Below are 115,343 nucleotides of genomic sequence, written 5' to 3'. Positions count from 1 at the left end.
CCCCGTTCACGGATGAAGCCCTGCCCCATCGCGGCTTGTATACTCAGCTTGTTGAGACCGCCATGTTGCGGGCCGCGCCCGAGCAGGGATACAAGATCCAGTTCGTCAATGACTGGTCTTCGCATCTCGATTTGCTCATGCCGACACTGGCTTTTGACGGCACATTCCCGTGGTCGCGCCCAAATTGCGAAGCAGCCGAAAGCCTGTCTGAAAACGACCGTAACCGCTGCGAGACCTACAATTTCTCGAACCCGTTCTATGAAGTCGTTGATACGTTCTTCGCGTTGTCAGGCTCTGGCTATGAACAGACGCTCAGCTACGCGGATTTCGCAGGGACAACGATCTGCCGCCCCGAAGGTTGGTCTTTGTCTCATATGGATGCGGTCAGCTTGTATGAACCCGTCATCACATTGATGCGGCCAGTCTCTCCGGATGATTGCTTCCACGCGGTCATGCAAGGTGAGGCTGACATCATCGCCATCGAAGCCCATCTGGCCGACGAGGCGATCAGCCGTCTGGGCTATGAGCATCAGATAATCGAAAACCCCAATCTGGCGGCAATCAAGTCGCTTAACGTCATGACCCACAAAGACAATCCAGATGGGGAAGCCGTCCTTGAGACGCTGAACCAGGGTCTGGCGATCATGCAGCAATCGGGCGAGTGGCGCGATATCGTGTCAACCGCTCTTCGTTACCAAATGGAAAATGGCTAAGGCCCACGTCGGGCTCATAATACTGTCTGGAGGAAGTGGACATGTTTGAATTTAACCTGAAAAAAGTAGTGATGTCGGCAACCGCTGTCACCGCGTTGAGCGCAGGGGCTGCCGCGGCTCAGGAAGCGTGTACGAACTACACCGTGTCAGACGGTGACACGATGGCAACCATCGCGATTGCCGCCTATGGCACGTCGAACTATCAGCCGATCTTTAACGCCAACCGCGGTGTCATCACCAACCCCAACGACCTGGCGCCCGGCCTGGTTCTGGCCCTGCCTTGTGAAGACGGTAGCCTGCCCAATGGTCGTTCGGCGCAAGAGATCATCGCGGCTGAAGAACAGCGTGCGGCAAGCGTGCAACGCTCCAGCGTCTATGAGCCCCCGATCAAACTGGTCACCGGCAACGGCTGGGCACCTTTTGCGGATGAAACCCTGAATGGCGGTGGATTCATCGCACGTCTGGGCACCACAGCACTTAATCGTGGTGGTAACGCGCGCGACTATTCGGTCAGCTTTGTTGATGACTGGAACTCGCACCTTGATACGCTTCTGCCTTTGGGTGCGTTTGACGTCTCGATGGCTTGGGTCATGCCCGATTGCACCAACCGCAGTTTCGAATGGTCGCCCGAAACCGAAACCCGCTGCACGCAGTTTGACTCCTCGGTTCCGGTTTATGACACCGTGTTCGGCGTCTATACACTGCCGGAAAGCCAGTATGCCCAAGCGACCTCGTACACCGAGTTCAAAGGCGCAACCATCTGCCGTATGACCGGCTGGGGCCTGTTCGACCTTGAAGCTGCGGGTCTGGGCAGCGACGATTACGTGCGCCTGGCGCCGGTAACCGCGCGCGAATGTGTGGATGCCGTCCTGACCGGCAGCGCGGATGCGGCCACCTTCGAGGTGCAGCTGATGTCCGATACCATGAGCGAAATGGGTCTGACCCAGCGCGACCTGGTCGAGAACCCGTTCGTATCCACCACGCAGTCGCTGCGTTTCATCGCGCACCGCAGCAACCCCTTTGGCAAGCAGTACCTGTCGATGCTGAACAAAGGTCTGAACGAGATGCGGGAATCCGGTGAGTGGTACGCCATCGTCTCTGACACTCTGCGTGAGCATAACGAAAAACTGATTGCAGCGTCGAACTGATCCCTCGGTTTACGCATTCACTGGGGCCGGTTGTTGAACCGGCCCTTTTTTCGCTCATGAACAAGACGTTCTACCGAGAACAGTCAAAAGTTGCAGCGGCAAACTTTAACCATAATTCGGACGAATTTTGGTCTTTCTGCGACCCTACAACGTTCATGTCTACGGGAAACCCCGAATATTTTTTTTGGGTTCAATGTTCTAGACTGGGCTTAACAATACCGGTGTCGGCTTAGGGCCGCCCCACTCACTCAGAAAAAGGCTGGCTATGGGGGCCAGCCTTTTTTCGTGTGTATTTGAGGGAACGGTCGAAAAAAGCCGGCCCAAGCAGGCCGGCTTTTTCCGTTTTCGTTGTCGGGCAAGATCAGTCGATGATTGCGTTCAGCGTGGCGCTGGGACGCATGACCTTGGCCGTTTTTGCTGCGTCCGTGTGGTAATACCCGCCCAGATCGACCGCAGGACCTTGGGCTGCTGCCAATTCCGACAAGATCTGCTGTTCGTTGTCGGCAAGCGCTTTGGCAATGGGTGCAAACTCCGCTGCCAGATCGGCATCTTCCGTCTGCGCCGCCAGGGCTTCGGCCCAATAGCGGGCGAACCAATAGTGGCTGTCGCGGTTGTCCGGCTGACCCATTTTGCGGCTGGGCGATTTGTTGTTGTCCAGGATCCCCTGCGTTGCCGCTTCGGCTGCAGCCCCCAGAACACCGGCCTTGGCATTGCCTTTGCTGTCGGCCAGGAAGTTCAGCGATTCACCCAGTGCGCAGAACTCACCCATCGAGTCCCACCGCAGGTGGTTTTCCTCGACCAACTGTTGCACGTGCTTCGGTGCCGAGCCACCCGCGCCGGTTTCAAACAGACCGCCACCCTGCATCAGTTTCACAATCGACAGCATCTTGGCCGACGTACCGAGTTCCAAGATCGGGAACAGGTCGGTCAGATAGTCACGCAACACGTTGCCGGTGATGGCGATGCTGTCTTTACCGGCCGTAATCGTTGTCAGCGTCTGATGCGTTGCTTCGCGCGGGGCCATGATCTGGAACTTGTCGGCCACGCCAGCAGCCTCAAGCGCCGGTTTGACGTATTTGATCAGCTCGGCGTCATGGGCCCGGTTTGCGTCCAGCCAAAAAATCGCCTCGGACCCGGTCAGGCGCTGACGGTCCATCGCCAGTTGGATCCAGTTTTCGATCGGCGCTTTCTTGACGGTGCAGGCGCGCCAGATATCACCGGCCTCAACTTCATGCGCATGCAGCGTCTCACCATTGGCCAGAACGATGCGGATTGTACCATCCGCAGGGGCTTGGAACGTGGTCGGGTGCGAGCCGTACTCTTCGGCTTTCTGCGCCATGAGGCCCACATTGGCAACCGCACCAGCCGTCGCGGGGTTCAACGCGCCATTGGCTTTGAAGAACTTGATAGCCTCATCATAGACCGGTGCATAGCAGCGGTCGGGGATCACACAATTGGTGTCACCCTTGGCGCCGGTTTCATCCCAGCCCTTGCCACCCGCACGGATCACGGCAGGCATCGAGGCGTCGATGATCACATCCGATGGCACGTGCAGGTTGGTGATGCCCTTGTCACTGTCAACCATATACATCGACGGGCGGTCGACCTTCAGCGCGTCAATGGCGGCCACGATCTCGGCATTGCCTTTCACCCGCTCCAGAAGGTCACCCAGGCCCGAGTTCGGGTTTACACCCAGCGCATCCAGTTCAGCGGCATACTTGTCGAACACAGGGGCCAACCACGCCTTGACCGCATAGCCAAAGATGATCGGGTCGCTGACCTTCATCATCGTGGCTTTCATATGCAGCGAAAACATCGTGCCGTCTTTTTTGGTGTCTTCGATGGCATCGGCCAGAAATGCCGACAGAGCTTTGACGGACATGAAGGTCGCGTCCGCTACGGTGCCCTCTTCCAGTGGCCAGCCGTCTTTCAGAACGGTGGTGCTGCCATCTTTGCCAACAAATTCGATCTTTGCATCGCCTGCCTGCGCGGCGGTGATGGTGGCCGATTTCTCGTTGGCATAGAAGTCGTTGCCTGACATCGACGAGACTTTGGTCTGGCTGGATGCTGCCCATTCCCCCATCGAATGCGGGTTCTTCTGGGCATAATTCTTCACCGCCTTCGCCGCGCGGCGGTCGCTGTTACCTTCGCGCAGAACCGGGTTCACGGCCGAGCCCTTGATCGCGTCATAGCGCGCGCGGATGGCCTTTTCCTCATCGGTCGAAGGCTCTTCGGGATAGGTGGGGATGTCATAGCCCTGCGATTGCAGCTCTTCGATGGCCGCTACCAGCTGCGGGACCGAGGCTGAGATATTGGGCAGCTTGATCACGTTTGCGTCGGGGGTTTTTACCAGTTCACCCAGTGCGGCCAGATCATCAGTGATACATTGCTCATCAGTCAGATTCTCGGGGAAGGTCGCCAGAATGCGACCGGCCAGCGAGATATCCTTGGTGCCGACACTGACACCCGCAGCGGATGCGAATTTGCGAATGATGGGCAGGAACGAGGCGCTCGCCAGCTCCGGCGCTTCGTCTACAATGGTATACAATATATCGAAGTTCGATTTTTCTGCCATGTTCCCTTACCTTTTTTAAGCCTTTCAGGGGCGTGCGATCCAAGAGTATGTGCCATGGTCCAACCTGGCACCGAGCCGTAACGGGGTAATGAAACCCAACCGGAGACTCTGATGTGACAGGGCCTCCCATAAATCAGGATTGGCTTGGGATCAATCACCTATCCGGGCGCAAATTGACACGGGGCGGGAAAGTGAACGTTAAAGCCCTGTCGGAGTCTCTGGCAATTTCAGCATTGCATAGAAGGCGCTTAAATCGCCTGTTTCAGATGCGCACCTGATCCTTTGTCAGCCGTTTGGTCGACTTGAATGCCTTTTGATCTGATCAGGCGCAGCATGAAGAGCCGACCGCTTTTGCCGGAAGTGCCCAGGAAGTCTACCATCTCTCTTTTAGCCTAAGCGAACTCATCAACCCTGCGCTTAGAATTCAGCACATAGCAAAGCGGCAAGGCGGATTTTCATATAAAGTCCTTAAGCTCAAATCCGGGTTCTTTGGACCCGTTCACAGTTCAAAAAGCAGGTCTGCTGGCTTGAAGTTCGGGTTTGCAGATCTGCCACCCCTCGCCATTTAACCCGTTTGGACCGTCACAAGAAAATGCGGCCAAACTAAGGATATCAGACCCACAAGTTACGGTTTTGCCTGAAATTTGAACAGCTTCCCGTCAAGTTCTGCTTGCAAGCTGGCACCGAGTGGACAAGACCTGTGGATAGTCTCAAGAATATGGCGGTCAGTATCTGTGCGTCGAAAGAGTAAAGAGGTTTCCATGCAGCCATCCAAGGCCCAAACATTTGACGCTCGGCTGAAGTCGTTACTGGGGCAGGTCTATCCGGATCAAAATGCCGCCGAATTGGGCGCGCAGGTTGTTGACGCCTTTTGGCCAGACACCGCACATCCCAGAAAACGCGGTCGTGTGCCCAGCAACAATCTGTGGAGCGAAAAAGATGCGTTGGTCATAACCTATGGCAACTCGATCCTGGATGGTGCGCATAAACCGCTGGATTTGCTGCATGACTTTCTGCTGCGCCGCCTCAAAGGGGTGGTGAACGGCGTCCATATCCTGCCGTTTTTTCCCTTCACCTCGGATGATGGCTTTGCCGTGACTGATTTTCAGTCGGTGAACCCGCAGCTGGGAGATTGGGCCGATATCAACCGGATTGGTGGTGATTTTCACCTGATGTCTGATCTGGTGCTGAACCATGTCTCAAGCCAGGGGACCTGGTTCAACGCCTATCGGCAGGGGCAATCGCCCTATGACGCGTTCTTTTTCGAGGCCTCGCCCGATGATGACCTAAGCGACGTTGTGCGCCCCCGGACCACGCCCTTGTTGCAAGAGGTCGAGACGGCAAACGGGCCCAAACATGTCTGGTGTACGTTCAGCCATGACCAGATCGATCTGGATTTCTCGAACCCCGAGGTGCTGCTGGAATTTCTGCGGATCATCCGCCTGCATGTAGACAACGGCGTGCGCATCATCCGTTTGGACGCCGTCGCCTTTCTTTGGAAAGAGGTGGGCACACCCTCGATCCACCTGCCCCAGACCCACGCCATTGTGAAGCTGATGCGTCTGCTGTGCGATTATGCGACTGAGACGATCATCCTGCTGACCGAAACCAATGTGCCGAAAACAGAAAACCTCAGCTATTTCGGCAATCGGGATGAGGCGCATGCGATCTACAATTTCCCCCTGCCCCCGCTGATCCTGCACGCAGTCATGTCGGGTTCGGCCGCTTATCTGCGCCGCTGGCAAAGCGGGATGCCGCCTGCTCAGATGGGATGCGCCTATCTGAACTTTACCGCCAGCCATGACGGTATCGGTATGCGCCCTGCCGAAGGGATATTGCCCGCCGAGGAACAGGCGCGGATGATCGACACGATCAAACAGGTTGGTGGGCTTGTTTCGATGCGCGCCCTGCCCGACGGGCGCGAGGCCCCCTATGAGATCAACACCACCTATTACGAGGCCACGGCGCAGACCTTTGCAGGCAAGGATGATCATCACTTCGATCGGTTCGTCTGCTCTCAAACCATCCCGATGTCGCTGGAAGGCATTCCGGCTTTCTATATCCATTCGCTGCTGGCCACCCCCAACGATCACGAACAGGTTGAACGGCGCGGTATGAAGCGTGGGATCAACCGGCACCGATGGGATTACCCGACGCTGAACGCGCTGCTGGATGATCCGTCGACACCGCAGGCAAGAGTTCTGAAAGCGCTGTCAGATCGGTTGCGGATTAGAACGCGCCAACCGGCCTTTCACCCCAACGCCACACAATTTACCATCCCGCTCGAGGATCGCGTTTTTGGGGTTTGGCGCCAAAGCCTGGACCGCTATCAATCGATCTTTGCCCTGCACAATGTCAGCGACCAGATTGTCGAGGTTCCGCATCTGTCGATGAACCTTATCGATGATGAGGCCTGGGTCGATCTGCTAAGCGGTGATGTCGTGGATATGTCGACCGATACTGTGACACTTGCGCCCTATCAGTGCCGCTGGATCAGTAATCGCAGTTAGTATTCCTTTTCGTCCGCGCGGGCAGCTTGGGTGATGTCGGACAGAAAGCTTGGGTCGGCCGCATGAATGCGGTTCCAGGTCGGGATAAATGGCGTCTCATGCGGGTTGTCCAAGAAGATCTGCCCCGCACGCATGATGTTTTCGGCAAACATCTCAATTGATTGCTCTTCCTTGTGGCGGTCTACGGACAGCCCGTTCATCTTGGCGTCGTTGTAATAGGCCTCCAGCAGGTCCAGCGCACAGCGATAATATGTGGCCTTGAGCGTCCGGAACACGTTCGGCGTAAAAACCGTTCCGTCAGCCGCCAGTTTGCGGAATATGGCCTTGCAGATATCGGTGGACATGCGGTTCAGGCCCGCATGGGCCTCGTCTGGGCTCAGATCCTGATGCTTGTGGTCATAGGCGTCCGAGATATCCACCTGACACACCGCCTTAGGGGCCAGATTGCGCCAGGCCTCAGATAATACGCCTATTTCCAGCCCCCAATCGGAGGGGATGCGCAGGTCGGGCAGAATGGCGGTGCGCATGGCAAATTCACCCGATAGGGGATAGCGGAAGCTGCGCAGGTAATCGATATAATCGCGGTCGCCGATGACCCGTTTCAGGGCAATCAGGATCGGGCTGACCAACAGCCGTGTCACGCGCCCGTTCAGGTTCTGCCCGCCAATCCGAGGGTAATACCCCTTGGCAACCTGATAGGGAAAGCTGGGATTGGCCACGGGATAGACTAGCCGGGCCAAAAGCTCTTTGTCATAGGTGAGGATGTCACAATCATGAATGGCCATCACCGAACTGTCAGCGCAGCCGATCAAATAACCCAGACAAGACCAGACATTCTTGCCTTTGCCCTGCTCGCTGGGGGCAAGGCCCATTTTCTTCAACCGCTCTCCCAGTGCCAGCATGCGCGGGCTGTCGTTCCAGATCACGATATGATTTTGGTTAAGGTCCTTGAAGAACGACTTGGCATGGCGAAACTGCGCCTCATCCGCCGCATCCAGGCCAATAATGATCCGGTGCAGATATTTGACCTTTGACAGCTCGGACAGGATATGCGGCATCGCCTGGCCTTCCAGCTCGGAATAGAGGCACGGCAACACCAGAGAAATCTTGCGGGTTTCGGCAAAGCTACGCAGCTCATATTCCAGCTCATCCAGGGACCGAGTGTTGAGATTATGCAGCGTTGCGATGTTCCCGTTCTGGTGAAAGTCGCTCATTCCTTAATATTCCCTTGCAAGTCCAGTCTGTTCAGAAGGTCCAGAACAGCTCTATTCCATCCTGCGGGCCCGGCCAACTCTGTTCGCAGGATGCGCCCGCTGTCTTCGCCTATCAATGGGCCCAAGGCCGGGCGATGCGGGTTCGCGACCACAACGCCAAATTCGGCATGTTCCAACATCAGCACGTCATTGGGCGCATCCCCAAGCGCAATCGTATGCCGGGGGTGATGCTGCGCGATGATCTCAGTCATACAATCCGCTTTGTTCCGCCCGAAAGAAAGCGTCAGAAAGCGGCCGCCTTGTTGGGCCGTGATGCCCTGACTTTGCAAGGCCACAAGAAACTCGGATTTCTGTGCGTCGGATCCCAGCCAAAGCCCCGGCTCGGAAAATCCGCGCTGCTGGGCCAGGGTCGCAGCATCGGGGCTGAGGCCCGTCATCTCGACAACACCAGCTGCCGATACATCGCCAAAGCCCTTGAACGGTTGGCGCAGGCCTTTTGGCAATGCATCCAGCGCTGCGCGTAACATGACATAGTGTGACCGATCGGGAATGTCGTCGGCAAACGGGGGCAAAATGCCCGCGCCGTTTTCGACGATGGCGGGCCACTTCTCAAAGCCCAGATTCGCCCGCAGGCCACTGATTTCCAACGCGGTTTTACTGCTGGTTAAAATGACGGCAGTGGGCAACGATTGAAGAGCCTTCAGTGCCGGTTTCGCGGCATCCCACCGATAGGTTTCGTGGTCGATGAGTGTTCCGTCCAGATCTGTGAAGATCATCAGGCCTAGGTCTTCGGTCATGCCCGATCATAGGGCCCGATCTTTGACAGACGCAACAGCCGGTCAGGTGCAAATGGTGCTGACCGGCACATCCCGTGCCGATCCGCTTTGTTTTTGAGCATGCCCTGCGGCCGCGATCAAACCGGGGCGCGTCAGCCGCGTTTTAACCCGTTCATATGGGCCACGAAATCCGCGAGCATCGGCAGGTATTTCTGCCCCTGCCCTGCAGCCTCCATGGCAGCAAGCGCGTTGCGGACATCGGACTGCACCGGGGTCACCGCACCCACGCTATTGGCCAGATTGGCCAGATAGCGCATATCCTTATGCGCATTGGTCACGGTGAACTTGTGGGCATTCTCGTCGCGCTCCAACGACCATTTCATGAAGGTCTCATAAAACCCGTTCGACAAACGGCCCGGGCGGATAACGGAATCCACCTGCTCGACGCTCAGCCCCGATTTCTCGGCAATGGCCAAGGCTTCGGAATACAAAGCCGCATAGCCCAGCGAGATGAAATTGTTAATCAGTTTCATCTTGTGGCCCAAGCCCACCTCGGCCAGATGCACAACCAGACCGGCCCAACAGTCAAGCACTGGCTTGATCTTGGCAAAGGTCTCAGGTGCGGCACCAACCATCGCATCCAGCGTTCCGGCCTCGGCCTCTTTTGGGGTGCGCCCCAAAGGCGCGTCGGCCAGGTCCATGCCCGCCTGGCGCAGCTCCTGCGCCAGTTGCAGTGTCGAGACCGGATCAGAGGTCGAACAATCGACCACAATCAGCCCCTCTTTGCCCGAAGCCAGAATACCCTCTTCTCCGCGAACCAATTGTTCGACCTGTGGGCTGCCCGAAACGCAAAGATGAAGGATGTCGCATTGCGCGGCCATCTCTTTGGCCGACGCCGCTTCGGTGGCACCACGGGACAGCAAGTCATCAACCGGCGCTCGGTTGCGATGCGCCATCACCACCAGAGGATAGCCATTGGCGATGATGTTCTTGGCCATACCATGACCCATGAGGCCGACGCCAATGAAACCAATCGTGGGTTTTGTCATCTTCAAGTCCTTCTACAAAAACAGGGTCCAGAGTCTGTTTGGCTTACCTCCGGGCGCAACGCATTCACCATGCGCATGCCGGCTGTCGAGGCAAGCCAAAAGCTTAACCATCGGCCAGGTTGCCTTCTGACAGGATGACAAGCGGTCTGTCTGCTTTTTCTGCCAAACAAGCCGCCAGTCCGGCTGCGCCCGAGGGTGTGGTCGCTAGCCCCAATGTTTTGGCCTGGTCCACAGCGTCACGGGCCTGATCATCGCTGACAGTGACCCAAGTGTCGGCACGATCCCTCAGGATATCGAAGGCCAGCATCGAGGGTATCTTGCAATCCAGACGCCCCATGACCGAGGTGGGCCCTTTGACCGTAACCATTCTCCCCGCCTGAACGCTATCCCGCAGGCAGGGCGCTGCGTCAGGCTCGACAACTATTATCTTTGGCTGAACAGCCCAGGTCGAGCGGATCATATAGGCCATCGCCGCAGCCAACCCGCCAACACCCGCTTGCAGATAGACATCACTCGGCCAGTTCCCAGACGCTTCGAAGGTTACGCGCATTTCTTCAGCGATGACGGTGTAGCCTTCCATCACCAGATGCGGGGCTTGGGTGTATCCGGGCCATGACCCGTCAGCCAGGTGAATGGCGCCGGTTGTGTTCGCATCATCAATCGCCGCGGCGACGCTGGCCTCATAGTCTTGGCCGGAACGGATAACCTCGGCCCCTTTCGCGCGCAGGCGCTTGGCAAAGCTGTCGGGGACGGTGCTCGCCAGATGGATCCGGGCACTGGCTCCGAACAATTGTGCGCCTGCCGCAACGGCCATGCCATGATTGCCCGCGCTGGCGCAGACAAATGTAAGCTGCGCCGCAACGCTTTGAACGCGTTTGTCCAGAAACTCGGCCGGGTCCAGCGGGCCTTCGACACGGGCGCGGATCAACTCCGCCACCGCATAGACACCGCCAAGCGCTTTGAATGCACCCAGATTCATCCGGTGGGTTTCGTCCTTGATAAGGATCGAACGACCTTCCAGCTTATGTTTCACCAAAGGCGACGCGGTGTAGGCCGGGCAGGACTGTAACAGAGCCAAGGGCTTAGCGACATCAAATGTCATCGGGTCTTGCATGTTTCGGCCTGACCTTTCGGTTTCAAGAGCTCTTTGGTTTTGGTCCCGCCGTGGTGGAAAAGCGAGAGGTTTTTTGCCAAAGTGCAACATAACCGGGCAGTCCGGTGGCCAAGATGCGAATTGGCGGGGTTTCCGCGCAACACGTAGTCAGGACCGCCAGGGCAGGCGTTGCCCAAGGCCAATGGGTTGGTATTTACGTGATTTGAAGGGCTTTTTGTGTTAACAAGCCGGAAACGTAGTTTCATTGGTGTCACTAAAACAAAAGTCGACACATCTTACTCAGGAGGTATTTCATGGAAAAACATCAAATGACTGTCCGCGCGCCTGACGGACGCATGATTTCGATCGACAGGGATGGCATTTCGGTCAAGACCGACGTCGTTGCCGCGCAAGAGCCTCGGCAGTCTTCCACTGCGAATTCCGGCGCCATGGAGCCGCGCGCCGTCGGTGCAAAGATTGATCCAGCACAGATTGGCGCCAAGATCGACCCTGCACAATGTGGTGCCAAAATTGATCCTGCTCAGCATGGGGCAAAGATTGATCCGTCGCAGGTTGGGGCCAAGATTGATCCCACACAGCACGGGGCGAAAATCGATCCGACACAATGCGGTGCCAAGATCGACCCTGGGCAAGTCGGAGCCAAGATTGACCCGACACAAGTCGGGGCCAAGATCGATCCGACCGCGGCGGTCTGACGACAGAGCATATCGGGTGTTGGTCTGGATTGGGTGCCAACACCCCTTGAACGCGGATCAAAAGTCGCGCAGGGACATTAGAAAGCTTTGAACGGTCCAACGAGGGGTTGGCTTGAAACATTATCTGCGCGGCACGCACAGGATCCGCCCCCCAGCCGAGACTGTCGATCTTTTGCGCCCCCTCTTTCCGGTCTTTGGTATTACCCGGATTGCTGATGTGACCGGGCTGGATCGTGTGGGGTTGCCAACGATGGTTGCGTGCCGGCCAAACTCGCGTTCGATGGCGGTTTCCCAGGGCAAAGGCGTCACGCCCGAGGCGGCGGTCGCATCGGCCGTCATGGAATCGATCGAGATTTTCCATGCCGAGCGGATCACACAACCGGTACTGCACGCCTGTTACGAAGACATCCGGTATTCGCATAACATCGTCCACATCGACGACTTGCCTTTCAACAGCGGCAGGCCCTTTGATCCCTATGTACAGATGCTCTGGATCCAGATGCAGAGGCTGGAAGATCAAACCGGTATCTGGGCGCCTTACGAGCTAGTCCACACCAACTACACCCGCCCCCTGCCCCCGGGCAGCGGGTATTTCCTGTCCAGTTCCAATGGTTTGGCCTCTGGCAATTCGCGGGCCGAGGCATCGACGCATGGGTTGTGCGAGGTGATCGAACGGGATGCCATAGCGCTGTGGACGCAATTGCCGTGGGATAGGCGCGATGCCCGCCGGGTGGATCAAAGCACGATCAAAGACCCGGATTTGCAGCAGATTCTGCAAAAATTCGCCGCAGCGGATATCGAATTGGCCATTTGGGATGTGACCTCGGATATAGGTGTGCCTGTCTTTCTGACCTGGGCTTGTGAACGGGGCAATATTCCTGCGCTGTTGTCGCGCCCGTCGGTGGGGGCTGGGTGCCATCCCATGCGTGAGATTGCCCTGTCGCGTGCATTGACCGAAGCTGCGCAAGAGCGATTGACGCTGATCACCGGCTCTCGGGATGACTTGCAGCAGGACTTCTACACGGAAATGCAGTTTCGCGAATTGATAGCCCGTCCGGGGCAGTTGGATTTCACGGCGCGCCCATCCCTTCATGCACCGACCCCAGAAGACGATTTGAGCTGGGTCCAAATCAGGCTTCAGGATGCAGGGCTGAAAGACGCCTGTTTGATCGACATCACGGCGCCTTATGTCGCTGACCATATCTCAGTTGTGCGGGTTCTGGTGCCGGGGCTGGAAGGCGCCTGCGACGATGACCGCTATACCCCCGGCGCGCGTGCCGCCTCTGCGCAGGAGCTTATGTCGTGACCGTCATCATCTTTTGCGGCCCCACCATTGGGCCAGACGATGCGCAGGCCTATCTGCACGCCGATTATCGACCGCCCGCCGCGCAGGGAGACGTGATGGCTGCGGTGGCCAGCCAGCCCCGTGCCATCGGAATAATTGACGGATATTTTCAACTGACGCCCTCGGTTCTGCACAAGGAAATCCTGTGGGCCCTGCATCACGGTATTCACGTTTTTGGCAGCTCCAGCATGGGCGCGCTGCGCGCTGCCGAGTTGCAGGGGTTCGGCATGATCGGGATTGGCCGCATCTTTGAGGGCTATCGCGACGGACGACTGACACGCGATGATGAAGTGGCCCTGAATCACGGCCCTGCTGAACTTGGATACCCGGCCCTGTCACAACCGCTGGTGAACATACGCGCAACGCTTGCGGCGGCGGTTCAGCAAAACATCGTCTTGCAAGCAACGGCGGACAAGCTGCTAGACCTGATGGATCAAAGCTATTTCTCGAACCGGTCCTATCGGCAGATGATTGATCTGGGCCACGACGCCGGTCTTGAGGCCGAAGACCTCAGCGCATTAGAGGCCTGGATGGAACACGGCGCCGTGGACCTCAAGAAAAAAGATGCGATTGAAATGCTCACGTATATCAGCAGCTTCCTGGCGAGTGATCCCGAACGCTTTGTGCCCAAATTCCACCTGGAACGCACCTCGATCTTTGATCAGACGCACCAATTGGGGTCGCTCACGGATAGGGCGAAATAGAAGGTTTAGACCCGCAAGGCTTGTCGGTAAGGGGAGCGGCTACCACTACAACGAAATGGCTGTTTTTACCTCCAACCGCGTTTCATTTGGCTAATACGTTGACATTTTCAGTGCAGGGAGGTCCTAGTACACCTGAGTTCGCTTCAACCCGCGCGAACTGCCGACCTGCGGACAAAACAGTCATTGATGAAGACGCGTAGCAGCATTCCGCCACAGTTTGATTTTGGCTATGTCAATGGACGATGTCACGTTAGCATTGCCCTCAAGTGTAAAAAGCTATTCGTGCCAAAAACGTTGAGGAATTGAAAATGAATTTGATTGAAGGCTTGAAGACTTTTGGTCGAGCGGGTGTCGCTCTCATTGCATCCGTTTCAATCGCGTGGGGATGCACGGGCATCATGTTGTCAGGAGCCGATGGCAGCATCATTCGAGCACGAACGGCAGAATGGGGACCTTTCGACCTCGAAACCAAAATCAATATCATCCCTAGAGGTTTCACCTACAGCGCCGGGGCGATGCCAGATAGCGCGCAAGGTGCGACTTGGACCGGGCGTTTTGGCATGGTTGGCATCAGTATGCTTGACCACGGAGCGCCAGCGGACGGCATCAACGAAGCGGGTCTTACAGCGGGGCTTTTCTACCTGCCTGGCTTCACTGAATATCAGGAGTATCGGCCTGATCTTGCGGACAACACTATTCCCGGCGACCTTTTGGCCTCGTATGTACTGTCTCAATTTGAAACGGTCGAAGAAGCGCAAGCCGGACTGGAAAGTGTTCGCGTTGTCGGTGTCGTGGATGAGACACTCGGCTTTCCGTTCCCGTTTCATATGCTTGTAGCTGATCGGTTCGGCGGGCGGATCGTCGTCGAATACATCGATGGTGAACTTACCGTCTTTGACGCGCCGCTTGGGGTGATTACAAATTCGCCAAATTACGATTGGCACATGACCAACCTCAATAACTACGTGAACCTGTCTGCCCTTGGTCTGCCTGAAGTCGAAGCGAGCGGCGTCACTTTCGCACCACTAGGCGCAGGCAGTGGAATGATTGGCCTACCGGGAGATTTCACACCACCGTCTCGCTTTGTAAGGGCGGTTGCCTTCTCGCAAACCGCGCGTGAGACAACAGGTGGCTACGACACTGTGCGCGAAGCGTTTCGTATCCTAGATAACTTCAACATCCCTGCTGATGCGGCCGAGGGTGCTCAAGACGACGTTCAATCAGACGATCTGCTTTACAGCGCCACGCAAATCACCACCGCGAGCGACAGCCAGAACCTCGTTTATTACTATCACACGATGTACGACCGTACTGTTCACATGGTCGACATGAAGCAGATAGATTTTGGCGCTATGGGCGAAGAAATGATTGTGTTTGAAACAAGTGGGGACCGTGAACCAACCATTGTGAACATGACGCCAAACAACTAAGCAGCTAGATTTGGCAACTGTTGCCCAAAGCATGTACTAAACTAGGCTGCTTTGGGCTCTCTGCCGACCTTCTCGGTACGTTGCCCGAATGGTCGTTCTGGTGCTAGCGTAGTGTTTCGCCCCAGCCGTAAGGGGCCCCCGATAGCCTTCATCCGGCTACATCACCGCACCGATCTGCCAGGGCACGAATTCCACGCCGCCAAACCCAAGTTCTTCGCTTTTGGTTTTCTCGCCGGATGCAACACGGATCAGGATCTCAAGCAGTTCCTGGCCCTTCTCCTCGATGCTGACACCTTCACTCACGATATCCCCGCAGTTCAGATCCATATCGTCGGACATGCGCGCGTACATCTCGGAATTGGTTGCCAGCTTGACGCAAGGCGTGGGCTGATAGCCCGAGACGGATCCGCGCCCGGTTGTGAAGACAACCAGATTGGCCCCCGAAGCCACCTGCCCGGTGACCGAGCAGGGATCAAATCCTGGGCTGTCCATGAATACAAAGCCATTCTTGTCGACCTGTTCGGCAAACTTGTAGACACCACGCAACGGTGCAGTACCGCCCTTTGCAACAGCACCAAGGGATTTTTCAAGGATGGTCGTCAACCCGCCGCGCTTGTTTCCGGGGCTGGGATTGTTGTCCATCTCGCCCCCGTTGCGTGCGGTATAATCCTCCCACCATGCAATGCGTTCGATCAGCTTTTCGCCCACCTCCACGGTTTCGGCCCGCCGGGTCAGCAGATGCTCAGCCCCATAGATTTCGGGCGTTTCCGACAGGATCGTGATACCACCCTGCTGCACCAACAGGTCCGAGGCATAACCGAGTGCGGGATTGGCGGTGATCCCCGAATACCCATCCGAGCCGCCACATTGCATGCCAAGAGTTATCGCACTGATCGGTGCCGGGGCGCGTTCGGCCTGATTGGCGAGCACGGCAATGCCGCGCAGCTCGTCCAGACCGCGCTCGATCGTACGTCGCGTCCCGCCTTCGTTCTGGATTGTCATGTAACGAAGCGCGCCATCATGGCGGATTGGGCGACCTCCGACCAAATCCGCCACTTGCATCACTTCGCAGCCCAACCCGATTAGCAGGATTCCCCCGAAATTCGGATGCTGCGCATAACCTGCAAGGGTGCGGAACAGCGTGTCGTATTCTTCACCCTTGGCCGACAACCCGCATCCTGTGCCATGCACAATGGGAACTACGCCATCCACGTTCGGGAAAGCGTCCAACAAACCGGATTTTTCAGCCGCTTCTGCGATGAACCGCGCGACCGAGCCAGAACAGTTCACCGTCGTCAGTATGCCGATATAGTTCCGCGTCCCAACCCGGCCATCTGACCTGTGATAGCCGTAGAAGGTTCGGTTTTCCGCGCGCGCAGGCAAAGGTGTGTTTGCGCTGGCATGGGCATAGTCCTGTTGGTGTGCGCCCATGCCCAGATTGTGTACATGCACATGCTCGCCCGGCGCGATGGTGCATTTGGCCTGACCAATGATTTGACCATAGCGGATCACGTTTTCACCCGCGCCGATTGCGGCCACCGCGATTTTATGACCGCGCGAGATCGACGAGGCCAACGGAACAGGCACATTTTCAGGCTCAGCGCCCGCAGGAAGATCTCGCAGGGCGATCACTACGTTGTCCTCAGGGTTCAGCGTAATCACGTCATGAGTGGTCGCGGCAGTGTCTGTTTGCATTCTCTTCCCAACTTTTCGCGCATATTTCCGGCTGTCGATTCAATTCTTGCTAGCTAACATGTTAGAATGATAAGTGAAAGCGAATGAGTGACCATCACGACATTGACGCAGGTCTATTGCCTGAAATAACCGCGATCCAAGGGTCACTGACCCAGCAGGTCCATCACGTGATGAAACAGGCTATACTGGCATTGGACTTTCCTCCTGGGGTGAGTTTGCGCAAAGCGCCCATTTGCGAGAGGCTTGGTGTTTCACGCGCACCCGTATCCGAAGCCATTGCTCGTCTTGCAGCAGAAGGCCTGGTCGATGTGGTGCCGCAATCAGGTACGCGGGTTTCCTACTTTTCGATGGACGAAATCCGTGAAGGCGCTTTCTTGCGCGAAGCGCTCGAGCTTGCGACGGTTGCGAAAGTCGCGCGCGACCTGACCGAAGATCAGCGCAGGTTGCTCAACCGGAATTTGCGGTTGCAAGAGGTGTTGATCGAAGACGGTGATAGCGTTGGCTTTTACCAAGCAGACGAAGAGTTCCATGATCTTTTGATGGAGTTTACAGGTTACCGCCGTCTTTCTGAGGTGGCTCAAACGGTCTCACTGCAAGTCAGTCGTGCGCGAATGCTGATCCTTCCGACACCTGGACGTGCTGCCGAAACGCTTGTGGAACACCGTGCCATCTTTGATGCAATTTGCCAGCGCGATGAGCGTGCCGCGCAGGATGCTATGCGACACCATCTTGGCCAGCTTTTGCCGCGCATAGAGCTGTTAGAAGACCACAAACCAGAGCTTTTCAAACCAACCACGCGCAGAACACACTCGGCAGAATGAGCTTGCTTTCAACCATGCCCCTGCTCAGCAGTATCAGAGATATCGTTCCCGACTTGCACGTCGAACAGGCTGCATCAACTCAATCGAGTTCCATGCAATCTATCCTGCCCACCTGAAATCATACCTGCCAAAGGAGAATACCAATGCTGCATAACATCGATCCGATCCTTTCACCCGATTTGCTGCATACTCTGCGTGCGATGGGGCACGGTGACGAGATTGTCATAGTGGACGCCAATTTTCCCGGCTCAAGCAGCGGGCCAAAATGTATCCGCGCCGATGGGTCCACTGCAAGTGAGGTTTTGAAAGCGGTTCTTTCACTCATGCCGCTAGACACGTTCGTGCCCGACCCGGCCCTTACGATGGAAGTGGTTGGTGAGCCCGAAACGATCCCCGAGGCCGTTGCAGATTTTCAGGCCATCATCAATGAGGCCGCTGACAATCCAGCACAGATACAGACTTTGGAACGTTTTGCCTTTTATGACCGCGCGGCTCAGGCCTATGCCATTGTTCAAACTGGCGAGCGCAGGTTCTATGGCAATATCGTTCTCAAAAAAGGGGTAATCGGTTAACGGCCGGGCCACTATTTGCACACCGCTTCTTCTGTTGGTCATTGGCACTGGACCTGCTCAAAGGAGTTCGCAAGACCAACAGATCTGAACTTGAATTCAGTGGTGTACGCGTTAACCAATTGCAATCTGCAATGCGTCTTTTGTGACGAGTTCGCGTATCAAATACCGCCTTTGCTAAGAAAGAAACGTCATGCTGACCGGAAAACACCTCATCTCAGGCGAATGGATTGGAAGTACCTCACAGTTTTCGTCCGCTCCTGCACATGGTCCAAGCCATGATTTTGCCGTAGGAACCGCAGCGCAAGTCGATGCGGCCGTGCAAGCCGCTGACGAAGCGTTTCTTGCCTTCGGTTGGTCCAGCCGCGCAGAGCGTGCCACCTTGTTGCGTCAGATCGCAGATGAGATCGAAACGCGCGGCGAAGCGCTCACCGAAATAGGAACTCAGGAAACCGGTTTGCCCGAGGCAAGGTTGCAGGGCGAACGAGGCCGCACAACCGGCCAATTGCGCCTGTTCGCCGATCATATCGAGCAAGGTGACTATCTGGACGAACGCCACGATCCCGCTTTGCCCGACCGAGCGCCGCTGCCCCGTCCTGACTTGCGCATGATCCAACGCCCGTTGGGGCCGGTTGCCGTTTTTGGTGCGTCAAACTTTCCACTGGCTTTCTCGGTCGCAGGCGGTGATACGGCGGCGGCCTTGGCGGCAGGCTGCCCTGTTGTCGTCAAAGGCCATCCGGCCCATCCCGGTACAGGTGAGATTGTTGCGCAAGCGATTGACGCGGCGCTGAAGGCCACGGGCACACATCCGGGTGTGTTTTCCTTGATCCAAAGTGACGGCATCGAAGTGGGAACTGCGCTTGTGAAACATCCGCTGATCCGCGCCGTGGGGTTCACAGGATCGCTAAGAGCGGGGCGCGCCTTGTTTGACCTGTGCGCCGCAAGGCCGGAACCGATCCCTTTCTTTGGGGAGTTGGGTTCGATCAATCCCATGTTCATCCTACCGCATGCCGTTACAGCACGGGGCGACGCGATCGCTGAAGGGTGGGCAGGATCGCTGACCATGGGGGCGGGCCAATTCTGTACAAACCCGGGTATTGCACTGATCCTGGACGGCCCTGACGCGGACGCCTTTCAGACCAAAGCGCAGAATGCGCTGTCAAAAGTCGCTAATCAAACGATGCTGACCGACGGCATCGCAAGCTCTTACCGCGCAGGGGTCGAACGCGTCGCCACCACCGCTGGTGTTCAACAGATCATTGGCACGCCTTGCGAGACGCGCGAAGCAGCGCCTTATCTGTTCACCGTATCTTGTGATGACTGGCTGGCTGATCCTGAGCTGCAAGAGGAGGTTTTTGGGCCACTCGGCATCGTTGTTCGGGTCCGGAATTTCGACCAGATGCTGCGGGTCGCAAACACAATCAAAGGCCAATTGACCTGTAGTCTGCATTTCGACGATCAGGATCTGAACCGTGCACAATCACTGCTGCCCATTCTCGAGCGTAAGGCGGGGCGGCTTTTGGCCAACGGCTTCCCAACCGGGGTCGAGGTCTGTGACAGCATGGTGCATGGTGGCCCCTATCCTGCGTCAACCAATTTTGGGGCGACATCGGTCGGGACGTTGTCCATCCGCAGGTTCCTGCGCCCGGTCTGCTATCAAAACATCCCCACAGACCTGCTGCCCCAGCGATAAGAACGGGCCGCGATCTGGTTCGAGCAGAGCCACCGCGTTTCAGATTTGAACGCGGCCCGGCCCTGACGCGGGCCTGATCTTCGAGCGGCTGATACAACGTGGAAACACACACACGACCTTTTGGATGTGTGTGTGACGGGGCTTTCAGGCCCGACAAGCTCGGGCGCTATCGCTCGTAAAACGCTTGGTGGATAACCGCGCGTTTCTGAAACATTTCCTGTGAAATGTACCTGTTTCGGGGCTCTTTCTCACGAAACGATCCCGAACCAGAAACAAGTCTGTGATAAGAGTTGCGCAAGTCTGGCAGGACTTCGGTGATGCGAATAACTAGAGACCACTGGTCGCGGTCGTGCCGCTTATAGGAGCACAATTCTCATGTCTCAGGTATCCGATTTCATTCTCACATTGCTGCAGGTCCTGACCTACACGTTCATTTTCGCAGTTGGCGTCGGAGTGTTGTGGGTATTGGTTGCCTATTTCCGCGACAAGACCCAAACCGAAAGCACCTTGCGGCGCAACTATCCGGTTGTGGCGCGGTTTCGGTACTTCTTTGAACATATGGGCGAGTTCTTCCGACAGTATTTCTTTGCACAAGACCGCGAAGAGATGCCGTTCAACCGGGCCGAACGGTCATGGGTCTACCGGGCTGCCAAGAACGTGGATTCGACCGTCGCCTTTGGCTCGACCCGTGATCTGAGACCTACGGGCACTGTCTATTTCGTGAACTGCCCCTTTCCGACGCTGGAACAGGATGCACAACCGCCATCCATGGTCACCGTTGGCCCCTATGCGCGGCAACCTTATACAACGGATTCCATATTCAATATTTCCGGCATGAGCTTTGGGGCAATCTCGGTACCGGCTGTGCGCGCTTTGTCGGAAGGGGCCAAAAAGGCAGGTATCTGGATCAACACCGGAGAAGGCGGGCTGTCGCCCTATCATCTGGAAAGCGGCGCCGACATCGTGTTCCAGATCGGAACCGGAAAATTCGGCGTACGCAAACCCGAAGGCGGATTTGACGAAGACCGCCTGCGGGTTATTGCGGCCCATGACGCGGTCAAGATGTTCGAGATCAAGCTGAGCCAGGGCGCCAAACCCGGCAAAGGCGGGATCTTGCCCGGCGCGAAGGTCACACAAGAAATCGCCGAAATCCGCGGCCTGAAAGTGGGTGAAGATGCCATCAGCCCGAACCGGCATCCCGAGATCGACAGTGTTGGTGATCTGCTGGACATGATTGCCTATGTGCGAGACGTGACAGGCAAGCCGGTGGGCTTCAAAGCCGTGATCGGTGCATATGGGTTCTTTGATACACTCTGCGCTGAAATTCTGGCCCGAGGCCCTGAAAGCGCACCGGATTTTGTCACCATCGATAGCGCCGATGGCGGTACGGGTGCTGCCCCGATGAGCTTGATTGACAACATGGGGATGCCGCTGCGGGAAAGCCTGCCCTTGGTGGTGGATGTTTTGAAAAAGCACGGTTTGCGCGACCGCATCAAGGTTTGTGCCAGCGGCAAGATGATCAACCCCTCCGAGGTGGCCTGGGCCTTTTGTGCCGGTGCAGATTTCGTGAACTCGGCCCGGGGGTTCATGTTTGCACTTGGCTGCATTCAAGCCCTTCAATGCAACAAAAACACTTGCCCGACCGGCATCACCACTCATGATCCCAAACTACAATTCGGTCTCGATCCCACCAGCAAATCCGAGCGTGTTGCCTCATATGCCAACAACATGAAGAAAGAGGTGGGTATCATCGCCCATAGCTGCGGAGTTTCGGAACCAAGGCAATTGAAACGCTATCACGCGCGCATCGTGCTGGATAACGGGCGGTCCGTATCGATGGACGAACTTTATCCAGAGCCCGAGATCATGCACGCCGCTGAGTGAACCACGTTAGAAATACCCCCACGATCAAACCTCAAGAAACCGGAGGCCCAAATGGCTGACACGCAGACTTTGACCCCCACAAAAGCGTCGGACCTTTTGGTTGCCGCGCTTGAAGCTGAAGGTGTGGAATATATCTTTGCCGTTCCGGGTGAAGAAAACCTGGACGTGCTGGAATCTCTGCGGACGTCTTCGATTGAACTGGTACTGACACGGCATGAACAAGGCGCTGCCTTTATGGCCGCCACCTATGGGCGTTTGACTGGCAAGGCGGGCGTGTGCATGGCGACGCTTGGCCCGGGCGCCACCAATTTCGCCACTCCAGCGGCCTATGCGCATCTGGGCGGTATGCCTCTGATCATGATCACCGGGCAAAAACCCATCAAGAAATCCAAACAGGGCCAGTTTCAGATCGTAGACGTGGTTGGCCTGTTTGATCCGATCTGCAAAATGTCCAAACAGATCGTGCATGGCAACACGATCCCGTCGCTGATCCGCGAAGCCTTCCGCATTGCCGAAGAGGAACGCCCCGGTGCGGTTCTGCTGGAACTGCCCGAAGACATCGCAGCCGAAGAGACCGACGCAACCGTTCTGCAACCGCACCCCCGTCATTATGCGGTGGCCTCGGATGAGGTGTTGAACCAAGCCGCCGAGATGATCCGCGCGGCAAAGATGCCCCTGCTGCTGCTAGGGGCCGGTGCCAATCGCAAAGACGCGCGCTCGGCGCTCAGCGCCTTTGCCGATGCCACGCAGATCCCGTTCTTTAACACCCAGATGGGCAAAGGCGTGATCGACGAACGCTCGGACCTGTTTCTGGGGACGGCGGCGCTGTCGGATGGCGACTATCTGCATTGCGCCATCGACCGGGCGGACCTGATCATCAATGTGGGCCATGACGTGGTGGAAAAACCACCCTTCTTCATGGAAGAAGACGGCCGCCAGAAGGTGATCCATGTGAACTATAAGGCAGCGCAGGTCGATCAGGTCTATTTCCCGCAGCTTGAGGTCGTCGGCGATCTGGCGAAATCGATCACACGGCTGAATACGATTATTGGTGGCAAGGTCGAATTTGACCGCGACTATTTTGAACGCATCAAGCAAGAGACGGAAACACACACGTCCGAAGGTTCTGACGACCCACGCTTTCCGATCATCCCGCAACGGCTGGTCGCCGATACTCGCCAGGTCATGGACGATTGCGATATCATCGCGCTGGACAACGGCATCTACAAGATCTGGTACGCAAGGAATTACAAAGCCTATCAGCCCAACACCGTGTTGCTGGACAACGCATTGGCCACGATGGGGGCGGGCCTGCCCTCTGCCATGATGGCGGCCAAGCTGCATCCCAAGCGCCGGGTCATGGCCATCTGCGGAGATGGTGGCTTCATGATGAACAGCCAAGAGATTGAGACAGCTGTGCGGCTGGGTCTGAACCTTGTGGTTACCGTTCTGAATGACAGCTCTTACGGGATGATACGCTGGAAGCAGTCGCATGCAGGCTTTGATGATTGGGGGCTGGAGTTCAACAACCCCGATTTTGTCCAATACGCCAACAGCTATGGTGCCACGGGCCACCGCGTCACTAGAACCGAAGATCTTGTGCCCACATTCGAGGCCGCGTTCAACGCGGGCGGGGTGCATCTGATCGACGTGCCGGTGGATTACAGCGAAAACCAACGTGTTCTGATCGAGGAGCTTGCGGCAAAGGCCTGCCTGATATGAGCCAGACCATCGACGTCGTAAACCCCTTCAGCCTGGACCCGATTGGAACGGTTGAGACAAGTACGTGGCCTCAGATCGATCAGATGCTGGGCACGGCGCATGGTCTGTTTCGAAATCGCGATGAATGGCTGCCTGCCCATAAGCGCATTGCCATCCTGCGAAAAACCGCGCGCTTGATGGAGGCCCGGTTTGACAAGCTGGCCCATCTGATCGCCAGCGAGGGCGGCAAGCCTCTGGTCGATGCCCGGGTCGAGGTTGCGCGGGCCATCGATGGGGTCGAACTGTGCGTACATGAGATTGGCCAGATGTCGGGCAAAGAGATCCCCATGGACCTGACCGAGGCCGGGGCTGGACGCATCGCTTTTACCCAACGCGAACCCATTGGCGTCGTGGTGGCGGCCAGCGCGTTCAACCACCCGCTGAACCTGATTGTGCATCAGGTGGCACCCGCCGTGGCAACCGGCTGCCCTGTGATCGTGAAGCCCGCCATGGACACACCGCTATCGTGTCTGGAATTCGTGGCCATGTTGCACAAGGCCGGGCTGCCAACGGATTGGTGCCGCGCTGTGGTCTGCGACAATGAAACCGCGGAAAAGATGATCACCGATGCGCGGGTTGGGTTTTTCTCGTTCATCGGCTCTGCGCGGGTGGGCTGGATGCTGCGGTCAAAATTGGCCCCCGGCACGCGATGCGCCTTGGAACATGGCGGTGCCGCGCCGGTGATCGTGGCCGAAGACGCCGATATCGACGCGATGATCCCGGCGCTTTCAAAGGGCGGATTTTACCATTCGGGTCAGGTCTGTGTCTCGGTCCAGCGGGTCTTTGCGCAGGCAGGGCAAGCCGAAGTGATTGCCCAGAAGCTGGCCGAGGCGGCAGACGGCCTGACCGTCGGGGACGCGACCGACCCCAACACAGATTGTGGCCCGTTGATCCGACCGGCCGAGGTCGACCGCGTCGAGGAATGGGTGCAAGAGGCGCTGGATGGCGGTGCCAGGCTGATAACCGGTGGCAAACGGCTGGGCAAAACCACCTATGCGCCAACCGTTCTTCTGGATCCGCCTGCTGATGCCCGGGTTTCACAGATGGAGATCTTTGGCCCTGTGATCTGTGTCTACAGCTGCGGCAGCATGGATCAGGCGTTCGCAGCGGCCAACAGCCTGCCGGTTGCGTTTCAAGCAGCCGTCTTCACCAAATCGCTCGACACCGCAACGCAAGCGGTTCAGCGGCTGGACGCCACAGCGGTTATGGTCAACGACCACACCGCCTTTCGCGTCGACTGGATGCCCTTCGCCGGACGCCGGCAATCGGGCTATAACACCGGCGGGATCGGCTACACGATGCATGACATGACCCAGGACAAGATGGCGGTCATCAAGCTGTAACTGCCAAAACCCATGTGCTAGATTTCAAACAGCCTGACTGTCAGCAGTCGGGCCATTCAACTATGCAAACTCTTTTCAGACAGTAGAAGCTCGTGCAATGGCGAGGGAAAATGAAGCGCGTCATGATCGTTGGACAACCGGGCGCTGGGAAATCAACACTTGCGCGCGCCCTTGGGGAACGGACCGGATTGCCCGTTGTCCATATTGACCTGATACATTGGAAACCGGGCTGGGTTGAGCGGGACAGGGACGAAAAGACCAGGCTTTGCAACGAAGTCCACGCGCGCGAGGAATGGATATTCGAAGGCGGGCATTCGACCACATGGCCACAAAGGTTGGAGCGATGTGATAATTTGATCTGGCTGGATTTTCCGCTGCTGGTGCGGACCTGGCGCGTGTTCAAACGATCTGCGAAGGATTACGGGCGCAGCCGAATAGACCTGCCCGAAAACTGTCCGGAACAGTTCAATCTGGAATTCTATCGCTTTATCTGGCGAACCCGGAAACGGGCGCGGCAAAACATCCTGAACCTGTTCGAACACGCTCCCTCAACAAAGAGAAAGGTAAAGCTTTCAAGCACATCAGAAATTGCAGAGTTTCTGGATGAATTCCGATGACGCGGCTCCGTACCACCCTGTCAGCCAGCTTAGTTGGTCAGGCTCAGCATAATCTCGATATCCCGGCGGCTCAGATCCTTCAGCAAGTCTTTTTCGGCCGCCAACAGGCCCGTCCCGGCCTGAATATGCTGCTCCAACAGTAACGCGATCTGGCTGGTGGAGTGATAATAGAGATCCCCATGGCTACGGCTCAACTCGACCACCATCCGGTCCAACAGTTGTTTCTGGCGTTCTGACACCAGATCTTTGCGCTTGTCCTCAAGCATGGGCCCGCCCTTTTCCTTGTCTCTGGCCTTACAGATAGCGCTGGCCGCGCGCTGGCACAGGGCTAGATCATGCAGACGCAACACAGGGCGACATTCAGCGCATGCAAGTGGTCTGGTTCAAACGGGATTTACGCGTTCAGGACAATGCGGCTTTGGCACAGGCCGCGCGTCAGGGCCCGGTTCTGCCGCTTTACGTGGTCGAGCCCGCGCTGTGGCAGCAACCGGATATGTCAGCGCGGCATTGGGCGTTCATCGCCGAGACATTGGCAGAGTTGCGAGCGGATCTGGATCGCCTTGGGCAGCCCTTGATCATTCGATTTGGCGACGTGGTGCAAGTCTTGGCCGAGTTGTACGAGGCAAAGAAGCTCTCAGCCCTTTGGTCCCATGAAGAAACCGGCAACGACTGGACATTTCAGCGCGACAGGTCCGTGTCCGACTGGTGCCGCGCGAATGGTGTGCCCTGGCATGAGTTGCAAAACCATGGGGTGATCCGACGCCTGGCAAAGCGGGAGGGTTGGGCCACCCGTTGGGACAGGTTCATGGCGCAGCCGCAGGCCTTGGCCCCTTCGTTATCTGCGCTTGATTTGGGTCTTGATCGGATACCCACCCCGGGTGATCTGGGGCTTGGCCCCGACCCGTGCCCTGAACGGCAACCCGGAGGGCGACGCGCAGGGCTTGCGCTGTTGCAATCGTTCCTTGAGCAGCGCGGCAAGACGTATCAGCGCGCCATGTCGTCTCCGCTGGACGGTGCGCAGGCCTGTTCGCGCCTGTCGCCCTATCTGGCCTGGGGCGCGTTGTCGATGCGCGAGGTGTCACAAGCCACCGACCAGCGACGGCGCGGCTTGCTGCCGGGTGAAACAGCTTGGCGTAAATCGCTGCGGTCCTTCTCGGGGCGTCTGCACTGGCATTGCCATTTCATCCAAAAGCTCGAAGACGACCCGCGCATAGAATTTGAAAACCTGCACCCGGCCTATGACGGTCTGCGCCCGATCGAGCCGCACTCTGACCGGTTGCACGCTTGGGCCTACGGGCAGACGGGCTATCCGTTCCTTGATGCCTGTATGCGGTCGCTGCGGGCCACGGGATGGCTGAATTTCAGAATGCGCGCGATGGTCATGGCGACGGCCAGCTATCACCTCTGGCTTCACTGGCGCGCGCCGGGGTTGGAACTGGCACGGCTCTTTACCGATTACGAACCGGGCATCCATTGGAACCAGGTTCAGATGCAATCGGGTACAACCGGGATCAACGCGGTGCGGATCTATAACCCGGTCAAACAGGGCAAGGACCAAGACCCCACCGGTGCGTTCACGCGTCACTGGCTGCCCGAGCTGAAAGACATCGCCGATCCATACCTGCAAGAACCGTGGCTGGCCCCCAACGGGGATGCTGTGCTTGGCAAGACCTATCCTGAGCGCATCTTTGATCACGTATCGGCTGCAAAACAGGCGCGCGACCGGATCTGGGCCATTCGGCGAGATCCCGATTTCCGATCCGGCGCGGCGCGGATTCTGGCCAAACATGGCAGTCGTAAGAAGAGGCGCAGCAAGCGGACGGCGCCAGATCATCCTGCCCAGCTTAGCCTGCCATTGGGGGATTGAGCCGTGCGGATGCGCAAGAAATCCGATCTGCCGGTAAAGACCTGCGCGCGCTGCGGTCGCCCGTTCAACTGGCGCAAGAAATGGGCCCGGGTTTGGGATCAGGTGCTATATTGCTCGGACCGGTGCCGAAGGGCGCGGTGATCAGGTGCGCGCCTTTTCAAATGCGGCCCAGGCGGCCTCGAACGCGGCAAAGTCAAAGCCCGGCTGGCTGGCCGGGTCCAGAACCAGACGTTCAGTTTGCAGCAGTTTTTCGATTGCAGCCTGCAACTGATCGATCACCTCGGCAGGAACGACCACGGCGCCGTGGCGGTCGGCGTGGATCAGATCACCGGGATGTACTGCCATGCCAAAGACCTCTACGGGCGTATCGACCTCGCGCACATGCACAAAGCCATGGCTGGGACCGATGGAGCCCGCCACAACGGGAAATCCTTCGGGCATATCGCCCAAATCGCGCATCACGCCATTGGTCAAAGCCCCCGCCATACTAAAACCCTTGTGGATCGTTGTGTTGATTTCACCCCAATAGGCGCCGATGCAATCGGGATAATCCACATCTTCGATCACAGCCACCGAAGGCCCGGGCGCTTCGGCCATGTATTTGTAATAGGCCATGCGCCGCGCCTTGATGACATCCGGCGCTTCGCTGGGCGGTTGAAGCGCCGCAATCTTGGCGGTGCGGGCATAGCCCACAATCGCGGGCTCATCAGGGGCAGAGCACAGCATTGTGCCACGGGTAAAATTGCTGAACCCGCGCTTGCCCTGCGCCACTTCGATGGCGTTGCAAACGGTGGGCGTATCTACCTTGCGGAGCAGGGTCAAAAGGGACGGTGTCATTGATCCTCCAGCCAGCGGATCAGGGCCGCTGTTGTATCTTGGGGTTGTTCCAAAGTGGGCAGGTGCCCAGCACCTTCGATGATCTCAAACCGGCTCTGCGGCAGCAGATCATGCATCAATTGGTGACGTTCAATCGGGCAAAGCCCATCCTCGCGCCCGCACAGCACCAAAGCCTTGCCGGTATAGGCGCGCAGTGTTTCCCTCTGGTCCGGGCGATCCATCAGAGCCTGCGACTGGCGCAGAAAGACCTCGGGCCCTAGATCCGTGGCCATGGCCATGCACAGATCCAGTATGGCGCCCTGATTGGGACCGTCAGCCAGATAGTTCGGCTTCATCTCATCACGCATCACCTGCCGCAGTTTACCGCCCTTTACGGCAGTGATTTGCGGGATGCGCCGGGCTTTGACATTGGGCATTTCAGCCAGCGGATTGGTGTCCAGAAGGGCCAGCCGTTCGACCCGCTCGGGCGCTTGGCGCACGATCTCCATCCCGACGATACCGCCCATGGACAGGCCCGCCAGCGCAAAGTGGGGCGGTGCATTGGCCAGAATCTCCGCCGCCATATCCGCGACACTGTCGTGATCGCAAAGCGGAAAGCTCAGCACCGGCATCCGGCCCGACAAGGCGTTGATCTGGGGCGTAAACAGCCGGGCATCGCACATCATGCCCGGCAACAGGATCAAGGGGGTCATGCGGCGGCCAGTTTTGCCCCTTCGGCCAGTGCGCCCAGCTTGGCATATGCGATTTGGGGATCCACCGCGCCAAACCCGGCGAAAGTGCCAAAACCGCAATCGCTGCCTGCGACAACCCGGTCCGAGCCAACAATATCCACAAACCGCTCAATCCGTTGCGCAACCAGTTCGGGGTGCTCAACGAAATTCGTGGTCGTATCAACCACTCCGGGCACCAGAACCTTGTCGTCGGGGATCTCGCCCTTGCGGTCGCGAAACACTGTCCATTCATGGGCGTGACGCGGGTTTGAAGTTTCGAAGAGCACATAGCGGGATTTGGTGTTCATCAAGGTGGTGAACACCGTATCCATCGCGATGTCACAGCAATGCGGCCCCTCATAATTACCCCAACAGATGTGAACCCGCACCTTGTCTTGCGGCACGTTTTGCAGTGCGTAGTTCAGCGCCTCGACATGCACATCGGCGATCTTGACGAATTCGGCATCGCTGAGATCGGTAAACAGCATGTGCCGCGACAGGGCCAAATCGGGGCAGTCCAGTTGCAGATCCAACCCAGCCGCCACGATGGTTTCGTATTCCTCTTTCATCGCATCGGCCAAAGCACCCAAATAGGCCTCACGCGTTGGATAGAAATCGTTTTGCAAAAACAGCGATATAACACCCGGAGAGGCCGCGTTCATGAACCCTTTTTCAGCGCCATGCTCCGCCATCGCCGTCTTGAGATTGGCGATATCTTTCTCTAACTCGCCTTGTCCTTTTGACCGCACTTCGCCGGTGCACATCGGTCGGGCATATTGCGGCGTTCCCCCATCCTTGGCCAGCCGTTCCAGAAAGCCTGGAAACATCTTCAGATCAGCAGGCGCATTGCGCGGGCTGTCGCCGGAAAACCCGGTGTAGCGATCTTTGACATAGGTGGCGTAAGAGATCTTGGAGGTCTCGCCATCGCTGACGATATCAACCCCGGCCTCGACCTGTTTGCGCACGGTTTCAGACACCGCGCTTGTCATGCAAGCGTCAAACGCATTCATGTCATAGGGTTTTTCGTTTTCGCGGGCGAAGATGAAATCCACCACCTCTTGCGTGCGCGGCAAAGAGCCGACATGCGTTGTTGTGACCCCCATTTGGTCCTCCCTAATCTTTACGTGCCATCAGCACGGTATGGCTTTGTGTTTCAGGGTCTTGCGCCATAAACCCGGTCAACCGCAGCCCATTTTCTTCCAAACATTTCGCGTATCCGGCAGGCGAAAGCGACGCGTGATAGACCAACTCTCCACCCACTGTTCCAGTGACCTCACCGGCCCCATGCCCAACTGTCAGCATCAGAGCACCCCCCGGTTTCAGATGACGTGCCATCCGGGCAATACAGTCGGTTTGCTCATCTGCGGTCAGGTGGAAAAAGCTGTTCCACCCGATGATGCCGTCAAACTGTTGGTCCAGATCAAGGCTTCGCATATCAGCCTGCCGCCAATCGCCATCGGGCCAGCGATCACGTGCGATGGACAGCATCGCCGCAGAGAAATCGACCCCGGTGACAGTGAAACCTTCGGCCATGAACCAGCGCGCGATGGGATCGCCCGCGCCGCAGCCCAGATCCAGGACATGATCGCCCGGTGTCAGGCTGGCGGTAAAGCGCGCCAGCCAGCGCGCCTCGAACAAAGCTTTAGAGCGGCCTTTGTCATATTCGACAGCTTGCCGCTCATAGATCGCATGGGTGTCTTTTGGGTCTGCGCTCATCCTGTCCAGGTTGCTCCTGCCGGGTCGTCTGTTGCGGTGATGCGGTAGAGCCCCGCCTGCCCGGTCATCGAGGGTTGCACGGAATAAGCCTCGCCCGGCAGCACCAAAACGGTGTCGCCGGTAGATACGGTTGTCTCAAACCCATCAACCGAGACGCGCCAATGGCCGCTGGCGGGCATCAGGACGACCGGTTTATCCGTGTTTACAGGTTCGGTCACGCTGGAGCCGCGGCCCAGAAAATCGACCTCGAACCCGGGTTTGTCCTTGATCAGCGCGTTCTCACCGATCACCGGCGCGGGTCTATTGGCCGAAAGCGCCATAAGGTCCCAATACCGGGCCACATATTTGCCGACCACATCTTCAACAGGAACCTCGGGGTAATCCTTCATCTGCTCTTCGGTCAGGACAGGCATCGGGCGCACGTTATGCGGCAGCTCCTGCCCTTTCTTGCTGTCATAGAGCACACCATTGTCGCCCAGCATCAAACCGTGGGCCTGCGCATCCTCGATCACCTGCGGTGCCCAAGTCACCCCACCCCCGGCGTCATCACCACCCAGAATCGACATGATCATCCCGTAATCCTGTCCGACGTTTTCAAACCCTCGGAAAATACCAGTGGGAATGTTGAAAATGTCGCCTTCCTCGGCGATGAACTCGCCGGCGGTGCCATAGCGACCCCAGAAAAAGCGCCAGCGGCCTTTGGCTACAAAGAACACCTCAGCCGTGGTGTGGCTGTGCAATGAGTTTCGGCATTTTGGCGGCTGACCCGCTGCGCCGATGTTAAAGCCCACCTTATCGGTGATGTGGACATGCTGATCGGGGCTTTCCGACACGCCGCCACCGATAATGGTAAAGTTCTCTTTCTGATCCGACCCCGGCGTGTGGGCATCGATAAAGGCTGTTTTACAGGGCCGCAGCTCGCCATAGCGGACGATACGTTGTTCAATAGTGCTCATCTTTTTCTCCGTTCATTGGTGTGGTGCATGGGGTCAAGTCCCAGCACCCGGAGGGCGATTGTTCAGCCGTTTAGCCCGCAAAGACGCCCGGTGGCCATGCAGCCGCCGGGTTCCTTCACTGGCGTCGAGAAATCTTTGCATCCCTGGCCTCAGAGGTTTCCGGTGGCCAGCAGGACCTGTTTCCAGACCGAAGTTTCATCAAACAGGGTCCATTCCCGGCGCAGTTTGATATCGCCGCCGATCAGCTCGCCCCATTCGGCTTGGCTGATGCCCAGAACATAGAGCTCGGCCCCTGTCGGCGCGCCAAAGGCACCCCAGCCGTCATGGGTGCCGTGAAGGCTCCAACGCAGGGCGGACCGTGGCGGCATGTTCGGATCATCGCGACCGATTTGGTGATCGATGGTGAATTTGGCATTGGGCATCGCAGCACGCAACGACATCCAGAACCGGTCTGCCGCGTCCCAGCCATGGCCTGTGACACCGCCCGGATATTCCGTTTGCACCGCACGGTCATAGTGCCGCTCGACCGCGCCAAGATCAGCATTCATCATGCTTGTCAGCAGATCGGCATGGCGTTGGCCCCATTCATTGTCATTGCCCCGCCCTTTATAGGGCCCTTCAACGTCATTCGCAGGCGTCAACGGTTTGACACAAGCCTCGTGCCCGCCTTCGCGCGCAATCAGATCAGCGGCATAGTCCTTTGGGTCCCACCCCATCTGCCGCACAATGGCGCTCTGATCGCGGATCAGCCATTCATCATTGATCTTATTGTCGATCGCATGGCAATCGGCCAGAATCCGATAGCGCAGCTTGGTCCCGGTTGGCTTGCCATAAACGCCTTCGGCTAAATGGGTCGCGGTGGACAGGATACGGTGCGAACTCAGCATCCCCTCTTCCGGGGTCCCCGACCAGATCACATCCTCGCCCAGCAGTTGACGATCCGGGAATTCGGCCAGCGTCGCCATGGTTGCGCCGATGACGTTCTGGTTGCCCAGAACAACCGATCCGGGTGACCGCACGACAATATCGGCGCCGTAATAATCATGCAGCGTTGCGATGCCACGATCTTCCCAGATCTCTTTGGTGATGCCGATGATGTAATCCGGGAAATCCCGGAACTTCGGATCAAAGCCTTTCATGTTTCCGTCCTTTGCGGGGCCCAGCCCTTTGGCAACCGTGCCGAGGTACGCACGACCAGCGGGCCGTCAATCGCCACTTTGCGCGGTTTGGTTTCTTTCGGGTTCTCAATGTGGTCCAGCAGGGCCGAGACGGTTTCGGACACCATCAAGTTGGCCCGCTGGCGAATTGTTGTCAGGTTATATGCCGGCCAGCCCGCCGGGGGAACATCATCATAACCGATGACCGAGACATCTTCGGGTATCCGCAGGCCCAGTTCGAACCGGATCACATCCATCACCGCCAGCGCCATGTGGTCATTGGCGACAAACACCGCGTCCGGCCTGGCTTGTGGATCCAGATCAAACATCGCCCGCGCTGCCGCCTTGGCGTTTTCGGTGTGAAACATCCCGTCTTCCTGGGCAAACACGCTCTGCGCGGCTTCGGCCAAAGCGGCGCGAAACCCCGCCTCGCGGTCGCGCTGGGTCGAGGCACCTTGCCAGCCCGAGATATAGCCGATCCGCTCATGCCCGCCCGCCAGCAGGAACTCGGCCACTTTGCGCCCCCCCGCATAGTTATCCGAAGTGACAGTGGTGATCCCGTCGATATCCTGGCTACGGTTGAACAGCACAACCGGCACGCCCGCCTGCTGACAGCGCATGGCGATATCCGATGACATGGGGACCGAGGCCAAAACAACCCCATCCACTTGATAATCCAGAATTTCTTCCATCACATCGTCGATATTCCCAGCCGAGCGCGATGCCATGAAGATCAACACGTGATAGCCATGTTCCTGCAAACCGTTCGACAGTTTCTCAAGCGCTTCTGGGTAGAAGTAATTGTCCAGATAACCGACCACCAGACCGATGATCCGGCTTTTGCCGGACACCATGGCACGGGCCAGAACATTGGGGCGATAGCCCAGCTGACGGGCCGCCTCGCGCACTTTCTCTTCGGTCTTTTTGCTGACGGATGCACCGGGCGTAAACACACGGCTGACGGCGGATTGGCTGACGCCCGCCAATTGCGCAACCTGCAAGGATGTCACTTTCTCAGCCATCAGTCCGCCGTCCATCCCCCATCGATCAGCATCGACGTACCGGTCACCAGCGCCGACGCGTCCGAGGCCAGATAGCGCACCGCGCCCATGATATCTTCGACTTCCCCCACTCGATCCAGCTTGATCTTCTCCATGATCCAGGCCGCGCGTTCGGGGTTGTCGAAGGTGGCTTGCGTCAGCGGTGTGCGGATGAAGGTCGGGCAGACCGTGTTGATCCGAATGCCCTGCTTGCCCCATTCGATGGCCATCGCCTTCACCATCCCCTCAAGCCCATGTTTGGTGGCGCAATAAAGCGCCCGGTCCACGCCGCCCACATGACCCATCTGGCTTGAGATATGAATGATCGACCCGCGCTTGCCTGCAGCCATCAATGCCTTGGCCGCATAGGCCGACAGGAAATAAGCCGAGCGCAGGTTCACATTTGTTACTGCGTCGAAATCTTCAGCCGTGGTCTCAACCGCCGGGCTGTGGCGCGCCAACCCGGCAGAATTCACCACGATGTCAAACGCACGGCCTTCAAACATCGCTTCTAGCGCCTTCAGATTTGCTTGATCCAAAGCCAAAGCCTCAGCCGACCAGCCTTGGGCCTGTATCGCGGCCACCGTTTCCTGCAACCGATCCAGCCCGCGCGCGGCGCAGACCACATGGGCACCGGCCTCGGCCAAGGCCACGGCACATCCCTGCCCGATGCCCGAAGAGGCCCCGGTCACCAGCGCAGTCTTGCCGGTCAGCGCAAACGAAGGGGTACGCGGCAGATCCGTCATCAACTCATCCCGTCAGGCACATCGATACGACCCATGTTGCGCGCCTTGTTGAACTCTCGCAGACGGGCGAAGACATCCACGCCCAGCTGGCGATAGGCATCCAGCAGATCAACCAGAACCCAGTTTTCGCGGATCCGCCCGTTTTCAAGCCGCCAGAAATCCAAACTGCGCATGGTGATCCGCTTGCCCGAGGGCGCAATCCCCATCCAGCCATCATCAGTCACCGTCTGGATCATGTTGGGCCAGCCTGTGACAGCAGCGTATTCGCCATCCCCAAAGAAGTGATAGGTGATGTCATCCACATATTGCCCACGATCCGGCATCCCGTTCAGAAATGGGATCTGATGCCAGTTGCGAAAGCCTGCATAGCCCCGCCCCGTGCCGATCCCTGACGGGCCATACCAGTTCATACGCGGGTGCCAGAACCGCTCCATCTCCATCACTTCCGGCCCCCCTTCCGAGGGGTGTTTCTTGAGATACTCCAGCATGTTGATGATGTGCTGACAGGTCTCTTTGCCCTTGGCTGCATCATAGGGGCCAGGCACCAACCCGTCCTGTGTGGCCGGGCCCGGAATATGCCATTCGCGGCCAAGGCTGGGGGCCATGGGCCAGGCCCGCGCCTGCATCATCACCTCGGGAATGTCCCAAAGCGCCTGCATTTCGACCACCTTGCCATTTTCAAAGCGATAGAATTCGTGAAACCGCATCGTCACCTGATGACCTGTCGGAGGGATGTCCAGCCACGGGGCCAGGAAGGTTCCGGTATAATAGCCACCGCACCCAACCCAATCGGCGCCAAATTCATCGGGACCAGCCATCACGATATAATCCCGGCGTTCCAGATCAGGCCAGGCTTTCAGCAAATCGCCATAGGCCCGATCATAGAAAGCGTCAATGCCCGCGCTGTCGCCAATGGGATGGCACAAGCGAAATAGCGCGTCCGGAGTGCACAGTTCTGCCAAGGCCCGCAGCACGCCCTGTTCCGAAAAGTCATACATCGCGGCCCTGAGCGGCGCGATCAAACCCTTGTGTTCGGTATGCTTGTCCAACTTCATCTTTTCCAAAAATACTCCGAGGGAAGTCGAAGGCTGGGGGCAGAGCCCCCTATTCCGCTGCTTCCCGATACGGGGCCGCCTCGCCATAAGGTACATTGACGCCACCATAGCGCCGGACCCGCACATTGCATTGTTCGGCATGGCCGACAAAGCCTTCCAGCATACACAGGCGCGAGCCGTACTCACCGATTAGCGTCGCCGCCTCATCAGTCAGAACCTTCTGATAGCTATGGGTTTTCAGGTATTTCCCGACCCACAACCCGCCGGTATAACGTCCGGCCTTTTTGGTCGGCAGCGTGTGGTTGGTGCCGATCACCTTATCGCCGTTCGAGACATTGGTGCGCGGCCCAAGGAACAGAGCGCCATAGCAGGTCATATTGTCCAGGAACCAGTCGTCTCGGTCGGTCATCACCTGCACATGTTCCGAAGCGATGTCATCGGCGACCTGCAACATCTCGTCATAGCTGTCGCACAGGATCACCTCGCCATATTCCTCCCACGACACTTTGGCGGTGTCAGCGGTGGGCAGGATCGTCAGCAAACGGTCCACTTCGGACAATGTCTCTTCGGCCAATTTGCGCGAATTGGTCACCAGCACGCAGGGGCTGTTATAACCATGCTCGGCCTGGCCCAGCAGATCGGTTGCGCAGAGCTCGGCATCGGCGGTCACCTCATCGGCGATCACCATGGTTTCCGTGGGTCCGGCAAACAGGTCGATGCCAACACGGCCAAAGAGCTGGCGTTTGGCTTCGGCGACAAACGCGTTTCCGGGGCCAACCAGCATATGCACCGGATCGATTGTCTCGGTCCCCAGCGCCATCGCGCCAATGGCCTGAATACCACCCATGACATAGATCTCATGCGCGCCACCCAGATGCATGGCTGCGATCACCGCGGCGTTGGGCTTGCCCTGAAACGGAGGTGTGCAGGCGATGATGCGGGGAACTCCCGCGACCGAGGCGGTGGCCACGGACATGTGCGCCGAGGCCACCATTGGGAACTTGCCACCAGGCACATAGCAGCCAACGGATTGCACCGGGATATTCTTGTGCCCCAGAATGACGCCGGGCAGCGTTTCCACCTCGATATCCAACATCGAATTCCGCTGCGCCTGCGCAAAGTTGCGCACCTGTTCCTGCGCGAATTTGATATCCGCCAGTTCCCGATCCGACAATTGGGCGATCAGATCATCAATCTCTTGCTGACTCAGCCGGAACGAGGTCGGCGAATAGTTGTCAAACTTCTCGCTCAGCTCGCGCACGGCAGCATCGCCGCGCGCTTCGATGTCTTTCAGCGTCGCTTCGACCACGGCGCGGGTTTTGGCGTCATCTTCAGCCCGGTCAGCGTCAGACTTACCGCGTTTGAGATACTCGATTGCCATGTTTTCAATCCTCAGTTTTCGGGCCGAGGCGGAACTTTCTCGCCCCGGTCAAATGCTTCCCAGCCTTCGCCCTGGAACAGATCAACACCCAGCTGCGCCGCCACATGGGCGAAATCGACGTTGACCCAATTGTCGACGATCTTGCCGTCGACCACTTTCCAGAAATCCATATACCGGATCTCAACCCGCTTGCCGGTGGGGGCGATGCCCAGAAACTCACCGGAATGGGTGGCCTCTTGCCGGCCAAATGCAGCCGCCCACTCGCCCATATACAGACGCGCCTCGTCGATGCAGGTCTTATCGGAGAACGCGGCCTGAAACGGGCGTTGCCAATTGTCCTGGAATTCTTTCAAACCGGTCTTTGTTCCGCAGCCCTGATTGCCCATCCAACGAAAACCCTGGGCGAAAAACTCGCCGATATCGTCGATGCGGTGGTCGTTCAGACCATCCACCATGGTTTCAATCACGCGGCGCGTGTCTTTGGTCTTACTCAGGTCGGTATCGCGGGTCAGAACCGCCTGTTCGGGGCGCGAGCCTTTCATGTCATATCCTTTCAGGGTGCCTTGGGATGAGATTGGAAAAGAACCCTCCAATGCTCAGGAAATCCCTTGGCATCCTGTTCAGCGCCGGGTGGCGTGACATGGCGTTATGACGGGCATGATTGCTCATTACCCTTTGACCGCACCGGCGGTCAGACCGCTGACAATCTGGCGCTGGAAGATCATCACCAGGAAGAACAAAGGCGCGGTGATCGACACAGCAGCGGCCACGGCAACAACCTGATCGGTTGTGGTGGTTTCGCGGTTGAACATACCCACGATGGCCGGAACCATCGTCTGGTTCTGTGCATCCAACAGCAGCGAAGTGACCAGCAGATCGTTATAGGCCAGCAGGAAGCTGAACAGACCTGTGGTAATCACGCCCGGCCACATCACCGGCATGATCACACGCCGGAAGGCTTGAAAATGATTGCACCCGTCCACACGCGCGGCCTCGTCCAGTTCCGCAGGGATGTTCTGGAAGAACGAGCGCAGCATCCAAATGGTAAAGGGTTGGTTGATGGCCACAAGCACCGCGATCACCGCAAAGGGTTTGCCATAGAGCGTGGGTGCATTGTCGCCAAGGATCGGGCTGAGCCATTCGGCCGAGTTGATGAAGACCGGCAAATATCCCGCCACCAACACCGAATGCGGCAGGGCGCGGAAGATCAGCGCGATGATCAGGATCCAGAACGCCAAGGTCGAGCCAGAGCGTGCCAGACCATAGCCTGCCAAGGTTCCGACGGTCAGCGACACGGTGACAACACCGGCGGTGACGATCAGAGAGTTCCGGAAGTTGCTGGAAAACCCGCGATCTACCCAGACGGTTTTATAATGCTCGGTCGTCAGCCCCAACACATCACGCCCCAGCGGCCCAAACAGAGGGTTCAGCACGTTCAACACTGCAGGCAGAACGACAAAGAAGACCACAAGAAACCCGATCAGCAGCGCCAGAACGCCAATGATCCAACCAAACCAATGCTGACCAGGTTTGGTGTAGGACAAAACCATCGACGGTAGCTTTTTGGTTGCGACAATCACAGTGCCCCAAATCACGACAATGCCCAGGATTATGTCCAGAACCGAAAGCCCGTTCCCTGTTGCCAGCGTGGCAGGGCCCATAATCACATTGAGCGCGTTGCTGTCATAGGCATCCACCGGTGACTTGAAACTCATCACCACGATCCAGACGATCGGGAAAGCCGCCACCAGGCACCAGAAGGCGAGGAAGATATTCGAGGTCAGCCGCAGGCTGAGCGGTTGGCGAAGCGCGCGCGAGGACATATCAGTGGCCTCCTTTGTGATCACGCCAGGTCCGGCGCAGCGGGAAGATAAGCAGGATGACAATGCCGATCATGGTCAGCATGGCGCTGGCTGAGGCCCGGCTGATCGACCGGTTGCCCGCCTGATCCGGCACAAGGAAATCATAGGTCAGCCATTGCAGCGAGATGACATATCCCTGGCTCGAGAAGCCGACAACTTCTTCAAAGGTTCTGAACGCGTCCATCAGGTGGATCATCGACACAAATATGATCAGCGGCATCAGATGTGGGACCACAATGTATTTCATGCGCTGCCACCGCGTCGCACCGTCGATCACCGCGCTTTCCAGGCTGTCCTGGTTGACGGTCTGAAGCCCTGCATAGAACACGATCGCTGCAAAGGGTGCCACGTGCCAGACGCGATAGAGCATCATCAGGATCTCGATTGTCCAGGCCTGCGCAAACAGGGCGATATCGCGTTGCAGCCACCATTCCATCGTCGCCGTCAGAATTCCGTCTCCCCGGAACAGCCAGTTGATTGACAGGACCCCGATCAGCGGCGTGATGATAAACGGCAGCAGCGATACGAAAATGACCGGACCCTTGATCGATTTGGCGGCGTTGTTGATCAAGACTGCAATCCCCAGCCCACAACCAACCACCAGCGGCAGGGTGATCAGGGTGAAGGTCACCGTAAAGCGCAGCGCCTTCCAGAAATCTATCGTAGACAGAACGTTCCACTCACCATTGGTGATCGCACGCCACGCGCGTTCCGGTTCCAGCACGTTGAGATAGCTTTGCAGACCCACATATTCTGTGCGGGTGATCACCTCACCATGTTCGTCCAGTTTGGGCTGCGAAACCTCCTCGGTCGTGCAGGTCTGGGTCAAAAAGCCTGGGGTACAGGTTTCGACCTCGACCGTTTCGTAGATGGGTTGGGTGATATAGAAGCTCTGCTTGAACACGCTCACCAGCGGGAACGCGATAAAGAGAAGCATCATAAAGACAGAGGGGCCGACAAAAGCGGCAAATGTCCGGAAATTCATGGCTCTGCCTTTCTCATGGTTCTCGCGTGGGAAAAGAGGGAGGGCCGGAGCCCTCCCCAGAGAGGATCAGTTGCTGATCAATCCGGCCTCTTTCGCTGCGGTGATATATGCCGCCTCGATATCAGCCAAAGTGGTTTCAGCGTCTTTGGCGCCGGTCAGGTAATCGGCCAAACCATTGCCCAAAGCGCTGTGCAGAACACCCATCGCCGCGCTGGCGGGGTATGCACCTGCACCGTTCTCGGCAGATGCAGCAGCACCAGCCGCCAACTCACCGGGCTGGTAAGCCGCATTCAGCCAAACAGCTGTGTCATTGTTGGCGCTGACCATGTCACCATCGATCCCTTCCATCACCAGACGGAAGGCGGCGTCGGCCTCTTCATCGCTCATGTTCGTGGCCAGAACGATGCCGTCCCACCAGATGGTGGTCGATGGACGTACTGAACCCATCGGGGCCGACGCCATTGTGACCTTGCCCACAACCTGGCTTTCGGCCTCGTCGTTCATCGCAGCCGCACGGCTGGCCCACAGGTTCGCCATCGCGATCTTGCCCTGTTGGAATTGCTGCTGAACATAGGTGGAATCCGAGACCAGATATTCGGGGTCCATGAACTCGGTCATGGCCTTCATGGTCTCAAGCGCCTTGACGCCTTTTTCGTTGTTGATCGAGGGCGCGTTGCCTTCGCCGAGGAATTCACCGCCTTCGCCCATGTACATGTTGACGAATTCCTGCGCCAGGTTCCAGCCGGTCTTGTAGGTGCCGCCGATCGGGTATTCCATAACACCCGCTTCCTTGATCTTGGCAGCAGCAGCCAGAACGTCGTCATAGGTCTTGGGCTCTTCAATGCCCAGATCGGCCAGAATGTCGTTGCGATACATCAGGTGCTGCGCGTTGACCATCATGGCAATGGCCATGACCTTGCCGTCCACCTTGATCAGCTGGTTGGGCAGCAGATCCTGACCGTATTTCTCGACCAGATCATCCAGTGGACGGATCGTCCCGGCATTCAGCAGCGGGATCATGGTCTCATTGGCGACACCACCGATCTGATAGAGCGATGGGTTTGCAGCAAAAGCCTCGGGCTGCTTTTCACGGAATTCCTGGTCCAGCGACGCGCTGAAATTGCCACATTCGGCCATCGCGTCGGTCACCGCTTTCCAAGCTTCAAAGCCCGCAGTCAGCGATTTCAGCGGAACTTCGTTCTCATACGAGCAGGACGCCCATGCGCCGCCCGCCATCACAGACATAGCGCCTGCCAAAAGGATCGTCTTGAGTTTCATGCGTTTCTCCCTGTCAGGATCGGTCCGTCGTCGACGTCCGGACCGTTGTTAGGCCCGTATGGGCTGGTTCTGGGGCGTTTCCCCGATCCGCGCACCGCTTCCAGCTTCGAAGAGGTGACAGATTTCTTTCGGCACCGAGAATGAGACGGTCTGACCAATCTCGGCACGAAATGATTTATCGGCTTTGACCGAGACCAAGGCACCGCCCACGCGGACCGAGATCATGGTCGCGTCGCCCAGCAGTTCGAGCGTATAGATCGGTGCGGTGATGTGGCCCTGCCCGTCCGCCAGGCTTGCGTCTTCGGCCCGAAAGCCCAGCGTCATCGGCCCATCGGGCGCATCGACCGGTACCTCGACGTTTTCGGCACGGAAAACGCCGCCGCTGACCTCGCCTTCCATCAGGTTCATCGCTGGCGATCCAATGAAGCTGGCGACAAAGGTGTTTGCAGGCCGGTCATAGATTTCGGTGGGGCTGCCCACTTGTTGCACCACACCCTGTTTCATCACCACTACTCGATCAGCCAGTGTCATGGCTTCGATCTGGTCATGGGTCACGTAGATTGTCGTTACGGCCAGCTCGTGGCTGAGATTTTTGATCTGCGCGCGCGTCGAAACCCGCAGTTTGGCATCCAGGTTCGACAGCGGCTCATCCATCAGGAACACGTTGGGTTCGCGCACAATGGCGCGGGCCAAAGCCACACGCTGACGCTGGCCCCCCGACAATTCGGCCGGTTTGCGGTGCAGAAAGTCATCCAGTTCGACCATAGCGCTGGCGCGGCGCACTTTTTCATCGTGGGTCGCCGGATCGATGCCGCGCACTTTCAGTGGGAAGCGAATATTTTCGTAGACGTTCATGTTAGGATAAAGCGCATAGCTTTGGAACACCATGGCCACGTCGCGATCTTTGGGCTCAAGATCGTTGACCACTTTGCCGTCGATCAGGATGTCGCCCTCGGTCACGTCTTCCAGACCAGCGATCATCCGCATCGTTGTGGTCTTGCCGCATCCCGAGGGGCCTAGCAGCACCAGGAACTCACGATCCGCAATGGTCAGATCAAAATTGTGAACACCCACGAAAGAGCCCCAGCGTTTGCCGACGTTGCGCAGTTGAATTTCCGCCATAGTGCCCCCTGGAAGGATTCGTTGCATACGTTTGCAAAACTGTATTCCCGGCCCATCATTTCTGGCAAGACTTTTTTGCATACGTATGCAAAACTAACAGCAAGGATCGAATCTAAACACTCCGAACATGCTGAAAAAAATGGCAAATACCCAAAGTTTCCGCGACGAAAAAACATTCATCAAGGCGTTTCACACTGCGCTGGATGCAGCATCCGCTGACGAAATCCCGGCGATCTTCGCCAAATTCTGCACGCCCGACCTGAAGTGGCGCGGATTTCATCCATTCGATGAAATCTTGGGCGCAGAGCAGGTGGTCGAAACCTTCTGGCAGCCGCTGAAACGCAGCCTGACCCGAATGCAAAACAGGGTCGACATCTTGTTTGCCGGACGGAACTCACTGGCTGAAGATGGTGACACTTGGGTGGTCACGATGGGTCATCTGGTGGGGCTGTTTGATCACGCCTGGCTGAAAATCCGACCAACCGGGAAAATGGCGTTTCTGCGCTATTGCGCGTTCTACCGTGTCGCCGGGGGCAGGATCGTCGAAACCGCGATGTATTTCGACATTCCGCATTTGATGGTGCAAGCCGGTCAGAACCCCTTTCCACCGCAAACCGCAGCGCATCTGGTGCAGCCCGGCCCGATGACCCATGACGGGTTGCTGATGCAGGACCAGCCCGAAGAGGACGGCATCAAGACGCTTGATCTGATCAACGCAATGATTGCCGATCTGGGCCGGTGGGATAGTGGCCTGCCGCTTGAGGAAGAGCTGGCCCGAACCTGGCATGACGACATGATCTGGTGGGGTCCCGAAGGGATCGGTGCCACTTACACGATCGAGCGATATGCCAAACAGCATTCGGGCCCCTTTCGCGCAGGCTTTTCAAAACGGTCCGGCACAGGCCATATCTGTCGTCTGGCAGAAGGTCACTATGGCGGTTTCTTCGGTTGGCCCAATTTCGTGGCTACCCCTTCGGGCGGGTTCATGGGGATGCCCGCCACCGACAAACCTGGCGAGTTTCGGGTGATCGATATCTATCGCCGCGCAGGAGACAAGCTGGCCGAGAACTGGATCTTCATCGATCTTCTGCATTTCTGGAAAATGCAGGGTGTTGATATTCTTGAGCGAACCACCGGTATCGAAACACCATGAAGATCGACGCGCATCACCACCTTTGGGATCTGAACGCCGTCCATTACCCTTGGCTGATGGAAACAGGCGCTGTTCGGTTCTTTGGCGACCCCAGCGCCATTCAACGGGATTATCTGCTGCCCGAGTTTCGTGCTGATGCGCAGGCGCATGGGATTAATGCATCAGTGCATATCCAAGTCGGTGCCGCCGACCCCTGGGCCGAGGCACAATGGGTGCAGCAGGTGGCCGATCAGAACCCCGATTGGCCGCTTGTACAGGTGGCATTCTGCGACCTGACTGCCGACGATCTGGGGGCTCAGTTGGACCGGCTGCAATCCCTGCGCTCTGTGCGTGGCGTCCGTCAGATCATTGGCCGCGCACCGGGTGAGGACGCGCAAACCGGTACCAATGCCTTGTTGTCGGATCCCCGATTTCTTCAAGGCATTCAAGAGTTGGGCGCGCGTGGCCTGTCCTTTGATCTTCAACTGCTGCCCGAGTTGATGGAGCAGACAGCCGAGGTTTTGGCGCAGGCACCACAAACGCCGGTGGCTCTGTGCCATGCGGGCTCGCCCCATGACCGCAGCGCACACGGGCTTAGCTATTGGTCGAATGCGTTGAAAAGCCTGTCGGCCCTGCCGCAGGTTTATTGCAAACTGTCCGGGCTTGGCATGTTTGACCACAATTGGACAGCGGACAGTGTGCGCCCGATAGTCGAGACTTGCCTGTCGCAGTTCGGGGCCGACCGCTGCATGTTCGGATCAAACTTTCCCGTTGATAGCCTGTCATCGACCTATTCCCTGCTGGTCGAGAACCACGAACAACTGCTCAGCGAAGATCAAAACCGGCACGTGTTCAGTGAAACAGCGCGCCGGTTCTATCGGTTCTGAAACCTGCGGTCAGACCTGACTGGGCAGCCAAAGCACAATCCAGGGGAAGGCAACCAGCAGGGCGATTGTCGCGGCATCGGCCAGAAAGAAAGGGGTCACGCCTTTGAACACGTCCTGAACGCTCAGGTCATCACGCACGCCAGCGACGACAAAGCAGTTCAGGCCGATGGGGGGCGTGATCAAACAGAACTCGGCCATTTTGACCACCAATATGCCAAACCAAATGGCGCACATGGTGCCCGACATCCCAAAGGTGCTGTCCGCCGCGCTGACCGCCTCTCCACCGTTCAACGCCATGACGGCAGGGTAGACAACCGGCAGGGTCAGCAGCAGCATGCCGATGGCATCCATGAACATGCCCAGCACCGCATAGGCCAGAAGGATGCAGATCAGGATCAGCATTGGCGACATCTCAAGCGAGGTGATCCAGTCCGAGAACGCGTTGGGCAGCTGTGCAAATCCCAGGAAACGGACATAGATCAGCACGCCCCAGATGATGGTAAAGATCATCACGCTCAGCTTTGCGGTTTCAAGCAGCGCGTCTTTCAGCTGTGACCAGCGCATGCCACGAAAGACGGCCATGACAAACACCACGAACGCACCGATTGCCCCGCCTTCGGTTGGGGTGCCCCACGCGTCCCCGCCAAAGGGGTTGTATACGAAGAAGATGATGGTCATCACCACGATCAGGATCGGCAAGGCAGGTGGTAGAGACAGAAAGCGTTCTTTCCAGGTAAAGCCTGTGACCGCCGGGCCGAACCCTTTGATCACAACGGCCATACCGATGATCAACAGCCCATAGATCACAGCCGAGAACATGCCGGGGATAAAGCCCGCCAGCAACAACTTACCCACATCCTGCTCTACGATGATCGCATAGATCACCAGAATGGCCGAGGGCGGGATCAGCGAGGCCAGGGTGCCCCCTGCCGCGACGACACCGGCTGCGAACCGTTTGTTATATCCGATCTTCAGCATCTCAGGAATGGCAATCCGGGCAAACACCGCCGAGGTCGCGACCGAGGCGCCGGATACGGCAGCAAAGCCTGCGGTGGCAAAGACGGTTGAAACAGCCAACCCGCCCGGCACCCAGGCCAGCCAGCGTTTGGCGGCCTCGAACAGGGCTTTGGTCAGCCCGGCGTAATAGGCCAGATAGCCGATCAGAATGAAGGTCGGGATCAGGCTCAGCGCCTGGCTCGACACTTTGGAATGGGGCACCTGCCCTGCGGTCTTGACGGCGACTGTTACCGCCTGGCCAAAGCGCCCTGGGTCATAACCAAACTTCGCCCAGAAGATCCAGATCAGGCCCACCATACCGGCCATGGCAGCCGCAAAGGCCACGCGCATGCCCAGCACAACAAGAACAAGCATTCCGCCTGAAACGATCAGGCCAATATCAATCGGTTCCATGTGACCTAACCTTTGGTTTCGTTGCCCGAGACGTGCTCGGCTTCCATCGCAGCCTGGGTTGCGGCATCTGCGATCAGGGGCACAGCGATTGGAGCATCACTGGGGTTTCGAATGGCGCGGCCATAGGCCCAAAGCTGCAGTGCAAGTCTGATGCACAGGACGCTAAAGGCCACCGGGGCCAACAGCTTGGCGGGCCAGAGCGGGATGCCGATATCGATGGAACTGTCGCGGCTCCAGAGTGGGGCGCCGAAGTCAAAGCTGCGGCTGAAATGGGCCCAACTGCCCCAGATCAGCAAGATGATTAGCGCAAGGATAAATGCGGTCGTCACAAATTCGACGATATAAAGCACTCGGCCCTTCAGCGCGCCAACGACCATATCCATGCGAATATGTCCGCCATCCCGCTGCGCGTACGAAATCCCCATGAACGCAATCAGCGGCATGGCTTGTTCGATCCAGTCGACATATCCGGGCAGCGGCGCGTTCGCGAAATTTCTGCCGCCGACCGAAACCACGGCCATCAGCATGAGGACAAAAACGGTAAGACCGCTGATCAGAGCCAGAAAGCTTTCCAGCTTATAGAGACGTTGATCAATGATACTAAGGCGGCTGTCGTCGGACAGCACCAAGGATGACCCGGCCATCGGTATGCTCCGCTGTCAGAAAAAGGCACCCGACGCCCGCGAACGGGTCGCCGGGTGCAGAGTGGTTTAGCTGCCGCTTGCGATCTTGCCGGTCACAAGGTCGTAAAGCTCTTGTGCGGGCAGGCCACGCTCGGTGTTTTCGGCAATCCAGGCTTCTGCGGCCGGGGCTGCAGCGGCTTCTTTGAAGGCGGCGATCTCTTCGTCGGTGAAGGTCACGCGCTCAATGCCGCGCTTGTCCAGTTCGGGACCCCAGGCTTGCATGGTTTGCGACTCGTAGTAGTTCACATAGTGATCCAATGCTTCCTGAACCGAGCCCATCAGCGCCTCGCGATGTTCATCCGACAGCGCCTCGAGCGCGGGTGTGTTGACCACAACAGGGCAGTTCACGGTGCCCGGGTTCAGGTTGGTTGTCCACCAGGTGCCGTTTTCGATCGTGCCAAAGGACATATGAGCGTGGGGCGCAAAGCTGACGGCCTTGACGATACCGCTGTCCATCGCCTGACGCACTTCGGTGGCCGACATCGAGGTGGGGACAGCCCCAACCGTTTCCATCGCGGCACCGATACCGCCGGTTGCGCGGACGCTCAGCCCTTCGAAATCCGCCAGTGACTTGGGCGCGTCGCCCACACCAACCAGGTTGTATTGCGGCAGAGGCGACGGCATCAGCAGGGTCGCATCCCAGCGGCCCAGATCTTCGATGGCAGCAGGGTGCTGGTACACCGCCATCGACAGCTCAACCTCTTGCTCCAAAGAAGTTACGCCCAGAAACGGCAGTTCCAGCACGGTGATCGAGGGGTTCTTGTCGCGGTGATAGCCCGCGCAGAACTGTGCCATCTCAAACGCGCCGATCGAGATACCGTCCAGGTTTTCACGGTTGTTGGACAAGCCGCCATAGCTGATGTTCAGCGTAAATTCACCATTGGTCTTTTCGCTAACCAGTTCTGCCAGCTTTTCAACATGCTCGGTAAAGGCGCGACGTTTGCCCCACAAGGACACGTTCCATTCAGTCGCCAAGGCTTCGGATGCAAAAGTCAGCGTCAGGGCAGCAATAGCTGCCCGGTTCAGATGTTTGCGCATAGTGGTTCCTCCCAGATCACGCGATTTTTTCGTCAATATACGAAAGCTAGTGCAAGGTGGCTATGTGGGAATATGCGCCATCAACCCGCCCTGCCCTGCGGATTTCCGCAGAGCGCTTGGATTACAGTAATGCATCCTTGTCGAGCCCAAGCTTGACGATCTTTTCGTTCAGAGTGCGCCGCCCGATCCCCAATGCCTCAGCAGCGGCATCCATGCGGCCTTTGTGGGCTTTGATCGCCTTGCCGATCAACTCACGTTCGAAAGCGGCCACGGCCTCGCGCAGCGTATCGGGCACATCATCGAAATTCTGATCGCTTTGTATGGCCAAAGCCAAAGACCCACCGCCTCGACGCGCTGTCAGGATGCGCCTTTCACAGACATGGCGCAGCTCGCGCACATTTCCCGGCCAGTGATGGGCGAGCAGCGCTGCGATGTCGTCCTGATCCAGTTCCGGCGCGTCAATCTCGTAAATCTGCGCGAATTCATTCAGGAAATGCGTTGCCAGCAGAACCAGATCGTCGCGCCGTTGGCGCAAGGGTGGCAGGGTCAGGACAAATGTGTTCAGACGGAAGAGCAGGTCTTGGCGCAACCGGCCCTCTTCGGCGGCCTTCACAGGATCTTCGTTGGTGGCAGAGAGAATACGCAGGTTCACGGGCACAGGCGTGACCGCCCCAACCGGCAGAACGTGCTGATCTTCTATCACCCGCAGCAACTTGGCCTGAACCGGCAGCGGACAGGAACAGATTTCATCCAGAAACAAAGTACCGCCCGACGCCGCGATCAACCGTCCGTCGGATGTGCCCGCGACCCCGAACATCTCTGCTTCGAACGTATCGGCAGACAGGGCTGCGCAGTTCAGCGCCAGAAAAGGCGTATCGGGCGCACCGCCCAGATCGTGCAGAGCATGGGCAACCAACTCCTTGCCCGTCCCGGTTTCCCCTTGGATCAGCACCGCAACCGCCGTATCGGCAAGGTCCAGAACCGTTTGTCGCAACCCTGCAATCCCGTCCGATTGGCCCAGCAGAACGCGATCAAGACCGGACAGTTTGAACAGCCGGTCCTTCAGCCGCGAATTGCTTTGCTGCATCCGGTTCTGCTCGGCCGCGTGGGACAGAACGGTCAACAGACGGCGGGGCTCATAGGGTTTTTCGATGAACCCATAGGCCCCGTCCTGGATCGCCTGAACCGCCATCGGAATATCCCCATGCGCCGAGATCAAGACCACCGGTGGAGCGATCTGCTTGTCGAGGCTGGCCAACAGATCAAGCCCCGACATGCCCGGCATCTGCACATCTGACAGGATGACATCGGGCACGATTTTGGCAAGGTGCTCGACCACTTGGGCCGCGCGCGGCACCGCTGTCACCGCCCATCCGGCGGCTTCCAGCAATTCGACCAGCGACAAGCGCATCGATTTGTCATCATCGACGATCAGAACACGGTAAGGTTGCTGTTGGGTCATGCGTCTGTGTCTTCGGGTCTGAGTGCCGTGGGAAATGTCACGCGGAATACCGTGCCGCTGCTGTCACGGTTCTGGGCTGTCATCGTGCCATCGTGATCCTTGACGATACTGGCCGAAATGGCCAGACCCAAACCCATCCCACGCCCGCTTTCGCGGGTGGTCACGAACGGCTCTTGCAACTCGGCCAGGGTGGCGTCGCCCAAACCATGACCGTTATCGCAAATCTCAAGTATTGCCTCATGATCGGACCGGGTGACCGAGATATGGATTTCCGGCGCGTCCGTATCGTCCATCGCATCGATGGCGTTGCGCAGCAGGTTGGTGATCACTTGTTCGATCCTCAGGGCAATGCCACGGATTAGAACCGGCTGATCCGGGTGATCAAATTGGACCCTGACACCCGATTGCTCGATATTCGGCGCCAGCAGGGCCAGCGCGGCATCAACCGAGGCGCACAGATCGACATCACCAAACGCTTCGGTGTCAGAGCGCGCAAAGAACCGCAACTGGCGCGTGATGCCTTCCATTCGATCCACCAGACCACCGATTTTCTGTGTCAGCGCGGTTTGACCCGATGATCCGATCTCGGCCGCGACCAGATGGTTGCGCATGGCGGCGATGGGCTGGCCCAGCTCATGGGTGACAGAGGCCGAAAGCTGGCCAAGTGCCGCCAACCGGCTGGCGCGTTCCAACTCACCCTGAGTGCGTTTCAAGCGCCGTTCGGCGGTCTTGCGATCTTCGATTTCCACCGCCAGCCGTTCGTTGGCCTGCCGCAACTGCGCCTCTTCCTGTTCCGAACGCGCCAGCGCCGCGCCAACACGCCGCGTGCGCTGAACCTGCAAAAAGATGAACGCGGCCCCGGCCATCAGCACAAACAGCGCCGTCACCAGCCAACTGCGCGCAACAACCTGATCATCGCTGGCGAAATAGTGCAGCGACCAACCATGGGGCAGATCACGCGCCGCCAGATGCAGGCGTTTCACCCCAGAAATCCGAGCCTGATCCCCAGGCAGCTCGCTCCAGTCCAGTGGTTCAAGATCTTGCCCCGGAAATTGACGAGCCTCCTTGATCTTTTCCTGTTGCGTGGAGGTCAAAGGGCTGAGCACGCGATAGCGCCAGCCCGGATCTGACGACAAAAGCACCACCCCATCTTCATTGGCCAGCAAAACCTGTTCGCCCGATTGGCGCCAACTGTTTTGCAGATCGGAGAAGTCGATCTTGATCGCGACAACGCCGATGGGATCAGGTCCATCCCCCCGCACCGCATTTGCGATGAAATAACCCGGCAAACCTGTGGTCGCTCCGATCGCGTAAAACCGGCCCTGATCGCCGGCATAGGCGGTTTGGAAATAGGGGCGGAACCCATAGTTCTGACCCACAAAGCTACCCGCATCGCGGTGGTTCGAGGCCGAGATGGTGATGCCCTGTTCATCCATCAGATAAATCGCGTCCAGCCCGGCCTGATCGGCAAAATCCTCAAGCCTGCGATTCAAGGCCCCGGTCGCATCGCCCTGCGCCGTTCCGATCACAAAGGAATCCTGCGCCAGCACATAGGTCAGGTGTGAAAACCGCTCAAGCTCACCTGAAACCGAGCTTTGATAGAGCGACAAGCGCCCCTGCATATTCTCAAGCTCTTCCGACAGGAAATACGAATAGGACATCAGATAGATGCCAAGGCTGGCAACGGCGCCCACGACGCTTACGGCAAGATATGAGGTTGATCGCATTGACGGCCCATCCACAGCGGTCGCATACAATCACAGACACATTGGCCCGTCCATCCTTTGCTATGATGCTCCTATCGGGCTCCGCATCTTGCGCCTGGCACTCAAGGCTCGGATGATTGCTTTGGCGTCAGGGGGTGGTTCCTGTTCGACACGGCAATAGTTGCTGCCGTCGCGTTGTCGCGTCATCAACCCGCAGGAAATCATCGTCCGCCTTAGCGTGGCCGGGTCATTGAACAGATGTTCCTGCCCAAGTGCTGCGTTTACAGCTTTCTCGGGCATCTCCCTCTGGGCCGGGAAACGCGCCCAAAGGGCCCACAGTGTCATGGTCTGCACATTGCGCCGCGACGGCCATTGGCGCAGGCGTCCCTGCGCGTCGAACTGGTTCAAAACCCGCTCGACCAGACGCGCATCAACGCTGTCTTCAAGCGGCCGGTTCTGCATCCGCGTTCTGGCCGCGGAAATCGCGCGCATATGTTGTACATTCTGAAACCCCGCCGCGCGAGCCACCATGTTCATCAACAGCAGATGAGACGGGCTTTGCCCGGCCAGTTGTTTTGACAATGCGCGCGTGAATCCCGAAAGGTCTTCAACGTGAAGCGGTATTGGACTTTTGCTCATCCTACATCCATTTCTGGCGTGCTGATGCTTCGTCGGTCGCTGGCTTAACGAAACGACGCCAAAGTGAATGCGATGTCGTTTGTATAATGCGGACAGTTTTAGCACTCAGATCTGAGCAGCGACGCCTCGGTGACTGTCAACCGTACCAGAGTGTTACGCCGTTGGCCCGATCTGCGCAAGCCCGCGCTTTTTGGGCGCGTTGGCGGGTCAGACAGACACGGCCTGTCGCAGCTGATCTTCGGCAATCTCGGCCTTGCTGCCGCGCAATACGGGCGTGCCGCGTTCCAGCACCAGGAAACTGTCGCCCAGATTGAAGGCAAAGTCGAAATACTGTTCGACCAGAACGATGGCCATATTGCCCTGATCGCGCAGCAGACGGATCACCTCACCGATCTGCTTGATGATATTGGGCTGAATGCCCTCGGTCGGCTCATCCAGCAGCAAAAGCTTGGGCTTGGTGATCAAGGCGCGCGCGATGGCAAGCTGTTGTTGTTGCCCACCCGACAGGTCACCGCCGCGCCGGGGCAGAAATTCTTTGAGGATCGGGAACAGGTCAAAGATGTAATCGGGCACCGAATGTTCACTGCGCGGCAGGCAGGCAAAGCCGCTCTCAAGGTTTTCGCGCACGGTCAGAAAGGGAAAGATCTCGCGCCCTTGCGGGACATAGGCAACCCCTTTCTTGGCCAGCTCAAAAGATGAGACCATGCCGATATCTTCTCCGTCCAGCTGATAGCTGCCACCGCTGCGCGAATGCACACCCGAGATCGCCTTGAGCAAGCTGGTTTTGCCCACCCCGTTTGTGCCCATCACGCAGGTCACCTGCCCCCGCTTGGCCGAGAACTCGATACCGTTCAGGATCTGGCTGCCGCCATAATGCAGCGACAGATCGGAAACACTCAGCAAATCAGCGTCCAAGATACACCTCGATGACTTTTTCGTCCTGTGTGACGTGATCCAATGAGCCTTCGGCCAGAACCGAACCTTCGTGCAGAACGGTTACTTTGCAATTGAGGCGCCGCACGAACTCCATGTCATGTTCGATCACCACCACGGCGCGGGTTTTGGCCGCCTCAACCAGAATGTCCGTTGTGTGTTCGCGCTCGGCCGGGGTCATGCCGGCGGCAGGCTCATCGACCAGCAAGAGCTGCGGGTCTTGCGCCAGCAGCATTCCGATCTCAAGCCATTGCTTCTGACCGTGGCTCAATTCGCCGGATTTACGGTCCAAGGCCTGTTCCAGACCGATCTCCTTGGCCAATTGCGCGACCTTTTCGTGGTCGCTCTGGCTGGGCTTAAACCGCAACACAGCAAAGGGGCTGCGCTTGTTCTTCAGCGCCAGCATCAGGTTTTCACCGACACTTTGGTCTTCGAATACGGTCGGGCGCTGGAACTTGCGCCCAATCCCGGCTTGCGCAATCTGGCTTTCGGTCATCGACAACAGCGAGACCGATTTGTCCCCCCACAGCACATGACCGTCATCGGGCTTGGTCTTGCCTGTGATGATATCCATGAAGGTGGTCTTGCCCGCACCGTTGGGCCCGATCACCGCCCGCATTTCGGCGGGGCCGATCTGGAAGGTCAGGTTGTTGATGGCTTTGAAACCGTCGAAACTGACCGAGACACCGGACACTTCAAGAAGCGTGCTCATTTATCCGCCTCCCGTTCCTGCAGGGATCCAAGATCAGGTCCAAGATCGGCGCCATGCCTGTCAGGTGCGCGACGCTCGGTGAACCGGTCGATCAGACCGCCCACGCCGCGCGGCGCAAAGAGCGTGACCGCAACAAAGGACAGGCCCAGCAGGATGGTCCACCAGTCAACCCATTGGATTGTGTAGAACCCAACCGAAATGTCAGGCGCCTGACCTCCGGTGAACCAGGTCGATAGCAGCGACACAAAGGCTGCACCAATCACCGCACCATACAAGCGCCCGCGCCCTCCTATGGCCACCCAGACCGCCAGATAGATGGACGCAATGGGCGCGATCTCGGCCGGGTTGATGATCCCGGCTTGCGGGTAATAGAGCGCGCCTGCGATGCCGCAGATCACTGCAGTGAAGGTGAAGATGAACAGCTTATAGGCCTCGACGGAATAGCCCAGAAACCGCACCCGGCTTTCGTCATCGCGGATCGCGCGGATCACCGATCCGAACTTGCCCGACACGACCCAGGCGCACAGCACATAGCCCAGTCCAAGCGCCAGCGCTGAGGCCCAGAAGAACAGGATCGACACGGTTGATTGCGGAACATCCTCAAGCCCCGGCAGGTTCTGCAGGCCAGACAGGCCGTTGTTGCCACGCAATCCGCTGTCGTTCTGGAACAGGTATAGCGACAAGGCCAATGTCATGGCTTGCGTCAGGATCGACAGGTAAACGCCCGTGACCCGGCTGCGGAAGGCCAGCCAGCCAAAGACAAAGGCCAGCAGACCCGGCACCAGCACCACTGCCGCCAGTTGCAGCGGGAAGGAATGGGCCAGGCTCCAGATCGGTGGGAATTCCGAGGTTCCGACAACGCCGAAAATCTGTGTTGCGATGCCGTCCGAGATTTCCTGCGGCGTGGGTGGCAAGGCCGCCGCTGCCAGACTGTCGCGCACAATGATCTCGGTGCGCGCATACATCAGCCACATGCCGATGGCATAACCACCGATGCCAAAGAAGGCCATATGCCCAAGCGACAGGATGCCGGTATAGCCCCAGACCAGATCCATTGCCAGAGCTGCAAGGCACAGGCAGAGGGTCTTGCCCAGCGTCTTGATGAAACTGGTCGAGATCACTCCGATCCCGAACCCTTCGCCCAGGATCGTTACCACTGCCGTGAAGAGCGATAGGATGATCAGAAAGATCGCAACCGACGGGTAGCGCAAAACCAGCGGTTTGCGGCGCGGCAAGGCGGTAGAGGTCATCTCAACCATGTTACGCCTCCGCCGCCCGGCCCTTGAGCGCGATGATGCCGCGTGGCCGGAATTGGATGAACAGAATGATGAAGAGGATCATATAGGTCTGCGCCGCGAGTGTGTTCGACGGGTTCAGCCACTCGATCCCTTTTTGCAGTGTGCCCACCATGGTCGCACCCAAGAGCGTGCCCCAGATGTTGCCAACACCGCCGACCACCACGGTCATAAAGCTTTGCACGATATAGTCGGACCCCATTTCCGAGGTGACCTTGGCATAAAGCCCAATCGCCACGCCCGCGATACCGGCGATGCCCGAGCCAAAGCCGAAGGTCAGCATATTGATCCGGTCGGGGTTGATCCCCATCGACGCGGCCATACGCGGGTTCTGAGTGACCGCGCGTACCTCTAGCCCCAGCCGTGTGCGGTTCATGACGATCAGAAACAGCGCCAGGAACAACAGCGCCAGAATGAAGATTGCGATGCGGATATAGCTGATCGAAACGATGTCATTGATCACCATCGATCCGTCCAACCAGGCCGGAGCGGTCAGCGGACGCGCCTGTGTGCCGAAGATGTTTTTGGCCAATTGCTGCAACGCGATGGACACCCCGAAGGTGGCCAGCAACGTCTCAAGCGGGCGGTGATACAGCCAGCGAATGACCAGCCGCTCCATCAACACACCTGCTCCGAATGTCACCATGAACGCACACGGAATGGCGACAAGGATTGAAAGGGTCAGGTCAGGAATGAACAACTGCACAACATATCCGGTGTAGGCGCCCATCATGATGAACTCACCATGCGCCATGTTGATCACGCCCATCACACCAAAGGTGATGGCAAGGCCAATCGCGGCCAGAAAATAGATCGAGGCCAGAGACAGCGCGTCCAGCACCAGATCGGCGGTTTGGTTCAGCGCCACCTGTGTCTCAATGTCTTGCAATGTGGCCTGCGCGGCCAATGCGACGGGCAGAGGGGCTCCGACATAGACGCGAAAGAAACTGTGGCTTTCAATCGCCTTGTCTATTTCATTCTGGGTGACCAGAGGATCAGCCAATCCTTGATCGGCCAGCAGCTGATAGGCTGCGGCACGCGCGGCGTCCTCATTGAGGCTGGCCACCTGAACGCCTGCAACCGTATCGCCCGAGATATTGGCAATCAATGCTTCTTTGACCGTTGCGGTGTCAACAAGCGCAGGCGCAAGCCCGGCCTCGACGAGTAGGTCATAGGCCTGCTCGCGGGTCAGATCATCCGAACCGACCTCGACTGCGACAGCGCCGTCCGGGATCTGTTGGGCAGTTTGGATTTCAGAGGCAACCAAGGGGTTGAGCGTCGCGCGCACGTCCACACCCAGATCACCGGCAAAGCTTTCGATCGCGGCCAAACGCGCGGCTTCGTCTTCATCGAACCGGATCGTCAACAGACGCTCCAGCCGTTCTTTGCGGGCCTTCAGGTCTGCGTCATCCTCAGTATCAATCGCACCGCGCAGCGCAGCCAGATGAGACGCTTCTGCATCTCGTTCGATCGCCGTCAACGCGTCGGCGCGGTTTTCCGGGTTTGGGTCATTCAGGCGGAACTGCACAAGGGCAGATGCGATCATGCCCCGAATGCCCGAATTGGGTTTCAACTGCTTGAACTGTTTCCTGTCTGCGATGCCGATCTCTGATCCGTCCGACACGTCAAACAGCTGCAACCCGCCATCTGCCTTTTCTGCAAAAACGAAAAGACCGGTCTCTTTGTTGACCCACATGTCTTTCGCCTGCCAGCGTTCAAGCACAACCTGCGCCTCGGGCAAACCGCTTGTGGCCAGCGCATCAATGGCGGGGCCGATTGTCTTGCGCGACGATTTGACGATGACGTCGGCGTGGGTTTGCAAAACCTGCTGCACCGGAGCCTCGGCTGATTGCGCCTGCAGCAGTGTCGGGGCCGCAAGGATCAGCAGGGCCAAGACAGCCCGCTTGAACGGAAGCATCATTTAGGAAGACCTCAGCATTGGGTCTCGGGGCACGCATCTAAGCGCACGCGCCCCGAGTATTTTAGGTTCAGATCTTAGTAGTTCGATTTGATCTGAACGCAGCTTTCGGTTTCGGTGTTGTACATACCGCAACCCAGCTCTTTCCAGTCCGACACAAGCACGGCGGATTCGGGCAGATAGTCTGTCCACGCATCACCCGGAACTTCTTCGGTCTGGCTGATGATGTCGAATTGACCGTCTTCCTGGATCTCACCGATAAGAACCGGCTTGGCCAGGTGGTGGTTCGGCAGCATCACGGCTGTTCCACCGGTCAGGTTCGGGAATTCCTGCCCGTACATTGCGGTGCGAACAGCATCCACATCTGTGGTTCCGGCTTCGGTCGCCGCATTCACCCACATGTTGAAGCCGATGTAGTGGGCTTCCATCGGGTCATTGGTCACACGGTCTTCGCCCATGCGCGCCTTCCAGGCTTCGACCCAGCCTTCATTGGCTTCGCTGTCTGCCGACTGGAAATAGTTCCAGGCCGCCAGGTGGCCAACAAGGTTTGTGGTATCCAGACCGGCCAGTTCTTCTTCACCAACCGAGAAGGCAACAACCGGGATGTCATCGGCCGAGATCCCTGCGGCTGCAAGTTCTTTGTAGAAGCCCACATTCGCGTCGCCGTTGATGGTCGAGATCACGCCAACCTTTTTACCGTCTGCGCCCAGGGCAACAACATCCGCTACGATCTTGGACCAGTCCGAGTGACCGAACGGGGTGTAGTTCACAAAGATATCTTCTTCGGCGATGCCTTTTTGCTGAAGATAGCTTTCAAGAATGTTGTTGGTTGTCCGCGGATAGACATAGTCGGTGCCCAGTAGCGCGAATTTCTCAACTTCCAGCTCGTCCAGGAAGTAATCAGTGGCCGGGATTGCCTGCTGGTTCGGGGCGGCACCGGTGTAGAATACGTTTTTCGAGCTTTCTTCGCCCTCATACTGAACCGGATAGAACAGCAGGCCGTTCAGCTCTTCGATGACTGGCAGAACCGATTTGCGCGACACCGAAGTCCAGTTGCCGAAAATCACGTCGACTTCGTGAACAGTCAGCAGTTCACGCGCTTTTTCAGCAAACAGAGGCCAGTCGGATGCCGGGTCAACAACAACGGCTTCCAGCTCACATCCCAGCAAGCCGCCCGCTTCGTTTTGCTGTTCGACCAGCATCTCCATCGTGTCTTTCAACGTGGTTTCCGAAATTGCCATGGTACCGGACAGCGAGTGCAAGACGCCAACCTTGATCGGACAATCTGCCAGCGCAGGCAGGGCGCTTGCGAACAGGACAGCAGCAGTTGTGTTGAGAAGTTTGGTGTGCATCAGCGTTTCCTTTTTTGCGATGCGCAGCGGGGTTGTTCAGGACATCGAAACACCCCATATAACCCCCTACGCAAAATTGCGGTGTGCGAGGGAGTCATCTGGTTCCTAGGCCGGACACCTTCGCACATTTTTTAAGCCGCCAGGCGGCGCACGCTCTTGCTAAGTCAGTGATGCGGTCGGGTCAGAGTCCCATGACCGGTGTTCTTGAAAAGATTAAGGCAGATGCTCAATTCTAGGGCGCTTCGGGTGCTGACGGCTAAAATTTGGGCGTCTGCGTAATTTTTGCCCTATGCGCCACCAAGAATTAACAATTCGCACTGCTCCAAAAGACGCAGCGCCAATTTGCGCGCGGTCACGGATTCGTCGGTATCTGAGTGAAATGAAGCCGTTTGCAGCAAACGTGCATGGGCATGCTTGGTGTTTATGCGATGATGCAAAACGAACTGCGCATTTGCAGCCGTGGTCGTCGCCTCCAGCAGCTCCACAAATCCGCTGCGGCGCAATTCAAGATCTTCGGCCTTTGGATCGTTGATTAGCCAGGCATGTTCCATCTCGGCCGAATAACGCCCGGCGCAGCTTGCGAAGGATTTGACCAGATCATCCTGAGCGCGCAGCATGCCGGCTGAAGCGCACAGGCAGACCAATGAAGACACCAAAACTGTTCTTAAACTGATCATTTTTTCAGCTTCACAGGCGAAAATGCGCCCGTCAAGCTGGCAGTTTATAAATTTCTCCGCATTGTGGCACGACGCCCCTGGCACCGAAGCGCCCAGCCAGAGCCGATCTTACGCCAATGCTCATAGGTCCCGAAACAGACCGGCGCGACCGTCTGAACCGTTAGACGAGCCCGGCTGTCGTTACTGGATCCGTTCTGACCTTAAGCCTTGTCCTGTCCAAGACTACGACGGAAGGAGCGCGGGGACATTCCCGTAGTGCGCCTGAACACACGGCTGAAATACGAAGGGTCGTCATACCCCAACTGAAAGGCGATTGCTGAGATCGACAGGTTGGTAAACGCCAGATTGCGACGCGCCTCTCGCACCATATTCTGCGCAATCGCGGCCGATGCCGAATGCCCGGTTGCCTGACGCACCACCCGGCTGAGATGCGTTGGGGTCACTCCAAGAATGCCTGCGTATTCCGCCACCCCCAGATGATCCAACGCATGTGTTTCCAACAGACGCTCGAATTGGCGCAGCAATCCATCGTCATTCTGATCGGGCTTGGGGACCAGCCCCGCTATTCGACGCGCCACCAGACCGATCAGCAACGCGGAATAGGCCCGCAGGATATGCGCGCGCGCAAAGGACCTGTTTGCATGTTCGGCAAAGATGGACCGTACCACGTTGCGTATTTCGTCATCTGACCGGAGCACCCGTGCGGTTCTCAGCTCAAGCCGCAATCCTTCGCGGTCGAGCAACCCTTGATCAAGCAACTCGGCAGCCAATGTCACGACCCAGCCGGTTGTCTGCGGCTTAAACGTGAACCCATGCACAGAACCGATCGGCAGGTTAACCAGGCTGCCTGCATCTAAGCCAAAGCTCTCGCCTTCCAGTATCGCTTCGCCCCCACCTTTGTCGACCAAAAGGACCTGATGCAGGCGCGCGTGGCGGTGCGGGCGCAGCGCCCAGTTGTGCAGCTTCGAACGCTGCTCGATGGCTTCGCAGTGCACCACGTCGGGAAGATCGCGGATCTCGCCGTACAGGTTGTAGTTCTGAATGCCGGACATGTTCGATTTGTACCAAAAAGGAATGGAAACATCCATTCAGTCCTCACCCGGATCAGGGCAAGGTCAACCCACAGGGGAGGATACGCGTGCAGATCATGAAAACGCAGGTCGGGATCATCGGCGGTGGTCCTTCGGGCCTTTTGCTGAGCCAATTGTTACACCTTCAGGGCATCGACACGATTGTTTTGGAAAAACACAGTCGCGACTATGTGCTGGGCCGCATTCGCGCAGGTGTGTTGGAACAGGGCTTCGTCAAGCTGATGCGGTTGGCCCAATGTGCCGCAAGGATGGATTCCGAAGGTGAGATCCATGATGGCTTTTTCATTGCCGATGGCGAACGCAAGCGCCGGATCGATCTGGCCGGTTACACGGGCGGACAATCTGTGATGGTCTACGGCCAGACCGAGCTGACCCGCGACTTGTATGAAGCGCGCGACAAATTGGGGGGCACGGTGCTTCACAACGTTGAAGACGTGCAGTTGCACGCGTTGACGTCGGACGCCCCCCAAATCACCTGCCGCATCGGCACTGACCACATCCAAATTGATTGTGACTATGTGGTCGGAGCGGACGGGTACCATGGCGTCAGCCGCAAATCGATCCCGGACAACGTGTTGACGGAATACGAAAAGGTCTTTCCCTTTGGTTGGCTGGGCGTACTCAGCGAAACCAAACCTGTCTCACCTGAACTGATCTATGCCAAAAGCGCGCGTGGCTTTGCCTTGTGTTCGCTGCGCAGCCGGGTTCTGAGCCGGTACTATATTCAGGTGCCGTCGGGCGACCGGGTCGAAGACTGGTCGGACGAGGCGTTTTGGGCGGAACTCAAGGCGCGTCTGCCCGCAGATGTTGCCGATAGTTTGGAAACCGGGCCGTCGATTGAAAAATCAATCGCCCCACTGCGCAGTTTCGTGGCCGAACCCATGCGCTATGGAAACCTGTTTTTGGCCGGAGACGCCGCCCATATCGTACCGCCAACCGGAGCCAAAGGGCTGAATTCGGCTGCCAGCGACATCTATTATCTATATCACGCTTTGGTAGCACACTATCAGGACGGCGACGACGCCGGATTGAACAGCTATAGCGATAAGGCGCTGGCGCGTGTTTGGAAGGCGCAGCGGTTCAGTTGGTGGATGACAAATTTGCTGCACCTGTTTCCCGACCGCATCGCCTATGACCAAAGATTGCAACAGACCGAACTAGACTACCTGTTTGCATCCGAAGCCGCCAAGAAATCACTTGCTGAGAACTATGTCGGACTACCGTTCTGAGGGGCCTTTACCCATCGAACAATCGTGCATCGTTAGGGTGGCGGAGAATGCCGTTGTTTCGCCCACGCGCGCGGCTTAGTCTTCACCACAGATGTTCGCGCGGGAGGTTGGCAAGTGCAACTGGACTCTTTTTTTCCATACCGGTTGGCCGTCGCTGCCGAAGCATTCTCGCAAACGCTGGTAGATGTCTATTGCCGAACCTATGGCCTTTCTCGGGAAGAGTGGAGGTTGTTGTTCCTGCTGGCAAATGCGGGCAGCCTCACGTCGCTAGAGCTGGCGCAAAAGACGTCCTTGGACAAGGTTCAAGTCAGTCGTGCAGCGCAGAAACTTGAGGACAAGTCTTTGATCCGTCGGACCACCTCTGACACAGATCGCAGGCTTCGCGTTTATCATTGCACAAGTGAAGGCCAGAAAACATTCGAAACGGTGTTTCCAAAGGTGCAGGCCCGCGCAGAAGAGGTGTTTGGTTTGATGACGGATTCTGATCGCGCTGCGCTGGACCAGGGGCTAAGAGCTCTAACCCAGGCCATGTCAGAACGTGAGACCTCGGAACAGGTTCAGCCCTGAGGCGGTTCTTTTTGCGTCAAAATATCCAAAGCGGATTGCAGCCCTTGCAGGTTTCCTTTCAATTCGGCTTCGAGCTTGCGTTGATATGCCTTTGCCAGCGGCACCAGTTCGCTTAACAATTGCGCTCCCTTGGGTGTGAGTTGCAGCTTCACCAGCCGCCTGTCAGCCCGATCGATCTCTTTGGTGATGTACCCTTCGGCTTCAAGCTTGGCGGCGGCTCGACTGATCTTTGATTTTTCAAGATTAAATTTCTTTTCGATGTCACGAACCGAAACCGCACCCGAATAACCAACGTTCAATATGACCCGCCATTGCGCCGTCGTTATTCCATATGTTGACTTGTAATGCTGCGCGAGCTCGGCGCTTAACCGCGCTGCGACAACCGTCATACGGTATGGGAGGAAGCCGTCGAAATCGAATTCCGGCAGTGTCTGGGACATAAGCACCAATTTTATTTCCAAGTTTCACAGCAAGATGAAACGATTTTCGTTGCAAATGCAACAAATATCTTGACATCGTTGCAAATGCAACGAATGCTTAGGGCAAGTCGAATCTATGCCGGATACTCAGATGAGGAGTTACGAGATGAACGAGGTCGCCCCCCACGCGTTCACACAGGCGCAAACCCCTGTTGGCACAGTTCCCGGATACATGCCGGGCTTTGGCAATGACTTTGAAACCGAGGCGCTGCCCGGCGCTTTGCCACAAGGCATGAACAGCCCGCAGCGGGTGAACTATGGCCTATACGGCGAACAGCTGAGCGGAACCGCCTTTACCGCGCCCAGCCATCAGAACGAGCGCACCTGGTGCTACCGCATCCGCCCGTCTGTGAAGCATTCGCATCGTTATGAAAAGATCGACCTGCCCTATTGGAAATCGGCACCGCATATTGTCGAAGACGTAACCAGCCTGGGCCAGTATCGCTGGGATCCGGTCCCCCACACGGATCAGGGCCTGACCTGGCTGACCGGCATGCGCACCATGACCACAGCGGGTGATGTGAACACACAGGTGGGTATGGCCAGCCATATCTATCTGGTCACCGAGTCCATGGTGGACAGCTATTTCTATTCCGCCGACAGCGAGTTGTTGGTGGTCCCGCAAGAGGGCCGTTTGCGGTTCTGCACCGAGCTGGGCATCATCGATCTGGAACCCAAGGAGATCGCCATCATCCCGCGCGGCCTACTCTATCGGGTCGAGGTTCTAGACGGCCCTGCGCGCGGCTTTGTCTGCGAGAATTACGGCCAGAAGTTCGAGCTGCCGGGCCGGGGCCCGATCGGGGCCAACTGCATGGCCAACCGGCGCGACTTCAAGACCCCCGTTGCGGCCTATGAAGACCGCGAGGCACCTTCGACCGTGACAATCAAATGGTGCGGTCAGTTCCACGAGACCAAGATTGGCCACAGCCCGCTGGATGTGGTGGCCTGGCATGGCAACTATGCGCCGGTGAAATATGATCTGCGCGACTATTGCCCGATTGGATCGATCCTGTTCGACCACCCCGACCCGTCGATCTTTACCGTGCTGACCGCGCCCTCGGGGCAGCCCGGCACGGCCAATATCGACTTTGTGCTGTTCCGCGAACGCTGGATGGTGATGGAAGATACCTTCCGTCCCCCCTGGTACCACAAGAACGTCATGTCGGAACTGATGGGCAATATCTATGGTGAATATGACGCCAAGCCGCAGGGCTTTGTTCCAGGTGGCATGAGCCTTCATAACATGATGCTGCCGCACGGGCCCGACAAGGAAGCGTTCGAAAAAGCCTCCAACTCCAATCTGGGCCCTGACAAGCTGGACAACACCATGTCCTTCATGTTCGAAACCCGCTTTCCACAGCATCTTACCCGCTTCGCCGGTGAAGAAGCACCGCTGCAGGATGACTACATCGATTGCTGGGCGGATATCGAGAAGAAGTTCGACGGCACGCCGGGTCTGAAATGAAACTCTACAGTTACTGGCGTTCAACAACATCCTACCGCGTGCGCGCAGCCCTGAATCTCAAGGGGTTGGCCTATGAGACGATCCCGGTGGATCTGACCGCAGGCGCGCAGCAGGCCGAGGACTATGTGCGGCTGAACCCGGGTAAAGGTGTTCCGACGCTGGTTCTGGATGATGGTACCGTTCTGACTCAGTCGCTGGCGATCATCGACTATCTGGACGCGGTTGTCCCCTCGCCGCGTCTGATCCCCGAAGAACCTGCGCAGCGCGCGCGGGTTCTTGCGGCGGCGCATACCGTGGCGCTGGACATCCATCCGGTGAACAATCTGCGCCTGATCGGGCAACTCAAGTCACGCTATGGCGCGACACCCGAACAGGCGCGCGACTGGATGGATCACTGGATGACCGAAGGGTTCAACGCGCTTGAGCCGCAGCTGTCCGACACCAGTACATTCAGCTTTGGCGAGGCCCCGGATCTGGCCGATCTGTGCCTGGTGGCGCAGGTCTACAATGCGCACCGATGGGGTGTGGATCTGAGCCCGTTCCCAAAGATCACCCGGGTCGAACAGGCCTGTCTCGGCCTGCCGGAAATTGCTGCCGCCCATCCTGATCAACAACCTGACGCGATAGGTTCCTAATGACACAACTGATGAACTCCTGGGTGGACAGCGCCAACAGCGCTGACACACCCTTCCCCCTCAACAACCTGCCCTATGGCGTCTTCTCGACTGCCACTTTGTCATCCAGATGCGGCGTGGCCATTGGGGATCAGATCCTCGACATGCGCGCGCTGGAAGAGGCCGGTCTGGTCGATTTCGGCGGTGCTTTGACCGGTGCGACCTGGAACGCCTTTATGGCACTGGGGTCCGAGGCCTGGGCCCGCCTGCGAGCAACGCTGACCTCGCTGTTGGCCGAGGGCAACGCCGACCAGGACAAGCTGGCCCCGATGCTGGTGGCGCAGGCAGACGCGACATTGCACATGCCCATCGCCGTGTCGGAATACACTGATTTTTACGCAGGCAAGAACCATGCCTTCAATGTGGGCACCATGTTCCGTGGCCCGGAAAACGCGCTGCCCCCCAACTGGCTGCATATCCCCATTGGCTATAACGGACGTGCCTCATCCGTTGTGGTCTCGGGCACCGACATCCGTCGCCCGTGGGGCCAGCTGAAAGGCCCCAATGATGACGCGCCGCGCTGGGGCCCATCGCAGCGCTTTGACATCGAGCTTGAGATGGGCGCAATCGTCGGTCAGCCCTCGAACGGGCCGATCACGGTGGATCGGGCGGATGCCAATATCTTTGGCTATGTGCTGCTGAACGACTGGTCGGCGCGCGACATTCAGGCCTGGGAATACCAGCCGCTGGGCCCGTTCCAGGCCAAGGCGACCGCCACCTCGATCAGCCCCTGGATCGTCGCCGCTGCCGCGCTGGCACCCTTCCGCTGCGAAACTCCTGCGCGCGAGAAAGAGCTTTTGCCACATCTGCGCGACACCACCCCAATGCTGTTCGATATCGACTTGCAGGTAACGCTGACGCCCGAAGGTGGCGATGCCAGCGTCATTGCCGAGACCAACTATAACGAGATGTATTACTCTGCCGCTCAGCAACTGGCGCATCACACCACCTCGGGCTGCCCGATGCGGGTGGGTGATCTGCTGGGGTCGGGCACCATCTCGGGGCCGGAAAAACACAATCGCGGGTCTCTGCTGGAACTCAGCTGGGGCGGCAAGGAGCCCATGACGCTGGCGGATGGCACTACCCGCAGCTTTATCGAAGACAACGACACGCTGACATTGCACGGCGCCGCAAAAGGCGACGGCTATCAGATCGGATTTGGCACCTGCACCGGCACGGTGCTGCCAGCACTCGACGACCCATTCAAAGGATAAAACCCATGGCCAAAGCATTTGCCTCGCAAGGCGACCTGACCGAAAAGAAAATCACCTTCGATGAGATCGGCGAAGGGCTTTATGCCTTTACTGCCGAGGGCGACCCAAACTCGGGCGTAATCATCGGCGATGACAGCGTGATGATTGTCGAAGCGCAGGCGACACCGCGCCTGGCCGGCAAGGTGATCGAGAAGGTCCGCGAAGTCACCGACAAGCCGATCAGCCATGTGGTGCTGACGCATTACCACGCGGTGCGCGTTCTGGGCGCTTCGGCCTTTGGGGCGGATCAGATCATCATGTCTGACAAGGCGCGATCCATGGTTGTGGAGCGCGGACAAGAGGATTGGGACAGCGAATTCCAACGCTTCCCGCGCCTCTTTGAAGGCCATGAAAGCATCCCCGGCCTGACCTGGCCCACGACCACTTTCAGCGACAGTATGACCGTCTATCTGGGCAATCGCCGGGTCGATATCAAACATCTGGGCCGGGCCCACACGGCGGGTGATGCAGTGATCCATGTACCCGATCAGAACGTGATGTTCACCGGTGACATCGTCGAATACCACTCGGCCTGCTATTGCGGCGACGGTCACTTTGGTGACTGGGGCCAGACCCTGGACAATATCAAAGCCTATGATGTGGACGCCATCGCACCCGGACGCGGCGACGCGCTGGTGGGGCACGACATGGTCAACGCCGCCATCGAAAACACCCGCGACTTTGTCGAAAGCACCTATCGCCCGGCCGCCAAGGTCGCTGCGCGTGGTGGCAGCCTGAAAGAGGCCTGGGACGCCGTGCGCGCAGAATGTGACCCGAAATTCGCCGACTACGCGATTTACGAACACTGCCTGCCGTTCAACGTCGCCCGCGCCTATGACGAAGCCCGCGGAATCGATACGCCACGTATCTGGACCGACAAGCGCGATATCGAGATGTGGGAACAGCTTCAGGGCTGATCCACTCAGCCGCCAACCCCACTTGGTCAGAAAGGAATTCCAGTGTTCGACGATCGTTATACACTTGCATTCAAACTCTATCCCTACACCCGATCTGCGGATCAGGACGTGGATTCAGCCGTACGCCATCCTGTAGTGGTTGTCGGCGGCGGGCCAATTGGGTTGGCCACAGCGCTTGATCTGGGACGGCAGGGGATCCCCGTTGTTGTCCTGGACGACCACGAAGGCATTGGCATGGGCAGCCGCGCCATCTGTTTCGCCAAACGCACGCTGGAGATTGCAGATCGCTACGGCTGTGGTGCACCGATGCGGGACAAGGGCGTGGTGTGGAACCTGGGCAAAGTGTTCCAAGACGCGGAACAAGTCTATGAGTTCAACCTGCTACCCGAGGAAGGTCACCGCAATCCGGCCTTCATCAATCTTCAGCAGCCCTATTTTGAAAAATTCCTGTTCGAACAGATCTGCGCCGAGCAGGAAAAGGGCGCGCCGATTCAGATCCGGGGCAAAAACCGCGTCGATGCGGTAGATGCGCAAGACGACCATGTGGTGCTGGATGTGATGACGCCCGATGGCCCCTATCAGCTTGAGGCCGATTGGGTCATCGGCTGCGACGGCGCCAGCTCACCCCTGCGCAATATGCTGGGGCTGGATTTTGAAGGTCGGGTGTTCCAGGACAGTTTCCTGATTGCCGATATCAAAATGAAATCGACCGAGTTTCCCACCGAAAGGTGGTTCTGGTTTGAGCCCTATTTCAAATCGGGTGCCTCGACTTTGCTGCACAAGCAACCCGATGACGTGTGGCGGGTCGATTTCCAGATCGGTTGGGATGTCGACCGCAAGGAAGAGCTGAAAGAGGAAAACATCCGCGCTCGTCTGGATGCGATGCTGGGCGAGGATGTGGAATATGACATCGTGTGGTCTTCGATCTATACGTTCCAATGCCGCCGCATGGAGAACTTCCGCAAAGGCCGTGTGATCTTTGCCGGAGACGCAGCGCATCAGGTGTCGCCTTTTGGCGCGCGTGGCGCGAATTCTGGGATGCAGGATGTCGACAATCTGGGCTGGAAACTGGGCCTTGTGCTTGCAGGCAAAGCGCCTGAAAGCCTGATCGACAGCTATAACGAAGAACGGGCCTATGGCGCGGATGAGAATATTCTGAACTCGACCCGGTCCACCGATTTCATCACGCCGAAATCCAAGATCAGTCATACGTTCCGCAACGCGGTGCTGAATCTGGCCAAAACACAAGAATTCGCGCGACCGCTGGTGAACTCTGGTAGGCTGTCCCTGCCCTGCACCTATGACGGGCTGTCGCTGAACGGTGAAGACGCGTTGACTGGAGGCCCGTCTCGTACTCGGGTCGGAAGCCCTTGCCCTGATGCGCCGCTAAGCGAAGGGTTCCTGCTGGACCAAATGGGGGACGGGTTTATCTTGCTGACCATCGACACCGATGCACCCGACAGCTTTGAGGATGACGGTATCACAGTGTCGCGGCTTGCCTTGTCGGCGTCAGACGATCCGACGGGCGTCCTGTCCGAAAGATATCTGGGCGATGCAAAATCCGCCGTCTACCTGATCCGACCTGATCAGCATGTCACCGCCCGGTGGGACCGCTTTGACAGCGATGCGTTGCGCCAGGCACTTCGTACCGCCTGCGGAAAAGGATAAGACAGATATGGGCCACCTGATCACCAAACCAAACATTGAAACGCCCGATGCGTTCTATTCTGATCTGATCAAGCTGCACGAAGGGCTGACAGACGACGAAAGCGAAGCGTTGAATGCCAAGCTGATATTGGTTCTGTCCAACCATATTGGCGACACGAAGGTTCTACGCGAGGCCTTTGAACTCTGTAAGGGCTAAGCGCTGGTCTTCATCGGCGCTTAAGCCAGTGTTCATAAAACAAAGACCATAACCCCACACCCTTGGAACACAAGCGGCGTGGGGAATAATGGCTTTCAGGTTACGGCTTTACTCTGCCACCTGATTCCACATGTCGCCGATGATCTTCCATTCGTCGTCGACCTGATCAAGAACATACAGATACGTCCCGTGCCCGTCGATTCCGGCGGACTCGATTTTGACGTTCACATCACCGATCATGACAGCCAGCGAGGTGTCATCGGACACAAACAGATGGTTGATTGAATGGGTGACGTCACCGTTTTTCGACGTCACGAACTCAAACAGTTTCCGAGCTTCATCCAAGCCTTCGGTCATTGGCTTTCCCGGTTCGATCCACATTGTGTTTTCCCGGTAAAGACCCAAAAGCCCCTGAACGTCCTGTTCGGCAATGCCCGCGTTAAACGCATCGTTCACAGCATTGAGTTCAGCGACAGGATCATCCGCAAAAGCAGCTGTGGCGGTCAGGGCACGCTTGCAGGCATCGCAGCCCGGTTGGGCAAAACCTAGGGATCAGGCATTGGGTTCAGCTGTTCAGGACCGTCTCTAAACGCGCGGCCGCCGCCAGCAAGAAGCGGTCGTGGCCGGCGCGGGCCTCGAGCATGAATCCCACCGGCAAGCCGTCGCGATCCAGCCCTGCTGGCAGTGACAGCGACGGCGCCCCCGTCAGACTGGCCAGCGAGGTGTTGCGAATAACAGTCGGAAAGGTTGGCTGCGGACCTTGATCGGTTTCGATTGTCTCATCTTCGCCAATCAGCGGAGGCTGAACCGGCACCGTGGGCATGGCAATCAGGTCCAGGCTTTCGCGATCAAACAGATCGGCATAGGCAGACCTTAGCCGCGCTAGCCCCCCACCAGCATGCGCCGCTGCAAAGGGCTCGGCCGTGGGCTCCAACAGATCGGGAAGCGCGGAAAACACACCGCGCACGTCGGGGCTGCCAATCGTTTCCGCAAATTCGGACAAGGATTTACCCAACCGGTTCTGACAGAAATCAGTCCAGACCCGATGGGCCTCGTTTACCACAATGGCTTGCCCCATCTGTTGTTCAAGCCCATCGAACACGGTGTCGCTTAGGGTGACAAACTGGGCCAGCCCGGCCGCTTCAAGCGCCGTGACCGCCTGTTCGAACCGCGCGTCCACTGCGTTCGACAGCCCTGCGTGCCGGTAGATCAGCCCGATCCGTAAAGGACGGTCGATGCCAGGTGTTTCACTGTCATCCGGTACGATCAGGCCATCGACTTCCTGCAGGTCAGCCACACAGGACGCAATCGGGCCAACGGTATCCCGCGTGGTGCTGAGCGTCAGGACACCGCCGTCAGGATATCGCCCGACGCTGGGCCGGAAGCCGACCACACCACAAAACGCAGCCGGAATACGGGTTGATCCACCGGTATCGGTCCCAAGCGCAAAGGGGATCAGCCCCCGCGCCACCGCAGCCGCACTGCCCCCCGAGGACCCGCCCGCGACGCGCATAGGATCAAAGGGCGTCGAGACCGCGCCGAAATGCGCATTGTTCGACGTGATGCCAAAGGCCAGCTCGTGCAGGTTCAGCTTGAAGGGAACGTAAGCTCCTGCTGCTTTCAGTCGCGCGACCGGGGGCGCATCGGCCTCGGGAAGGTTTTCCAACAAACCGGGCGAGCCACCGGTTGTCGGAAACGGCAGACAGTCGATATTGTCCTTGACCCCAAACGGGATCCCCGCCAGCGGCCCTTGGGCCTGCAATGCTGCTGCATCCGAGGTGGCAATCACCGCGTTACCCTCAGCCGCACGTGCCGTCTTTAGAACCTTGTCGTACAGCGCCCGCGCACCCAGCGTGTCGCGCAGATGGCGCGCCTTGGCCAAGGTCATCACGCTTTCGGCAAGGTCAAATCCTGTTTGGTCTGACGTCATCGTTGGTTCTCCCTGATGCTTATTGTGGGCGGTTGGATCGCCTCTGAAACATGGCCCCTCCTCTAAGGACTGTTCGTTATTACGGAACGACTTCCGCCGGAGAGGAAAGAAACACCCATGTTCTGGGTGTTTCTTTGATAGCCTTAGCTGGTCGGAACAAAACGGTAGGCACTTGCGTCCTTTTCGACAAATCCGATACCGGGTGTCGACAGATGGCTTCCTGCTATTCTGATCTTGTCCGTGGCCGCTTGATCCAGAATGGATTTGCGGGTCTGGGCGGCGACAGCCTTGTCAAACTCAAGCGCCCAGCCTACGTCGGGATTTGCGAAATGCACCTTGTCCGACACAACCGCGTCACCAATCAACATGATCTGTTCCGACCCCGAGGTCAGCATAACAGCACTGTGTCCCGGGGTGTGGCCTGGCGTCGGCAAAAGAACGACGCCTTCGCCCAGATCGGCCTCGGTCTTGTGGGTCACCACATTCTCTTTCACGATCGAACTGACCAGTTGTGCGGCGTTGACCATCGGTTTCATCTGATCAGGCACCGAGGCGGGCAGGTCTTCGTTGTTCCAGAAGTTCCAATCCGCCTCGGACAGGTGGACCGAGGCATTAGAAAAGACAGGAGTTCCGCCTGCGACCAACCCTCCGATATGGTCGATATGCATGTGGCTGATCACAATATCCGTGACCTCGTCGGCTGCAATTCCCGCTGCCTTGAGATCAGCGTGTAATTGTCCAACCGTCGGGAATTGCTGCGAGATATAGTGATCGCTTCCCGAACCCGCATCGAACAAGAACACGCGGTCTCCACTCCGATAGGCATAGGTATTGGCCGCAAGCTGAACGGTCTCACCCAATGCAGCCGCATCAGCCTCGGCCAGTCCTGTAAAAAGCACAGGAGGGACCGTCAGCGAGCCATCCGACAACGCAGTCAGCGTCGCGTTGCCGATCGCCACATCGGAAAACGCTTGTACCCGACCAGCAGCAAGCATGGCTGCCGAAGCCGTGAGCCCGGCCAGAGCCTGGCGACGGTTTAGCGACGCATGATTCATGGTGAATTCCTTTCAAGTCGTGTTGATTTCGGGCGCAGCGACCAGTCTTTCATGTCGCCCCTGCCCCCTCTGGATGTGCAATCAGTGGAATGCAGAACGGTTTCCCAATTCGCCGTCAGGACAGCGAAATGACCTCGCGGATGATCTGCCAACGTCCGTCTTCCAGCACCAGATCAATCGACAGCGTGATGATCTGTGTTTCGTCCGTCAGATTGACCTTTCGGCTGATCACGACATGCCCGCGCTCTTCGTCGGCCTCGACTACATGGTATTTTGCCCAGGTCTGAGGTTCCGCCGCTTCATTCGTTTTTGCGATCACTTGCGCCTTGAACTGATCTTTGTTCGCGCGTTGAACCTCACCTCCGGGCGCCAGCATGAAAATATCCATGTCGTCGTGGTAAATGCGATCAAGGACCGAGAAATCGTTGGAGCTGGCACCTTCGATTAGCTGCTCGATAGTTTTGCGCACTTCTTTTGCTTGCGGTGAATCTGGTGACATGCCGGGCTTCCTTACTGATTGGACCGCTCTATTCCTCGAGACGGCCATCGTTTTGACGCGACCCAGGCGGTGCAAAACCACCAGATCTTCCGGTCGCTATTTGTATAACGTTCGATACAAAAATACAGGCGGCGCTTTTTGTGTTAATATTTTATTTCTATCGGTAAAAATATAAAATGGCGGTAGCTCTTGTTTCGAAACGTCAGCCACCCGACGCACCCAAGGATCTAAACCCCAACCCTACAAGTCTTCAAAAGACGTATCCTCACCGGACAGCATCAAATCCAACGTCTCACTCAGTGCAGACTGCTGCGCGGCCGTAAGCTTTTTGGTGAAATGATCCTGCGTGCTTTCGACAAGCGGCAAACACTTCGTAACGCTGTCCATTCCTTGTTTGGTGACTGTAAGCTTCCGGGACCGTCCGTCTGAATTTATCAAAGCACGTTCGATCAAACGACGCTCGGTAAGCCCCTTGAGAAGACGCGAGACAGCCGGCCGTGTTATGCCAATATGGTCGGCCAGTTCTGAAGGTGAATCATACCCCTCCAACGCAACGCCGGACAGGATGCACCATTCTAGCCTGGTGACCCCATGCTCTCGCAAACTGAACTCGAGCCTTGTCTGCATCATCTTCGACAGCCGACTAAGCCGAAACCCCAGACGTTCTTGTAATTTATAGTCTTTCGCCATTTTTCAATTTCATTGTCGCCCAGAAACATGCCCATGATACGGGCCCAAAAAGCTTAGTGCAAATATTTTCTTGATTTAATAGTTTACATTGATAACTATGACTGCCAGCAACTTACAGCTGGGAGAAGATCATGAAGCATCCACTATTGGCGATGGCATTTGCAGCATTGGTTCCTGTAACGGCTGCCGCAAGTGAACTGTCTCTTGCCTATTTCATGGGGCCAAAACACCCGATGAACGCAGGCTATTTCACGCCCATGGGCGAAATGCTGGAAGAGGTGAGCAATGGGGAACTGACGGTCAGACAATTTCCCGGTGGCGCGCTGAACCAGAGCCCGCCAAAGCAATATTCCCTGTTGCTGGACGGAACCGCCGATATGGCGTTCTTGCTGCCCAGCTTTACCAACAAGCTGTTCCCCAAGACCGCCGTAATCGGATTGCCCGGTATCTGTGTGGACGCGATCAGCTGCACCACAGCCATCAACAAGGCCCGCAGCGAACTTGAGACAGAATACAACGCCAAAATTATCGGATTGTGGGCCAACTCTCCACCGGTGCTGATCACACGGGACAAGCCCGTTCGCACGGTTGATGACCTGAAAGGCATGACCATTCGGGTGGTCGACCCGACCAGCACGCCGTTTCTGGAAGCTCTTGGCGCTTCTCCGGTTGCGTTGCCGGTCAGCGAGATCAACCAGGCGCTGGCCAACGGAGTGGTTGACGGTGTCATGATCGACCCAGCGGGGATCGGCTCGTTCAAGCTGCACGAAGCGGGAAGCTACGTCACCACCGACATCCCCGGTGGCGCATCTTCGTTTGCGGTGGCCATGTCTGCGGCAGTTTTCGACGGGTTGAGCGACTCGGAAAAGGCCGCGGTAGAAAAGGTCGCGACCTCAGAGCTTTCGGCCCAGGCCGGTGCAACCTATGCCAAAATCTCCGACAAGGGTATGGCGCTTGCTGAAGAGTCGGGGCTAGAGATTATCGACATCGGCGATGAAGAACGCGCCAAGATGCAAGCCGTGATCGACGCGGTACTGCCCGAGCTGTTGGCTCAGCCTGCCGGGGACAAGACCGTGGGCGACATCATGACATTGATGGTCCAGGACTGATCCGATGCAGGGCCGATCACATAGCTTTCACACTTCGGCCCAGCGTTGGCTGGACCGGCTTTCTTATGTGTTTGTCCTGGTCGGCTCGGTCGGAGTGCTGCTTTTGATGACCCTGACTGTGGTTGGGGTCATCTGGCGCTACATTTTGGTTGATCCGATCTTTGGGCTTCAGGATCTGTCATCCATGACGGCGGCGATTGTGGCTGCGGCGGCAGTCGCCTTTGGGGCCACCCAGAACAGCCATATCACCGTCAACATCATGCCTAAGCATTTCGGCCGCAAGGTTCGGCGTTTGACCGATCTGATCGCGCGCGGGGTCGGAGTTGTCATCCTGATCCTGGCAGCCAGCGCGCTGATAAAAAAGGGAAACTGCGGTCTGGCCTGCGGCAATGTCACTGGCAACCTGACGATCCCGCACGCTCCGTTCTATTACGCGCTGGCCATCGCATTGGGGTTCTTTGCTCTGACGCTGCTGGTTCAGATCGCAAGCGGGCTGGTCCATTGGGCCGGTGAAGACCCAAATGAGGTTGCAGAATAATGGACCTGACGACGATTGCCGCACTTGGGTTCATCACCCTTCTGCTTTTGCTGTACATCAGAACCCCGGTGGGCATCGCCATGATGGTGGTGGGTACAGCGGGGATCTGGATGATCCGCCCCCAAGCCGCCCTGCCCTCGCTGGCGCGCGAGATTTTCAGCGAGGCCACCAGCTATCCCCTCACGATCATCCCGCTCTTTGTGCTGATGGGCAATCTGGCAGGGGTCTCTGGCCTCAGCCGGGATCTCTATACCGCCGCCCACAATTGGTTGGGCAGGTTCCGTGGCGGGCTGGCATCGGCTGCGGTGGTCGGCTGCGCGGGGTTTTCGGCACTCTCTGGCTCAAGCCTGGCCTCGGCCATGACCATGGGCCGCGTGTCCCTGCCGGAAATGCGCCGGTTTGGCTATCATGACGGTCTGGCCACAGGTGCGATTGCCGCAGGTGGTACTTTGGGGATTCTCATCCCGCCCTCTGCCGGTTTTGTCGTCTATGCGATGCTGACCGAAGAAAGCATTGGTCGGTTGTTCATGGCCGGTGTCTTGCCCGGGCTGATGCTGACCCTGTTTTTCATCATCGCCATCTGGATCGTCGTCCGTATGGACCCGTCGAAAGCGCCGTCACTTTCCGAAGACGTGGACCGCCGGGAAAAATGGGGCTCGCTTGGACGCGCCAGTGTCATGGTCGGGATCATCCTGCTGACCGTTGGCGGCATCTATGGCGGAGCGTTCTCAGCAGTCGAAGCCGCAGGGATCGGCGCTGCGCTGACCCTTGTTGTCACGGCCCTGCGCGGGAAATGCACCTTGCAAGCGATGAACGAGGTCTTCAGCTCGACCCTGCGGGCAACGGGATCGGTCTACCTGATCCTGTTCGGGGCCTTTATCTTCAAAACCTTTGTCGGCTTCACGTCCATCACATTTGTTCTGTCCTCCTGGGTCGAGGCGCAGGGCTTCACCGGGCTTCAGGTCGTGATTGCGTTTCTGGTGATGTTCATCATCCTGGGCATGTTCCTGGACGGATTTGCCATGCTGGTGCTGTCAATTCCGGTGGTTCAACCTATCCTTGAGCCGTTGGGTGTGGATATGATCCTGTTTGGCGTTCTGGCTGTTATCGCGCTTGAGATGGGGCTGATCTCACCGCCCGTCGGGGTGAATGTCTTTATCGTAAAGGGAATTGCCCGCGACGTTCCGATGGCAACAATTTTCCTTGGCATCTGGCCGTTTTGGTTCGCAATGCTTATGGCAATTGTCGTAATCCTGGCGGTGCCCGATATCGCGCTGATGCTGCCCAAAACAATGTTCAACTAAGGCCCATAGCCAATGACTTTGCGCTTTTTCTCAGACAAACACCGCCCGGTTCACATGGGTCCTTACCCGACCGAGTTGCTGGCGCGGGCCACCGGCGCCCCGGATCTGGGGTCTGTACCGGAGGCGCAGCATCTATCTTATGCGCGCCGGTCTGATCCAAGGTCGATCGTGAACGCGATGCGCGAACATCAGGCGATGCTGGACGCGATCCGCGACGGGTTGATCAACAAGGCGGTAGCCGAGACTCCAACCGACCTGCAAGAGCGCGCGGATCATTTGAAATCCTTTGGCTATTTCGCGGATGCCGCTGTGGTCGGCACTTGCCTTTTGCCGCCCGAGGCAGTGCTGGAACACCCTCACCAGAATCCAGATGTCGCGCGGCTGGCCCATGACCTGAAAACGCGTCAGACAAAAACTCTGGCCGCGGGCATCGACATGATCATGGCCGATCTGAAAGAATCGATGGAGGCTCCGCCGACCAGTATCGACGGCCACACCCACTGTCTGGTGTTTCTCTATGAAAATCCGCGCGACCCTGACCAGGATGAGGTCGGCACTGGCTGGATCAAAGATGCACAGGCCCATCGGGCGGGGCTTTTGGCGGCTGAAACCGCCGTTGTGCTGGCCAATTACCTGCGTCTTCTGGGCTTTGACGCGCGTGGCCATACGGTGTCCAGCTCGGACGTCGATCTGAACAAGCTGGCGGTTCAGACCGGTCTGGCAACAGTCGAAGATGGCGTTCTTGCGCACCCTTACGTAGGCGCGCGCTTTGGCCTTGCCGCCGTCACCACCACGTTCGAATTTGCGCCTGACGCCCCGCTGGCCCCGCGCTCGGAACAGCCCGCATCCGCCTTTGGCACCGCCTGGAAATTTGGCACTGCATCGGCGAAAAACGCGATGAACGCCGTTCCTTTTGCCAAACGGCGTTTTGTCGACGGGGCGCACCCGTTTGAAAAGCTCAAACGGATCGACGAACCCACCACCTATATCGACGAAGAAAACGTAGCCCGCGTGCCCAAACGCGCCGACATGTTCGCCCGCGCGCAGTTCGGCGATATGGGCAAAAAGGTGCAAGAAGCCGCCACCGGCGGGCTTTATGTGCGCAAAGCCGCACCATCGATGGCGCAACGCCGAGCCCTGGGAGCGTTTGTGTTGTTGCAAGACGGTGAACCTGCGCCGGAAAAGGTCACGCTCGAGCCGCAAGAGGCCGCGGATCTGGTCAAGGCGACCAGCTATTGGCTGGGCATCGACGCGGTTGGCATTTCACGCTGTCCCGATTGGGCCTGGTACAGCCATGACGCGCGCGGCGAGGTGCTGAACCCGCCCCATGATCAATCGATCAATATGATCATCGATCAGGGCTATGAGACGATGGAAGGCTCCTCCGGCGATGACTGGATCGCGGTGGCTCAATCCATGCGCGCCTATCTGCGGTTTTCGCTACTTGGTGGTGTCATTGCCAAGCAGATCCGCAACCTGGGATATGAGGCCAAGGCCCATACGGTGATGGATGGCGAGGTGTTGCAGCCGCCGCTGTTGCTGCTGTCTGGTCTGGGTGAGGTCAGCCGTATCGGTGAGGTCATCCTGAACCCCTATCTGGGCCCCCGGCTGAAATCGGGCACGGTGACCACGACGCTGCCAATGGCCCATGACAAGCCGATTGATTTTGGGCTGCAAACCTTCTGCGAAAGCTGCAACAAATGCGCGCGCGAATGCCCCTCGGGCGCGATCACGGCCGGGCCCAAGACCATGTTCAACGGCTATGAGATCTGGAAATCCGACAGCCAGAAATGCGCCACCTATCGCGTCACCACGCCAGGTGGCGCCATGTGCGGGCGTTGCATGAAGACCTGCCCGTGGAACCTTGAGGGCATCTTCAAGGAACGCCCCTTCCGCTGGGCGGCAATGAATGTGCCAAAACTGGCACCGGCGCTGGCCAAGCTGGATGACTATGTCGACAATGGTACGCTCAATCCTGTCAAGAAATGGTGGTGGGATCTGGAGATTCAGGAGGATGGCGGTTACCGCCCCACCAAAGAGCCCACCAACCAACGCGCACTGCAAAAAGATCTGGATCTGAAATTCGAAGATCAGACGCTTGCGGTTTATCCCGCACCGCTGGCACCGCATCCCCACCCCTATCCGTTCAACATGGACCGCGAGGCGGGAATCGAGGCCTATAAGGCCATGGTCTCGGTTCAGGAATACAAGGACCGCCGCGCCCAGGGGGATGACAGTGTCATTCACAATTACACCGCCGATGGCGAAAGCCCGGTGATCCCCGCGATCATCACCAAGGCCGAAGCCACGGCAGATGGGGTGATGAAATACGAATTCATCCCGGTCGATGGCGGAGTGCTGCCCGAATGGCAGGCCGGTGCGCATCTGGACATCGTGGTCGCGCCCGAATTCCTGCGCCAGTATTCGATGTCGGGTGACCCTGCTGACCGAACGAAATACCAGATCGCGGTGCTGCGCGAGGATGAGGGGCGCGGGGGCTCGAAACTGATGCACCGCATCTTCACCGAGGGTCGCCGGGTCTTTATCTCACACCCGATCAACCATTTCCCGCTGGAACCCACAGCCACCAAATCGATACTGATGGGGGGCGGGATCGGCATCACCCCGATGATCGCAATGGCGCATGAGCTTTACGCCAAAGGGGCTGATTTCGAGCTGCATTATTCAGGCCGCTCTCGTGAGACCATGGGTCTGCTTGAGGATATCGAAGGCTTCGAATGGCGCGACCGGGTCGAGCTGCATGTCACTGATGAAGGCACGCGGGCCGATCTGGATCAGGTCATGGCCGGGTACCAGCCCGGCTGGCATGTTTATACCTGCGGGGCTGACCGCTATATGACCAGCGTGCTGGAGGCAGCTGAACGCGCGGGCTTCCCGGAAGAGGCGCGGCATCTGGAATATTTCTCGGTCCCCGAAGCGCCCGATTACGTCAATCACGACTTTACGCTCAAGCTGGCCCGCAGTGGCAAAGAATTCCACATACCAGCCGACAAGACAGCCACCGATGTTCTGGTTGAGGCCGGCATCCCCATCGACGTGAAATGCAGCGACGGTATCTGCGGTGTCTGCAAATGCGGCCTGGTGTCAGGCGATGTCGAGCATCGCGATTTCGTGCTGTCCAAAGCGCAGCGAGAGGGTTCGATCATCCTCTGCCAAAGCCGCGCGGCCGAGGCTGACGGGGTAATCGAAATCGATCTGTGACTCACTGCATCTTCTGCTGTTCAACCCGGTAGGCGCGTGGCGACACCCCGTAGGTTTCCTTGAACAGACGGGACAAATGCTGCGCGTTGGGCATGCCCCATCTGAGTGCGATTTCCGTGACCGACATGCGGAGAAGTCTTGGATCAGCCAGGTCCGAGGCAATGGCCTCGAGCCGCGCCGCCCGGATGAAACCGGCGATCGACTCACCCTCGCGCGCAAACACGCGCGACAGGTTGCGAGCCGACATGCCCATGGCCCGGGCTAGGCTATCCCGGCTCAGATCGTGGTCGCGCAAATTTGCCTTCACAAAGGCCTTAGCGCGGTTCAGCAATAGATGCTCGGGCCGACTGAGTTCGAGAGACGACGGCGCCAGGGATGACAGGCCAGTGGCCACGTAGTCTATCATCAGGTCCCGCATGTGCTGTTGCACGAGCACTGATTGTTCAGCCACAAGATCGGCGCTTTGGCGTATTTGCGACGACAGCATACCGCCCAACCCATCAGTAGACTGAATACGGCGCGCCGTCAGCAGATCTGCCTGTGGCAACCGGGCGAGCATGGCAGAACGCGGAACTTGCAGGATCAGCTGATCAACCGGCGTTTCACAGCGGATTTCATAAGGTTCTATGGTCGAATAGGCCGCAAAATCGCCCGCTGCCAAAACCGCCTCGCGCCCAGCTTGCACCACCGCCCCGGTTCCGGACAGCTGCAGGCTAATCATGAAATAGGCGTCACGATCACGTCCAATCTCGGATCTGCTGCGCCTGACATGCTGCGGGCTGCCCGACACACGCGAGAGATTCAGACGTGGCAACCGTGTCAAACTGATCTGGCCATGAAACTCTGAACGCTTTGGAGTCGTGCAGGTGATCGGCAGATAGGCATCACAGATGACATCGCGCCAGAAATCAAAACGCTGATCCGGCCGGATGCTTTCCGTACTGTAGATATGCGTCTCTGACGGCATCCCGCCCCCGCGTTTGGATAGAACAAAGATAGTTTCAAAACGAAATAATTACAAATGACTTGTATATTCGGGCCAGCATTGTCCCAAATTCGCAAGTTTTTTGGCCCATGCAGCTAAGAAGAACCTCAAGATTCCTGCCAGCCTCACTGTCAGACAAAAGAACAGGGAGACTATCATGTCCGGACATGGACCTCTTGGAAAAATCGTAAAAGTTGCTTCGGTACAGGCCGCGCCTGTTTTACTTGACCTCGACGCGGGCGTAGAAAAGGCCATTGGTCTAATCGATGAAGCTGGCAAGGCGGGGGTTCAGCTGATCAATTTCCCCGAAACCTGGTTGCCTGGTTACCCTTGGTGGATTTGGTTCAACCCACCAGCGATCAATATGCAGTTCGCAGCGCCCTACTTCCAGAACGCTATCGTTGCTGGCAGCGAACAGGATCTCAAACTGCGCGCGGCAGCGCGGCGCAACAACATCCATGTTGTCATCGGCGTCTCAGAACGCGAGGGCGGCAGCCTTTATATGGCGCAATGGCACTATGGCCCCGAAGGTGAGGTTATCTCGCGCCGGCGCAAGCTAAAGCCGACACATGTGGAACGCTCGGTCTTTGGTGAAGGCGACGGCAGCGACATGTTCGTGAACCAGACCGAGCTGGGCAATGTGGGCGCACTGTGTTGCTGGGAAAACCTGCAGCCGCTCAGCAAATACGCAATGTTCAGCCAAAACGAAGAAATCCACTGCGCGGCGTGGCCGGCCTTTAGCCTCTACGCCAAATTGTCCAAGGCCTTCAGCCCCGAAGTCAGCGTGAACGTCAACCAGATCTATGCGGTGGAAGGTCAGTGTTTTGTTCTGGCTTCTTGTTCCGTGATTGATCAGCCGATCTATGATCTGTTGGTCAAGAACGAGATGCATGAGAAATTTGTCGAAGTTGGAGGCGGGTACTCACGGATATTTGGACCCAACGGTGCTGAATTCGGCGAAAACCTGGCACATGGTGCCGAAGGCCTGGTCATCGCCGATATCGACCTTGGCCTGATCTCGCATTCCAAAACAGCAGCCGACCCGGCCGGCCACTATGCCCGCCCAGATGCGCTGGCGCTGATGCACAACAAAAACCCCCGGCGTCCGGTGATCGGAATGGGCCAGGCAACGGCTGAAAACGGTCAGGTTCCGTCAAAGGGTTCCGCCCCCGCAACCGACCTTGAAGCCGCGGAGTAAGCGCGCTTTTAAGCTTTCAAAAGTAAAAAAGGGCCCGCTGTGATCACCTGATTGCTGCGGGTCATCCTATCTGCTTGCTGTTTCTCACAACCAGCTTTGCTGCAAAGCTATGGTGTTCAATACCGCTTTTATCAGTTTCATCTGTGATGATCTTCAACGCAGAACTTGCCAACTCATCGACGGGCACCTGTATTGTAGTGATGCCGCCGTCGATCCAGGAATAGAAATCGGGATCTCCGTAGCCGACAAATGCCATTTCCCTGTTCAGCGTGTTCGTTTCGATCAGAGCTTTCAGCGCCCCAATCGAAATCTCGAAACCGCCGCACACAATCGCTGTCGCGTCGGAGCCCTGCAACAACCGGTGCGCCGAGTTGTTGCCCATCTGTTGTGAAGGGGCATCCAACAATGTTACAGCGCTCTCGGCGCTGGGGTGGACAGAATTCAACCCTTGCTGGAAAGCGGCCAGCCTTTGGCGCCCGGATGACAGGGCTTCAGGGGCACCTAGATAAGCAATATGTCTGTGGCCCAGAGCGTGAAGATGTTGGACTGCGTGTATAATTGCCTCGGAATCATCGACCAGAACGGATGAAACAGGATCGCCATCGGTCCGCTGACGGATCAGTTGAATGTTCCTCAAACCGCTGCCCGCGTCCAATAGAGACATGTCCGTCTTTGGTGCCGGAACGGTGACCACGGCCTGCGCCTGTATCTCGCGCAGGCGCAGCATGGCTTCGTTTTCGGCGGCGTAGTCGTCTTTGGTCAGATGAATGATCAACTGAAGCCCATGATCTTCGCAGGCTTCGGCGAATGTATTTGCAAAACGCGCGTAGAAGTCATTGGTGATATTTGGCACCAACAGGCCGACGATGGGGCTGTTGTCACCACGGATCGCCCGTGCAGCCGCACTGCGGACATAACCCAGTTCCTGCGCCCGCTTTTGGACCGCTTCGCGTGTGTCCTTCTGGACGTTTGGGTTATCTGACAAAGCGCGTGAAACGGTCATATGAGAAATCCCGAGATCATCGGCAATTGACTTGATCGTAACGCGCTTGGGCATGAACTCTCCTGACCGGGTTGTTCGGATTTAGATCACAAGACCAGCTTGACTTTCCAGTAATAACCGGAAATGTTCACGTGAACAACTCAGGAATCTACCAAAGTGACGCTTACCATTGATGACAGATGCAAAAACCTGGTCCAAGACTTGCAACTTGGTCAGCCCGAAGATGTCACCAATGTGGTTCCCCTGACAGGTGGGGTCGCCTCTGATATCGCGCGGTTTGACCTGAACGGACAAACGCTTTGCGCCAAATTTGCACTCGAAAAACTAAAGGTCGTCGAAGACTGGACCGCGCCTTTGCACCGCAACGCCGCCGAATATGCGTGGCTGCAATTCGCCGCTGAGACCTATCCGCAAGGTGCCGTCAAACTGTTCGGGCGGTCGCAGACGCAGCACGGCTTTGCGATGGAATTCGTCGACGGCCCCGATGTCTATCTTTGGAAAGCCGCCTTGCTTGCCTCGGCGCCAGACAAAGGTGAGGCGGCCCAGGTCGGACGTTTCTTGGGGATGCTGCAAGCGGCCTCTGCCATGCCCGATTTCGACCGGGGCGCATTCAACAATCGGGACGACTTCCGCGCACTGCGGATCGAACCTTACCTGACCTTTACGGCAGGGCGGCATCCCGATTTGGAGGCGCCTTTAAACGATCTAGCAGAGATGCTGTATCAGGCCGACCAGGTCTTGGTTCATGGCGATGTCAGCCCCAAGAACATTATGTTCCGCGCATCTGATCCGATCTTTCTGGATGCCGAATGTGCGACGATGGGTGATGCAAGCTTTGATCCGGCATTCTGCCTGAACCATCTGGTGCTCAAGGCGTTTCATCTACCCGACTCGCGCGAGACGCTTTTGACCAATATCGAAAGCTTCTGGGGGGCCTATGTACCCTCGTTGGACTTTGGCAATCCATCAGAGATCGAGCGTCGGATCACAAGGTTACTGCCTGCGTTGATGCTGGCGCGGATCGATGGAAAGTCGCCGGTAGAATACCTGTCAGACGACAACAGGTGCCATGTCCGCGCCGTGGCTGTTGGATTGATAGAATCTCCCGAAGATCGGATCAGCCAGTTGCTTACTCGGCTGCGGGACAGTTTTCTCTAAGACCAACCGGCATCCACGACAATGGTCTGTTTGGTAATCGCGCGCGCGGCGTCGGAACACAAAAACACGGCCACGTCCGCGATCTCTTCGGGCTCGATAAAGCGCTTCAGACATTGCTGTTCTAAGATCAGCTTGGAAGATTCAGGTGTCAGCCACTTTTCGACCTGTCTTTCGGTTCTGACAAAACCCGGCAGCAAACAGTTTACGCGCACGCCAAAAGGGCCTCCCTCTTGCGCCAAAGCGCGTGTCAGACCTTCTATTGCGGCTTTTGCGGTGACATAGCCAACCGCATCGGCCAGGCCCACACGCCATGCGATGGATCCGAAATTCAGAATCACGCCGTGACCTTGCATCTGCATCTTTGGCAGCACAGTTTGGCTGCAGAAAAACTTGTGATCCAGATTGATCGCCAGAGTGTTGCGCCAGCTTTCCGGGGTTACATCCTGCGTGGCATGGCGCGTGTCATTGGCTGCGTTGTTTACCAACACGTCTATGCGACCTGCGGTTTCACATAGGTGATCAATAGCATCGCGCGCACGGTCGACATCACTCAGGTCAACGTCCGCAAAATGGACGTCATCGCCCAGGCTTTGCGCCAGTCTTTCACCTGCGAAGACATTATTGTCCAGAAATGAGACCTTTGCTTTCTGCCGGGCAAACGCCGTGACGATACTGGCCCCGATACCGGTTGCGCCACCGGTGACGATGACGTGTTTGCCGCTGAAGTCTTCGCTCGGGAGATCTGCGGTTGTCACAGGCGAAGCTCTGATTTTGTATCGAACAAACTGATCTTGCTCATGTCGATGGCAAAATCCATCGTCTCTCCCGGCGTTGGCGCTTCATCGGGTTCGCAGACAAGTATAGCGTCTTGCCCGGCGATTCTGGACATGAGGATCGTCTCGGATCCCGTGGGTTCATCCATGTCGACAGTGACCGGAACGGACACTGTTGTGCGCCCTTTTCGCTCGGCCCGTTGTTCATGAGCCGGGCTGAAATGCTCGGGGCGCACCCCAAAGACCACATCCTGGCCGTTTTCCAACGATTGATAACGATCTGCGGGCACCGGAAGTACCGTGCCATCACCCCCATTGACCACGACCCCGAGCCCATCCGCAGTGGACGCGATCTTGGCGGACAAAAAGTTCATATTGGGTGAGCCCATGAAGCCCGCAACAAACATGTTTGCCGGGGTCTCATAGATCGCTTTGGGCGTGTCATATTGCTGAAGCACCCCTTGATGCATCACGGCAATGCGCGTTGCCAGGGTCATCGCTTCGATCTGGTCATGGGTGACATATACCGTCGTGCGCCCGACACTTTGATGCAGTTTCTTGATCTCGCTTCGCATCTCGACCCGCAGCTTGGCATCCAGATTGGACAGCGGCTCATCAAACAGGAACAGCTTGGGATCGCGCACCAACGCCCGGCCCATGGCAACGCGCTGACGTTGACCTCCCGAAAGCTGCGCGGGTTTGCGACCTAGCAGAGGCTCAATCTGCAAAAGCGCCGCGACACGCTGCACCGTCTTGTCCTGGGTGGCTTTGTCGATATTCCGACACTCCATCCCAAAGGTCATATTCTGCCGGACCGTCATGGTCGGGTAGAGCGCATAGGATTGGAACACCATGGCGATGTCCCGATCCTTTGGCGCTTCGTCATTCACCACCCGGTCTTCGATCAGCACCTCACCGGAGGTGACGCTTTCCAGTCCCGCGATGATGGACAGCAGAGTGGATTTTCCGCAGCCCGAGGGCCCCACAAGCGCGACGAACTCGCCTGATTCAGCCTCGAGATTGATATTCTTCAGAACTTCTACAGCACCATAGCTTTTGCGAAGATTTCTGATCAGCAAGGAAGACATGGCCCGACCTTTCTATTTCACGGCGCCCGAGGTCAGACCCCGAACAAAGTATTTTCCACCAAGGACATAGATGAACAATGGTGGCAAAGCGGCAAAGATGACCGATGCAGCCTCGACATTATAGTGACGTTCGCCCGTGCCCGAGCCCGAGAATGCAACGATCGCGGCGGTAATCGGCTGGTTTTCACCCGAGGTGAACACGGTGCCGAACAGGAACTCGTTCCAGATCCCGGTGAACTGCCAGATCACACAGACGATAACGATCGGTGGCGAGAGGGGCAGCATGATACGACGAAAGATGCGCCAGAACCCGGCCCCGTCGATCCGCGCGGCTTTGATCAGATCATCGGGGACAGCCACGAAATAGTTCCGGCAGAACAGTGTGGTAAAGCTGGTGCCCTGCACGGTATGCACCAGAACCAACCCCATGATCGTATTGGACAGACCAATCTGACCCAGCACAAAAGCCCAGGGAAGCAAGGTCATCTGAGCGGGCAGGAACACACCCAGAGTGATCAGCCCAAAAACCCAGGCATCGCATTTAAACCGCCATTTCGACAGCGCGTATCCGTTGACCAATCCCAAAGCGGTCGAAAAGATCGTGGCCGGGATTGTCATCAGCAATGTGTTCGAGAAATAGCGCGACACGCCTTCACATGTTCCGCCGATACAGAACGACCCCCAGGCCTCACCCCAGTATTTCAGCGACAGTGAGTCAGGGACCGAGATGAAGCCCTCGCGCACGATCTCGTCCAACGGACGGAAAGTGTTCATGAAGATAATCAGCAGCGGCGACAGGTAGAGCAGTGCAAAGAAGGTCAACAGGACATAGACGATCCCCCGCGACCGCGCCTGTTGCGTCTTGCTGCCAGTGGCAAGAGGGTCATACGCCTGGTGCGATACTTCAGCCATGTGTTCTTTTCCCCTGCTTGTCTCTCCAAATCGACCAGATCAGGTAGGGCACCAAGACCAGCGCCAGCGCGACCAGGATCATCACCGCAGCGGCGGCACCCTGTGCGATCTGACCGCGCTGGAACATCAGGTCATAAACCACAATTGCTGGAACCGTCGTGGCCACGCCCGGCCCCCCTTGGGTCAGAGCCACGACAAGGTCGTAGGTTTTGATGGCGAATTGCAGCAGAACGACAGTGACAGCGACAAAGATCGGCCAGATCGTTGGCAGGACCACGCGCCGATAGGTGCGCGCCATTGAGGCTCCATCGATCTGCGCCGCTTTGATCAGGTCGCTATCGACCGAACGCAGCCCCGCAAGCACAAGCGCCATGGCAAAGCCTGACGCGTGCCAAATGCCGGTAAAGACGACGACATACAGCGCCATATCGCGGTCGGTGATCCAATCAAACTGCGCGCTGATCCACCCCAGATCGTTCAAAGCGCGCTCTACCCCGGTTTGCGGGTGGAAGATCCAGCGCCAGACTGTTCCGGTTACGATGAACGAAATCGCCAGCGGATAAAGGAAAATGGTGCGCCAGACCGACTCGAACTTGACGCGCTGATCGATCAGAATCGCCAGCAGTGTTCCGACAATCAGCGAACCCAGAACATAAAGCGTCCCGAACAGGAACAGGTTCTGATAGGCGACGATCCAACGTTTGCTTTGCCACAACGCGGCATATTCGCCAAAGCCACCATAGGCCATGTTCGGCAGCAATGTGGATTGCGAGATCGAAATCCACAGCGTCCAAAGCGAGAAGACAACGACATAGACAAAAGCCGCCAGCAAAGTCGGGACAAGCACCAATTGCGGTGTCCACCCGGATAGTCGTTGAAACAGGCCCTGTGCAGCCGGTTTTGAGGATCTAGCCATTCCGGTTCCTTGAGGTCACATGCGTGATCGATCCGTGCCGGCTTGGAAGGGTGCCGGCACGGATCAGGCTGCGCTGCTTAGCTTTGCAGTTCGACAGCGTCAGCCAATTGGTTGGCCGCTTCTTCGGGCGTGATCGAATCGTCAGCGACGAATTCAGTGATCACCTCCATCATGGCGCCGCGGTATTTCTGCAGCACGGTCATGTTGTGGGCCATCGAACGGACCAGTGTGCCTTGTTCGACCGAAGCTTTCAGGTCTTCCAGACCCTTCTGCTGACACTGAGTGAAGCCGCCTTCGGACAGATCAACATCGGTACGCGACGGGATCGACCCTTTGGCAACGTTGAACGTCACCTGGAACTCGGGCGACATAATGATGCTGGCCAACAGCTTTTGGCCCTCAACATAATCCTCGTCTTTTTGGTTGAAGAACACCACCGAGTCCGCGTTCAGGATAAACCCGTCTCCGCCCCAATTTACAGGGGTTTGGTCGCAGAAATAGTCGACACCTTCCTTGAACCCGGCAAGATTGGCCGAGGCCACCGTCCAGTCTCCCATCAGGAAGAACGCGGCTTCACCGGTCATGGTCATCGTCATCGACTGCTCCCACGAGCGGCCATTGATGCCGTCATCCATGTAACCGACCATTTTGCGCAGCTGTGCAAAGGCGTCGATCATGCCCTGACTGCGCATGGCTTCGACATCCGCCTCCTGGAAGGCTTTGCGATAGAGGTCGATATCCATACCATAGACAACACTGTCAAAGGTGGTCGTATCCGACCAATCCGCCGCACCATGGGCGATGCAGACATATCCGGCCTCGATGATCTTGTCGCATGCAGCATTGAACTCATCCCAGGTTTTGGGCACTTCAAGGCCAAGCTCGTTCAGAATTTTCGGCGAGCTGTACAGCCAGTTGACGCGGTGGATGTTCATCGGGGCCGCAACCCAGTTGCCGGTGGGCTTCATCACCGAAACAAGTTCGGGCGCTACAACGTCATCCCACCCTTCGGCCGCAGCAACGGCATCCAGATTTGCAGTCGCGCCGGTCGCGTTCCACTCGGCGATTTCCGGGCCTTTCAACTGCACCGCAGCAGGCGCATTGCCCGCAACGACATCCGACCGCAACTTGGCCAGAGTGTTCGAAGTATGCCCCGAAATCGCTGTCTGGTTCCATGTTCCGCCCTGGGCTTCAAACATCTCACCCAGCTTGGCAATCGCAGCAGCCTCGGACCCTTGGGCCCACTGGTGCATCATGTTGGTCTTGGGTTCGGCCACTACACTCGTCGCATAGGTTGTTGTGGCCGCCAGGGTTGTTCCCAGCAATAGTTTCCCAAACTTCGTCATTTTCTCGCCTCCTCTGAGATTATGTAGTTGTCCGGTCTTGGTTTTAGATCATTATGCCCCCGTCGACCTGTACGGCCTGACCCGTCACAAACGCACCATCTGTTGAGGCTAGCCAGGCGCAGGTTCCCGCGATCTCTTCGGGCGCGGCAAATCTTCCGGCAGGTTGGCGATCCAGAAACAGCTTTTCGGCCTGATCCAACCCACCTGCCTCGTCAGCGAGATCGGCGATCCGCTGACGCAGCGACGGTGTATCCACGACACCGGGGCAAATTGCGTTCACCCGGATTCCGTCCTTCAGGTAGTCGGCAGCGCAGGCTTTCATCAAACCAATGACACCGCCCTTTGCCGCCCCATATGCAGCACGGTTCGGATAGCCTTTGATGGATGACGCAATCGACGCGATCAGAACAATACTGCCGCCCCCGCCCCGCATTTTCGGAACTGCCGATTTGATCGCATAAAAGGCGCTATCCAGGCAGATCGACTGAGACCGGCGCCAATCATCAATCGAACATTCCTCGATTGTGCCGTGATGCACATAGCCCACCGCATGGACTAGCACATCTATCCTCTCGAAGGCGCCAATCCAGTGGTCAACCTGCTTTGGGTCGGTGGCATCCACCGCCGTTAGTGACGCGGCCCCAAGCCCTTGCAACAGATCGACGTCAAGGTCCGATGCGTGAACCTCGGCCCCTTCGGCAATCATGCGTTCAGCAATCGCGCGCCCTATACCCTGCCCTGCGGCGGTGACGCAGACCGTCATGCCCGTCAAACGAGGTGATATGGGGACGGAGCCCGTCAATAGGTTGCCCGCCCGCCGGACAGATCAAACACCGCACCTGTGGTGAATGAGTTCTCCTCGGACGCCATCCAGACCACCATATTGGCGATCTCATCGACGGTCACAAAACGACCGCGCGGGATCTTGGACAGCATGAATTGCACAAAGTCATCCGAGACCTGATCGAAAATCCGTGTCTTGGCCGCCGCAGGCGTGACGCAGTTGACGGCGATGTCGTGACCCGCCAGCTCTTTGCCAAGCGATTTGGTCAAGGCAATCACAGCCGCCTTTGACGCTGAATAGGCCGATGCGTTCGGATTGCCCTCTTTCCCGGCGACCGAGGCGATGTTGACGATCCGCCCATAATTGCGGGCCATCATGCCCTTGCTGACCGCCCGGCAGGTGTTGAAGGTGCCGTCGACGTTGACCACCTGCACCGCGCGCCAGGCATCGGCAGGGTATTCGGCCAAAGTTGACGTTGGCCCCGCTATCCCGGCGCTGTTGACCAAGACATCGACCTTGCCAAAACTGGCCTCGGTGGTCGCCAAAGCGGCCTCAACACTGGCCAGATCACTTACATCGGTCTGCACCGCAAGCAGTTGGCCCTTTGCATAGGCCTTCAGGCGGTCTTCGGGCTCGGAGATATCCAGATCCCAAATCGCAACACGTGCCCCCGATTGCAAAAGCCGGTCGGCCACAGCAGCGCCAATCCCGTTTGCACCACCGGTGATTGCGGCCACTTTGCCGGAAAAATCATAGCTGTTCATCACACGCCCCCAAAAGCTGTAACGGTCTGGGATTGCTCGCCCAATTCGTCGATGCCGAGCCGCACGACATCACCTTCGTTCAGCCAGACCTGAGGCTTCATCCCCGCACCCACGCCCGGCGGGGTGCCGGTGCAAATCAGGTCTCCGGCTTCAAGCCGCGTGAACTCGGACATGTAGCTGACAATCGTCGTCACATCGAAAATCATCGTCGAGGTCGAACCGGTCTGCATCCGCTTCCCGTTCACATCCAACCACATATTCAGATTCTGAACGTCCGAGACCTCGTCCTTGGTAGCCAGAAACGGACCTGTCGGGCAGAAATTGGGAAAGCTTTTTCCTTTGACCCATTGGCCGGACCGTTCCATCTGCCAGGCGCGTTCCGAGATGTCGTTGACCAGAACAAACCCGGCAATGTGATCCATCGCCTGATCTTTGGTGATGTTCAGCGCTGGTTTGCCGATGATGATCCCAAGCTCGACTTCCCAATCCAGCTTGGTCATCTGCGGGGATTTCAGGATCTGATCATTCGGGCCGCAATAAGTCACCGTGGATTTGTTGAACAAAATGGGCTCTTCCGGCACGGGCAACCCTGCTTCAGCCGCGTGATCGGAATAGTTCAGACCAACACACCAGATATTGAACGGCTGCGCGATGGGCGGCGCCAGGCGCTTGCCTTCCACATCGGCGACCGGCAGTGATTTCGGATCCGTGGCGGCCAGTTGATCCAGCAGTTCAGGCGACAATGTGCGGGGCCCAAAATCCTCGACAAGAGAAGATGCATCCCGTGGAACGCCTTCGTCGTCGATTATGCAAGGGATTTTGCGACCATAACGGTCACCATAGCGCGAAAGTTTCATATCAGGCTTCTTCTCCGACTTTTTGTGCCCAGACGGTCGAGGCCAGCGGTGCACCCTTTACAAAGGCCCCCTGCCCCATCTCGTCCCCGATGCGCAGGCATTCGTTCCATTTGGCCATCCGCTCTGACCGTGTGATGGACCCGACCTTCAGCTGGCCCGCCCCAAATCCGACCGACATATGGCTGATCGAGACATCTTCGGTTTCGCCAGATCTGGCTGAAACGATGGTGCCGTACCCGGCGGCTTTCGCAGCCGCCAGACACTCCATGGATTCGGTCACAGTACCCGCCTGATTCACTTTGATCAGAACCGCATTGCAGGCCCCGTCGCGCACCGCCCCTTGCAGCAGCGCGGCATTTGTCACCAGATAGTCATCACCGATAATCTGAACACGGCTGCCGAATTCCTGCGTAAAGGCACGCATCCCTTCGGGGTCATCTTCGGCAAGCGGGTCTTCGATCGACAGAATGGGGTAGTCATTCAACCACCGACCCAACAGGTCGATCATCTCATCGCGCCCAAGCTCTCGGTCTTCCAAAGCCAACCGGTACCGCCCGTTTGACCCGAATTCCGACGCGGCGATGTCCAGCGAGATGACAACCCGGTCACCGGGCTTTTCTCCGGCCAGTTCGATCGCGCGCACCAGCGTTTCCAGCGCTTCTTCGTTGTGGTCAAAGACAGGCCACCAGCCGCCCTCATCCGCAACACCTGCCAGGCGCCCCTTCTGCTTCATGATCGCACCCGCGGCGCGATACACTTCCGAGGTCACTTCCATCACCTCATCAAACGTATCGGCTCCGGGAACCATGACCATGAAATCCTGAATATCGACACGACGACCGGCATGGGCCCCACCACCAAAGATCTGAATTTCGGGCAGAGGCAAGCTGGGTTCATTTCCGGACAGGTCGGCGCAGTGGCGCCACAGGGGAACGCCTTTTGCCGCAGCGGCTGCATGCAAGACCGCCAGCGAAGTTGCCACTGTTGCATTGCCGCCCAGTTCACTTTTGAGCTTGCTTGGGTCCATATCCAGGATCGCCTGATCGACCTCAGCCTGATTCAGCACATTTTTGCCAATGATGGCCGGTGCTATCCGCGTTTCCACGTTTTTGACCGCGCGCTTCACGTCCATACCGTTCAAGGCAGAACCGCCGTCGCGCATGTCGATCGCCTCACGCGCACCGCGTGAAGCACCCGCCGGAGCGATGGCACGCCCGACCCGACCGGATTGGGTTGTTACAACAACTTCGACGGTTGGATTGCCACGGCTATCCCAAACGCGCCGCGCGTTAACATCTGAAATCAATTCATTTGGCATGTAGCCCCCAGCTCGCATCTCAGCGCATTGTTCACGTGAACATTTCAATTTGTTCTCCGCCTGTCAAGACGAGTCGATCATGATTTTTGAATTATCTCGAAACGCAGAGTTGACGGACAAGCCAGGGTCATTCCCTGGCTTTGAAGCCGCGTTGTTTCAGAGAAATGGGACACAGAAATAGTTGAGACATCCGGTGCCTCACTAAACATGCCGGCAAACTGATCCCGTGATGATTGCTGACGGGATCGGTCAAATAGGGCGCGCAGACGTTATGGGCGGCTTTGGGCGATCAACGCCCCATCCAACCACCATCCACCACGAGAATCTCCCCGTTCACATAGTCCGAGGCAGAAGACGCCAGGAAAACCGCTGGTCCGCCAAAATCACGCGGAGTGCCCCAACGCCCTTGTGGAATGCGATCCAGAATGGACCGCGCGCGATCGGGATCGTCTTGCAGGGCCTGCGTGTTATCCGTCGCGATATAACCCGGTGCTATGGCGTTAACGTTCACGCCTTTGGGCGCCCATTCATTTGCCAGAGCCTTGGTCAGCTGGCCCACCCCACCTTTCGAGGCGGCATACCCAGGAACCGTGATCCCACCCTGGAAGGTCAGCAGCGACGCGGTGAAAATGATCTTGCCCGATCCGCGCGCGACCATGCCCTTGCCAATCTCGCGGGACAGAACGAATTGCGCTGACAGGTTGACCTCAATCACCTCGTCCCACCACTCGTCAGGGTGTTCCGCAGCAGGCTTTCGCTTGATCGTGCCAGCGTTGTTGACCAGAATATCGGGTTGAAGCCCATCGGCCTGCACCTGCGCGGCAAAGGCAAGCACTGCAGCGCGATCAGAAAAATCGCATTGATAGCTGGTGAATTTTCGCCCAAGGGCGCGTACGGCCTGTTCGACCTCGCTGTCGGGCGAAAGACTGGCCGAGACACCAATAATGTCAGCACCAGCCTCGGCCAGCGCCTCGGCGATGCCCCGCCCGATGCCGCGTTTGCAGCCGGTGACCAGGGCTGTTTTGCCAGTGAGTTCAAAGGCGTTCAGTATGCTCATTCGATCTCTCCGACTTTGATGAGGCTTTTCATGGCTGTAGGGCTGCTATCAAGGGATTCAAAAGCAGTCTGGATCTCACTCAGAGGTGCGACATCGGTGATGACAGTTTCTGCATCCACCCCGCCTGAAGCGATGATCGAGATGGCATTCTCATAGTCTTCGGGCTCATAGACCCGCGCGCCGATCAGTTTGAGCTCGCGCCAGAAAAACCGGAACATGTCGATCTGCGGCTTCTGCGCATGGATCGCCACCATAACGATCCGCCCGCGTGTCGCCGCCACCGCTGTCATCGCGTCAACGCCCGGCTGCGTGCCCGACACTTCGAACACGACATCAGCGCCTTTGCCACCGGTTCGGGCATTGATGTCCTCGGCCAGATCAACCTCGACCGGGTTGACCGTGTCAAAACCCAGCTTCTGCGCAATCGCCAAGCGGTTGGGGTTTACTTCCGAGATCACAACACGCCCGCCCGCGTCCCGCGCGGTCATGGCCACAAGAATACCAATCGGCCCGCCCCCAATAACAACCACATCCTCGCCCGCCGTAAGGCCAGACAGGCGCACATCGTGGCAGGCGACGGCCACCGGCTCGATCAGCGCGGCATAGTCCAGACGCAAATCAGCAGGCAGTTTATGGATCGTGTGAGCGGGCACCACCCACAGCTCTTGCATCGCGCCATCAGTATCAAGGCCCAGGAATTTCAGGTTGTGACAGATATGCTCGTGACCCGCCTTGCAGGCCGGGCATTCGCCACAATGATCCAGCGGACGCACAACAACCTTCTGGTCCAGCAGGGACGCATCAACTTCTGCGCCGACCGATTCCACGACCCCGGACATCTCATGGCCGATAACCCGATTCTTGCCGACGCGGGCATCCATATTGCCATGGAACACATGCATATCGGTCCCGCAAATACCGCAATAGGCGACGCGGATCCGAACCTCGTTCGGACCCGGCTCTGCCGGTGTCGCCTGCTCGACGGCGAAGGTTTTGTCACCGCGATAAAACGCAGAGCGGATAGGTTCAGCAGTCATCTGTTCATGCCCTCATGTGCAGCTTGTAGTTTGTCCCAATCAAAACTCACGCCAACCCCAGGAGCCGAAGGCGCAATGGCCAGGTTATCCTCAACCACCAGCGGGCGATGGGTGTATTCATCAATCGGAAATGAATGGACTTCGATCCAGCCCGGATTCGGTTGCGCCGAGACCAGACTGACATGCAGTTCTTGCATACCATGCGAACAGACGCGGATGTCATGGGTTTGGCTTAGCTTCGCAACTTGCAACCAACCCGTGATACCCCCGCAATTTGACGCGTCGGGTTGAATAAAGCTCAACTTGGCATCCTCGAACGCATACTCGAATTCGTGAATGGTATGCAGGTTTTCACCCATGGCCAGCGGTATACCCGTCGCATCGGCTATGCGACCAAAACCTTTATAGTCATCGGGGATGATCGGCTCTTCAAACCAGGTGATGTCAAACGGCTTGAACGCTTCGGCGGCGGCGATGGCTTCATCAACGCTCATCGAGTAATTCGCATCCACCATGAAGGTGACATCAGAGCCAATCAACTCTCGGACCGCTTTGACTCGTGCGACATCTTCGGCCAGCGTGGGCTGACCCACTTTGATTTTCACCCCGTTGAATCCACGATCAAGGTACGACTGAATACTGTCCAGCAGCTTTGGCAAAGGAAAGTTCAGATCGATCCCCCCCGCATAGGCACGACACCGGTCGGACTGGCCACCCGCCATTTGCCATAACGCCAGACCCGTGCGCTTGCCACGCAGATCCCAAAGCGCGATATCAACCGCCGAAATCGCAAACGAGGCCACGCCGCCGCGCGCAACATAATGCACATGCCACTGCATCGCCTCATACAGGGCTTCAACCTCGGTCGCGTCTTTCCCGATCAGGAAGGGAACAAGATCATGTTCGATCATTGCCGCGATCGCGCGTCCGCCTTTGCCTCCGGTATAGGTGTAGCCGGTCCCTTCTGAGCCGTCATTCAAAGTTATGGTCACACACACAAGTTCAAAATGCGTGTGATCGCCATGCTTGGCATCGGTCAAGACCTCGGCCAGCGGTACTTCGAACAGGTTTACCTGCGCCCGGGCGATCTGACGGTCGGTGAGTGGGATGTTCATAGAATTCTCTTTTGGTACGACCAAATACAAGAAAAACTAATCAATTATCGAATTTTCTGTCAAGTTTATTGCGCAGATATATTTTTTTATCGTACAAAAGCACTGATCTCATTCGGCCTAGTCAGGGCCTATGTGGCGCAAGTCTTTGATGACTTTGCCCTACTTAAAGGAACAAGGATGACCGAACAAGACGTATCAGGCAGGGCAGCCGATCAGGTCGTGCGGGAAATCGAAAAGCGTGTGTATTCAGGCCATCTGGCAGATGGTGATCCGCTGCCGCCCGAGCGCAACCTGATGGAAGAGTTCGGCATATCGCGAACTGTGGTTCGCGAAGCGGTTCGGGTCTTGTCGTCGCGCGGGTTGATCGAGGCCAGACCGCGCCATCGTCCAGTCGTGCGCAAGCCCAGTTTTGACACCGCCGTCGACGCGGTGAGCGGGATCGTGACGCATCTTTTGACCGAACCAAACGGGGTCAAAAACCTGTTCGACTGCCGCGCCATGATCGAAGTGTCCCTGGCACGGCAGGCCGCGGAAATCGCAAACAAAGAAGATTTGGCTAGCTTGAAGGCCGCCGTGGAAGCAAATGGCGCGGCTATCGAAGACAGTCAGGTCTTTTATGCGACGGACATGGCCTTTCACCGCGTTCTCTACGAAATCCCCCGCAATCCTGTTCTTCCGGCAATCCACAAAGCTTTTGTGGCCTGGCTCGAACCGCAATGGTCCCAGATGCCGCGCCTGCCTGATCGCAACCGGAACAATTTCCGTGCGCACACGGCGATTTTGGACGGCATTCTAATGCGCGACCCAGACGCCGCCGAGGCCGCAATGTCCGCGCATCTTGAAGGCGCCTGGACGCAGGTTTCTTCGACATTCAAGGATCTATAAATGACCCACCCCAAACGCTCACTCCGTCGCATCGCCTGCATCGGAGAAGTGATGATCGAGCTGATTGCCGGCAAGGACGGCCAAGCGGCACTTGGCATCGCAGGAGATACGTTCAACACCGCTGTCTATCTTGCAAGGCAGTTGCGCGGGACCGAGGCCACCGTCTCTTATGTCACCGCTTTGGGTACAGATCCCTATTCCGACCGTATTCTGGCGGCCATGCACTCTCATGGGCTGAATACTGATTGCGTCGAGCGACGCGCAGATCAGATGCCGGGCCTTTACGCAATTGAAACCGACGACGCGGGTGAGCGCAGTTTCTATTACTGGCGGTCCGCTTCAGCGGCGCGCAGCCTGTTCCAGACCCCTTGCGAGATCACATTGGAAAGCCTGAACCAGTTCGATCTTGTACTGCTGACAGGCATTTCGATGGCCATTCTGCCCCAGCATATCCGCGATCAGATCATCGCGTGGATCGACAGGTTTCGTGCAGCGGGTGGCACGGTTGTCTATGACAGCAACTACCGCCCGCGCCTGTGGGAAAGCCCTGAGATCGCTCAGCAGGTCAATACCGCCATGTGGGCACGGGCAGATATCGCGCTGCCCTCGGTTGATGATGAAATGGCCATGTTCGGTGACGCTGGTCCAAATGAGGTTTTGCAGCGCCTGACGGCCAATGGCGTGACACGGGGAGCCTTGAAACGCGGCGCCGAAGGACCGCTGGACCTTGCCTCGGGGGATACGCCCAACGGGTTGCGCCATGTCGCCAAAGTGATCGATAGCACTGCCGCCGGTGACAGTTTCAACGCAGGCTACATCGCCGCCATCATTCAAGGTCAAAGTGATCTGGAAGCCGCAAAGGCCGGTCACAACCTCGCAAGTCAGGTGATCCAGTATCCCGGTGCGATCATCCCCGACACAGCCTGACGGGTCGGCAGGCAAAGAGCTTTTGGCACTGTGCCTGCCGCAATATGTGATCAGAATTTCTGATACACTGTCCGCTTTTGCAGATAGCCTTCGATGCCATAGACACCGTCTTCGCCACCCACACCGCTCAGCTTGTGGCCATTGTGGTAGCCTTGAATATATCCAATGATGCCGGAATTCAGAAAGATGGTTCCGGTTTCAAGACGCTGGATGGCGTCCATATAGACCGAAGGGTTTTGCGTCCACAGATAGGCGGACAGCCCATCCGGGCGGTCATTTGCAATCGACAGCGCCTCTTCATAGTCAGCCACCCGAACGACAGGCAAGACCGGGCCAAAGATCTCTTCGCGCACCGCGGCTGTGTCGGCGGATGCGTTGACCAAGACGGTAGGTTCGTACCAGTTGCCTGCCGCATATTCAGTACCTTCGGGCCGTTTCCCTCCGGTTGCAATCGCAGCCCCACCGGCCACCGAATCCGCCACGATCCGTTCGACCCGCTCCAACGCGCCGGGGGTCGTGATCGGCCCCATGCCGCCGTTGGTCATCGGGTCACCGACCTTGATCTTGGCCACATGCGCCAGCAATTTCTCAGTGAACGCGTCGGCTACCGCCTCTTCGACCAGCACCGATTCCGAGCAGATGCAGACCTGCCCGGCATTGGCAAATCGCGCTATCGCGCAGGCTTCGGCGGCGGCATCAAGATCGGCATCTTTCAGAACGATAAAGGGCGCGCTGCCACCCAGCTCAAGCGACAGGGCGGTGATATTCTTGGCCGAGGCCTGCGCCACCGCCTGACCCGCGCGGATCGAACCGGTCAGGGTGATCAGGCGAACGGTCGGGCTTTCGACCAGCGGCGCGCCAACTTCGGCACCCGTGCCTGTCACCATGTTGATGACGCCTGGGGGCAGACCGGCCTCTTCGACAATACGGCAGAACACCGACGCGGTTACAGGCGTCGCCTCATGCGGTTTGAGGATCATCGTGTTGCCCGTCACCAGCGCAGGCCCGGCTTTGCGACCGATCAGGGCTAGCGGATAGTTATAGGCACACAGGCCCAGCGTGACACCAAAGGGCACCTTGTAGATGAACAGCTGTTCACGTGGATTATCGGACGGGAAAATATCCCCGCGCAGACGCCGCGCCGCCTCGGCGGAATAGGTCATATAGCGGATGGTATCAGTTACCTCACCGGCCGCTTCTGCAAGGGTTTTGCCCTGCTCTTTGACCAGCAATTCCTCCAGCAGCGCGCGTTCGCGCTCGATCCCTTCGGCGATCTTGTAGATGTAACCGGCACGTTCAATAGGTGGCAACAGCGCCCATTCCTTCTGTGCCCGCGCCGAGCTTTCTATCGCCCGGTCGACCTCGGCCTGGGTACAGGCGGGAACTTCGGCCCAAACCTCTCCGGTTGCCGGATTGCGCACCTCCATCCTGGCACCGTTGCTGGCTTCGACCCACTCATTGTCAATGAAGCATTTGTAGAACACAGGTGTTCTCTCCTTTAATCGATTAATGCGGCTGACCCGCGCCTGCCATGTCTGCAAGCATCTGATCTTTCTCGAAATTCGGGTACACGTATTCCGAAACGCTTTGCCCTTGGTACAAGGTCAAAACCCGGTCAGCCAACATGATGACTTCGTCAATCTCATAGGATAGGATCAAGATCCCCACGCCACGTTCGGCCAGGTCTTCGATGATCCGATAAATATCGGCCTTGGCATGGACATCGATGCCCCGCGTGGGCTCAAGCAGGATCAACAGTTCAAGGTCTTCGTCCAGCCAGCGCGAGAAACAGATTTTCTGCTTGTTGCCGCCCGACAGAAACCGGATTTCCTGATCCGGTGACGAGGTTTTGGTCGATGTATCCCGGATGGCTTTGTCGACCACCTTGTCGATATAGCCCCCATCGATCAGCCCGGCGCGCACGGTCTTTTCAAGGAACGGCAAGGCGATGTTATCTCGGACGGACAGAGGTGGCAAAATACCGTTCTTGTCCCGGTTTTCGGTAACAAGCCCCATCCCGTCCCGCACTGAAACCGAGGGCCCGCGGCCAGGTTTGAGAGGGCGGCCTTTGTAGTGAACCGTGCCTTGATAGTCGCCGTCCAGGCCAAAAATGGCCTTGGCCAGTTCAGGCGCGCCGCAGCCGCGCAGGCCGGTCATGACAACGATCTCACCGGGGCGAACCTCAAGCGACACCTGATCATAGGTGCCCGCTTTGCACAGGTCCTGCACCGACAAGAGAGGGTCACCCTCGATCTCTTTGTGCGGTTTGACGAAATGCTCAAGCTCTTCGCCGGTCATCGACTGGATAACGGCGTCTTCGGTTGTGTCCGAGGTGCGCTCGGACAGCACGATTACACCGTCCCGCATAACGGTGACCTGTTCAGCGATTGAAAAGATCTCGGGCATGTGATGCGAGATATAGATGATCGCGATGCCTTCGGCCTTCATCCGGGCGATGAATTCGAACAGACGATCCTTGTCTTCTTCGGATAGGGCCGAAGTGGGTTCGTCCATGACAATCAGCCAACTGTCGGACATCAGCGCCCGAATGATCTCGACAATCTGTTTCTCGCCCGAGTTCAACTCGCGCACAGGTTTGTTGGGATCCAATGACAATCCAAAACGATCCAGCTGCATTTTGACCTGACGCGCCATCTCGCGCTTGTCCAGGAACGGGGTTCCGCCCCGCTTCAGCTCGCGCCCCAGAAAGATGTTCCCGGCCACGGTCAGCTCATTGATCAAAGACAGCTCTTGGTGGATCATGGAAATCCCGGCCTTGGCCGCATCGGCAGGCGCGGTGATCTCGATGGGCTTGCCGTTATGTTCGATAACGCCTTCGTCTTTTTGATAGACGCCGCCCAGCACTTTCATCAAGGTCGACTTGCCCGCACCATTCAGGCCGACAAGAGCGTGAACCTCACCGGACACACAGGAAAAATCGACATTGTCCAGCGCGCGGGTGGCAAAAAAGCTTTTGCCAATGCCCTTCATATCGATGCGGTTGCTCATGCGGTTTTCCCCCGCTGCGTATAGGTATCCAGCAGAACGACGCCCAACAGGATCATGCCCTTGATCAGGCTTTGCAGGTACGGGTTGGTTCCGGTCAGAACGAGGCCGTTGATGATGATGCCATAAAGCAGCACGCCAAGGATTGTTCCCAGCAGCATCCCTCGCCCGCCAAACAGCGACGTGCCCCCAAGGATCACCGCAGTGATTGCGTCAAATTCCAGATAGAGACCAGCCCAGGGTTGCCCTGATGAGACGCGCCCAACCGTGATGATGGCCGACAGCCCAGCCAACGCACCGGACAGAACATAGACCCACACAAGTGTTTTTTCAGGCCGACGTCCCAGCACAAAGGCCGTGGCAAAATTCGATCCCGCCGCATAGACGTCGCGGCCAAAGGTGGTTTTGTAGAGCACAACCGACAGCGCGATGAACACCAGCGCGACAAAGGGGATCACCACAGGCATGTTGCCCCAGCTCACACCGCCCAGCCACAAGAAAGTCTGGTTCGATACATTGATCGAATCTGCATCGTAGATCACCAAAGCCAAGCCACGGGCCAACGCAAAGGTGGCAAGCGTCACCATAAAGGCCGACAGCTTCAACCGCCCGATGAAAAAGCCGTTTACAGCTCCGATGGCCATGCCAGCAAAGATGGCAGCGGCAAAGCCAATGAACGCGCTTCCGGTTGTCGTCAGTGCAATGACCCCGACACCACCGGAAAAGGCCACGTTCGATCCGACGCTCAGATCAATGCCTCCGGTCAACATGACAAAGGTCATCCCCATCGACAGCAGAAAGAGCACCGCGATTGATCGCAGAAGGATGCCGATATTGGTCAGGGAATAGAAGTTCTCGTTGGCGAAACTGAACCCGACCGAAGCAATAACGATCAAACCGATCAGGACCAGATACCGAAGGGTCAAACCATCGAGCTTTTTGGTGTTTTGTGCCGATGAAGCCATAGCTGTACTTGTCATCTTTTTATTTCCCAATCGGAGACACGTCGGCACCCTGTAGGATGCCGACGCAAGCAGCGTTTACTTCACGCTGTCAGGACCAAATTCCAGGTACCCGTTCTGCGCGACTTCCAGCGCCTGGTCGACATAGTAAACCTGAACATCTTCGGGGAAGCCGTTCTCCAGCGCGATCTTGTGGTTCTCTTCGCTCAGAACCAGCGGCGTGAAGAAGTCATAGACTTTGTCCGGCGTCTCGCCTTTGTGAATGCGATAAGCCATCTGCACAAAGTTCCAGCCTTCACGCGTACCCGACAGCAGAATGTCAGCTTTGACATTTCCGCCTTCCATCTGCTGCATGATCGGAATGTCGCCATCATAGCCATAGAAGTGCAGATCGTCGCGACCGCTGTTCGCTGCGATTGCGATCGACGGATACATATACCCATCGGTCACACCGGAAATCGCGTCCAGGTCAGGGAACTGGGTCAGCCAGTTTTCGGCAATGGATTGTGCCTTGACAGTGTCCCAGTCGGCGGGCTGTTCGGCCACAACTTCGACATTGTCACAAGTCGAGATACCCTTCAGGATCCCTTCACGGCGCGCTTCACCCGACGGGTTACCGGCCTGACCCAGCATGATGCCAACCTTATAGGGCTCACCATCCGACAGGGCGCACATGGCCATGCCTTGATTGGTTCCGTTGACCACATCACCCAGTGTGAAGCTGTAGTCAGCGCTGTCCATCGGCGAGTGAACGGCAATCCAGGTGATACCCTCGGCCTGAGCCTTGGCCACCAAGGGTTCGAACGCATCCACGTTGATCGCGTTCACGAACATGATGTCAGGCTTTTCGTTGATCGTGACCTCAGCCTGCTGGATCATCTTTTCCAGCGAACCTTCGGCAGACAGCCAGCGCCCGGTGACCTTCACATCGTCGAAGGCCTCGTCATAGGCTGCAATCGCGTCTTCAAAGCCCGACAGCCACGCCACGTGGTAAGGAGCGACATGGCCATCATTGATGAACACAATGTCCAGGGCGTCATCTGCCAATGCTGCACTTGCGGCAAAGGCTGAAACAAGGGCGGTGGTTGCCGCCAAGGTTTTGGATAATTTCATTGGATTATTTCCTCCGTATTAATCCGATTAGTGATCCGGTTGACCCGGACTTTTGGTTTCTGATTTACAGTTTGCCTTCCTTCTTCAGTGCGCCTCGGCCTGGCGGGATTGCCAAAGCACCCAGTTCGCACCCAGCGCTGCCAGAATGACCGCGCCTTTGAAGACCTGGTGCCAAACGTCTTCGACATTCAGCAAATTCAATGCGTTGTTGATGACACCGATGAACAAGAGCCCCCAGAACGCACCACCGATGGTGCCGCGCCCGCCCAGGATCAGTGTTCCACCGATGATAATGGCCGCGATGCCGTCCAGCAGCAGCCCGTTTCCGTCCAAGCCGGGCTGCACAAACCCCATGCGGGTCGACAACATGATTCCGGCAAAGCCACTGCACAGACCCGAGAACATGAAGATCCCGATCTTGACCCGGTCGACATTGATACCGGCCAGCTTGGCGTTCTCTTCGCTGTTGCCGATGGCGACAACGTAGGACCCCCAACGCGTGTGATTATAGACGATGTAGGCCAGCACAAAGAGCACGACGAGAAACAGGAAGGACCAGTAAAAGCCCATGAATTTCTCGGATCCGACAAAGCGAAAGAACCCACCCATCAAAAAGATCTGCTGCCCGCGAGGGATGATCAGACCCGAAAGCCCCTGTGCCATGAACAGCATTGAGAGCGTGACGATAAAAGCCGGAAGTTTGAGCTTTGCCACCAAGACGCCATTCAAAAAGCCAAGCGCCAACGACGCCACGATAACGGCCACGATGCCGACGGCGACACCACCCGTCAGGCCAAAACAAACGCCCAAAAGAATCGCAAAAAGGACCGAGCCCATGCCCATCGAAAGATCAATATTGCCTGAAACAACGACAAAGAACTGACCCAAAGCGATCAGGCCGATGGGGACAATCTGGCGCGAGATCGCCGACATGTTTTCTACGCTCATAAAGCGCGGGCTGATCAGAAAGAACAACAGGCACAAAGCCAGAGTCACAAAGATGATGTTCTTTTCTCGCAGAAGCCGTCCTAGGTCAGGCATTTGATCCCCCCAATCCTCCATTCGCACTTTTTGGTACGACCAAACTTATTCCGAGAGGACCCAATCTTACTTGTATTGTCAAGAAGACTTTCTAGGCTTACCTTATTGTCGTACAAAAAATTTTGGTTGACTCCCAAAACCGTCATCACAAAACCCCCAGAACCATGTCTGCACACCGGTCGCCCAGCATCATGGCCGGTGCGTTTGTGTTGCCTGCAGGGATCTCGGGCACAGCTGACATGTCACAGACCCGCAGACCCTGAATGCCCCGAACCCGCATCCGCGCATCAAGTACAGCCATCTTGTCGCCATCGGCGCCCATCTTTGCTGTGCCTGCCGGGTGGAAGTTGGTTTTGACGACCTTCCTGCAATGCTCGACCAGACCGCTGTCGGACATATCCAAAGGCGCAACAACCTTGTCGATCTTGCTGGCCAAGGGCTCGGTCTCCATCGTCTGCCGGAAATACCGCAACCCCTTGATCATTTCGTCCATATCCCGCTGATCCTGCAGGAAGTTCGGATTGACCAGCGGCATATCCGCCGGATTAGCCGAGGCCAGTTGAACATCCCCGGTCGAATGCGGCTTGAGCAGAACCATCTGAATGGAAACGCCGTAATCCTCTTTGATGTCTTTCAACTGCTCGTCGTTCAGATACATCACCGGGATGCAATAGGCCTCATGGGTCGGCGGCGCCTCGGGGTCGGTCGGGTTCAGGAAACACGCCGCTTCCAAGCCGGTAGTAGTGATCCTGCCGCGCCCGAACAGTTTGAATTCAAGCCCGTTGCGGATCATGTTCCAACCACGATCCTGACCCCAATAGCCATAAGGCCCATTGGCGCGCGCGACGACCGAGACATCCGGGTGATCCTTGAGGTTCTGGCCCACACCGGGCAGATCCTCTTCAACCGCGATCCCGTGGGTTTGAAGATGCGCGGCTGGCCCCAGACCAGAAAGCATCAGCAGCTTCGGTGTCACAAGGGCACCGGCGGTCAACAAAACCTCGCCGTCAGTTCTGACCTCGTGTTCGACACCGGATTTGTCTTTGTAGACAACACCAACCGCACGCTTGCCTTCGATCAGAATACGTTGAACCTGGGATTCCAACCGGATGTCGAGATTTGGGTCGTTCTTCAGCGGGTCGATAAAGGCATAGGCCGCCGAGATCCGCTGACCCTGATTATAGGTGAACTGGAAATACCCAACCCCTCGTTGGGTTTTCCCGTTGAAATCGGGGTTGAACGGCTCGCCCTGTGCCTGAATGGCCTGCACAAACCAACGGGCCATGTCGTCGATATAGCCCGGGTCCGAGACCACCAGCTTGCCGTCACAACCGTGTAGATCGTCGTTAAACTTCTTGTTGCCTTCCAGCCGCTTGAAATGCGGCAGGACGTCTTCCCAATCCCAGCTTACCGCGTCGTTATTGCCCCGCAGTATCTCATTCCATTCAATGTAATCACTCGGCCGACCGCGCACATAGGCCTGACCATTCACAGTCGAGCCACCACCCAGAACATTGCCCTGCGGAATTTTCGACTGTCGCCCGTTCAAATGCGGCTGCGGGACCGACATATGGTTCTTGAAAAACTTCGAGTCGTTTTTCAGCAGTTTGAACACACCCGGCGGCATGTCCAACAGAGGGTGGCGATGGTGGTGGCCCCCTTCGAGAAGCAGCACTTTTGCGCCGTTTTCAACCAAGCGCGACGTGGCTACACATCCGGCTGATCCACCTCCTACGACGATATGGTCAAATGTTTCTGCCATATTATTCCCCCTTACGCTGCCTCCTCCCGGACCTCCTCCGGGCGGGTGCGCTCAGTTCAGGCACTTGATGCCCTCAACTCTACATTCTCATGTTTGGTATGACCAAACTATTCAAAGAGGACCGAAACTTGCCCATTTTGTCAAGATAGCTTTCAAGATCCGCTTTATCGTCGTACAAAATTCCAACCAACTCCTGAAACCACCCTCACAAATTCCTATGACCTTGTCCTCACACCGCTCCCCCAGCATCATGGCCGGTGCGTTTGTGTCGCCCCGCCGGGATCTTTGTTCACTTGACCGAGGATGATGATCTTTCCGTATGCCTTACCGCTGGTCATCAGCTCCAAAGCCTTAGCCGTCTCTTCCAATGGAAAAGAACCCGCCGTCAGCACGTCGAAATCAATCGACCCGGCTTCGATCAACTGCACTGCTTGCTCGAATTCCGAGTTGAACTGAAACGAGCCAACCACTTCGAGCTCTTTCAACATGATCAGGTTCAACGTCACTTCGGCAGCGCGCAGGTGAACATTGCTTAGGATCGAGACCCGCCCCTTCTGCCGGGCCGCATCCAGCGCGGTGTTGAAAGCGGGCAGCGCGCCGCTGGCCTCAATCACAACGTCGAACTGCTTGGTCAGGTCCGCGGGATCGAACTCGCCCACAACCAAACCTGTCTTAGCCCCCGCGCGCAGCGCCACATCAACCGCCTTGGGCCGAAGATCCAGCGCCGTCACCTCGGCGCCGCGCGCCGCTGCACCGGCAATCGCCAAAAGGCCCATTGGGCCGCACCCCGTCACAAGTACTTTTTGACCAGCGGAAACCCCGCCTTTGTTCAGCGAATGCAAAGCGCAGGCCAGAGGTTCGGCAAACGTCAGATGGCGCGGGTCGACGTGATCGGCAACCGGACGACAGCACCGCACCGGATGATCAATCACTTCTCGGAAAAACCCGTCAAGATGCGGGACCGTGGTGGCGGAACCTGGGAACTTCTTGGCTGTACACAGGTTGACCTCACCGCGCTTGCAAGCCTCACAAACCCCGCAATTCATGATCGGGTTCAGTGCGACCAACTGACCAGCCTTCAGGTCCGAGCCATTGGGGTCGGTCACCCAGGCGCAGGCCTCGTGACCCAATGTCACTGGGTTGCACAGCTGGAACCCGGCATTGGCGAAATCGGCGAAGTAATGCATGTCGGTTCCGCACAGGCTTCCCACAGCAAGGCGTAACCGCGCATGGCCATCGGGAATCTCAGATGCCACCGTCTGATCCTGAGAAGAGATGGCTCGTGCGGCAGTCAGTTTCGTTTCGATCAGGGTCATGGTCTTTTCTCAGAATCCGATTGCATATCCGCCGTCGACCGGCAGGTTGACGCCGTTCACATAAGCGGCCTGGTCAGACGCCAGGTAGAAGATGGAGTTCGCAACATCCTCGGGCAGACCAAACCGATGTGTCGGAATGCGCCCTTCGATCTTGTCGCGCCGCGCGGGATCACGAGCCAGAACCGCGCGGGTCATGTCGGTGTCGATAAAGCCAGGGCTGACCGCATTGCAGCGAATGCCGTAAGGTGCTGCATCCACCGCAACCGAGCGCGTCAATCCAACCACCGCAGTCTTTGCGGTCACATAGGCCGCAGCCGAAGGTAAAGCCATGATGCCGCCCATCGACGCCACGTTGACAATCGCGCCGCCAACCTCGCGATGCAGCGCGACATAGCGCCCGCAGATCGCAAACATCGCCCGCACGTTGATATCCAACACCGTGTCCAGTTCATCCGGCGCAACATCCCAGATCGGCTTTTTCAGATGCACCCCTGCGTTGTTGACCAGCGCCGCAAGGGGCCCGACCTCGGAATGCAGCGTGGCCAGCCAATCCGCCGACCGGTCGCTGGCGATGTCACATTGAATGAAATGCGCCCCGTCACCCAGAGAATCAAACTCGGCCCGGCTGCGGGCGACGACATAGACTTGATATCCCGCCTCCAGGAAACGGCGCGATTGGCTCAGGCCCAGGCCCTTGTTCCCTCCGGTGATGACAGCAACAGACATTATTCAGGCCTTCTGAAGATTGTGACGGTAAAGAGAGTTGATCTGCGTCAGGAAATCCTCTGCTGGGATATCCTTGCGGAAAAAGTCGGACATGATCTCGCAGACGTCATCGACGAAACCCAGGAACCAGATATCGCGCGGGCGTGTCCAGGCGTTGTCGATGGTGTGAAATGCGCCTTTGAAGAACCCTGCAAGATAGGGGTTTTCAGCCTGCGCCAGCCATGTATGGCGGTTCGCGGGCTGGCCGTTGTTGTCAAGATAGACACCCGATTGCACCGCGCCGGACGTAATCCATTGCGCAAATGCAATCGCCTCGTTGGGGTGCTGGGTCTTGGCGGACACTCCAATACCAGCACCCCCAAGGATTGCGCGAGGCAGGGAGTAACCCTCGCACAGCGGTAGATCAAAATATGAAATCTTATGGTCTCTGAAGCCCGGCCGCGCATAGTTCACATAACCAAACAGGCAGGGCGAACAGGCGAATTCATCGGTTGTGCTGAGGGTCTCAAGCACCTTGATCGGGTTCATTTCGGTCTGCGCGGACGGGCCCAGTTTGTAAAGCGCGCGCAGGATCCCAAGCGCATAGAGGCCATTGGTTTCTGAAACAAATTCATCAGGGTTGATCGGCATGACCTCGCCCCCGCGCCCGGCGACCAGGGTCATGAACATGTCAAACGCATCGACAGGCAAAAGCGGTGTGATCGCGCGGTACTGCGACGCTTCAGACCTGAGAAAGTCTTCCCAATAGACGGGCTGGGGCGCATCCAGATCCGGTCGGCACGCGGCCATCTGACATGCCGCGTCGATTGCATAAGCCCAGCATTGCCCATTCCACAAATAGCTTTCTGCAGATCCCCCCAAAGACGCATCTGCATCTTCGGGTTCCGGCAACGGTAGCAAAGCCCCGGTTTCGGCAATCTGTCCAACATGAGGGTGGTCAAGCACGATGAAATCATGGGTTTCAGCCAGACCCGCGATCGGTGCATCCGCAAATGCCTGAAGCGAACGCTTGTCCCAAGACAGCTCGATACCCCGCTGCGCGGCATAAGCCTTTGAGGCCGCCACAACCGGCTCGAACCCTCTTGGTTGATCCCAGGTCATTCCCTTCAGCTTCATCCACCACGCCCCTTTTGACGCAAACAGCATGGCGCAAGTTGACAGGTTATTGCAAGTATAAAAATTACTTTTGTATTTGAAATAGGTTGTGCTAGGCTCTTGCCCAAGAGTTATAGAATTGAGTGAGACTCCATGAGCGAGACCGAAAACGGATGCGTTCGAATCGAATTTCGAGAAAACACTGCCGAAATCGTTCTGGACCGCCCTGAGAAACACAACGCGCTGACCCCCGAAATGTACCGGCAATTGGCCGATTGCTGCACCAAGGCGAACGAGGCCAAAGACGTGCATGTGGTGGTTTTCCACGGCGCTGGCGAAAAGGCGTTTTGCGCCGGTTCAGATATCAAGGCATTGGAAGGGTATGAGGATTTCTGGGCCTGGCGTAACCGGTTCGACTATATCCCGCCCATCCTTGCTCTGCGCAAACCTGCCATTGCCGCAGTCAAGGGCTGGGCCTTGGGCGGCGGGCTTGAAATCGCTCTGGCCTGTGATCTGCGCGTGGTTGCGCGTTCAGCGCAGTTTTCAGCCCCCGAAGTACAACTGGGCTGGAACGGAGCAGGCGGCGCAGCCCAACATCTGACCCGAATGTGTGGTTATGGCCAGGCAATGAAGATCCTGCTGACAGGTCAACGGTTCTCGGCAGAAGAGGCCAACAGGATCGGCATGGTCGAGTATCTGGTGGAGCCCGGAGAAGAACTGACCCAGGCACGCGCGCTTGCGCAGGACATTGCCGCCCACTCACCCGTTGCAACTCAGGCTGTTAAAGCCGCCGTGCGCGGGGCAATCGATTTGACCACGGAACAAGGCTTGCGCAACGAAAATGAATTGATGTCCCTCTGTTTCGCAAAGGCCGAGCAGGCTAGACTCCTCGCCTCAGCCAAAGGGGAAAGCGGATGACAAAATCGGGCAACATCGCAACCACTGCATCAAAGAAAGAAAAATCGATGGTTCCGGCCGTCGAAAAGGCACTGGATGTGCTGGAGCTTCTGGCCGACTCCCCGTCAGGGCTGACGATGAATGAGATCGTGGATGCGCTTGGACGTACGATGGGCGAAATCTACCGTGTCGTGGTCTATCTCGCTGATCGTGGATATCTGCGGCAAGACGAGGAAACCAACCGGTACGCGTTGACGCTCCAACTGTTTGAGCTGTCCCACCGCCACGATCCAACAGAACGCCTGATCCAGGCCGCACTGCCAATGCTGGAACGTATTTCCGCGCGCAGCATGCAATCGTGCCATTTGGGTGTGCTGAACCGCGAGAACATTCTGGTTCTGGCGTCGATCCAAAGTCCGCTGCCTGCAGGCTATGCTGTCAGAACCGGCGCCTTGTTTCCGGTCGAGCAGACCAGTTCAGGCCATGTGATCCTGGCCTTTTCTGCAGATGATGTTCAAAAGCGCTATATCGCCCGGTTGCCCGCCAAAGCGCAGAAGAAGACGAAAGAGCGCTTGGCGCGTATTCGCATGGACGGGTTCGAGGATACACCAAGCAAGATGGTCAGCGGCGTTCGTAACCTCTGTGTACCGGTGTTCGACAGCCGGGGTGTCACCGCTGCAATCACTTCGGGTTTCATTGCCCAGACCAAGGAAACCGCGTCCGCAGCAGAGACGCTTTCCACAATCCGTGTCACAGCGGCCGAGCTGTCAAAGTCCTTAGGCTTTCAGATAAGCTCCAGCCCCTTCGAGGCGGCTTTGACTGTTTAATTGAAAGGAATACCCATGACCGAAGCGCCGCAGATGCGCCCCCTGGACGGGCTCCGCGTGCTTGATTTTGCGCAGTTTCTGGCAGGTCCCGTTGCCGCGTTGCGCTTGGCCGATCTGGGGGCCGAGGTCATCAAGATCGAAAGACCTCAAGGCGGTGATCTGTGCCGGTCAATGGTGGTGAACGATCAGAAGGTCGGCAATGACAGTCTTGTGTTTCATACCTTCAATCGCGGCAAGAAAAGCGTAACCGCTGATCTGAAACAGTCCACGGATCTGGAAAAGATCCGCGCGCTGATTACTGAATGCGATGTGATGATCCACAATTTCCGCCCGGGCGTGATGGAACGTATCGGTCTGGGCTATGACACCGTCAAGGCACTGAACCCGCGCATGGTCTATGGGGCTGTGTCCGGCTACGGGACCGACGGCCCCTGGGTGGCCAAGCCCGGACAAGACCTTCTGGTGCAATCGCTGTCGGGCATCGCCTGGCTGAACGGCAATGCCCAGGATGGTCCCGTTCCGACCGGCTTTGCCATGTTGGATGTGGCAACCGCTGGCAATCTGGTTCAGGGTATTCTGGCTTGTCTGGTGCGCCGAGGCGTGACCGGCAAAGGCGGGCTTGTGGAGGTGGACTTGTTGTCGGCGGCCATCGACATGACCTTTGAACAATTCACCTGCTTCCTCAACGACGACCAACGCCAGCCGCAACGCCACGCATTCGGCAACGCCAACCCCTATCAGCCTGCTCCTTACGGTATTTATCGCACGTCAGACGGATATATGGCGCTGGCGATGGCCCCTCTGGCGAAAGTGGCCGATCTGCTTGACGCGCCCGAGCTGTCAGAGTTTGGCCAGGATCAGGCCTTTTCGCGTTTAAATGAGATCAAGGCGGTGATTGCAGGGATCATCGAACAAAAGCCCGCCCAGCATTGGGTCGGCCTGTTGGAACCCACTGGCATCTGGTGCGCCGAGGTTCTGGACTGGCCCGGCTTTGTCGCCAGTGACGGGTTCAAGGCCCTTGATCCGGTGCAGACCATTCGCACCGCGTCGGGGCAAGAGGCACAGACAACGCGCTGTCCGATCAGGATTGATGGCAAAGCCCTGAAAAACCCCGCAGGTGCGCCCGAATTGGGGGCAGATACACAGGACGTGCTGGGTGCGCTGGAATTTGAAACAAGCTGATCCATGATTGCGCCGCTCAAAGGGATAACGGTTGTCGACTTCAGCCAGTTTCTCGCCGGGCCCTATGCCTCGCTGAAACTGCTCGACATGGGTGCGCGAGTCATCAAGGTTGAGAACCCCGACAAGGGCGATCTGTGCCGACAGATCTACTTGTCGGATACCCGGATCGAAGACGACTCGACCCTGTTTCATTCCATCAACCGTGGGAAAGAAAGTATCGCGCTGGACCTGAAATCGCCCCAAGGGCTTGAGGCGGCCCGGCGGCTGATCGGGCGCGCTGACATCGTTATTCAGAATTTCCGCCCCGGTGTCATGGAGCGGTTGGGACTTGGTTATTGCGATGTCCAACAGATCAAGCCCGATATCATATATGGCTCGGTGTCAGGCTATGGCCCCAGCGGAGAGTGGGCCGATCTACCGGGTCAGGATCTGCTGGCGCAGGCCCGGTCGGGGATCATGTGGCTCAACGGGAATGCCGAACAAGGGCCTGTTCCCGTTGGCCTGCCCATTGCAGATATCAGCGCCGGAGCCAATCTGGCGCAAGGCCTGCTGGGGGCCTTGTTTCATAGGTCGCGTACTGGCGAAGGCGCATTGGTCGAAACCAGCCTTCTAGACTCCCTGCTCGACCTGCAATTTGAATTTCTCACCACCTATCTGAACAACGGTGAACGGCCGCCGCAACGGTTAAAGCAAGGCTCTGCCCATGGCTATCTGGCTGCGCCCTACGGTGTCTATGAAACCGCAGAAGGGCATCTGGCGCTGGCGATGACACCGATTGAAACCTTGGCAAAGCTGATGGACCTGCCCGATCTGTGCGGGGATCAGGACGATCCGGGCTATCTGTTCCAACGGAAAGAAGAGATATTCAACCGCTTGCAACGCGCTTTTCGCACCCGCAGCGCAAAAGCATGGGAACAGGAACTTGGACCGCAGGGCGTCTGGTGCGCGCGGGTTCTGGACTGGCCCGAAACGCTGGCGTCAGACGGCTTCACCGACATGATCCAGCAGGTTCAAACGTCGTCCGGCACGGACCTGCGCATGATGCAATCGCCCGTTCGGTTTGGCGGAACGCGGGTGGCGGAGTTGCAAGCGGCACCCCTGCTCAACGAACATGGGGCCGCCCTGCTGAAAGAGATAGGGCTCGGCTGAGATCAGCCGTTTTGGCCACGCAGCGGTTCGGGTGGGGACACGAGCGTGCTGTCTATCCCAAGCCGGGCCGCACGCTGAGACTCGAGCGCGGATTTCTGTCGCATCGCCGAATACCGATCAATGGCCACCGCCGCCAACAGCACCGATCCCCTTACGATATCGTAGATATAAGGCGACGCGTTCATCAGGTTCAGGCCGTTGTCGATCAGCACCAGAAAGATGGCTCCGATGACCGAGCCGACCACGGTGCCTGCCCCCCCACTCAACTTGGTACCGCCCAGGATGACGGCGGCGATCACCGTGAACTCGATGCCGATGCCGATACCCGATTGCAGCAGCCACCCGCTGCCGACAAACATCGCGGAGGCAACGCGATCCTGGGCCTGCTGCGCGAGCTCGCTTTGGTGCCTCCGATCGTCGCGCTGATCGTGATAGGCGCTTATGTTGACGGAAACTTCCTTACGCTTGCCAACCTTGCAACGATCCTGGGCGCATCCGCGGCGTTATCCTTGTTGGTTCTGGGTGAAAGCCTAATCATCATAACCGGCAAATTCGACCTGACACTGGAAAGCAATGTGGGCATTACCCCTGCGCTTGGTGCGATGCTGGTGATCCCTGCGGCTTCGGCCGGGTTTGGCACCGAATGGCCCGTGGCGCTGGCGCTAAGCTGCACCTTATTGGCCGGGGCCATCATCGGGATCCTGAACGGGTTCATGATCGTCAAACTTAAACTGAACGCCTTCATCGTCACTCTGGCGATGCTGATTGTCCTGCGGGGGCTGCATGTGGGCGTCACCGAAGGCCAGACCCTGTGGGATATGCCCAGCAGCTTTTTCTGGTTGGCCACAAAGACATTTCTCTGGATGCCCATATCTGTCTGGCTGGCTTTGATTGTCTTTATCTGTGCCGGCGTGTTCATGCGCTATCACCGGACAGGTCGGGCCATCTACGCAATCGGCGGCAACGCCGAAGCAGCGCGCGCGGCGGGCATCCGCGTCGAACGGATCACAATGGGCGTGTTCATCTTCGCCGGGATACTGGCAGCGGTGGCGGGCATCATCCTTACCGGCTATGTCGGCGCGATCAGCGCAAGCCAGGGCCAAGGTATGATCTTTACCGTCTTTGCCGCAGCGGTCATCGGTGGCATCTCACTGGACGGCGGCAAAGGGTCGATGATTGGCGCTCTGACCGGTGTTCTTCTGCTGGGGATCGTGCAGAACATTCTGACACTGGCGCAGGTGCCTTCTTTCTGGATCCAGGCCATCTATGGTCTGATTATTCTTGGATCTTTGATGATCGCCCGCATTACCAACCCGAACTCGCAATGACGGACCGTTTGATGAAGGCACTGCGCATAGAAGCCGTGGGGAAATCCGTCCTGTGTGATATCCCCGCACAAACCCCCGGACCGGGCGAAGTGCGCGTGAAAGTGCACTATGTCGGGCTGTGCGGCAGTGATTTGAATACGTTTCGCGGCAAAAACCCCTTGGTTGCTTTCCCCCGGGTCCCCGGGCACGAGGTGGCCGGCACAATTGTCGAAATCGGAGCAGGCGCGCCCGAAGGTCTAGAGTTGGGACAATCCGTGATCCTCTGGCCCTATTCGGCCTGCGGTGAGTGCACCTCCTGCAAGGCAGGTCGCAGCTATGCCTGCCGTTTCAACCAGACCATGGGTGTGCAACGCGACGGCGCGTTGCGCGAAGAGATCGTTGTTCCTGCCGATTCAGTGATCCCGAACACGTCACTCCCGCCGCGCCGACTCGCGCTGGTCGAGCCGCTTTCGGTCGGCTTTCATGCAGCCAGACGCGGGTCGGCAGGCGCGGGAGACACGGTTCTGGTCCTTGGCTGCGGCATGATCGGAATCGGAGCGATCATGGCTGCAGCGCGCGCTGGCGCGAAGGTCATCGCGGTTGACCCGATAGCCGCCAAAGAACAGGTGGCACGCGCAAGTGGCGCGGCGCAGTTTCTGACCTTGACCGGCCCGGAACTGGCGCAAGAGATCGAGCGACTGACCCAGGGTGCCGGTGTCGATCTGGCCATCGAGGCAGTCGGCATCCCCGAGACCTTTGTCGCTGCCGTAGATCTGGCGGCCTATTGCGGTCGGGTGGTGTATGTCGGGTATTCCAAGGCGCCTGTCACCTACGAAACCAAACAGTTCAACCTGAAAGAACTGGACATCTTCGGCTCGCGCAATGCCAGTCGCGCGGATTTCGATGATGTGGTGGCCGCGCTCGAAGAGCTTGGATCAGACGCCGATCTGCTGATCACGCGCGAGATTGCGCTGGCCGATGCAAGCGGTGCCCTGCCCTATTGGGATCAGCACCCACAAGAGGTTTTGAAACTGGTAGTGGCACTATGACAACTGATCTGAACAAGATTTACGGGCTGAGCGGAAAACAGGCGCTGGTCACCGGCGGGGGCAGCGGATTGGGACTGGCCATTGCGCAATGTCTGTCCCGCGCGGGTGCACGGGTGATCATCGCGGGCCGACGCACCGATGTCCTGCGCAAGGCGTGCGACGATATCGGGGGCAATACGGCTTGGCATCAGTTGGATCTGTCGGATGTCGACAGCGTCGCTGCGCAAGCACAAGCCATCCGAGACACCCACGGCCCGATCGACATATTGGTCAATAACGCTGGCAATACGGTGAAAAAACCATTCCTCGACAGCGGCATCGCCGAATTTGATAGCGTGTTCGACGTGCATGTACGCGGTGCACTGGAACTGACGCGTGCGCTTGTTCCAGATCAGATCGAGGCGGGCGCGGGTGCCGTATTGTTCACCTCATCAATGACTGCCTTCATCGGCCAGCCCAGCGTTCTGGGCTATACTACAGCCAAAACCGCCCTGACCGGAGTGGTGCGTGGCCTGTCGGCCGAGCTTTCTAGCCAGGGGGTTCGCGTGAATGCAGTCGCTCCGGGCTGGATCGATACCGACCTGTACCGCAAAGCCACCGCCGGGGACCTACCGCGACAGCAAAAGATCCTGTCGCGCATTCCCATGGAACGGCTTGGCGCCCCCGAAGATATCGGTTGGACCTGCGCGTTTCTCGCCTCGCCCGCCGCCAAATACATCACCGGCCAGGTCGTCCTTGTGGATGGCGGTGCCGCCACAGGATTTTGAGAGATCAACCATGACCGACACCCAGATGTTCACCCAGATCAAAGAGCAGCTTTTTACCGCTGTGGTTGGCGACGTTCTCGACGTCATGGGCCATAGCAATCAGTTCCTGCCGCAGTCGATCAAACCGCTTGTCCCCGGGACCAAACTTGTGGGACGCGCCATGCCGGTGCTCGAGGCCGATTATCCCGATGGGGCGGGCCATGGACCGATGGCCGACAAACCGTTTGGCATCATGTTCGAAGCACTGGACAGTCTGCGGGAAAACGAAATCTATCTGGCCAGCGGGTCCTCTTTTGACTACGCGCTTTGGGGCGGGCTGATGTCCACGCGGGCGCAGCATCTCAAGGCTGCAGGCGCCATTCTGGACGGCTTTGTGCGTGACACTGATGAAATTCGCCGCCTCGGGTTTCCGGTGTTTTCAAGGGGCAGCTTTGCCCAGGACCAGGGCGTACGCGGCAAAGTTCTGGACTATCGCGTCAAGATGCAGATCGGTGCAACCGTAGTGGCCCCTGGCGATCTGATCTTTGCAGATGAAGAAGGCGTCCTGGCCATTCCTGCCGAAGTAGAACAGGAAGCGGTCGAAAAGGCGCTGGACAAGGTGGCAACCGAAAACAAGGTGGCCATTGCCATCAAAGAGGGCATGAGCACTGTTGAAGCCTTTGAGAAATTCGGCGTGATGTAACTCACGCGCCCAAAGCGGTGGTACACCGCCGAGACCAAATCTCTGACCCTGCCGACCGAAACCGTTTGTCCGCAGAATCTGATGACAAGCAGCGTTGCCGATGAACGTGCCCCCTTTGCGAAGGAAGTAACAAAGGGGGCACGCCCGAGGCCGGGGAAAACCCCGGCCGGGGAGGAGGATCAGGCTCCGACCTGTGTGCGCATGTCGTCTTTGCTGATGCCTGCGACGGCGACGGGTTTTT

Annotated in this window: 107 protein-coding genes (1 of these 107 running past the window's edge); 42 read left to right on the top strand and 65 right to left on the bottom strand. The window is 57.6% G+C overall.

Annotated features, from left to right (window positions below):
* On the top strand, positions 1-713 hold the 3' portion of the coding sequence (locus GOW40_RS19000) for a transporter substrate-binding domain-containing protein (protein ID WP_171133342.1). 550 nt of this gene lie to the left of the window's left edge; only the last 713 of its 1,263 coding nucleotides appear in the window; its start codon lies off the left edge, out of view; the stop codon is at positions 711-713.
* 41 nt (positions 714-754) lie between these two features.
* Complete coding sequence (locus tag GOW40_RS18995) at positions 755-1,861, top strand: transporter substrate-binding domain-containing protein (protein WP_171133344.1); 1,107 nt, start codon at positions 755-757, stop codon at positions 1,859-1,861.
* Positions 1,862-2,222: 361 nt separating this feature from the next.
* Here GOW40_RS18995 and GOW40_RS18990 read toward each other — a convergent pair whose 3' ends face one another.
* Entirely contained in the window at positions 2,223-4,436 is a 2,214-nt protein-coding gene (locus GOW40_RS18990; protein WP_171133346.1) for an NADP-dependent isocitrate dehydrogenase, read from the bottom strand.
* 761 nt (positions 4,437-5,197) lie between these two features.
* On the opposite strand from GOW40_RS18990, the gene GOW40_RS18985 reads away from it, so the two are divergent.
* Positions 5,198-6,946 (top strand): sugar phosphorylase, encoded by a 1,749-nt coding sequence (locus GOW40_RS18985; protein ID WP_171136746.1) that lies wholly within the window; start codon positions 5,198-5,200, stop codon positions 6,944-6,946.
* On the opposite strand, the gene GOW40_RS18980 is transcribed toward GOW40_RS18985, so the two are convergent.
* The 4 genes from GOW40_RS18980 to GOW40_RS18965 all read right to left on the bottom strand — a co-directional run bounded on the left by GOW40_RS18980 (position 6,943) and on the right by GOW40_RS18965 (position 11,087).
* Positions 6,943-8,160 carry a glycosyl transferase gene (locus GOW40_RS18980; protein ID WP_171133349.1) on the bottom strand — a complete coding sequence of 406 codons (1,218 nt, stop codon included), beginning with the start codon at positions 8,158-8,160 and terminating at the stop codon, positions 6,943-6,945. The genes GOW40_RS18985 and GOW40_RS18980 overlap by 4 nt on opposite strands.
* Positions 8,157-8,957: a mannosyl-3-phosphoglycerate phosphatase gene (locus GOW40_RS18975; RefSeq protein WP_171133350.1), complete on the bottom strand. Its 801-nt coding sequence runs from the start codon at positions 8,955-8,957 to the stop codon at positions 8,157-8,159. Before GOW40_RS18975 ends, GOW40_RS18980 begins: the two co-directional genes overlap by 4 nt.
* 131 nt (positions 8,958-9,088) lie before the next feature.
* Positions 9,089-9,985 carry an NAD(P)-dependent oxidoreductase gene (locus tag GOW40_RS18970; RefSeq protein WP_171133352.1) on the bottom strand — a complete coding sequence of 299 codons (897 nt, stop codon included), beginning with the start codon at positions 9,983-9,985 and terminating at the stop codon, positions 9,089-9,091.
* Between the two features lie 103 nt (positions 9,986-10,088).
* The gene (locus tag GOW40_RS18965) at positions 10,089-11,087 is read right to left on the bottom strand and encodes a pyridoxal-phosphate dependent enzyme (protein ID WP_254444510.1); all 999 of its coding nucleotides are present in this window, start codon (positions 11,085-11,087) and stop codon (positions 10,089-10,091) included.
* Between the two features lie 305 nt (positions 11,088-11,392).
* Here GOW40_RS18965 and GOW40_RS18960 point away from each other — a divergent pair, with 305 nt between their 5' ends.
* The 4 genes from GOW40_RS18960 to GOW40_RS18945 all read left to right on the top strand — a co-directional run bounded on the left by GOW40_RS18960 (position 11,393) and on the right by GOW40_RS18945 (position 15,273).
* A complete protein-coding gene (locus GOW40_RS18960) occupies positions 11,393-11,794 on the top strand; it encodes a DUF4573 domain-containing protein (RefSeq protein WP_171133356.1) in 402 nt (133 codons plus the stop codon).
* A 112-nt stretch (positions 11,795-11,906) separates the two neighbouring features.
* Entirely contained in the window at positions 11,907-13,100 is a 1,194-nt protein-coding gene (locus GOW40_RS18955) for a YcaO-like family protein (protein WP_171133358.1), read from the top strand.
* On the top strand, positions 13,097-13,843 hold the full coding sequence (locus GOW40_RS18950; RefSeq protein WP_171133359.1) for a TfuA-like protein: 747 nt from the start codon (positions 13,097-13,099) through the stop codon (positions 13,841-13,843). Before GOW40_RS18955 ends, GOW40_RS18950 begins: the two co-directional genes overlap by 4 nt.
* Positions 13,844-14,151: 308 nt before the next feature.
* Positions 14,152-15,273 carry a linear amide C-N hydrolase gene (locus GOW40_RS18945; protein WP_171133361.1) on the top strand — a complete coding sequence of 374 codons (1,122 nt, stop codon included), beginning with the start codon at positions 14,152-14,154 and terminating at the stop codon, positions 15,271-15,273.
* A gap of 156 nt (positions 15,274-15,429) precedes the next feature.
* Here the strand turns inward: GOW40_RS18945 and GOW40_RS18940 are convergent, their stop codons facing one another.
* Positions 15,430-16,968, bottom strand: a complete 1,539-nt coding sequence (locus GOW40_RS18940) for a UxaA family hydrolase (protein ID WP_171133363.1) — start codon at positions 16,966-16,968, stop codon at positions 15,430-15,432.
* A gap of 83 nt (positions 16,969-17,051) precedes the next feature.
* On the opposite strand from GOW40_RS18940, the gene GOW40_RS18935 reads away from it, so the two are divergent.
* The 7 genes from GOW40_RS18935 to GOW40_RS18905 all read left to right on the top strand — a co-directional run bounded on the left by GOW40_RS18935 (position 17,052) and on the right by GOW40_RS18905 (position 25,656).
* Complete coding sequence (locus GOW40_RS18935; protein WP_171133365.1) at positions 17,052-17,789, top strand: GntR family transcriptional regulator; 738 nt, start codon at positions 17,052-17,054, stop codon at positions 17,787-17,789.
* A gap of 143 nt (positions 17,790-17,932) precedes the next feature.
* Positions 17,933-18,361 carry an RbsD/FucU family protein gene (locus GOW40_RS18930; RefSeq protein WP_171133367.1) on the top strand — a complete coding sequence of 143 codons (429 nt, stop codon included), beginning with the start codon at positions 17,933-17,935 and terminating at the stop codon, positions 18,359-18,361.
* 190 nt (positions 18,362-18,551) lie between these two features.
* Positions 18,552-20,051 carry an aldehyde dehydrogenase (NADP(+)) gene (locus tag GOW40_RS18925; protein WP_171133368.1) on the top strand — a complete coding sequence of 500 codons (1,500 nt, stop codon included), beginning with the start codon at positions 18,552-18,554 and terminating at the stop codon, positions 20,049-20,051.
* Positions 20,052-20,426: 375 nt separating this feature from the next.
* Positions 20,427-21,935, top strand: coding sequence for an FMN-binding glutamate synthase family protein (locus GOW40_RS18920; protein WP_171133370.1), 1,509 nt, complete (start codon positions 20,427-20,429; stop codon positions 21,933-21,935).
* A gap of 51 nt (positions 21,936-21,986) precedes the next feature.
* A complete protein-coding gene (locus GOW40_RS18915; protein WP_171133372.1) occupies positions 21,987-23,657 on the top strand; it encodes an acetolactate synthase large subunit in 1,671 nt (556 codons plus the stop codon).
* On the top strand, positions 23,654-25,039 hold the full coding sequence (locus tag GOW40_RS18910; protein ID WP_171133374.1) for an aldehyde dehydrogenase family protein: 1,386 nt from the start codon (positions 23,654-23,656) through the stop codon (positions 25,037-25,039). The genes GOW40_RS18915 and GOW40_RS18910 overlap by 4 nt, the downstream gene beginning before the upstream one ends.
* A gap of 110 nt (positions 25,040-25,149) precedes the next feature.
* A complete protein-coding gene (locus GOW40_RS18905; protein ID WP_171133376.1) occupies positions 25,150-25,656 on the top strand; it encodes an AAA family ATPase in 507 nt (168 codons plus the stop codon).
* Positions 25,657-25,685: 29 nt separating this feature from the next.
* Here GOW40_RS18905 and GOW40_RS18900 read toward each other — a convergent pair whose 3' ends face one another.
* Positions 25,686-25,922 (bottom strand): hypothetical protein, encoded by a 237-nt coding sequence (locus GOW40_RS18900; RefSeq protein ID WP_171102003.1) that lies wholly within the window; start codon positions 25,920-25,922, stop codon positions 25,686-25,688.
* A gap of 101 nt (positions 25,923-26,023) precedes the next feature.
* On the opposite strand from GOW40_RS18900, the gene GOW40_RS18895 reads away from it, so the two are divergent.
* Together GOW40_RS18895 and GOW40_RS18890 are read left to right on the top strand one after the other, a co-directional pair.
* Positions 26,024-27,523 carry a deoxyribodipyrimidine photo-lyase gene (locus tag GOW40_RS18895; protein WP_171133378.1) on the top strand — a complete coding sequence of 500 codons (1,500 nt, stop codon included), beginning with the start codon at positions 26,024-26,026 and terminating at the stop codon, positions 27,521-27,523.
* A gap of 9 nt (positions 27,524-27,532) precedes the next feature.
* Positions 27,533-27,664: a DUF2256 domain-containing protein gene (locus tag GOW40_RS18890; RefSeq protein WP_171102005.1), complete on the top strand. Its 132-nt coding sequence runs from the start codon at positions 27,533-27,535 to the stop codon at positions 27,662-27,664.
* Here the strand turns inward: GOW40_RS18890 and GOW40_RS18885 are convergent, their stop codons facing one another.
* From GOW40_RS18885 to GOW40_RS18815, 15 genes are all read right to left on the bottom strand, one after another.
* Entirely contained in the window at positions 27,665-28,360 is a 696-nt protein-coding gene (locus GOW40_RS18885; protein WP_171133380.1) for an RraA family protein, read from the bottom strand. It lies immediately after the preceding gene.
* Positions 28,357-29,052, bottom strand: a complete 696-nt coding sequence (locus GOW40_RS18880; protein ID WP_171133382.1) for an alpha/beta fold hydrolase — start codon at positions 29,050-29,052, stop codon at positions 28,357-28,359. The genes GOW40_RS18885 and GOW40_RS18880 overlap by 4 nt, the downstream gene beginning before the upstream one ends.
* The gene (locus tag GOW40_RS18875) at positions 29,049-30,173 is read right to left on the bottom strand and encodes a cobalamin-independent methionine synthase II family protein (RefSeq protein WP_171133384.1); all 1,125 of its coding nucleotides are present in this window, start codon (positions 30,171-30,173) and stop codon (positions 29,049-29,051) included. The genes GOW40_RS18880 and GOW40_RS18875 overlap by 4 nt, the downstream gene beginning before the upstream one ends.
* Positions 30,174-30,183: 10 nt before the next feature.
* Positions 30,184-30,786, bottom strand: coding sequence for a trans-aconitate 2-methyltransferase (locus GOW40_RS18870; protein WP_171133386.1), 603 nt, complete (start codon positions 30,784-30,786; stop codon positions 30,184-30,186).
* Positions 30,783-31,742: a cupin gene (locus GOW40_RS18865; RefSeq protein WP_171133388.1), complete on the bottom strand. Its 960-nt coding sequence runs from the start codon at positions 31,740-31,742 to the stop codon at positions 30,783-30,785. Before GOW40_RS18865 ends, GOW40_RS18870 begins: the two co-directional genes overlap by 4 nt.
* Before the next feature lie 149 nt (positions 31,743-31,891).
* Positions 31,892-32,881, bottom strand: coding sequence for an ester cyclase (locus tag GOW40_RS18860; protein WP_171133389.1), 990 nt, complete (start codon positions 32,879-32,881; stop codon positions 31,892-31,894).
* Positions 32,878-33,921: a LacI family DNA-binding transcriptional regulator gene (locus GOW40_RS18855; protein ID WP_171133391.1), complete on the bottom strand. Its 1,044-nt coding sequence runs from the start codon at positions 33,919-33,921 to the stop codon at positions 32,878-32,880. Before GOW40_RS18855 ends, GOW40_RS18860 begins: the two co-directional genes overlap by 4 nt.
* Entirely contained in the window at positions 33,921-34,685 is a 765-nt protein-coding gene (locus tag GOW40_RS18850; protein ID WP_171102013.1) for an SDR family NAD(P)-dependent oxidoreductase, read from the bottom strand. Before GOW40_RS18850 ends, GOW40_RS18855 begins: the two co-directional genes overlap by 1 nt.
* The gene (locus GOW40_RS18845) at positions 34,685-35,740 is read right to left on the bottom strand and encodes an ester cyclase (protein WP_171133471.1); all 1,056 of its coding nucleotides are present in this window, start codon (positions 35,738-35,740) and stop codon (positions 34,685-34,687) included. The genes GOW40_RS18850 and GOW40_RS18845 overlap by 1 nt, the downstream gene beginning before the upstream one ends.
* A 49-nt stretch (positions 35,741-35,789) precedes the next feature.
* Positions 35,790-37,121 (bottom strand): histidinol dehydrogenase, encoded by a 1,332-nt coding sequence (hisD, locus tag GOW40_RS18840; protein WP_171133394.1) that lies wholly within the window; start codon positions 37,119-37,121, stop codon positions 35,790-35,792.
* An 11-nt stretch (positions 37,122-37,132) separates the two neighbouring features.
* On the bottom strand, positions 37,133-37,663 hold the full coding sequence (locus tag GOW40_RS18835; protein WP_171133396.1) for an ester cyclase: 531 nt from the start codon (positions 37,661-37,663) through the stop codon (positions 37,133-37,135).
* Positions 37,664-37,789: 126 nt separating this feature from the next.
* Entirely contained in the window at positions 37,790-38,944 is a 1,155-nt protein-coding gene (locus tag GOW40_RS18830; RefSeq protein WP_171102016.1) for a carbohydrate ABC transporter permease, read from the bottom strand.
* A gap of 1 nt (position 38,945) precedes the next feature.
* A complete protein-coding gene (locus tag GOW40_RS18825; RefSeq protein WP_171133398.1) occupies positions 38,946-39,968 on the bottom strand; it encodes a carbohydrate ABC transporter permease in 1,023 nt (340 codons plus the stop codon).
* A gap of 66 nt (positions 39,969-40,034) precedes the next feature.
* A complete protein-coding gene (locus GOW40_RS18820; protein WP_171133400.1) occupies positions 40,035-41,246 on the bottom strand; it encodes an ABC transporter substrate-binding protein in 1,212 nt (403 codons plus the stop codon).
* A 48-nt stretch (positions 41,247-41,294) separates the two neighbouring features.
* A complete protein-coding gene (locus GOW40_RS18815; RefSeq protein WP_171102019.1) occupies positions 41,295-42,368 on the bottom strand; it encodes an ABC transporter ATP-binding protein in 1,074 nt (357 codons plus the stop codon).
* Positions 42,369-42,507: 139 nt separating this feature from the next.
* Here GOW40_RS18815 and GOW40_RS18810 point away from each other — a divergent pair, with 139 nt between their 5' ends.
* Positions 42,508-43,521 carry a nuclear transport factor 2 family protein gene (locus GOW40_RS18810; RefSeq protein ID WP_171136749.1) on the top strand — a complete coding sequence of 338 codons (1,014 nt, stop codon included), beginning with the start codon at positions 42,508-42,510 and terminating at the stop codon, positions 43,519-43,521.
* On the top strand, positions 43,518-44,387 hold the full coding sequence (locus GOW40_RS18805) for an amidohydrolase (protein WP_171133402.1): 870 nt from the start codon (positions 43,518-43,520) through the stop codon (positions 44,385-44,387). The genes GOW40_RS18810 and GOW40_RS18805 overlap by 4 nt, the downstream gene beginning before the upstream one ends.
* Before the next feature lie 9 nt (positions 44,388-44,396).
* Here the strand turns inward: GOW40_RS18805 and GOW40_RS18800 are convergent, their stop codons facing one another.
* The 13 genes from GOW40_RS18800 to GOW40_RS18740 form a co-directional block, all read right to left on the bottom strand.
* Positions 44,397-45,797: a TRAP transporter large permease gene (locus tag GOW40_RS18800; protein ID WP_171231122.1), complete on the bottom strand. Its 1,401-nt coding sequence runs from the start codon at positions 45,795-45,797 to the stop codon at positions 44,397-44,399.
* A gap of 5 nt (positions 45,798-45,802) precedes the next feature.
* Positions 45,803-46,441 carry a TRAP transporter small permease subunit gene (locus GOW40_RS18795; protein WP_171133404.1) on the bottom strand — a complete coding sequence of 213 codons (639 nt, stop codon included), beginning with the start codon at positions 46,439-46,441 and terminating at the stop codon, positions 45,803-45,805.
* Positions 46,442-46,507: 66 nt separating this feature from the next.
* On the bottom strand, positions 46,508-47,518 hold the full coding sequence (gene dctP, locus GOW40_RS18790; protein WP_171102024.1) for a TRAP transporter substrate-binding protein DctP: 1,011 nt from the start codon (positions 47,516-47,518) through the stop codon (positions 46,508-46,510).
* A gap of 121 nt (positions 47,519-47,639) precedes the next feature.
* Positions 47,640-48,980: a sigma-54 dependent transcriptional regulator gene (locus GOW40_RS18785; RefSeq protein ID WP_171133405.1), complete on the bottom strand. Its 1,341-nt coding sequence runs from the start codon at positions 48,978-48,980 to the stop codon at positions 47,640-47,642.
* Positions 48,977-50,707, bottom strand: coding sequence for an ATP-binding protein (locus GOW40_RS18780; protein WP_171231121.1), 1,731 nt, complete (start codon positions 50,705-50,707; stop codon positions 48,977-48,979). The genes GOW40_RS18785 and GOW40_RS18780 overlap by 4 nt, the downstream gene beginning before the upstream one ends.
* A 60-nt stretch (positions 50,708-50,767) precedes the next feature.
* Positions 50,768-51,325: a DUF2087 domain-containing protein gene (locus GOW40_RS18775; RefSeq protein ID WP_171133408.1), complete on the bottom strand. Its 558-nt coding sequence runs from the start codon at positions 51,323-51,325 to the stop codon at positions 50,768-50,770.
* Positions 51,326-51,532: 207 nt separating this feature from the next.
* Complete coding sequence (urtE, locus tag GOW40_RS18770; RefSeq protein WP_171133472.1) at positions 51,533-52,228, bottom strand: urea ABC transporter ATP-binding subunit UrtE; 696 nt, start codon at positions 52,226-52,228, stop codon at positions 51,533-51,535.
* Position 52,229: 1 nt separating this feature from the next.
* Complete coding sequence (gene urtD, locus GOW40_RS18765; RefSeq protein ID WP_171133410.1) at positions 52,230-52,970, bottom strand: urea ABC transporter ATP-binding protein UrtD; 741 nt, start codon at positions 52,968-52,970, stop codon at positions 52,230-52,232.
* The gene (urtC, locus tag GOW40_RS18760) at positions 52,967-54,220 is read right to left on the bottom strand and encodes an urea ABC transporter permease subunit UrtC (RefSeq protein ID WP_171133473.1); all 1,254 of its coding nucleotides are present in this window, start codon (positions 54,218-54,220) and stop codon (positions 52,967-52,969) included. The genes urtD and urtC overlap by 4 nt, the downstream gene beginning before the upstream one ends.
* A gap of 10 nt (positions 54,221-54,230) precedes the next feature.
* The gene (gene urtB, locus GOW40_RS18755) at positions 54,231-56,183 is read right to left on the bottom strand and encodes an urea ABC transporter permease subunit UrtB (protein WP_171136760.1); all 1,953 of its coding nucleotides are present in this window, start codon (positions 56,181-56,183) and stop codon (positions 54,231-54,233) included.
* A 77-nt stretch (positions 56,184-56,260) separates the two neighbouring features.
* The gene (urtA, locus tag GOW40_RS18750; protein ID WP_171133412.1) at positions 56,261-57,535 is read right to left on the bottom strand and encodes an urea ABC transporter substrate-binding protein; all 1,275 of its coding nucleotides are present in this window, start codon (positions 57,533-57,535) and stop codon (positions 56,261-56,263) included.
* A 287-nt stretch (positions 57,536-57,822) separates the two neighbouring features.
* The gene (locus GOW40_RS18745) at positions 57,823-58,296 is read right to left on the bottom strand and encodes a hypothetical protein (protein WP_171133414.1); all 474 of its coding nucleotides are present in this window, start codon (positions 58,294-58,296) and stop codon (positions 57,823-57,825) included.
* A 116-nt stretch (positions 58,297-58,412) separates the two neighbouring features.
* Positions 58,413-59,300 carry a helix-turn-helix domain-containing protein gene (locus GOW40_RS18740; protein WP_254444509.1) on the bottom strand — a complete coding sequence of 296 codons (888 nt, stop codon included), beginning with the start codon at positions 59,298-59,300 and terminating at the stop codon, positions 58,413-58,415.
* Positions 59,301-59,359: 59 nt separating this feature from the next.
* On the opposite strand from GOW40_RS18740, the gene pobA reads away from it, so the two are divergent.
* Positions 59,360-60,532 (top strand): 4-hydroxybenzoate 3-monooxygenase, encoded by a 1,173-nt coding sequence (gene pobA, locus GOW40_RS18735; RefSeq protein ID WP_171133476.1) that lies wholly within the window; start codon positions 59,360-59,362, stop codon positions 60,530-60,532.
* Between the two features lie 114 nt (positions 60,533-60,646).
* A complete protein-coding gene (locus GOW40_RS18730) occupies positions 60,647-61,099 on the top strand; it encodes a MarR family transcriptional regulator (protein WP_171102031.1) in 453 nt (150 codons plus the stop codon).
* Here the strand turns inward: GOW40_RS18730 and GOW40_RS18725 are convergent.
* Positions 61,090-61,539, bottom strand: a complete 450-nt coding sequence (locus GOW40_RS18725) for a MarR family winged helix-turn-helix transcriptional regulator (RefSeq protein WP_171133416.1) — start codon at positions 61,537-61,539, stop codon at positions 61,090-61,092. The genes GOW40_RS18730 and GOW40_RS18725 overlap by 10 nt on opposite strands.
* A gap of 145 nt (positions 61,540-61,684) precedes the next feature.
* Between GOW40_RS18725 and hmgA the strand changes: the two genes are divergently transcribed.
* Genes hmgA through GOW40_RS18695 form a run of 6 tightly spaced genes read left to right on the top strand, consistent with a single transcriptional unit; the run spans position 61,685 to position 67,751 of the window.
* Positions 61,685-63,043 carry a homogentisate 1,2-dioxygenase gene (gene hmgA, locus GOW40_RS18720; RefSeq protein ID WP_171102033.1) on the top strand — a complete coding sequence of 453 codons (1,359 nt, stop codon included), beginning with the start codon at positions 61,685-61,687 and terminating at the stop codon, positions 63,041-63,043.
* The gene (gene maiA, locus GOW40_RS18715) at positions 63,040-63,678 is read left to right on the top strand and encodes a maleylacetoacetate isomerase (RefSeq protein WP_171231120.1); all 639 of its coding nucleotides are present in this window, start codon (positions 63,040-63,042) and stop codon (positions 63,676-63,678) included. The genes hmgA and maiA overlap by 4 nt, the downstream gene beginning before the upstream one ends.
* Positions 63,678-64,931, top strand: coding sequence for a fumarylacetoacetase (gene fahA / locus GOW40_RS18710; RefSeq protein ID WP_171133419.1), 1,254 nt, complete (start codon positions 63,678-63,680; stop codon positions 64,929-64,931). Before maiA ends, fahA begins: the two co-directional genes overlap by 1 nt.
* Before the next feature lie 5 nt (positions 64,932-64,936).
* Entirely contained in the window at positions 64,937-65,887 is a 951-nt protein-coding gene (locus GOW40_RS18705; RefSeq protein WP_171102036.1) for an MBL fold metallo-hydrolase, read from the top strand.
* Positions 65,888-65,929: 42 nt separating this feature from the next.
* Positions 65,930-67,555: an FAD-dependent oxidoreductase gene (locus GOW40_RS18700; RefSeq protein ID WP_171231119.1), complete on the top strand. Its 1,626-nt coding sequence runs from the start codon at positions 65,930-65,932 to the stop codon at positions 67,553-67,555.
* A 7-nt stretch (positions 67,556-67,562) separates the two neighbouring features.
* Positions 67,563-67,751, top strand: a complete 189-nt coding sequence (locus GOW40_RS18695; protein ID WP_171102038.1) for a DUF2783 domain-containing protein — start codon at positions 67,563-67,565, stop codon at positions 67,749-67,751.
* 108 nt (positions 67,752-67,859) lie between these two features.
* Here GOW40_RS18695 and GOW40_RS18690 read toward each other — a convergent pair whose 3' ends face one another.
* The 5 genes from GOW40_RS18690 to GOW40_RS18670 form a co-directional block, all read right to left on the bottom strand.
* On the bottom strand, positions 67,860-68,207 hold the full coding sequence (locus GOW40_RS18690; RefSeq protein WP_171133423.1) for a nuclear transport factor 2 family protein: 348 nt from the start codon (positions 68,205-68,207) through the stop codon (positions 67,860-67,862).
* A gap of 109 nt (positions 68,208-68,316) precedes the next feature.
* Positions 68,317-69,681, bottom strand: a complete 1,365-nt coding sequence (locus GOW40_RS18685; RefSeq protein WP_171133424.1) for an amidase family protein — start codon at positions 69,679-69,681, stop codon at positions 68,317-68,319.
* A 143-nt stretch (positions 69,682-69,824) separates the two neighbouring features.
* Positions 69,825-70,736, bottom strand: coding sequence for an MBL fold metallo-hydrolase (locus GOW40_RS18680; RefSeq protein ID WP_171231118.1), 912 nt, complete (start codon positions 70,734-70,736; stop codon positions 69,825-69,827).
* 115 nt (positions 70,737-70,851) lie between these two features.
* The gene (locus GOW40_RS18675) at positions 70,852-71,235 is read right to left on the bottom strand and encodes a nuclear transport factor 2 family protein (protein WP_171133429.1); all 384 of its coding nucleotides are present in this window, start codon (positions 71,233-71,235) and stop codon (positions 70,852-70,854) included.
* 240 nt (positions 71,236-71,475) lie between these two features.
* Positions 71,476-71,925 carry a MarR family winged helix-turn-helix transcriptional regulator gene (locus GOW40_RS18670; protein ID WP_171102050.1) on the bottom strand — a complete coding sequence of 150 codons (450 nt, stop codon included), beginning with the start codon at positions 71,923-71,925 and terminating at the stop codon, positions 71,476-71,478.
* A gap of 131 nt (positions 71,926-72,056) precedes the next feature.
* Between GOW40_RS18670 and GOW40_RS18665 the strand changes: the two genes are divergently transcribed.
* Genes GOW40_RS18665 through GOW40_RS18650 form a run of 4 tightly spaced genes read left to right on the top strand, consistent with a single transcriptional unit; the run spans position 72,057 to position 78,098 of the window.
* Positions 72,057-73,034 (top strand): TRAP transporter substrate-binding protein, encoded by a 978-nt coding sequence (locus tag GOW40_RS18665; RefSeq protein ID WP_171136752.1) that lies wholly within the window; start codon positions 72,057-72,059, stop codon positions 73,032-73,034.
* A 4-nt stretch (positions 73,035-73,038) separates the two neighbouring features.
* Positions 73,039-73,572: a TRAP transporter small permease gene (locus GOW40_RS18660; RefSeq protein ID WP_171136753.1), complete on the top strand. Its 534-nt coding sequence runs from the start codon at positions 73,039-73,041 to the stop codon at positions 73,570-73,572.
* Positions 73,572-74,876, top strand: a complete 1,305-nt coding sequence (locus tag GOW40_RS18655) for a TRAP transporter large permease (RefSeq protein WP_171231117.1) — start codon at positions 73,572-73,574, stop codon at positions 74,874-74,876. The genes GOW40_RS18660 and GOW40_RS18655 overlap by 1 nt, the downstream gene beginning before the upstream one ends.
* Positions 74,877-74,888: 12 nt before the next feature.
* Complete coding sequence (locus tag GOW40_RS18650) at positions 74,889-78,098, top strand: 2Fe-2S iron-sulfur cluster-binding protein (RefSeq protein ID WP_171231116.1); 3,210 nt, start codon at positions 74,889-74,891, stop codon at positions 78,096-78,098.
* 1 nt (position 78,099) lies between these two features.
* Here GOW40_RS18650 and GOW40_RS18645 read toward each other — a convergent pair whose 3' ends face one another.
* A complete protein-coding gene (locus tag GOW40_RS18645) occupies positions 78,100-79,065 on the bottom strand; it encodes a helix-turn-helix domain-containing protein (RefSeq protein WP_171133439.1) in 966 nt (321 codons plus the stop codon).
* Positions 79,066-79,240: 175 nt separating this feature from the next.
* On the opposite strand from GOW40_RS18645, the gene GOW40_RS18640 reads away from it, so the two are divergent.
* Entirely contained in the window at positions 79,241-80,281 is a 1,041-nt protein-coding gene (locus GOW40_RS18640) for a carbon-nitrogen hydrolase family protein (protein ID WP_171133441.1), read from the top strand.
* Between the two features lie 61 nt (positions 80,282-80,342).
* Here the strand turns inward: GOW40_RS18640 and GOW40_RS18635 are convergent, their stop codons facing one another.
* Positions 80,343-81,338: a LacI family DNA-binding transcriptional regulator gene (locus GOW40_RS18635; protein WP_171133442.1), complete on the bottom strand. Its 996-nt coding sequence runs from the start codon at positions 81,336-81,338 to the stop codon at positions 80,343-80,345.
* A 102-nt stretch (positions 81,339-81,440) separates the two neighbouring features.
* Here GOW40_RS18635 and GOW40_RS18630 point away from each other — a divergent pair, with 102 nt between their 5' ends.
* The gene (locus GOW40_RS18630) at positions 81,441-82,442 is read left to right on the top strand and encodes an aminoglycoside phosphotransferase family protein (protein WP_171133444.1); all 1,002 of its coding nucleotides are present in this window, start codon (positions 81,441-81,443) and stop codon (positions 82,440-82,442) included.
* Here the strand turns inward: GOW40_RS18630 and GOW40_RS18625 are convergent.
* The 12 genes from GOW40_RS18625 to GOW40_RS18570 form a co-directional block, all read right to left on the bottom strand.
* Positions 82,439-83,197, bottom strand: coding sequence for an SDR family NAD(P)-dependent oxidoreductase (locus GOW40_RS18625; protein WP_171133446.1), 759 nt, complete (start codon positions 83,195-83,197; stop codon positions 82,439-82,441). The two genes, GOW40_RS18630 and GOW40_RS18625, sit on opposite strands and share 4 nt — an antisense overlap.
* Positions 83,194-84,303, bottom strand: a complete 1,110-nt coding sequence (locus GOW40_RS18620) for an ABC transporter ATP-binding protein (protein WP_171102060.1) — start codon at positions 84,301-84,303, stop codon at positions 83,194-83,196. Before GOW40_RS18620 ends, GOW40_RS18625 begins: the two co-directional genes overlap by 4 nt.
* 12 nt (positions 84,304-84,315) lie before the next feature.
* Positions 84,316-85,215, bottom strand: a complete 900-nt coding sequence (locus tag GOW40_RS18615; RefSeq protein WP_171133448.1) for a carbohydrate ABC transporter permease — start codon at positions 85,213-85,215, stop codon at positions 84,316-84,318.
* Positions 85,208-86,131 carry a carbohydrate ABC transporter permease gene (locus tag GOW40_RS18610; protein ID WP_171133450.1) on the bottom strand — a complete coding sequence of 308 codons (924 nt, stop codon included), beginning with the start codon at positions 86,129-86,131 and terminating at the stop codon, positions 85,208-85,210. Before GOW40_RS18610 ends, GOW40_RS18615 begins: the two co-directional genes overlap by 8 nt.
* Before the next feature lie 77 nt (positions 86,132-86,208).
* Entirely contained in the window at positions 86,209-87,477 is a 1,269-nt protein-coding gene (locus GOW40_RS18605; protein WP_171102063.1) for an ABC transporter substrate-binding protein, read from the bottom strand.
* Between the two features lie 43 nt (positions 87,478-87,520).
* On the bottom strand, positions 87,521-88,240 hold the full coding sequence (locus GOW40_RS18600) for an SDR family oxidoreductase (protein WP_171133477.1): 720 nt from the start codon (positions 88,238-88,240) through the stop codon (positions 87,521-87,523).
* A 35-nt stretch (positions 88,241-88,275) separates the two neighbouring features.
* Positions 88,276-89,025: an SDR family NAD(P)-dependent oxidoreductase gene (locus GOW40_RS18595; RefSeq protein WP_171133451.1), complete on the bottom strand. Its 750-nt coding sequence runs from the start codon at positions 89,023-89,025 to the stop codon at positions 88,276-88,278.
* Complete coding sequence (locus tag GOW40_RS18590; protein ID WP_171133452.1) at positions 89,025-89,882, bottom strand: fumarylacetoacetate hydrolase family protein; 858 nt, start codon at positions 89,880-89,882, stop codon at positions 89,025-89,027. Before GOW40_RS18590 ends, GOW40_RS18595 begins: the two co-directional genes overlap by 1 nt.
* A gap of 1 nt (position 89,883) precedes the next feature.
* Positions 89,884-91,200: a phosphopyruvate hydratase gene (gene eno / locus GOW40_RS18585; protein WP_171133453.1), complete on the bottom strand. Its 1,317-nt coding sequence runs from the start codon at positions 91,198-91,200 to the stop codon at positions 89,884-89,886.
* Between the two features lie 289 nt (positions 91,201-91,489).
* Positions 91,490-92,251 (bottom strand): SDR family oxidoreductase, encoded by a 762-nt coding sequence (locus GOW40_RS18580; RefSeq protein ID WP_171133478.1) that lies wholly within the window; start codon positions 92,249-92,251, stop codon positions 91,490-91,492.
* Between the two features lie 2 nt (positions 92,252-92,253).
* The gene (locus tag GOW40_RS18575; protein WP_171133454.1) at positions 92,254-93,294 is read right to left on the bottom strand and encodes a zinc-binding dehydrogenase; all 1,041 of its coding nucleotides are present in this window, start codon (positions 93,292-93,294) and stop codon (positions 92,254-92,256) included.
* The gene (locus GOW40_RS18570) at positions 93,291-94,409 is read right to left on the bottom strand and encodes a mandelate racemase/muconate lactonizing enzyme family protein (protein ID WP_171133455.1); all 1,119 of its coding nucleotides are present in this window, start codon (positions 94,407-94,409) and stop codon (positions 93,291-93,293) included. Before GOW40_RS18570 ends, GOW40_RS18575 begins: the two co-directional genes overlap by 4 nt.
* Before the next feature lie 177 nt (positions 94,410-94,586).
* Here GOW40_RS18570 and GOW40_RS18565 point away from each other — a divergent pair, with 177 nt between their 5' ends.
* Together GOW40_RS18565 and GOW40_RS18560 are read left to right on the top strand one after the other, a co-directional pair.
* A complete protein-coding gene (locus GOW40_RS18565; protein ID WP_171102069.1) occupies positions 94,587-95,294 on the top strand; it encodes an FCD domain-containing protein in 708 nt (235 codons plus the stop codon).
* The gene (locus GOW40_RS18560; RefSeq protein WP_171133456.1) at positions 95,295-96,221 is read left to right on the top strand and encodes a sugar kinase; all 927 of its coding nucleotides are present in this window, start codon (positions 95,295-95,297) and stop codon (positions 96,219-96,221) included. It abuts the gene before it with no gap.
* A gap of 50 nt (positions 96,222-96,271) precedes the next feature.
* Here GOW40_RS18560 and GOW40_RS18555 read toward each other — a convergent pair whose 3' ends face one another.
* The 9 genes from GOW40_RS18555 to GOW40_RS18515 form a co-directional block, all read right to left on the bottom strand.
* Entirely contained in the window at positions 96,272-97,705 is a 1,434-nt protein-coding gene (locus GOW40_RS18555; RefSeq protein WP_217352327.1) for an aldehyde dehydrogenase family protein, read from the bottom strand.
* 22 nt (positions 97,706-97,727) lie between these two features.
* A complete protein-coding gene (locus GOW40_RS18550) occupies positions 97,728-99,230 on the bottom strand; it encodes a sugar ABC transporter ATP-binding protein (protein ID WP_171133457.1) in 1,503 nt (500 codons plus the stop codon).
* Positions 99,227-100,207, bottom strand: coding sequence for an ABC transporter permease (locus GOW40_RS18545; RefSeq protein ID WP_171133458.1), 981 nt, complete (start codon positions 100,205-100,207; stop codon positions 99,227-99,229). Before GOW40_RS18545 ends, GOW40_RS18550 begins: the two co-directional genes overlap by 4 nt.
* Before the next feature lie 60 nt (positions 100,208-100,267).
* Positions 100,268-101,302 carry a sugar ABC transporter substrate-binding protein gene (locus GOW40_RS18540; protein ID WP_171133459.1) on the bottom strand — a complete coding sequence of 345 codons (1,035 nt, stop codon included), beginning with the start codon at positions 101,300-101,302 and terminating at the stop codon, positions 100,268-100,270.
* Positions 101,303-101,386: 84 nt separating this feature from the next.
* Positions 101,387-102,343: an ABC transporter permease gene (locus GOW40_RS18535; protein ID WP_171133460.1), complete on the bottom strand. Its 957-nt coding sequence runs from the start codon at positions 102,341-102,343 to the stop codon at positions 101,387-101,389.
* Positions 102,344-102,488: 145 nt separating this feature from the next.
* Positions 102,489-104,105 (bottom strand): GMC family oxidoreductase, encoded by a 1,617-nt coding sequence (locus GOW40_RS18530; RefSeq protein ID WP_171133461.1) that lies wholly within the window; start codon positions 104,103-104,105, stop codon positions 102,489-102,491.
* Between the two features lie 248 nt (positions 104,106-104,353).
* Positions 104,354-105,421: a zinc-binding dehydrogenase gene (locus GOW40_RS18525; protein WP_171133462.1), complete on the bottom strand. Its 1,068-nt coding sequence runs from the start codon at positions 105,419-105,421 to the stop codon at positions 104,354-104,356.
* A gap of 9 nt (positions 105,422-105,430) precedes the next feature.
* Positions 105,431-106,147, bottom strand: a complete 717-nt coding sequence (locus tag GOW40_RS18520) for an SDR family NAD(P)-dependent oxidoreductase (protein WP_171133463.1) — start codon at positions 106,145-106,147, stop codon at positions 105,431-105,433.
* 3 nt (positions 106,148-106,150) lie between these two features.
* Positions 106,151-107,293 carry an extracellular solute-binding protein gene (locus GOW40_RS18515; RefSeq protein WP_171231115.1) on the bottom strand — a complete coding sequence of 381 codons (1,143 nt, stop codon included), beginning with the start codon at positions 107,291-107,293 and terminating at the stop codon, positions 106,151-106,153.
* A 102-nt stretch (positions 107,294-107,395) separates the two neighbouring features.
* Between GOW40_RS18515 and GOW40_RS18510 the strand changes: the two genes are divergently transcribed.
* The 4 genes from GOW40_RS18510 to GOW40_RS18495 are packed head-to-tail and all read left to right on the top strand — an operon-like array spanning position 107,396 to position 111,297.
* Positions 107,396-108,160 carry an enoyl-CoA hydratase/isomerase family protein gene (locus tag GOW40_RS18510; RefSeq protein WP_171133465.1) on the top strand — a complete coding sequence of 255 codons (765 nt, stop codon included), beginning with the start codon at positions 107,396-107,398 and terminating at the stop codon, positions 108,158-108,160.
* The gene (locus GOW40_RS18505; protein ID WP_171133466.1) at positions 108,157-108,966 is read left to right on the top strand and encodes an IclR family transcriptional regulator; all 810 of its coding nucleotides are present in this window, start codon (positions 108,157-108,159) and stop codon (positions 108,964-108,966) included. The genes GOW40_RS18510 and GOW40_RS18505 overlap by 4 nt, the downstream gene beginning before the upstream one ends.
* A 15-nt stretch (positions 108,967-108,981) precedes the next feature.
* Positions 108,982-110,148, top strand: coding sequence for a CaiB/BaiF CoA-transferase family protein (locus tag GOW40_RS18500; protein ID WP_217352326.1), 1,167 nt, complete (start codon positions 108,982-108,984; stop codon positions 110,146-110,148).
* Between the two features lie 3 nt (positions 110,149-110,151).
* A complete protein-coding gene (locus tag GOW40_RS18495; protein ID WP_171136758.1) occupies positions 110,152-111,297 on the top strand; it encodes a CaiB/BaiF CoA-transferase family protein in 1,146 nt (381 codons plus the stop codon).
* 2 nt (positions 111,298-111,299) lie between these two features.
* Here the strand turns inward: GOW40_RS18495 and GOW40_RS18490 are convergent, their stop codons facing one another.
* A complete protein-coding gene (locus tag GOW40_RS18490; RefSeq protein WP_171133468.1) occupies positions 111,300-111,656 on the bottom strand; it encodes an ABC transporter permease in 357 nt (118 codons plus the stop codon).
* Between GOW40_RS18490 and GOW40_RS18485 the strand changes: the two genes are divergently transcribed.
* From GOW40_RS18485 to GOW40_RS18470, 4 genes are read left to right on the top strand one after another with little or no spacing between them, the layout of a single operon-like run.
* Positions 111,627-112,625, top strand: coding sequence for an ABC transporter permease (locus GOW40_RS18485; protein WP_171136759.1), 999 nt, complete (start codon positions 111,627-111,629; stop codon positions 112,623-112,625). The two genes, GOW40_RS18490 and GOW40_RS18485, sit on opposite strands and share 30 nt — an antisense overlap.
* A complete protein-coding gene (locus GOW40_RS18480) occupies positions 112,622-113,653 on the top strand; it encodes a zinc-binding alcohol dehydrogenase family protein (protein ID WP_254444508.1) in 1,032 nt (343 codons plus the stop codon). Before GOW40_RS18485 ends, GOW40_RS18480 begins: the two co-directional genes overlap by 4 nt.
* A complete protein-coding gene (locus tag GOW40_RS18475; RefSeq protein WP_171102092.1) occupies positions 113,650-114,420 on the top strand; it encodes an SDR family NAD(P)-dependent oxidoreductase in 771 nt (256 codons plus the stop codon). Before GOW40_RS18480 ends, GOW40_RS18475 begins: the two co-directional genes overlap by 4 nt.
* Before the next feature lie 10 nt (positions 114,421-114,430).
* Entirely contained in the window at positions 114,431-115,102 is a 672-nt protein-coding gene (locus GOW40_RS18470) for an RraA family protein (RefSeq protein WP_171133470.1), read from the top strand.
* Positions 115,103-115,343: the final 241 nt, after the last annotated feature.

The organism is Ruegeria sp. HKCCA6707 (assembly GCF_013033515.1).
In the GTDB taxonomy this organism is placed as follows: domain Bacteria; phylum Pseudomonadota; class Alphaproteobacteria; order Rhodobacterales; family Rhodobacteraceae; genus Ruegeria.
This window is presented reverse-complemented; position numbering and strand designations above follow the sequence as displayed.

Excerpts from the sequence above, each read along its gene's own strand:
- GOW40_RS18995 (WP_171133344.1), top strand. The coding sequence starts at position 755 with ATGTTTGAATTTAACCTGAAAAAAGTAGTGATGTCGGCAACCGCTGTC.
- GOW40_RS18990 (WP_171133346.1), bottom strand. The coding sequence starts at position 4,436 with ATGGCAGAAAAATCGAACTTCGATATATTGTATACCATTGTAGACGAA.
- GOW40_RS18985 (WP_171136746.1), top strand. The coding sequence starts at position 5,198 with ATGCAGCCATCCAAGGCCCAAACATTTGACGCTCGGCTGAAGTCGTTA.
- GOW40_RS18980 (WP_171133349.1), bottom strand. The coding sequence starts at position 8,160 with ATGAGCGACTTTCACCAGAACGGGAACATCGCAACGCTGCATAATCTC.
- GOW40_RS18975 (WP_171133350.1), bottom strand. The coding sequence starts at position 8,957 with ATGACCGAAGACCTAGGCCTGATGATCTTCACAGATCTGGACGGAACA.
- GOW40_RS18970 (WP_171133352.1), bottom strand. The coding sequence starts at position 9,985 with ATGACAAAACCCACGATTGGTTTCATTGGCGTCGGCCTCATGGGTCAT.
- GOW40_RS18965 (WP_254444510.1), bottom strand. The coding sequence starts at position 11,087 with ATGACATTTGATGTCGCTAAGCCCTTGGCTCTGTTACAGTCCTGCCCG.
- GOW40_RS18960 (WP_171133356.1), top strand. The coding sequence starts at position 11,393 with ATGGAAAAACATCAAATGACTGTCCGCGCGCCTGACGGACGCATGATT.
- GOW40_RS18945 (WP_171133361.1), top strand. The coding sequence starts at position 14,152 with ATGAATTTGATTGAAGGCTTGAAGACTTTTGGTCGAGCGGGTGTCGCT.
- GOW40_RS18940 (WP_171133363.1), bottom strand. The coding sequence starts at position 16,968 with ATGCAAACAGACACTGCCGCGACCACTCATGACGTGATTACGCTGAAC.
- GOW40_RS18935 (WP_171133365.1), top strand. The coding sequence starts at position 17,052 with ATGAGTGACCATCACGACATTGACGCAGGTCTATTGCCTGAAATAACC.
- GOW40_RS18930 (WP_171133367.1), top strand. The coding sequence starts at position 17,933 with ATGCTGCATAACATCGATCCGATCCTTTCACCCGATTTGCTGCATACT.
- GOW40_RS18925 (WP_171133368.1), top strand. The coding sequence starts at position 18,552 with ATGCTGACCGGAAAACACCTCATCTCAGGCGAATGGATTGGAAGTACC.
- GOW40_RS18920 (WP_171133370.1), top strand. The coding sequence starts at position 20,427 with ATGTCTCAGGTATCCGATTTCATTCTCACATTGCTGCAGGTCCTGACC.
- GOW40_RS18915 (WP_171133372.1), top strand. The coding sequence starts at position 21,987 with ATGGCTGACACGCAGACTTTGACCCCCACAAAAGCGTCGGACCTTTTG.
- GOW40_RS18910 (WP_171133374.1), top strand. The coding sequence starts at position 23,654 with ATGAGCCAGACCATCGACGTCGTAAACCCCTTCAGCCTGGACCCGATT.
- GOW40_RS18905 (WP_171133376.1), top strand. The coding sequence starts at position 25,150 with ATGAAGCGCGTCATGATCGTTGGACAACCGGGCGCTGGGAAATCAACA.
- GOW40_RS18900 (WP_171102003.1), bottom strand. The coding sequence starts at position 25,922 with ATGCTTGAGGACAAGCGCAAAGATCTGGTGTCAGAACGCCAGAAACAA.
- GOW40_RS18895 (WP_171133378.1), top strand. The coding sequence starts at position 26,024 with ATGCAAGTGGTCTGGTTCAAACGGGATTTACGCGTTCAGGACAATGCG.
- GOW40_RS18890 (WP_171102005.1), top strand. The coding sequence starts at position 27,533 with ATGCGCAAGAAATCCGATCTGCCGGTAAAGACCTGCGCGCGCTGCGGT.
- GOW40_RS18885 (WP_171133380.1), bottom strand. The coding sequence starts at position 28,360 with ATGACACCGTCCCTTTTGACCCTGCTCCGCAAGGTAGATACGCCCACC.
- GOW40_RS18880 (WP_171133382.1), bottom strand. The coding sequence starts at position 29,052 with ATGACCCCCTTGATCCTGTTGCCGGGCATGATGTGCGATGCCCGGCTG.
- GOW40_RS18875 (WP_171133384.1), bottom strand. The coding sequence starts at position 30,173 with ATGGGGGTCACAACAACGCATGTCGGCTCTTTGCCGCGCACGCAAGAG.
- GOW40_RS18870 (WP_171133386.1), bottom strand. The coding sequence starts at position 30,786 with ATGAGCGCAGACCCAAAAGACACCCATGCGATCTATGAGCGGCAAGCT.
- GOW40_RS18865 (WP_171133388.1), bottom strand. The coding sequence starts at position 31,742 with ATGAGCACTATTGAACAACGTATCGTCCGCTATGGCGAGCTGCGGCCC.
- GOW40_RS18860 (WP_171133389.1), bottom strand. The coding sequence starts at position 32,881 with ATGAAAGGCTTTGATCCGAAGTTCCGGGATTTCCCGGATTACATCATC.
- GOW40_RS18855 (WP_171133391.1), bottom strand. The coding sequence starts at position 33,921 with ATGGCTGAGAAAGTGACATCCTTGCAGGTTGCGCAATTGGCGGGCGTC.
- GOW40_RS18850 (WP_171102013.1), bottom strand. The coding sequence starts at position 34,685 with ATGACGGATCTGCCGCGTACCCCTTCGTTTGCGCTGACCGGCAAGACT.
- GOW40_RS18845 (WP_171133471.1), bottom strand. The coding sequence starts at position 35,740 with ATGAAGTTGGACAAGCATACCGAACACAAGGGTTTGATCGCGCCGCTC.
- hisD (WP_171133394.1), bottom strand. The coding sequence starts at position 37,121 with ATGGCAATCGAGTATCTCAAACGCGGTAAGTCTGACGCTGACCGGGCT.
- GOW40_RS18835 (WP_171133396.1), bottom strand. The coding sequence starts at position 37,663 with ATGAAAGGCTCGCGCCCCGAACAGGCGGTTCTGACCCGCGATACCGAC.
- GOW40_RS18830 (WP_171102016.1), bottom strand. The coding sequence starts at position 38,944 with ATGTCCTCGCGCGCGCTTCGCCAACCGCTCAGCCTGCGGCTGACCTCG.
- GOW40_RS18825 (WP_171133398.1), bottom strand. The coding sequence starts at position 39,968 with ATGAATTTCCGGACATTTGCCGCTTTTGTCGGCCCCTCTGTCTTTATG.
- GOW40_RS18820 (WP_171133400.1), bottom strand. The coding sequence starts at position 41,246 with ATGAAACTCAAGACGATCCTTTTGGCAGGCGCTATGTCTGTGATGGCG.
- GOW40_RS18815 (WP_171102019.1), bottom strand. The coding sequence starts at position 42,368 with ATGGCGGAAATTCAACTGCGCAACGTCGGCAAACGCTGGGGCTCTTTC.
- GOW40_RS18810 (WP_171136749.1), top strand. The coding sequence starts at position 42,508 with ATGGCAAATACCCAAAGTTTCCGCGACGAAAAAACATTCATCAAGGCG.
- GOW40_RS18805 (WP_171133402.1), top strand. The coding sequence starts at position 43,518 with ATGAAGATCGACGCGCATCACCACCTTTGGGATCTGAACGCCGTCCAT.
- GOW40_RS18800 (WP_171231122.1), bottom strand. The coding sequence starts at position 45,797 with ATGGAACCGATTGATATTGGCCTGATCGTTTCAGGCGGAATGCTTGTT.
- GOW40_RS18795 (WP_171133404.1), bottom strand. The coding sequence starts at position 46,441 with ATGGCCGGGTCATCCTTGGTGCTGTCCGACGACAGCCGCCTTAGTATC.
- dctP (WP_171102024.1), bottom strand. The coding sequence starts at position 47,518 with ATGCGCAAACATCTGAACCGGGCAGCTATTGCTGCCCTGACGCTGACT.
- GOW40_RS18785 (WP_171133405.1), bottom strand. The coding sequence starts at position 48,980 with ATGACCCAACAGCAACCTTACCGTGTTCTGATCGTCGATGATGACAAA.
- GOW40_RS18780 (WP_171231121.1), bottom strand. The coding sequence starts at position 50,707 with ATGCGATCAACCTCATATCTTGCCGTAAGCGTCGTGGGCGCCGTTGCC.
- GOW40_RS18775 (WP_171133408.1), bottom strand. The coding sequence starts at position 51,325 with ATGAGCAAAAGTCCAATACCGCTTCACGTTGAAGACCTTTCGGGATTC.
- urtD (WP_171133410.1), bottom strand. The coding sequence starts at position 52,970 with ATGAGCACGCTTCTTGAAGTGTCCGGTGTCTCGGTCAGTTTCGACGGT.
- urtC (WP_171133473.1), bottom strand. The coding sequence starts at position 54,220 with ATGACCTCTACCGCCTTGCCGCGCCGCAAACCGCTGGTTTTGCGCTAC.
- urtB (WP_171136760.1), bottom strand. The coding sequence starts at position 56,183 with ATGCTTCCGTTCAAGCGGGCTGTCTTGGCCCTGCTGATCCTTGCGGCC.
- urtA (WP_171133412.1), bottom strand. The coding sequence starts at position 57,535 with ATGCACACCAAACTTCTCAACACAACTGCTGCTGTCCTGTTCGCAAGC.
- GOW40_RS18740 (WP_254444509.1), bottom strand. The coding sequence starts at position 59,300 with ATGGATGTTTCCATTCCTTTTTGGTACAAATCGAACATGTCCGGCATT.
- pobA (WP_171133476.1), top strand. The coding sequence starts at position 59,360 with ATGAAAACGCAGGTCGGGATCATCGGCGGTGGTCCTTCGGGCCTTTTG.
- GOW40_RS18725 (WP_171133416.1), bottom strand. The coding sequence starts at position 61,539 with ATGTCCCAGACACTGCCGGAATTCGATTTCGACGGCTTCCTCCCATAC.
- hmgA (WP_171102033.1), top strand. The coding sequence starts at position 61,685 with ATGAACGAGGTCGCCCCCCACGCGTTCACACAGGCGCAAACCCCTGTT.
- maiA (WP_171231120.1), top strand. The coding sequence starts at position 63,040 with ATGAAACTCTACAGTTACTGGCGTTCAACAACATCCTACCGCGTGCGC.
- fahA (WP_171133419.1), top strand. The coding sequence starts at position 63,678 with ATGACACAACTGATGAACTCCTGGGTGGACAGCGCCAACAGCGCTGAC.
- GOW40_RS18705 (WP_171102036.1), top strand. The coding sequence starts at position 64,937 with ATGGCCAAAGCATTTGCCTCGCAAGGCGACCTGACCGAAAAGAAAATC.
- GOW40_RS18695 (WP_171102038.1), top strand. The coding sequence starts at position 67,563 with ATGGGCCACCTGATCACCAAACCAAACATTGAAACGCCCGATGCGTTC.
- GOW40_RS18685 (WP_171133424.1), bottom strand. The coding sequence starts at position 69,681 with ATGACGTCAGACCAAACAGGATTTGACCTTGCCGAAAGCGTGATGACC.
- GOW40_RS18680 (WP_171231118.1), bottom strand. The coding sequence starts at position 70,736 with ATGAATCATGCGTCGCTAAACCGTCGCCAGGCTCTGGCCGGGCTCACG.
- GOW40_RS18675 (WP_171133429.1), bottom strand. The coding sequence starts at position 71,235 with ATGTCACCAGATTCACCGCAAGCAAAAGAAGTGCGCAAAACTATCGAG.
- GOW40_RS18670 (WP_171102050.1), bottom strand. The coding sequence starts at position 71,925 with ATGGCGAAAGACTATAAATTACAAGAACGTCTGGGGTTTCGGCTTAGT.
- GOW40_RS18665 (WP_171136752.1), top strand. The coding sequence starts at position 72,057 with ATGAAGCATCCACTATTGGCGATGGCATTTGCAGCATTGGTTCCTGTA.
- GOW40_RS18660 (WP_171136753.1), top strand. The coding sequence starts at position 73,039 with ATGCAGGGCCGATCACATAGCTTTCACACTTCGGCCCAGCGTTGGCTG.
- GOW40_RS18655 (WP_171231117.1), top strand. The coding sequence starts at position 73,572 with ATGGACCTGACGACGATTGCCGCACTTGGGTTCATCACCCTTCTGCTT.
- GOW40_RS18650 (WP_171231116.1), top strand. The coding sequence starts at position 74,889 with ATGACTTTGCGCTTTTTCTCAGACAAACACCGCCCGGTTCACATGGGT.
- GOW40_RS18645 (WP_171133439.1), bottom strand. The coding sequence starts at position 79,065 with ATGCCGTCAGAGACGCATATCTACAGTACGGAAAGCATCCGGCCGGAT.
- GOW40_RS18640 (WP_171133441.1), top strand. The coding sequence starts at position 79,241 with ATGTCCGGACATGGACCTCTTGGAAAAATCGTAAAAGTTGCTTCGGTA.
- GOW40_RS18635 (WP_171133442.1), bottom strand. The coding sequence starts at position 81,338 with ATGCCCAAGCGCGTTACGATCAAGTCAATTGCCGATGATCTCGGGATT.
- GOW40_RS18620 (WP_171102060.1), bottom strand. The coding sequence starts at position 84,303 with ATGTCTTCCTTGCTGATCAGAAATCTTCGCAAAAGCTATGGTGCTGTA.
- GOW40_RS18615 (WP_171133448.1), bottom strand. The coding sequence starts at position 85,215 with ATGGCTGAAGTATCGCACCAGGCGTATGACCCTCTTGCCACTGGCAGC.
- GOW40_RS18610 (WP_171133450.1), bottom strand. The coding sequence starts at position 86,131 with ATGGCTAGATCCTCAAAACCGGCTGCACAGGGCCTGTTTCAACGACTA.
- GOW40_RS18605 (WP_171102063.1), bottom strand. The coding sequence starts at position 87,477 with ATGACGAAGTTTGGGAAACTATTGCTGGGAACAACCCTGGCGGCCACA.
- GOW40_RS18600 (WP_171133477.1), bottom strand. The coding sequence starts at position 88,240 with ATGACGGTCTGCGTCACCGCCGCAGGGCAGGGTATAGGGCGCGCGATT.
- GOW40_RS18595 (WP_171133451.1), bottom strand. The coding sequence starts at position 89,025 with ATGAACAGCTATGATTTTTCCGGCAAAGTGGCCGCAATCACCGGTGGT.
- GOW40_RS18590 (WP_171133452.1), bottom strand. The coding sequence starts at position 89,882 with ATGAAACTTTCGCGCTATGGTGACCGTTATGGTCGCAAAATCCCTTGC.
- eno (WP_171133453.1), bottom strand. The coding sequence starts at position 91,200 with ATGCCAAATGAATTGATTTCAGATGTTAACGCGCGGCGCGTTTGGGAT.
- GOW40_RS18575 (WP_171133454.1), bottom strand. The coding sequence starts at position 93,294 with ATGACTGCTGAACCTATCCGCTCTGCGTTTTATCGCGGTGACAAAACC.
- GOW40_RS18570 (WP_171133455.1), bottom strand. The coding sequence starts at position 94,409 with ATGAACATCCCACTCACCGACCGTCAGATCGCCCGGGCGCAGGTAAAC.
- GOW40_RS18565 (WP_171102069.1), top strand. The coding sequence starts at position 94,587 with ATGACCGAACAAGACGTATCAGGCAGGGCAGCCGATCAGGTCGTGCGG.
- GOW40_RS18560 (WP_171133456.1), top strand. The coding sequence starts at position 95,295 with ATGACCCACCCCAAACGCTCACTCCGTCGCATCGCCTGCATCGGAGAA.
- GOW40_RS18550 (WP_171133457.1), bottom strand. The coding sequence starts at position 99,230 with ATGAGCAACCGCATCGATATGAAGGGCATTGGCAAAAGCTTTTTTGCC.
- GOW40_RS18545 (WP_171133458.1), bottom strand. The coding sequence starts at position 100,207 with ATGACAAGTACAGCTATGGCTTCATCGGCACAAAACACCAAAAAGCTC.
- GOW40_RS18540 (WP_171133459.1), bottom strand. The coding sequence starts at position 101,302 with ATGAAATTATCCAAAACCTTGGCGGCAACCACCGCCCTTGTTTCAGCC.
- GOW40_RS18535 (WP_171133460.1), bottom strand. The coding sequence starts at position 102,343 with ATGCCTGACCTAGGACGGCTTCTGCGAGAAAAGAACATCATCTTTGTG.
- GOW40_RS18530 (WP_171133461.1), bottom strand. The coding sequence starts at position 104,105 with ATGGCAGAAACATTTGACCATATCGTCGTAGGAGGTGGATCAGCCGGA.
- GOW40_RS18525 (WP_171133462.1), bottom strand. The coding sequence starts at position 105,421 with ATGACCCTGATCGAAACGAAACTGACTGCCGCACGAGCCATCTCTTCT.
- GOW40_RS18520 (WP_171133463.1), bottom strand. The coding sequence starts at position 106,147 with ATGTCTGTTGCTGTCATCACCGGAGGGAACAAGGGCCTGGGCCTGAGC.
- GOW40_RS18515 (WP_171231115.1), bottom strand. The coding sequence starts at position 107,293 with ATGCTGTTTGCGTCAAAAGGGGCGTGGTGGATGAAGCTGAAGGGAATG.
- GOW40_RS18510 (WP_171133465.1), top strand. The coding sequence starts at position 107,396 with ATGAGCGAGACCGAAAACGGATGCGTTCGAATCGAATTTCGAGAAAAC.
- GOW40_RS18505 (WP_171133466.1), top strand. The coding sequence starts at position 108,157 with ATGACAAAATCGGGCAACATCGCAACCACTGCATCAAAGAAAGAAAAA.
- GOW40_RS18500 (WP_217352326.1), top strand. The coding sequence starts at position 108,982 with ATGACCGAAGCGCCGCAGATGCGCCCCCTGGACGGGCTCCGCGTGCTT.
- GOW40_RS18495 (WP_171136758.1), top strand. The coding sequence starts at position 110,152 with ATGATTGCGCCGCTCAAAGGGATAACGGTTGTCGACTTCAGCCAGTTT.
- GOW40_RS18490 (WP_171133468.1), bottom strand. The coding sequence starts at position 111,656 with ATGTTTGTCGGCAGCGGGTGGCTGCTGCAATCGGGTATCGGCATCGGC.
- GOW40_RS18480 (WP_254444508.1), top strand. The coding sequence starts at position 112,622 with ATGACGGACCGTTTGATGAAGGCACTGCGCATAGAAGCCGTGGGGAAA.
- GOW40_RS18475 (WP_171102092.1), top strand. The coding sequence starts at position 113,650 with ATGACAACTGATCTGAACAAGATTTACGGGCTGAGCGGAAAACAGGCG.
- GOW40_RS18470 (WP_171133470.1), top strand. The coding sequence starts at position 114,431 with ATGACCGACACCCAGATGTTCACCCAGATCAAAGAGCAGCTTTTTACC.